Below are 113715 nucleotides of genomic sequence, written 5' to 3' on the forward strand. Positions count from 1 at the left end.
AAGCCGCTTCGAAGAAGCGGCTTTTTTATCGTCTCGGCGCTCGAACGAGCGACGAACAAGCGGCGCGCAAGCCATGCCCGCGAGCGCGGCCCGATGCGTCGCGCCGCGTCAAGCCGGCGCGGGCTGCCGGCGCGTCGTGCGCGACCTCGGGAAGCGCACGGTGAACGTGCTGCCGCGGCCCTCCTCGCTTTTCACTTCGAGCGCCGCGTCGTGGCGTTGCAGCACGTGCTTGACGATCGCGAGCCCGAGACCGGTGCCGCCCGTGTCGCGCGAACGGCTGCGGTCGACGCGATAAAAGCGCTCCGTGAGGCGCGGGATGTCGGCGAGCGGAATGCCCAGGCCGCTGTCCGTCACCGAGAACACCGCGCTGCCCTGCTCCAGATGCCACGACAGATGCACCGTGCCGCCCTCGGGCGTATAGCGCACCGCATTGGTCGCGAGATTGCCGAGCGCGCTCAGGATTTCGGTTTCGGAGCCGGTGAGGCTCAGGCTGTCGTCGATCTCGGCCGTGATGCGGTGATGGCCGCCCGACAGCGTTTCGGCGTCCTCGCGCACATGGACGAGCACGGCGCGCATGTCGATCATCTGATCGCCGGGCAGGCGGCCCTCGCCTTCGAGCTTCGCGAGCACGAGCAGGTCGGTGACGATGTGATGCATGCGCGACGCCTGCTGCTCCATCAGCTCCAGATAGCGGTTGCGCTCGGCATCGGAGAGCGGAATCTCGCGCATCGTTTCGAGAAAGCCGGAAAGCACCGTGATCGGCGTTTTGAGTTCGTGCGAGACGTTGGCGACGAAATCGCGCCGCATGGAGTCGGTGCGCTCCAGTTCGGTGATGTCCTGCGAGAGCACGAGCTTGCGGTTGTCGCCGTACGGGAACACCTGCACGGAAAGCACGTTCTGCCGCTTCGCGCCCATGCCGCGCATGATGAGCATGTCCCTGTAGTCGTGCGAATTGAGGTAGCGCACGAAGTCGGGCTGGCGCACGAGATGCGTGATGTGCTGGCGCAGATCGCGCCTCGCGTCGAGCCCGAAATGGACTTCGCTGATGGCGTTGCACCATTCGATCTGGTCGTGATCGTCGAGCATCGCCACACCGTTCGGCGAAGCCTGGATCGCCTGAATGAAGCGCGAATGCTGCTGCTCGACCTGGCGCACCTGCGCGTGCCAGCGCTTCGCGAGCTTGTGCAGACGGTAGTAGATTTCGCCCCAGACGCCGGGGGCGCTCGGCACTTCGCCATAGACCGGCGCGTCGAGCAGGCGCCAGAGGCGCTGCTTGTGGAAGGTGCTGAAAAGCATTTGCGCGACGAGCACGACGACGGCCACGCCGAGCGCGGCCTTCACGCCGAACACCGCGCCCACGCCCGTGCATGCGAGCGCGAGCAAGACGATCGAAACCAGGGAGCGCGCCCAGATGATGTTCATGTTCCTGCGATCGAAAAAAGACAGTCGGATGCGGGCACGCGACATCGTGCGGCCGTCGCCGGCAAGAAGCGGCGGCCAACCGGCAGCGCCGCGCGGTGCTTCGCCCGCGGCGCGCCCTTACCTTGCGTCACTGCGTCAATCAGGCGCTTTTCGCGAGACGGTAGCCGCTGCCGCGCACCGTTTCGATCATAGCATCGCACCCCGCGGGCTTGAGCGCGGCGCGCAGACGCTTGATGTGTACGTCCACGGTGCGCTCCTCCACGAACACGTGGTCGCCCCACACCTGATCGAGCAGTTGCGTGCGGCTGTGTACGCGCTCGGGATGCGTCATGAAAAAGTGCAGCAGGCGGAACTCGGTCGGGCCGAGATCGAGCTTGATCTCGCTGCCCTGCGCGTGCGCCGCGACGCGATGCGTGGCCGGATCGAGCTTCAGACCGTTGATCGCCACCACGTCTTCCGTGAGTTGCGGCGCGCGGCGGCGCAACACCGCCTTGATGCGCGCCATCAGCTCCTTGGGCGAGAACGGCTTGGTCACGTAGTCGTCGGCGCCGATTTCCAGACCCAGCACCTTGTCCTGCTCGTCGCCGCGCGCGGTCAGCATGATGATCGGAATATGCTTCGTGCGCTCGTTGTTGCGCAGGTCGCGCGCGAAGTTGACGCCCGACTTGCCCGGCAACATCCAGTCGAGCAGGATCAGATCGGGCAGCACGTCGCTGATCAGGTTTTGCGCCTGCTCCGCGTTGTAGGCGCGGATCGGGCAGTGACCCGCATGTTGCAGGTTCACCGAAATCAGCTCGGAAATCGCGGGCTCATCTTCGATGACGAGAATGCTGCTGGGCATCGGCACCTCTAGTGACCTTTTGGCCTCGTGGACCAGTAATCTGAAAACGATGGATTAGCTGAGCGCTTCGCGTTCGAGCGCGTCGCGCGACTTGTGCCGCACGTCGGTGCCCTTGACGATGTAGATGATGAATTCCGCGATGTTCTTCGCGTGGTCGCCGATCCGCTCGATCGCCTTGGCGATGAACAGATAGTCGAGACCCACGGAGATCGTGCGCGGATCTTCCATCATGTAGCTCACGAGCTTGCGCACGAAGGCGCGGAATTCCTCGTCGATCGCCTTGTCGTCGCGCACGATCTGCGCGGCCGCCACGGTGTCGAGGCGCGCGAACGCGTCGAGCGCGCGACGCAGGATCGACACGGCCATTTCGCCCGAAACCTTGATTTCGGCGATGTTGACGGTGCGCGAGGCGCCGTCTTCCATCAGGCGCTTCGTGCGCTTGGCGATCTTTTCGGCTTCGTCGCCGGCGCGCTCGAGATTGGTGATGGTCTTCGAGATGGCGAGCACGAGGCGCAGGTCGCGCGCGGCCGGCTGGCGGCGCGCGATGATATTGCTGCACTCTTCGTCGATCTCGACTTCCATCGTGTTGAGGCGGTCTTCCGCGGCAATCACGCGCGCGGCGGCTTCGCCGTCGAACTCGTTCAACGCCTGCATGGCCGTGATGATCTGCGATTCGACGAGGCCGCCCATTTCGAGAACCTTCGACGAAATGAGATTCAGGTCGGCGTCGAACTGGCTGGAGAGATGCTTGTCGGACATGATTTCCTCCTTCGACGCTTAACCGAAGCGACCGGTGATGTAGTCTTCCGTTTCCTTGCGGACCGGCTTGATGAAGATTTTCTCGGTGTCGCCGAATTCGATCAGCTCGCCGAGATACATGTAGGCGGTGTAATCCGAGCAACGCGCGGCCTGCTGCATGTTGTGCGTGACGATCACCACCGTGTAGTCGCTCTTGAGTTCCGCGATCAGTTCTTCGATACGGCCCGTGGAGATCGGGTCGAGCGCCGAGCACGGCTCGTCGAGCAGCAGCACTTCGGGACGAATGGCAATGCCGCGCGCGATGCACAGGCGCTGCTGCTGACCGCCCGACAGACCGTAGCCGCTCTGGCCCAGCTTGTCCTTCACTTCGTTCCACAGCGCCGCCTTGGTGAGCGCCCATTCCACGCGGTCGTCCATTTCCGGGCGCGACAGCGTTTCGAACATCTTCACGCCGAACGCGATGTTGTCGTAAATCGACATCGGGAACGGGGTCGGCTTCTGGAACACCATGCCGATGCGCGCACGCAGGAGCGAGATGTCGCGCTTCGTGGTGAGCAGGTTCTCGCCGTCCATCAGGATTTCGCCTTCGGCGCGCTGCTCGGGATAGAGCGCGAACATCTTGTTGAACGTGCGCAGCAGCGTGGACTTGCCGCAGCCCGACGGGCCGATGAACGCCGTCACCTTGCCTTCGGGAATCTGCAGGTTGATGTTCTTCAGCGCGTGGTACTTGCCGTAGAAGAAGTTGAGATCCTTCACTTCGATCTTCGGCGTGCCGAGCGCCGGCAGACGGCCGTTCTGGGCGGGGTCGGCGGGCTGGAATCCAGCCGAGGGCGCGGTGCCGTGCGCGGCGGTGTTGAGGTGACTCTCTGCCATGTTCATCGGATGACTCCGCCCTTACTTGTTCGAAAAGACCGTGCGCGCGAGGACGTTCAGGCCCAGCACGCCCAGCGTGATCAGGAAAACGCCGGCCCACGCGAGCGATTGCCACTGCGAAAACGGGCTCATCGCAAACTTGTAGATCGTGACCGGCAGGTTCGCCATCGGTTGATTCATGTTCACGCTGAAGAACTGGTTCGACAGCGCGGTGAAGAGAAGCGGCGCGGTTTCGCCGGCGATGCGCGCCACGGCGAGCAGCACGCCCGTCACGATGCCCGCGATCGACGCCTTCAGCGTGATCGAGAGCACCATCTTCCACTTCGGCGTGCCGAGCGCGAAGGCCGCTTCGCGCAGCGCGTTCGGCACCAGCTTCAGCATGTTTTCGGTCGTGCGGATCACGATCGGAATCTGTAGCAGCGCGAGACCGATCGCACCGGCCCAGCCGCTGAAGTGGCCCATCTTCGCGACCACGAGCGCGTAGACGAACAGACCCACCACGATCGACGGCGCCGACAGCAGAATGTCGTTGATGAACCGCGTCACGCTCGCGAGCCAGCCCTTCTGGCCGTATTCGGCGAGATAGATGCCGGCCAGGATGCCGATCGGCGTGCCGACCGCGGTCGCGATCGCCACCAGCAGCAGGCTGCCGACGATGGCGTTGGCGAGGCCGCCGCCGTCGGTGTTCGGCGGCGGCGTCGACTGCGTGAAGAGGTCCACGGACAACCCGCCGATGCCGAGCGAAATGGTCGTGTAGAGAATCCACACGAGCCAGAGAATGCCGAACGCCATGGCGGCGAGCGAAAGCGTGAGCGCGATCGCGTTGGTCACGCGGCGGCGCCCTTGCAGCTTGCCGCGCATGCGTTCGAGGTCGGCGCCGTAAATCGCGCCGGGAATCTTCATCAACGGTTCGCTCATCGCGCACCCTCCGACTTTTCAAGGCGCAGCAACATGAGCTTCGAGATCGACAGCACGATGAAGGTGATCACGAAGAGAATCAGGCCCAGCTCCATCAGCGCGGCCGTGTGCAGGCCGGGACTCGCTTCCGCGAATTCGTTCGCGAGCGCCGAGGTGATGCTGTTGCCCGGCGAAAAGAGCGAAACGTTGTCGAGCAGATTCGTATTGCCGATCACGAACGTCACGGCCATGGTTTCGCCGAGCGCGCGGCCGAGGCCGAGCATCACGCCGCCGATCACGCCGGTCTTGGTGAACGGCAGCACGATCTTCCACATGACTTCCCACGTCGTGCAGCCGATGCCGTATGCCGATTCCTTCAGCAGCACCGGCGTGACTTCGAACACGTCGCGCATGACCGAGGCGATGTACGGAATGATCATGATCGCGAGAATCACGCCCGCGCACAGAATGCCGATGCCGATGGGCGCGCCCTGGAACAGCGCGCCGATCACGGGAATGCCGCCGAGCAGCACGCCAAGCGGCTTTTCGAAGTACTGCGCGAAGATCGGCGCGAACACGAGCAGACCCCACATGCCGTAGACGATCGACGGGATCGCGGCCAGCAGTTCGATGGCGATGCCGAGCGGGCGGCGCAGCCAGGCGGGCGAAAGCTCGGTGAGGAACAGCGCGATGCCGAAGCTCACGGGCACGGCGATGATGAGCGCGATGATCGAGGTGGCGATCGTGCCGTAGATGGGCACGAGCGCGCCGAACTGCTCGCTGGGCGGGTCCCAGTCGGCAGTCCAGAGGAATGAGAGACCGAACTTCTGGATCGTCGGCAACGAAGAGACGATCAGCGACACGATGATGCCGCCGAGCAGCAGCAGCGTGACGATGGCGGCGAGGCGCGTGAGGCTGCCGAAAATGATGTCGCCTGCCGGGCTGGGCGCCTTCTGTTGCGCGGCGTTGCCGGGCGGGTTGGACACGAGCGGGACGTCGGACATGGTGACCTGGTTCCAGTTGCCGCGGGCATGAGGCTCGCGACGTTGATGCAGCCGCCAGGCTGCAGATCGCCCGGAATCCGGCCTGAGCCGGACGACGGGCGGCACTTCGGGACAGCTTGCGCAGGGGCTTCGGGCGGCTTTCCACAAGCGAGAGGGCCGCGCGCGTCACGCGGCGGCCCTTTCAAGCTTTTCGCCTGACGCTGACCTTACTCGGCGACTGCCTTGCCGCTTGCGTCCTTGACCTTCGCCTTCCACTGCGTTTCGATTTCGCTCACGACCGATTGCGGCAGCGAGATGTAGTCGAGGCTGTCGGCAGCGGGCGTGCCGTTCTTGAACGCCCAGTCGAAGAACTTGAGCGTTTCCTTGCCCTGTTCCGGCTTGTCCTGTGCCGTGTGCAGCAGCACGAACGTGGCGCCGACGACCGGCCATGCTTCCTTGCCCGGCTCGTTCGTCAGGATCTGGTAGAACGACTTCTTCCAGTCCGCGCCCGCGGCCGCGGCCTTGAACGTGTCCGTGCTCGGCTGAACGACCGCGCCCGACTCGTTCTTCATGGCAGTGTAGACCATGTGATTTTGCTTGGCGTACGCCCACTCGACGTAGCCAATCGCGCCCGGCAGGCGCTGCACGAAGGCCGCGACGCCGTCGTTGCCCTTGCCGCCCGTGCCCGTCGGCCAGTTGACCGTGGCGCCTTCGCCCACCTTGCTCTTCCAGTCGGCGTTGACCTTCGAGAGGTAGTTCGTCCAGATGAAGCTGGTGCCCGAACCGTCGGCGCGGCGAACCACGGCGATGTCCAGATCCGGCAGCTTGACCTTCGGATTCAGGGCGACGATGGCCGGATCGTTCCACTTCTTGATCTTGCCGAGGTAGATGTCGCCGAGCACCTGGCCCGACAGAACGATTTCGCCCGCCTTGACGCCCGGCACGTTGATCGCCGGCACGACGCCGCCCACCACCGTCGGGAACTGGAACAGGCCGTCCTTGGCCAGTTCGTCGTCCTTCAGCGGCGCGTCCGAACCCGCGAAATCGACGGTCTTGGCCTGAATCTGCTTGATGCCGCCCGACGAGCCGATGCCTTGGTAGTTCACCTTGCCGCCGCCCGACTTTTGATAGGCATCTGCCCATTTCGTGTAGATCGGTGCTGCGAAGGTGCTGCCCGCGCCGGTGATGTCAGCAGCCTGCGCTGCGATCGCGAAAAGCGCGCCAGCAACGCCAGCGAGCGCGGTTTGCATCAATTTCATGAGACCTCCAGGTGTGTGAGCGGATGAACGACACCGCGAAGCTTAGGGGCTCTCTGTGACAGTACCGTGACGATTCATGAAGACGCCGTGACAATCCCATTACTGGCTGAAAGGCGAAGCGATGCGGCGCGTCAGGCGAGCGCGCGGGAGAATGAAGGGAGCGCCGCGCCGGCGGGCGGGCGTGCGAAGGCCGCCGGACGGGCATTCCGGCGAAGTGGGGGCCAAAACGAAAAGGCCGGGCCACAGCAGCCCGGCCATCAGGAAACCCGCGAGTGAAACGTTTGCAGAATTCTGCTTCTGCTGCAAAAAAGGCGCGAAAAAAGAAAGGATGCGTTTCGGATGCGGCCCGCAGCGCGACGCCGCGCCGTCCTTTTTCAGGGCCGGCCGGGCTCAGGCAATCGCGCGCTTGACCGTGCCGGCAATCGCTTCGGCGTAATGGTTCGCGTCGCGCTCCTCGCGCGCCTCGACCATCACGCGCAGCACCGGCTCCGTCCCGGAAGCGCGAATCAGCACCCGGCCCCGGCCCTGGAGTTCGGCCTGCGCCGCCGCGATCGACTGCTGGATTTCGGCGTTGCTTTTCCAGTCGGCGCCCTGGGCGATGCGCACGTTGATGAGCTTCTGCGGAAAGAGCTTCACGCCGTCGAGCAGCGCGCCGAGCGTCTGGCCGCTGCGCTTCATCGCGGCAAGCACGAGCAGCGCGGAAACGATGCCGTCGCCGGTCGTGTGACGATCGAGCGAAAGAATGTGGCCCGAGCCTTCCGCGCCGAGCTGCCAGCCCTTTTCGCGCAGTTGTTCGAGCACGTAGCGGTCGCCCACGTTGGCGCGCACGAACTGCACGCCGAGGCCGTCGAGCGCCTGCTCCACGGCGAGGTTGGTCATGAGCGTGCCGACCGCGCCTTCCACCTTGCCCTCGGTCGCGATACGGTCCTTCACGAGCACGTAGAGCAGCTCGTCGCCGTTGTAGAGACGGCCTTGCGCATCGACCACCTGGAGACGGTCGGCGTCGCCGTCGAGCGCGATGCCGAGATCGGCGTGATTCGCGCGCACCGCGCGCACGAGCGCATCGGGCGCGGTGGCGCCCACGCCGTCGTTGATGTTGAAGCCGTTGGGCGAAACGCCGATCGGGATGACATCGGCGCCCAGTTCGTGAAACACATGCGGGGCGATGTCGTAGGCCGCGCCGTTCGCGCAGTCGATCACGAGTTTGAGGCCGCGCAGGTTGAACGCCTGCGGAAACGTGCTCTTGCAGAACTCGATGTAGCGGCCGCCCGCGTCGTCGAGGCGTCGTGCGCGGCCGAGCCGCTCGGAGGGCGCGCATTCGAGCGGCTGCTCGAGCTGCTCCTCGATCTGGTGCTCCACTTCGTCGGGCAGCTTGTTGCCGTCGGCGGAAAAGAACTTGATGCCGTTGTCGTAGTACGGATTATGCGAAGCGCTGATCACCACGCCGGCCGAGAGGCGCAGCGCGCGCGTGAGATACGCGATGCCAGGGGTGGTCATCGGCCCGGCCAGCATCACGTCGATGCCGGCCGCCGAGAGCCCGGCTTCCAGCGACGCCTCCAGCATATAGCCCGAGATGCGCGTGTCCTTGCCGATCAGCACCGACGGGCGCGGCCCCGAGGTCGCGGCCGAACCCGCCAGCACCTTGCCCGCGGCATAACCGAGCCGCAGCACGAAATCCGGCGTGATCGGCGCCTCGCCGACCTTGCCGCGCACTCCATCCGTACCGAAATAACGACGTCCCATCTCTTGATCCTCGATCTGATGCAGCTTGCTTGATCCTGCCAGTTTGTCTTGTGCTTGCGCCGCTTCGCCGCCGCGCGCCCGATACGTCGAGCGTCAGGCGTCATGCGCTAAACGTCGTATTACGCTTGCATCGCGTCACGCATGGCCGCCCACACCTTGAGCGCGTCCACCGTGGGCGCGACGTCGTGTACGCGGATGATCGCCGCGCCCCGCTCCGCCGCGCACACCGCCGCCGCCACGCTCGCCGCGACGCGTTCGGGCGCGGGCCGATTCACGAGCGCCCCGAGCATCGACTTGCGCGACATGCCCGCGAGAACCGGATACGGCGCGACGCCGGGCGCCACGTCGGGCGCGGTCTCGCGCAAATGGGCGAGCAGCGCGTAGTTGTTTCCGATCACCGACTTGCCGAAGCCGAACCCGGGGTCCACGCTGATACGCGCCTTCACCACGCCCGCCGCCTCGAGTTCGGCGCAACGCGCGGCGAGAAACTCGCGCACCTCGCGCACGACGTCGACGTAATCGGGTTCGCGGGCCTGCATCGTCTGCGGCTCGCCCAGCATGTGCATGACGCACAGCCCGCAATCGCTGCCGCGCACGGCCTCGACCGCATCCGGCATGCGAAAGCCCCAGATGTCGTTGATGAGGTCCGCGCCCGCCGCAATGGCATGACGCATGACCTCGGGCTTGTACGTGTCCACCGAAAGCGGCACGTTCGCGTGCTTGAGTTGCTCGACGAGCGGAATCACCCGGGCGAGTTCCTCGTCGAGCGGCACGGGCGGCGCGCCTGGCCGCGTCGACTCGCCGCCGATGTCGATGATGTCGACGCCGTCGCGCAACATGTGTTCGGCGCGGCGCAGCGCGTCGTCGAAACCGAGGTAGCGACCGCCGTCGGAAAACGAATCGGGCGTGGCGTTGAGAATGCCCATTACGAGCGGCCGCTCGAACGTCAACGTGAAACGGCCGCACGCTAGCGGCTGAGGTGGGAGATTACCTTGCGGGCGGAGCTTGGGCACGTCAATAAGCGTCAGAAGTGAAACAAGATGCGACGACGCAACGAAATGGCGCGAACCCGCGGCATTGCTGCGCCAGAAATACAAACGGGCCGATGTGTCTCCACACCGGCCCGCAACTTTACTCGATGGGTTATCGCCCGTTCAGGCCGGAGCGGTCGCGCTACCGGGCTTGACCTCGCTGCCCGCGCTGCCGCCCGAGCTGGGCGCGTCGCCCGGCGACGGCGTGCTCTTCGGCGAGCGCGGCGGACGGCCGGCCATGATGTCGTTGATCTGGTCGGCGTCGATGGTTTCCCACTCCATGAGCGCGGCCGTCATCGCCTCGACCTTGTCGCGGTTTTCATCGAGCAGGCGCTTGGCGAGGTTGTACTGCTCGTCCAGCACGCGGCGGATTTCCGCGTCGACCTTCTGCTGCGTCGCTTCCGAAATCGCGCGCGTGAAACCCTTGCCGAACGGGCCGCCGTCGTTCTCGTCGTCGGCGTAGACCATCGGTCCGAGCGCGTCCGTCATGCCGAAGCGCGTAACCATGGCGCGCGCCGTTTGCGTGGCCTTGTTGAAGTCGTCCGAAGCCCCCGTGCTGATGAGGTTCATGAACAACTCCTCCGCCACGCGGCCGCCGAACAGAATGGCCAGGCGATCGAGCAGGTAATCCTTCGAATACGTTTCGTTGTCGTGCTCCGGCAACTGCCACGTCACACCCAGCGCGCGACCGCGCGGAATGATCGTGACCTTGTGTACCGGGTCGGCCTTCGGCAGCAGCTTGGCAATGACCGCGTGGCCCGACTCGTGGTACGCCGTGGCGCGCTTCGCTTCTTCGCGGATCACGGCCGACTTGCGCTCCGGACCCATGAAAATCTTGTCCTTCGCGTCCTCGAAATCCTGCATCTCGACGATGCGTTTGCCGCGGCGCGCGGCAAACAGCGCCGCTTCGTTCACGAGGTTCGCGAGATCGGCGCCCGAGAAGCCCGGCGTGCCGCGCGCGATCACCGCCGCGTCCACGTCGTTGGCGATCGGCACCTTACGCAGATGCACCTTCATGATCTGCTCGCGGCCGCGAATGTCGGGCAGACCGACGTACACCTGGCGGTCGAAACGGCCCGGACGCAGCAGCGCCTTGTCGAGCACGTCCGAGCGGTTGGTTGCCGCGATCACGATGACGCCCGAGTTTGCCTCGAAGCCGTCCATTTCCACGAGCATCTGGTTCAGCGTTTGCTCGCGTTCGTCATTGCCGCCGCCCATGCCGGCGCCGCGATGGCGACCGACCGCGTCGATTTCGTCGATGAACACGATGCAGGGCGCGTGCTTCTTGGCCTGCTCGAACATGTCGCGCACGCGAGCCGCGCCCACGCCGACGAACATTTCCACGAAGTCCGAACCCGAGATGCTGAAGAACGGCACCTTCGCTTCGCCGGCAATGGCGCGCGCGAGCAACGTCTTACCGGTGCCCGGAGGGCCGACCAGCAGCACGCCGCGCGGGATGCGCCCGCCCAGCTTCTGGAATTTTTGCGGATCGCGCAGGAAGTCCACGAGTTCCGAGACTTCTTCCTTCGCTTCGTCGCAGCCGGCGACGTCGGAGAAGTTGACGGCATTGTTGTTTTCGTCGATCAACCGCGCTCGCGATTTGCCGAACGAGAACGCCCCGCCTTTGCCGCCTCCCTGCATCTGCCTCATCATGTAGAACCAGAACACGATGATGAGAATGGTCGGCCCGAGGTAATACAGCGCGGAAACGAGCGCGTTCGGCTCCTCGTCAGCCTTGCCGCTCACCTGCACGTTGTACTTCATCAGGTCGCCGACCATCCAGATGTCGCCGGGAGAGACAATCTGGTATTTCTGGCCGTCCGCCGGAGTGACCGTGAGGTTCCGCCCCTGCACCACGACGCTCTTGACCTTGCCGTTCTTCGCGTCGTCCATGAACTGCGAATAGGAAACGCCTTCCTGGACACGGGGCTTGTCGAACTGCTTGAACACCGTAAACAGCACCAGTGCGATAACCAGCCACACTGCTGCCTTCGAAAACATGTTGTTGTTCAAAGCACCACTCCTTCACTCATAGACGGGCGCCTACATTTGCCTTGCGGCACCACCAAAGCATTCTAATCCAGTACACCGACCCCTGCCATAACGTTTCGCTACCGCAGGAATAGTCACAGCGCCTTGCCCGGCCCGCGTTTCGCACCCGTTGCACGGTCCGCCGGCGCTTCGTACTTTCATCGTGCCCCGTTTAGCCGGGACGCTTTAGCTGTTTGCCCAATATAAACGTTTCGGCCGATTTGTCGCGCGAAGCTTTCGGCTTGCGCGCGGCCACGATTTTGAACTGATGCTTGAATTTTTCGACGATCTGGCTGTAACCGCTGCCGTGGAAGCATTTGACTAAAAGGGCCCCATCCGGTTTCAGATGATTTTGCGAAAACTCGAGCGCGAGATCGCACACGTGTTCAATGCGCGCCGCGTCCGCGGACGCGACCCCTGACAGATTGGGCGCCATATCTGAAATTACAAGATCCACGGGACGGCCATTCACCAATTCCTCGAGTTGGGCGAGCACGTCGTCCTCGCGAAAATCGCCCTGGAGAAACTGCACGTCGGCAATCGGCTCCATCGGCAGCAGATCGACCGCAATAATGGTGCCGTCGATGCCGCCCTGGCGCCCGGTGTCGCGCTTCGCGCCCTGCGCGAGCTTGTTGCGCGCGTACTGGCTCCAGCTTCCCGGCGCCGCGCCTAGATCCACGATCACCATGCCCGGCCGAATGAGCTTGTCCTGCTCGTCGATTTCCTTGAGCTTGTACGCGGCGCGCGCGCGATAGCCTTCCCGCTGCGCGAGCTTCACGTACGGATCGTTGATGTGGTCGTGCAACCACGACGTGTTGAAGCGATTTTTTGCCATTAAAGATGAACAGTTGCTGCGTGATTCCGCGCTTTTGGCGGATAATACGCGTTTTATTCGTGCGGCCGTCGCGGCCCGCCAGGCGGGAAGTCGTGAACTTCCGCAGGCGTCGAGTCCCGCGCCACGCCGTTCCCCACGGTTTTCCGTTGTTCCGTTGCGCCCGCAGCGGGTCTGCCCTGCGCAGCCCTCAGGCGTTCGGGCCGCAGTGTTTAATTCCGGTCCGTCATTCGCCCCGCCGCGCGGCGCCGTTATTTTAGTCGAGTCTGCCACATCCCATGCCCGCCCTTTCCATTACTGCCGAACAGCGTTCCGCCCTTCGCTCCGAGGCCCACGCGCTCAAACCGGTCGTGCTCATCGGCGCCGAGGGACTGACCGACGCCGTCCTCAAGGAAATCACGGTCCACCTCGACGCACACCAGCTCATCAAGGTGCGCGTGTTCGGCGACGAGCGCGAAGAACGCGTCGCGATCTACGAAGCCATCTGCGACCGCCTGAACGCCGCGCCCATCCAGCATATCGGCAAGCTGCTCGTGATCTGGAAGCCCGAAACGCCGAAGGCGAAAACCACCACGGCACGCGCCGGCGCCCGCGGCACCGTGACGCGCCCCGCCGCCGACGTGCCGAGCGCGCGCGAAGCGGGCAAGCGCGGCGCGAGCCCGCGCGTCGTCAAGGTCGTGAAGGCCAGCGACAATCCGATGCGCAAGCCGAAGGCGCAAAAAGTGACCGTCAAGGGCAACGAGCGCGTGACGCAGGGCGGCAACATCAAGCGCGCGAAGAAGCGCCAGACCAGCTCCAAGCGCGGGCACCAGAACGCGAAGTAACGCGCGCAGCCAACCCGTTCAGCAAAAAAGCGCGGCCGTCGAGCCGCGCTTTTTTTCGCCGTCAGCCGCTACGGCGCAAGCCGGATGCGAAACCAACGAGCGCCGGATTCAGCCGCGCACCGCCGACGCCCGTGCCGAAGGCAGCAGCCAGACGAGCCACGCGCCCAGCAGGCTTTCCACCAGATAGAACACGCTCGAGACGCCGTGCAACATGCCGAAACGGCTTGCATAGGCCGAATGCGCGATATCCACGCCGGCCTGTAGCGCGTTCATGCGCATGGCGTTCATGAAGGGTTGCAGCGCGTAATAGCCGAACACCACGCACAGCAGCATGCCGATCAACAGCCAGCGCAGACGGCGATAACCCGCGTCGCCCCGCCGCACGAACAGGTTCGCGAACGCGAGCAGCACGACGCCGGCCACGAGGCCGATCATGCCTTCGATGCGAAAGAGCTGCGCCGCGAGCGCGCCCGCCGTCATGTGATCGAGCGAAGTGAACAGCACCGGCGCGACCGCATAGCCGATGGTCAACTGGCTGCCGACCCACAGCATGGCGATCAGCCCGAAAAGCCGGTGCGGCACGAGCGGCGCCGGCACGGTGGAACTTGCAGAAGTGACGGTACTCACGTGGGCACGCCCCTTAGACGTAGCGAACCTCGATGACTTCGTACTCGCGTACGCCGCTCGGCGCCTGCACTTCGGCGACGTCGCCTTCCGACTTGCCGATCAGCGCGCGCGCAATGGGCGAGCTGACCGAGATCAGGCCGTGCTCGAGATCGGCTTCGTCGTCGCCGACGATCTGATACGTGACGGTTTTGCCCGAATCGAGGTCTTCGAGATCGACGGTCGAGCCGAACACGACGCGGCCGTCGGCCTCCAGCGTGGCGGGATCGATCACCTGCGCGGCGGCCAGCTTCGATTCGATTTCGGCGATGCGGCCTTCGATAAAGCCCTGCTTTTCCTTCGCGGCGTCGTACTCGGCGTTTTCCGAGAGATCGCCTTGCGCGCGCGCTTCGGCGATCGCGTTGATGACCGACGGACGCTCGACGGATTTCAGGCGCTGGAGTTCTTCGCGAAGCTGATCGGCGCCGCGCTTGGTCAAGGGAATCGTGCTCATAAACAACTCGTGTAACGGTTAGCGTTCCGTTTGGACCCTCATTCGGCCCAGCCTGGAACTTTACAAGCCGCGTGAAATACGCGCGGCCAAAAAAAATCACCGCGGTTAAGTGCATTCCGCCAAGGCGGCCGCGCCAAAGGAGCGCAGCGTCGAAACCCTGTTGGAACGCCGCTTAACCGCGGCACATTCAGCTTGTCTGCCTGCCTCTTGATGCTTGGACAGGCGACCGAAGCCTTAGTTTAGGCGAGCATGGAGGCCTTGTAAATCATAGACTTCCAGGTTCTTCAGATAGCGCAGGCCCTCGACGGCCGCGCGCGCGCCCGACATCGTCGTGTAGTACGTGACCTTGTTCGCCTGCGCGCTCATGCGGATCGAGCGCGAATCGGCGATTGCCGAGCGGGTTTCGTCGACGGTCGTGAAAACGAGCGAAATCTCACCGTTCTTGATCATGTCGACAATGTGCGGACGGCCGTCCTTCACCTTGTTCACGACCTTCACCGGCACGCCGGCCGCTTCGATCGCGGCCGCGGTGCCGCGCGTGGCGACGATCGCATAGCCGAGTTCGTGCAGCATGCGCGCGACTTCAACCGCCTTCGGCTTGTCCGAATCCATCACCGTGATGAACACCGTGCCCGACTCCGGCAGGCGCGAGCCCGCCGCGAGCTGCGACTTGAAGAGTGCTTCGCCGAACGTCTTGCCCACGCCCATCACTTCGCCGGTCGAACGCATTTCGGGTCCGAGCACCGGATCGACGGCCGGGAACTTGATGAACGGGAACACCGCTTCCTTCACGCTGAAGTACGGCGGCACGACCTCCTTCGTCACGCCCTGCTCCGCGAGCTTCTGACCGACCATCGCGCGCGCCGCGATCTTCGCGAGCGGCAGGCTGGTCGCCTTCGACACGTACGGCACCGTGCGCGACGCGCGCGGGTTCACTTCCAGCACGTAGATGACGTCCTTCTTCGAGCCGTCGTTCTGCGCAACCTGCTGGATCGCGAACTGCACGTTCATCAGACCGACCACGTTGAGCGCCTTGGCCATCGCGGCGGTTTGACGCTTGAGCTCGGCCACCGTTTCCTGCGAGAGCGAATACGGCGGCAGCGAGCACGCCGAGTCGCCCGAATGCACGCCCGCCTGTTCGATGTGTTCCATCACGCCGCCGATGAACACGTCCGTGCCGTCGGAGATGCAGTCCACGTCGCATTCGATCGCATCGTTCAGGAAGCGGTCGAGCAGCACCGGCGAGTCGTTCGACACCTTCACGGCCTCGCGCATGTAGCGTTCGAGGTCGCGCGGCTCGTGGACGATTTCCATGGCGCGGCCGCCCAGCACGTACGACGGGCGCACGACGAGCGGGTAGCCGATTTCGTCGGCGAGCTTGAGCGCTTCGTCTTCGGCGCGCGCGGTGCGGTTGGGCGGCTGGCGCAGGTTCAGGTCTTGCAGCAGCTTCTGGAAACGCTCGCGGTCTTCGGCCGCGTCGATCATGTCCGGCGACGTGCCGACGATAGGCACGCCGTTGGCTTCGAGGTCGAGCGCGAGCTTCAGCGGCGTCTGGCCGCCGTACTGCACGATCACGCCAACCGGCTTTTCCAGATCGACGACTTCGAGCACGTCTTCGAGCGTGAGCGGCTCGAAGTACAGGCGATCGGACGTGTCGTAGTCGGTCGAAACGGTTTCCGGGTTGCAGTTGACCATGATCGTTTCGTAGCCGTCCTCGCGCATGGCGAGCGCGGCGTGAACGCAGCAGTAGTCGAACTCGATCCCCTGGCCGATCCGGTTCGGGCCGCCGCCCAGCACCATGATCTTCTTGTTCGTGGTCGGATTCGCCTCGCACTCTTCCTCGTAGGTCGAGTACATGTAGGCGGTTTTCGTCGCGAACTCGGCCGCGCACGTGTCCACGCGCTTGTAGACCGGGCGCACGTTCAGTTCGATACGACGCTTGCGCACGTCGGCAGCATTCGCGCCGAGCAGCTTCGCGAGACGGCGATCCGAGAAACCGCTCTGCTTGAGGTAGCGCAGTTCGTCCTTCGAGAGACTTTCGAGCGTGCGGCCCTTTACGGCCTCTTCCTTCCTGACGATCTCTTCGATCTGCGCGAGGAACCACGGATCGATCGCGGTTTCCTCGAAAATTTCTTCGCGCGTCATGCCCACGCGGAACGCGTCGCCCACGAACCAGATGCGGTCCGGACCGGCTTCGCCGATCTCGCGGATGATCTCGTCGCGGCTCGCGGTCTTTTCGTCCAGACCGTCCACGCCCACTTCGAGGCCGCGCAGCGCCTTCTGGAACGACTCCTGGAACGTGCGGCCGATGGCCATCACTTCGCCCACCGACTTCATCTGCGTGGTGAGGCGCGGGTCGGCTTCGCGGAACTTCTCGAACGCGAAGCGCGGAATCTTCGTCACGACGTAGTCGATGGTCGGCTCGAACGAAGCCGGCGTTGCGCCGCCGGTGATTTCGTTCTTGAGTTCGTCGAGCGTGTAGCCCACGGCCAGCTTCGCCGCGACCTTGGCGATCGGGAAGCCCGTAGCCTTCGAAGCCAGCGCCGACGAACGCGACACGCGCGGGTTCATTTCGATCACGATCATGCGGCCCGTTTTCGGGTCGATCGAGAACTGGACGTTCGAGCCGCCCGTATCCACGCCGATCTCGCGCAGCACCGCGAGCGAGGCGTCGCGCAGGATCTGGTATTCCTTGTCGGTGAGCGTTTGCGCCGGCGCGACCGTGATCGAGTCGCCGGTGTGAATGCCCATCGGGTCGAGGTTTTCGATCGAGCAGACGATGATGCAGTTGTCCGCCTTGTCGCGGACCACTTCCATCTCGTACTCCTTCCAGCCGAGCAGCGACTCTTCGATCAGCAGTTCGCGCGTGGGCGAAAGGTCGAGGCCGCGCTTGCAGATTTCCTCGAATTCTTCGCGGTTGTACGCGATGCCGCCGCCCGAGCCGCCGAGCGTGAACGACGGGCGAATCACGACCGGATAGCCGCCCGTGCCGGTGGCTTCGGCGATCTCGCCTTGCACCTTGATGGCTTCTTCCATCGAGTGCGCGACGCCCGACTTCGCCGAGCCGAGGCCGATCTTCGTCATCGCGTCCTTGAACTTCTGGCGGTCTTCGGCCTTGTCGATCGCTTCCGGCGAAGCGCCGATCAGCTCGACGTCGTACTTCTTCAGCACGCCGTGGTGATGCAGATCGAGCGCGCAGTTCAGCGCGGTCTGGCCGCCCATCGTCGGCAGGATCGCGTCCGGGCGCTCCTTCTCGATGATGCGCTCCACCACTTCCCACGTGATCGGCTCGATGTAGGTGACGTCGGCCGTGTTCGGGTCGGTCATGATCGTCGCCGGATTGCTGTTGACGAGGATGACCTTGTAGCCTTCCTCACGCAGCGCCTTGCACGCCTGCGCGCCCGAATAGTCGAACTCGCACGCTTGGCCGATGATGATCGGACCCGCGCCGATGATGAGAATGCTCTTGATGTCTGTCCGCTTGGGCATAACGCTCTCGCTAAATATTCCTGTGTCTTTTACGTCCGGCGGCGGGCTGCTTTTGCCTGCCGCCTGGATGCGCGCGTGGGCCGTTTTCCGAACCGGCTCGCAGCGCAGCCTGCTCTGCTCGTCCCTGCCGCCTTACGCCTTCGCCTTGTCCATCAGCGCCGTGAAGCGGTCGAACAGATAGCCGATGTCGTGCGGACCCGGCGACGCTTCGGGGTGGCCCTGGAAGCAGAACGCGGGCTTGTCGGTCAGCTCGAACCCTTGCAGCGTGCCGTCGAACAGCGAAACGTGCGTGACGCGCGCGTTCGCGGGCAACGTGTCGGCGTCCACGGCAAAACCGTGGTTCTGCGACGTGATGACCACGCGGCCGTCGCCGAGATCCTTCACCGGATGGTTCGCGCCGTGGTGGCCCGTTTTCATCTTCATGGTTTTCGCGCCCACGGCAAGACCCATGATCTGATGGCCAAGGCAGATGCCGAACGTCGGGATGCCGCGCGCGATGAACGCCTGCGTCGCCTTGATCGCGTAGTCGCACGGTTCCGGGTCGCCGGGGCCGTTCGAGAGGAACACGCCGTCGGGGTTCAGCGCGAGCGCGTCTTCAGCCGTCGATTGCGCGGGCAGCACCGTCACTTCGCAGCCGCGCTCGGCCAACATGCGCAAGATGTTCTGCTTCACGCCGTAGTCGAACGCGACGACCTTGTACTTGGGCGCCGATTGCGTGCGATAGCCTTCGCCCAGGCGCCATTCCGTGGTGTTCCACTGATAGGTTTCCTGCGTCGACACGACTTTCGCGAGGTCCATGCCCGCGAGGCCCGGGAACGAGCGCGCGAGTTCGATGGCCTTCGCTTCGTCGTCGGAACCGGCGAGAATCGCGCCGTTCTGTGCGCCCTTGTCGCGCAGGATACGCGTAAGCTTGCGCGTGTCGATGCCGGCGATGGCAACCACGCCTTCGTCCTTCAGATACTGGCCGAGCGTGCGCTCCATGCGGAAATTCGAGGCGAGCACGGGCAGGTCGCGAATGATCAGACCGGCGGCATGGACTTTCGTGGCTTCGACGTCTTCGGCGTTCACACCGACGTTGCCGATATGCGGATACGTGAGGGTCACGATCTGGCGAGCGTAGCTCGGGTCGGTCAGGATTTCCTGATAACCGGTGATGGCCGTATTGAACACGACTTCACCGATCGTATGACCCGGCGCGCCGATCGAGTAGCCACGAAAGACCGTGCCGTCGGCGAGCGCGAGCAGAGCGGGAGAGAATGACGGCAACACGGGAGACTCCTTGGGGGAGCACCCTGTGCCGACCTGTTATCCGACGTTGCGATCTTGCGACCTGGGGCGGCTGCGGCGTCGGCATCGTCGCCGAGGTGACGGGATGCGCGCGCGGCTCGCTCCGGCGCGACTTGTGCGTGCTGTCTGGCTTGCGTTCGAACGAACTCTGCATTCGAACGTTTCAGGCGCCTGGCCACGATCGCGTTGGTGACGCGGTTCGGGCGGCAGCCGGCCAGATCGACGACAAGCGCGGGCGGCGGATGAACGGATGGGGGAAGGTAGGCGCTAGGGTGCGGGTTGATAAGCTCAAACCTTGAAATTATAGCGCGAAAGTCATCCTTCCTTCAAATTCCAAGATAACGCTCCGGCCCGCCGGGCCTGCCCTTTGCAGCGAAGGCTGCGAGCACCGGCACCGCGACCGCCACGAATGTCGCAATGAAAACGCCGTCACCTGGCGGGGTGACGGCGTCAAGAAGAAAAGTGATCGGAGCGAAATCAACGTGCGCTGCCCCCGCAACGCACGAGGTGAGCACCCTTCGTCAGCCGCTATTTGGATTTGTGCTTCTGCGCGTGGGTTTCGGCCTTCGGGCGGCTCGCCGCACCCTTCGACGCCTTGCTGGGCGCAGCGCTGGAAGCCCTGGCCTTGACAGGTTCGGAAACCTTGACCACTTCGGTGCGCGCGCGACCGTGTTTCTTATCGTAGCGCGACTTCGGCCCCGTGTCTGCAATCCGGGTGCCAATTCGCTGCACGCCACCGCCCGAAACGTTCGTTGCCAGACGCTCCGGACCCGGCTCGGCCGGCATGACCTTGTTCACCGCAACGTGCAGCACGAGCACCTGACCCGGCGCGACCGAGTCGCGGCGCGTCTTGTTCCACGCCTGAAGCTGGCCGACCGAAACGCCATAACGGCTCGCGACCATTTCCATGGACTGCTTGCGACGCACGCGGATCAGCATCTTGCGCGTGTCGGGCACGTCCGGCTCCATGGCCAGCACCGCGCTTTCCGCGACGTCGGCGCTGATGTCCTCGTCGTCGTTGTCGTCGGTGCGCGGCACCACGAGCGTCGAGCCCGGCTTCAGGCGCATGCCCGCCGGAATCTTGTTCACCGACATGAGCGTGTCGGCATCCACGCCGATCTTCTCCGCAATCGCGGCGGGCGTCGCGCGCGAATCGGTCGTGTAGACGGTCCACGAGGAAAGCTGGCCCGAATACGACTTCAGATTGCGCTCGAAGGCGCTCGCGTTGTCGAACGGCAGCAGGATTTGCGGATCGGTCGCGCCCAGGATCACGGGCTTCTTGAACGACGGATTGAGCGAGCGGAACTCGTCGGTCGTCATGTTCGCGAGCTTGGCCGCGACATCGACGTCGATGTCGTGCGAGGTGGTGACCGTGACGAAATACGGGTGGTTCGGAATGGACGGCAGCGAGAGCCCGTACTGCTGCGGGTTCATCACGATATTCTTGACGGCCTGGAGCTTCGGCACGTAATTGCGCGTCTCGTTCGGCATGCGCAGGCTCTGGTAATCCGTGGGCAAGCCCGCCGCTTCATTGCGCGCAATGGCGCGCTGCACGTTGCCCTCGCCCCAGTTGTAGGCCGCGAGCGCGAGATACCAGTCGCCGAACATGTCGTGCAGGCGCGAGAGATAGTCGAGCGCGGCGCTGGTGGAAGCCAGCACGTCGCGGCGCTCGTCCTGCCACATGTTCTGCTTGAGATTGTAGGTCTTGCCCGTGCCCGGCACGAACTGCCACATACCCGCGGCCTTCGCGACGGAAAGCGCCTGCGGGTTGTAGGCCGACTCGATGAACGGCAGCAGCGCGAGTTCCGTCGGCATATGGCGCGCCTCGAGCTCCTCGACAATGTGATAGAGATACTTCTGCGAACGCTCGGTCATGCGCGCCACGTAGTCGGGCCGCTGCGCATACCAGTTCGCGTTCATGTCGACGAGATCGCTTTGCAGGTCGGGCATCTGGAAACCGCGGCGAATGCGCGCCCAGAGGTCGGCGTCGGGAGTCGTGAGCTGGTCGACCGAGCCTTGGTCGACGTTGATGGTTTCCTTCGCGGCGGAGGTCTTACGGATGAGGTCGGCGTTGGCCTGGGCGCTCGCCTGTGAAGCGGGAGAAAGGGAACTGGCCGAATTACTCGCGTTCGGTCCCTCGCTCGCGCAAGCGGCAAGCATGAGGACCAGCAGCGCACTGAATATGAATCGCATGAAAATCTACTTCCGCATGGCTGGAATTTGCAGCCGATAGTACGGAACGCGCCCGCTTCCGTCAATCGGAATTATTGGAAAAAAACCCATGCAAATCCGCAGCTTGGCCGCGATTCCATACGATTGGGATGAGCATTCCCCCCTGCGGGGGCGGGTTAACGGAACCGGTTTTTCCACTCGCGCATCAACGTGAAGGCCGCAAGGCGGTCCGGCACCGGCTCGTGCAGCGCTTCGGTGAGCGCCGCCTGAACGGCCGCATCACCGGCACGCAGGAACGGATTGACGGCGCGCTCGTGCGCGATGGTGGTGGGAAGTGTGGGCAAACCTTGCTCGCGCAGCGCGGCGGCGCTGCGGCTCCAGTCGCTCAACGCGGCGTTGCCGGGATCGCAGGCGAGCGCGAAGCGGATGTTCGACAAAGTATATTCGTGCGCGCAATGCACCTGGGTATTGCCCGGCAGCGCCGCCAGCGAGTCGAGCGAGGCCAGCATCTGCGCGGGCGTGCCTTCGAAAAGACGGCCGCAGCCGCAGGCGAACAGCGTGTCGCCGCAAAAGAGATGCGGCGTGCCGTGCGCGTCGGCTTCCTGGAAATACGCGATATGGCCGCGCGTGTGGCCGGGCACGTCCATCACCGTGAAATCGAGTGCGGGCGCTTGCAGGTGTACGGACTGGCCGCCATGCACGCGCGTGACGTACGGGTCGAGCGGGCCGAGCGCCTCGCCGGCCGGGCCGTAGACGGGCACGCGCGCTCCGGCGAGCAGCTCCGCCACGCCGCCGACGTGGTCGTTGTGATGATGGGTGAGTAAAATAGCGCTGAGCCGCCAGCCGCGTTTCGCCAGAAAGGCGCGAACCGGCGCGGCGTCGCCCGGGTCGACGGCCAGCGCATTGCGGCCGTCCGACACGACCCAGATGTAATTGTCTTCAAAAGCCGGAACCGGTACGTATTCGCAGGAAGACGCGTACTCAAGCGGACTCTTCATGGGGCGACGAACTCTTCGACATGTCTGACCGAACGATTATAGACTGGCCCGCCTGGACGGCTTCGCCGGCCGGAAGATATGTGCTCGGCTGGGAACAGGAGCAACTCGACCGCGTGGTCTCGAACGTGTTCGGCTACCACGCGCTTCAGCTCGGCCTGCCGCAGCTCGACGCGCTGCGCGAGAACCGCATGCCGTGCCGCGGCCTAGTGCTCGACGCCGCCAGCGCGGCGAGCAGCCCCTACGTCGTGCCCGGCGCCGCGAATCCCGCGGGTCGCGGCGCCGTGAATGGCACCCTCAACGGCGCGACGAACGGCGCGGCGGGAACGCTCGCGCACGAACGGTTGAACGGCTTCGGCACGGCGACGGCCGCGGCGCTGCACACGCCCGCGAATCGCAGCACGGTCTGGTGCGATCACCTCGACCTGCCGTTCGAGGCCCAAAGCGTCGACCTGATCGTGATGCCGCACACGCTCGAATTCACGAGCGACCCGCACCGGCTGCTGCGCGAAGCCGAGCGCGTGCTGATGCCCGAAGGCCAGTTGCTGATCGTCGGCTTCAACTCGCTCTCGCTGTGGGGCGCGCGGCAGTCGGTCGCGAGGCTCACGGGCCATCCCTTCCTGCCCGCGCGCCAGGACCTGATCGCCTTCACGCGCCTGAAGGACTGGATCAAGCTGCTTGGCTTCGAGCTTGAGCGCGGGCGCTTCGGCTGCTATCGTCCGCCGCTTGCGACGGATCAATGGCTCGGCCGCTACGGTTTCATGGAAGCCGCGGGCGACCGCTGGTGGCCGATTTTCGGCGCCATCTATATGGTTACGGCGATCAAGCGCGTGCGCGGCATGCGCCTCGTCGGGCCGCGCAAGGTCAAGAAAGCAGTGCTGGCGCCAAGCCTGAAGGCCGCCGCCACCACGCCATCTCCCACACGCAACAAGGACTCATGAGCACACCCGATTTCGTCGAAATCTTCACGGACGGCGCCTGCAAGGGCAATCCCGGCCCCGGCGGCTGGGGCGCGCTGCTGCGCTTCGGCGCGCAGGAAAAAGAACTGTTCGGCGGCGAGGCCGGCACGACCAACAACCGCATGGAACTGATGGCGGTGATCGCCGCGCTCGACGCGCTCAAGCGCCCGTGCAAGGTGATCGTGCATACCGACTCGCAGTACGTGCAAAAAGGCATCAGCGAGTGGATTCACGGCTGGAAGAAAAAGAACTGGATGACGGCCGCGAAAACGCCCGTCAAGAACGACGACCTGTGGAAGCGCCTCGACGCCGCCGTCGCACGGCATCAGGTGGAATGGCGCTGGGTGAAAGGCCACGCCGGCCACCCGGAGAACGAACGCGCCGACGCGCTCGCGAACCGCGGCGTCGCCACGCTCGCCGAACTTTGAGCGCGCTTCCTTTAAACCGACACGCCTTACCCGCGAAACCATGCGCCAGATCATTCTCGACACCGAAACCACCGGCCTGAACGCCCGCACGGGCGATCGCATCATCGAAATCGGCTGCGTCGAACTCGTGAACCGCCGGCTGACCGGCAATAACCTGCACTTCTACGTGAACCCGGAACGCGACAGCGACCCCGGCGCGCTCGCGGTGCACGGCCTCACGACCGAATTCCTCTCCGACAAGCCGAAGTTCGCCGAAGTCGCGGACCAGATTCTCGACTTCATCAGCGGCGCGGACATCATCATTCACAACGCGCCGTTCGACATCGGCTTTCTCGATGCGGAACTCGCGCTGCTCGGCAAGCCGGGCTTCAAGGCGCACTGCGGCGAGGTGATCGACACGCTGGTGCAGGCCAAGCAGATTTTTCCCGGCAAGCGCAATTCGCTCGACGCGCTGTGCGACCGCTTCGGCATCAGCAACGCGCACCGCACGCTGCACGGCGCACTGCTCGACTCGGAACTGCTCGCGGAAGTCTATCTGGCGATGACGCGCGGCCAGGAAAGCCTCGTTATCGACATGCTCGGCGAGTCGTCGACGCCGGGCGCCGTGGCCGCGCCGCGCGTGAAGTTCGACACGCTCGAATTGCCGGTGATCTTCGCCAGCGAGGAAGAACTGACGGAGCACGGCGCCGTGCTCGACGGACTCGACAAGGCGATCAAGGGCACGTCGATCTGGCGTACGCAACCGGTCGTGGCAGAAGAAATCGCGGTCAGCGAATAAATTACTTAAAAGGGGCTTTACAAGGTCGAAAAAGCCCGGCATAATTTGAATCTCTCCGGGTGGTTAGCTCAGCGGTAGAGCACTGCCTTCACACGGCAGGGGTCACTGGTTCGATCCCAGTACTACCCACCAGAATTCCTGGTGTTGGTAACGACAAACACCGAAGAATAAAAGGCCTCGTTGCGAAAGCAACGAGGCCTTTTGCTTTGCTCCGCCACTTCTCTGCCGCTATTCGCCACAGCTCGTTCCTACTGCCCTTCTTAGCCCATGATGCGCACGAACGAACACATCGCCGAACGCTTCGTCGGCACGGCGACGACCACGTTCAAGGGCATCGACATCATCGTCAACAACGCCGTTTCCACGTGGGACGGCATGATCCAGAAGACGACAACGAGCAACGGCGTGCGATTACGGACTGCAACATGAGAGCGCCGTTCCCCATCTTGCGCGCGGCCTAACCGCACGTGAAGGCGCTGCGCGCGACCGATGCCGCCGAAGGCCGCGAGGCGTATTGCAAGATCATTAATATCTCTTCGGTGTCGGCGTTCAACGGCAAAGGCCGACGTGATCGGCATGACGCTCGCGCTCACACGCGAGCGCGACTGGGAGCGCATTCAACGTGAACGCGAATGCCGTAGCGCTCGGCTGATCCACACGCGCACGACGTCCACTAGCGCTTGCCGGCTTGACGCCCCCTTCGCCGCCCGGTCTTTTTTGCGCTTCGGCCTAGCCGCCCGCCTGCGCGCCGGAATCGAGCCCGGTATCGAAGCCGATGCCGCGCGCCATGCCCGCCGCCGCGAACACCATCACCACGAGCAGCAGCGTTTGCCACGTGCCGATGCGCGCGTATTTCCGCGCACCGGTGAGATCGGGCACGTCGCCGCGGCGCACGGCGAGCCGCCAGCGCAGCAGCGCCATCATCGGCGCGACTTCCAGCGCGAGGATCAGGACCAGCGCGGCCATTTTCACGTGAAAGAACGGCGCGTGCAGATAGTAGTCGGCGCCCTTCTCGAAGCCGCCGAACGCGCGCATCACCCCTGTCACGATCAAGACGAGCGCCGAAACGCCCCAGCCGTTGTCGGCGCTGAAAATCATGGGCAGCGCCTCGGTCGACGTGCAACGGCGCAAGCCGCGCGTGCGCCGCAGGATGGACGCGAGCGCGAACCCGAAAGCGAGCAGATGGATGGCGGCGATCAACCAGCGTGTGAGCATGGCGGCTCCTTCGATGCGGGCGGCAGGATCGGCAAAGGCGAATTGCCGTTACGGCGTCATGCCGATGATGCTTGAAGTTGCGCGACGCCGATGGTTGCGTGGCCGGAGCCGGCCGTCGGGTTGCCTTAAAGAGGTGGACGGCGCGGCGCGCGGCAACGCCCAGGCCCGGCGCAAGCCGCCGCCGGCATGGCGTTGAAGCGCGAAAAGCGCATGACGACAGACGATGCCCGGTCGCAACGCAAGCCACCGCCGGCCTTGCACAGGCGCAAGGTGCGCGGCCGCCCGCGACGCTCAGGCCTGGCGCAGCGCGGTGTCGAGCGCGCGTGCAGCCGTGCGGTCGTTTTCGCCGCCCAGCCCGACGCGAAACACCGTTTGCCGGTTGTGCCCGGCCGCCGCCGGCGAATCCCACAGCAACTCGATTCCCGGCCGGCGCGAGCGCCCCGACGCGGGCAAAGGCTCGCTGCGCGAGGGCGGCAGCGGCAAGGTGCTGCCGATGGCCGCCGAGACGGCATCGGCTTCGACGGCATTCGCGTGGGCGTTCGTATCGACGTGCGCATCCGGCGACGGTAACAACGCAGGCTGAGGCGCCGACACCTCGCCCAGCGGCGCGCCCGCCAGCCAGCGCACCGACAGTTCGCGCGCATCGTACTGCCCGAGCTTGCGGCTTTCCTGCCAGACGACGGTCGTGCGCGTGGCGGCGTCGATCGAAACGGCGAAGCGGCCGATCGCGAAGCGCCGCGCCGCGATGTTGGTGCGCCAAAGCGCGCGCGGGCGGCAGATCCACACCACCGCCGCATAGAGCGCGGGTGCCGCGACGAGCCAGCCGTTGGCTTCCGCGACGGCCACGACGGCGCGCCGCCAGCCGGCCGCCCAGACGAACATGCCGATCGAGCCGATCGCGAACAGGAACCCGAGCACGCCGAGAAAACGCAGCGCCTGACGCAGCCACTGCGGCAGCGGATGATACGGCCGCTCGACGCGCGCCTTGGCACCGGGCAGCACGATCAGCAGAAACAGGAAAACGAGATTCAGGCACGCGACCGGCGACGACGCCATGCCTTCGAGCGCCGCGAGGAAGTTCATCTGCGCCATCGAATGCAGCCAGCGCGCGAGGATCACGAGACCGATCGCGCGCAGCGCGAATAGCGTCCCGGCACCGGGTACGGTGGCCGTGGGCGTCGGTCGGGTTCTCGCCAAGGTCGTTCTCCAGAATCGCGGTTTTTGCGGCACGGCCATTATAGGGACATTGCGCGCCGGCCTCACGCTCTCTCGATGCGCCCGCGCGCACGACATCCATGTCGGTCCCGAATATGACAGCGCCCCACTGCCAAAGCAGTGGGGCGCTGTAGGAAAAGCGGCAAGCCGGACGCGCCCGAAGCGCAACCGGCATCGGCAACGCTTAGCCGGCGGCGACTTCGCGCAGCACGGTGCGATGCTTCTGACGCAACAGGTCTTCGTACACGGCAACGTAGTTGCGCGCCATCACCTTCGACGAGAAGCGGTCCTCGAACGCCTTGCGCACGGCGGCGCGCGGCAGCGACGACAGGCGCTTGAGCGCCGCCACGGCGCCGATCTCGTCTTCGACCACGAAGCCGGAGACGCCGTTTTCGATGACTTCGGGCACCGAGCCGCGCTTGAACGCGATCACGGGCGTGCCGCAGGCCATCGCTTCGATCATCACGAGACCGAAAGGCTCCGGCCAGTCGATCGGGAACACCAGCGCGTACGCGTTGCCGAGGAACTCGCGCTTTTCGTGCTCGCCGATTTCGCCGATGTACTCGACGTGCGGCAGCGCCATCAGCGGCTTGATGACTTCTTCGTAATAGGCGCGGTCGGCCTTGTCGATCTTGGCGGCGACCTTGAGCTTCATGCCCGCCTGGCCGGCGATGCGGATCGCGCGGTCAAGGCCCTTCTCCGGCGAAACGCGGCCGAGGAAAGCGAGGTAGCCCGGTTCGACGTTCGGGATCGGCGTGAGCACGTCTTCCGGCAGGCCGTGATACACGGTTTGCTGCCAGTTGGCTTGCGCGAGCGGGATGCGCTGGTTGTCCGAAATCGAGACGACCGGCACGTCGCTGAACGCATTGAAGATCGGTTGCAGTTCCGGCAGGTCCAGACGGCCGTGCATCGTCGTGACGAACGGCACCGGCTGACGCTGGAACAGCGAGAACGGGTAATAGTCGATGTGGAAATGCAGCACGTCGAATTCGTCCGCGCGGCGGCACACTTCTTCGAGCAGGAGCATATGCGGCGCCATGACGTCGCGGATCGTCGGGTCGAGGCGCAGCGCCTGCGGCCAGAACGCTTCGAGCTTCGCCGAGGTGACCGAATCGCCGCTCGCGAACAGCGTGACGTCGTGGCCTTGCTCGACCAGCGCTTCGGTCAGGTAGGAGACCACCCGTTCCGTGCCGCCGTACAGCTTGGGAGGAACCGCCTCGTGCAACGGAGCGATTTGAGCGATTCGCATAGTGGTGAACTCCTTCCTCGTAATAAATCGGGCAAAAAACTGCAAATTTGACAATCGCCCCGTGCAGGCCGCGGCTTTGCTGCCGCGCACCGCCAGGCGTGAATACCGCATCACCGCGCCAGCTAGCCGGACAGGAAACCCGGCGGACAAGAAACCCGGCGCAGTCGCACGAAGAAGTCGGAAAACGACGACGATGCAGGCGGCACACGCAGCGGTTCAGGCGGTAAACGCGCAGGGCTCGCGGTCGTTGACAAAAAAGCTGTCAAATTCCCTACGCGGTTCGACTCGGCATTATCCTGAATCAGGGAAAACACCGGCAAGATCATTTCAAAGTCTTTACGTTGTTACAAACCGGAAACACTCCGCAACCCCTTGTTTTCAAAGACAGTTCTAGATTAGGGTCTGCGCCGTTCCAGATTAGGGGTCTGCGCCGCGAAAGACTACGCTGCGAAAATGCGGGCTGCTGCCGCACCGTTGCCGCCGTACTTGACGATTTTCTTTCGCTGCTGCCAGGCGTGCGGCTTGCGACCGATGCGCGGCGGCACAGGGAACGCAGCATGGCGCGATCCCGAATGCAATCCGTAATTCTATCTTGAAATTGACCCGCAAAACCCGTTGAGCCTGCGCCGCAACAGCACGCGCGCAACCTGTATTTTCCGGCCCCATGTCGCGATATGATGCGCGTCCGCCGGGCACACGCAGTGCGTCATGCGCGATGCGTGTTTACAATGCGCAGGTCCGCCCTTGTATGAGCGCGCCCGACGCCGCCCATCGGCGCGGTTTTGCACCGCGCGAATCCCGACTACCTTTGAACTTGCACGGACGAAGCTCCGTCAGACCGACCGCCAATCAATTGGAACATCTGACCATCGCCCAGCGTAACGCCCACAACGCAAAGCTCGCGAGCTATGCGCGGCGTCCGCTCGCGTTCCTATTCCGCTATATCAAGCGGCACCCGTTCGCACACGCCATCGTGCTCGCCAGCGTGTTCGCAGCCGTGGGCTGCGCGCTCGCCTCGCAGTACGCGATCAAGCATCTGATCGACGTGCTCGGCGCGGGCCGCCATCATCCCGGCCCGCTCTGGAGCGCCTTCGCGATCCTCGTGGGCTTGATCGCCGCCGACAATCTGCTCTGGCGGGTCGGCGGCTGGTTCGCGGCGCACACCTTCGTGGCCGTGACGGGCGACTTGCGGCGCGACCTCTTCCAGTATCTGAGCGGGCACTCGCCCACTTATTACGCGGAAAAGCAGCCCGGCACGCTCGCGAGCCGCATCACGGCCACCTCGAACGCCATTTACACCGCCGAAAACACCACCGCCTGGAACGTGCTGCCGCCGTGCATCGCCGTGGCGGGCGCGATCGTCATGATCATCGCCGTCAATCCGCTGATGGCGGCGGGCCTGCTGGTTTCGTCGGCGATTCTTTCGGTGATTCTCTTCAAGCTTGCCGGACGCGGTTCGTCGCGCCACCACGCGTTCGCCTCGAAAGCGGCCGCCGTGGACGGCGAACTCGTCGACGTGATCGGCAACATGGCGCTCGTGCGCGCGTTCGGCATGACCGTGCGCGAGCAGTCGCGCTTCGGCTCGACCGTCAAGGCCGAACTCGACGCCCGCCGCCAGAGCCTGCTCTACCTCGAAAAACTGCGCCTGCTGCACGCCGTGATCACGGCCATGCTGTCCGCCGGGCTGCTCGGCTGGGCGCTATGGCTGTGGAATCAGGGCAAGGCCACCTCGGGCGACATCGTGCTGGTGAGTTCGCTGGGCTTCACGATCCTGCACGGCACGCGCGACCTCGCCGTGGCACTCGTGGACGTGACGCAGCACGTCGCGCGGCTTGCCGAAGCGGTACAGACGCTGCTCGAACCGCACGGCATGCCCGACCGCGACGACGCCTCGGAACTCGTCGCGCAAGGCGGCCGCGTGGAATTCGAGAGCGTGACCTTCGCCTACCCGCACCGCAAGCCCATTCTCGACCGCTTCGACCTGCGCATCGAGGCGGGCCAGCGCGTCGGCCTGATCGGCAAGTCGGGCGCGGGCAAGACCACGGTGCTGGCGCTCTTGCAGCACTTCTACGACACCCAGGGCGGCGCGATCAAGATCGACGGCCAGGACATCGCGCATATGACGCAGGACAGCCTGCGCCATGCGATCGCGCTCGTGCCGCAGGATATTTCGCTGCTGCACCGCTCGATCTACGAAAACATCGCCTATGGCCGCCCCGATGCGAGCCGCGACGAAGTGCTCGCGGCGGCCCGCGAGGCGCGCTGCGCGGAATTCATCGAGGCGATGCCCGAAGGCTACGACACCATCGTGGGCGACCGCGGCGTGAAGCTCTCCGGCGGCCAGCGCCAGCGCATCGCCATCGCGCGCGCGATCCTCAAGAATGCGCCGATCCTGCTGCTCGACGAGGCCACCTCGGCGCTCGACAGCGCGTCCGAAGAGGCGATCCAGCAGGCGCTCGACCGCCTGATGGTCGGCCGCACCGTGATCGCCATCGCGCACCGGCTGTCCACGCTGCACAACTTCGACCGCATCATCGTGATGAGCGCGGGCAAGGTGATCGACGACGGCAGCCCCGACGAATTGCGCAACCGCCCCGGCCTTTATCGCGACCTGCTGGCGAAGCAATACGGCAAGCAGTCCACGCTGCATCTGGGCAACAAGAAGGCCGACGAAAAACACGTGGCCTGACGCTTCGCGCGCCAAAAACATAAAAGCCGCTTCGATGATCGAAGCGGCTTTTTTTTCGTCCTGCCTTTTCCGTCTTGCCTTTTTCGTCTGCCGTCGCGGCTATTCCGACGACGCTTGCGCGAGCGGCGCCGCCGTGGCCGCGCGCCGTGTTCGCACGGCGCCCAGATCGCTCATGAAACGGTCGCGCCACACCGAAACATTGTTCTCGCGAAGCTGCGCCATCATGTCCCGGTAACGCGCCACGCGCTCGATCAGCGGCATGGAAAGCGCTGCGTTGAGGGCGTCGGCCATGCCGTCGATGTCGAGCGGATTGACGATGAGCGCGCCTTCCAGTTCCTGCGCCGCGCCCGCGAAGCGCGACAGCACCAGCACGCCCGGATTTTCGGGGTCTTGCGCCGAGACGTATTCCTTCGCGACGAGGTTCATGCCGTCGCGCAGCGGCGTGACGTAACCCACATTCGACGCGCGAAACAGCGCCGCGAGCACCGAGCGCTCGTATTGGCGATGGATGTACCAGATCGGCGTCCAGTCGAGTTCGGCGTAACGGCCGTTGATGCGCCCCGATTCGGCCTCCAGCCGCAGCCGGATGTCCTGATACGCGTGCAGGTCGGCGCGCGTGGGCGGCGCGATCTGCACGAACGAAACCCGGTTGCGTTGCGCGCTCGCTTGATCGAGCAGGCGCTCGAACGCGCGAAACCGCTCGACGAGACCTTTCGAGTAATCGAGCCGGTCGACGCTCATGATGACCTTGCGGCCGTGCAGCGTCGACTTGAGCGTGCGCACGGGCTTGCCGCGCTCGCCCGCCTTCGCGAGTTCGGCGATCTCGTCGGGATACACGCCGATCGGATAATCGTTCGCGTGCAGCGTCCGGCCGAACGCCTCGATGCGCGTGAGCCCGCCCGCTTCCTTTTCGACACGGCCGTCCGCCTCGTTCACGATGTAATCGCAAAACGCGCGCAAATCGGGCTTCGTCTGAAAACCGAGCAGATCGAACGAACATAGCGCCTGCACGAGTTCGCGATGCGGCGGCACCGCGAGCAAAACCTGCGAAGCCGGAAACGGAATGTGCAGGAAAAAGCCGATGCGGTTCTGCACGCCCGCCGCGCGCAGCGCCTGGGCGAACGGAATGAGGTGATAGTCGTGGACCCAGATCACGTCGTCGTCGCGCAGGAGCGGCACGAGCTGCTGCGCGAGCCACGCATTCACGCGGCTATAGCCTTCGTATTCGTGGCGGTCGTACTGAACGAGATCGGCGCGATAGTGGAATGCGGGCCAGAGCGTCGCGTTCGAGAAGCCACGGTAATACTGGTCGTAGTCGCGGCGCAGCAGGCCGATGGTCGCGAACGTCACCGGTCCGCGCTCCTCCAGCGCGATCTGCGGCTGGCCCGAGGCGAGCACGTCGCCGCTCCAGCCGAACCACATGCCGCCGGTTTCCTTGAGCGCGTCGTAGACGCCCACCGCAAGGCCGCCCGCCGCCGGGCCGCCCTCGGAAATGGGTGCGACGCGGTTCGAGACGATGATGAGCCGGCTCATGACACCAAAACCGCGGCAAGGAGCGAACGGGTCATGCGCACGTTCCGCACGTTCCGCACGTTCCGCATGTTGGGCACGTTCATTTGGCGGCGTGCATCGCGGCGACGAGCGCGGCGAGCCAGCCGAGCAGCGCTTCGACCGATTCCACGCGGGTGTTGGCGATGGTGTCGCCGCCGCCCACCTTGATCGACACCCCGCCCTTTTCGTTGACGACGGCAAAGCCCTTCTCGTCGGTCAGGTCGTCGCCCGCGAACACGGGACGGCGGCCCGCGAACGGCGGTTCGTCGAGGAAGGCGCGCAGCGCGCGGCCTTTGTCGACATCCTTCGGCTTGATTTCGTAGACCATCTTGCCGGGCTGAAGCACGTACGCATCGGCGAATTCGGCGGCCAGACGCTCGGTCGCGGCGCGCGCCACGCCTTCGTGCTCGGGCGCGTTGCGGTAATGGAGCGCGAGCGCGGCGCCCTTGATCTCGAGCAGCATGCCGGCGTGCGTGCGCACGACTTCCGCGAGCACCTGCTCCATATGCAGCAGCCGCTGATCGTGAAACCCGATGCGCTGCATGTCGCCGTTGGCGTCGCGGCGCTCCGCGCCGTGCAGGCCGGCGATGGGCAGATCGGGCATGCCGAGGAACGTGTCGATGCTCTCGATGCCGCGGCCCGAGACGATCGCCACGGCGCCGTGCGTCACGCGCCGCAGGTCGGCGAGCAGCGCGAGCATGTCGGGACGCACCAGCACGCCGTCGGGCGTGGGCGCGAGATCGACGAGCGTGCCGTCGAAATCGAAGAAAAATGCCGTCTGTTCAGGCGGCAGAACTGCCGGAAGTGCTTGCATTACGGTCTTTTCGTCCCTCGGCCAAGGCCGGGTTGGTTCGGGCCGCGAACGGTTGCCGAAAGAAGTGTGCGCATCTTACCGCGCCTTCACCTGATTTTCGAGAAAGTACGGGCCGCCGGCGCGCCCGCGCGGGAGAGATGCCGGATCGCGCGGCCACGAATTTTCGGCGATACGGCGGCCCCGCGGCGAACACGCCATGATGGATCGCTCGCGAGCGGGGCTTGTCAACGCGGCTAATAACGCGGCTTTCGAACACGCGGATAACAAGGTTTGCGAACACGCCACGTGAACGGCGGCTTACGAATACGAAACAACGGCGAAATAGCGACGAGATTCAGCGACGAAACACAGCGGCAAACCACAGCGGCGACGGCGCACAAGCGCCTTTTCGCCGGCTGCGACCAATCGCCGCGCAATTCGCGCAATCCGGCGCGCGGCCGGCTAGGATACGCGCTCGCGCATACTCGCCAGTCGTGCCGCGCACCGCAGCGCGGAGCCAATTTTGCTACATTCGCAAACGACGAGCCGCATCAGCGGCCCGGCCATCGTAACCGATCGAGCCCACGAGACCGTCTTGTTGCCCCGCCTCATTTCACCACCCTCACCGTCGCCGGTGCCGTCATCGCGGCCGCTTCGCGCTTGCCGCGCCGCCGTGCTGCTGGCGGGCGCGGTGTGGCTCGGCGCGTGCTCGCACGCGGGCGAGCCGTGGGAACTGACCAACGTGAGCGGCCATTTGCCCGATCTTGACTTCAAGCTCACCGGCGACAATGGCCAGCCCGCCACGGGCGCGAGCTTTCGCGGCAAGACGGCGCTCGTCTATTTCGGCTACACGCATTGCCCCGACGTTTGCCCCGAAACCATGGCGCGACTCATGAACGTGCTGGCAAAACTCGGCCCCGACGCGCAAAACGCGCGCATCCTCTTTATCAGCGTCGATCCCGCGCGCGACACGCCGCAGGCGCTGCATGCCTACGTGGGCGCATTCGACGCGCAGCACGCGCGCGGCCTCACGGGCAGCGACGCACAAATCCAGGCGCTGGCACAACGCTACCGCGTGGCGTATCAGATGGAAAAGCGCGAGCCCAACGGCGACTACGAAGTCACGCACAGCTCGGCGGTTTATATCTTCGACACCCAGGGCCGCGCGCGCCTGCTCGCCACCGACCGCGACACGCCCGATGCGATCGCGCACGATCTGCGCCGCGTGATCGCCGGCACAAGCTGAACGGCCCATCGCACGACGCTTTGCAACCGCTTCATCACAGGAAAACGCAACAGGACGACTTATGACGAAGAACCTCAAGTCACTGACCGCCTCTTTCGGCTTCGCGCTGACCGCGCTCGGCACGCTCGCGGCTTTCGCGCCGGCCGCGCACGCCGCCGGCGCGCTCAGCGCGCAAAATGCCTGGGTCCGCTGGCTGCCCAACAATCTGCCCGCGGCGGGCTATGTGACGATCAAGAACGACGGCAATCAGCCCGTGGATCTCGTCGACGTATCGAGCGATGCGTACGGCATGACGATGCTGCATCAAACCGTGTCGAACGGCTCGACGCAAAAGATGGTGATGGTGCACAAGGCGACGGTGCCCGCGCACGGCACGCTCGCCATCTCGCCCGGCGGCTATCACCTGATGCTCGAAGAGGCGAAGCACAAGGTCGCGCCCGGCGACACCGTGAACGTGAAGCTGCACTTCTCCGACGGCGAGACGCTCGACACGCCGTTTGCCGTGAAGTCGCCCGCGCAGCAGTAACGGCGCGATCGTCGCGCGCGCAAACGCTGCGATACACCCGGTGAGCGCACCGCGATGCACCTGACAAGAGCGCCGCAATGACCCTGCTCGATTGGCTCGAACCGTGGGAGCCCTCGCCGACGGTCGTGATCGTCATGTTGATCGCGGCGGTGCTGTACGTGCGCGGCAAACGCCACGCGCGCGTCACGTTCGCGCGCCAGCTCTCGTTCTGGTTCGGCTTGGGCGCGCTCTATGTCGCGCTGCACACGCGGCTCGACTACTTCTTCGAGCACGAGTTCTTCATGCATCGCGCGCAGCATCTCGTGCTGCATCATCTCGGGCCGTTCTTCATCGCGCTCTCGTATCCGGGCGCGGCGCTGCGCGCGGGCATTCCGTTCGCGTGGCGGCAACGCTTCGTGCGGCCCGCCCTCGCGGCGCGGCCGGTGCGAATCGCGCTCGACGTCGTGATGCATCCCGTCGTCGCGGTCGTGCTCTTTGTCGGGCTTATCTACTTCTGGCTGTTTTCGCCGATCCACTTCATCGCCATGATCGACTGGCGTCTTTATCGCGTGATGAACTGGAGCATGGTGATCGACGGCCTGCTGTTCTGGTGGCTCGTGCTCGACGCGCGCCCCGCGCCGCCCGCGCGACTCTCGCCGGGCAAGCGCGTGCTGGTCGTGATCGCGGCGATTCCGCCTCAGATCGTGCTCGGCGCGTTCATTTTCTTCACGCCGCGCGAGCTGTACCCCGTCTATTCGATTTGCGGCCGCGCGTTCACGTGGCTTTCGCCGCTGCGCGATCAGCAGATCGGCGGATTGCTGCTGTGGATTCCCGGCTCGATGATGAGCGTGATCGGCGCCCTGATTGCGCTGCGCCACTGGATGCGGCTTTCCGCGCGCGGACGCCTGCCGCAGTCGCGCCACTCGCGCGCGCTGGGCGGCGAAAGCCAGACGCTGCGCACGTAAAATTGCCGCCGGATCGGGAACGCCGGTTGTGTGCTTTGGCTGCGCTTCAAGGCGTGCTGCAATCCGGTGCTTCAATCACGTGCTTCAAACGCGTGCTTCAAACGCGTGCTTCGGGTAAGCACTTCGGGTTAGCACTTCGATCAAGCGCTTGCATTAAGCGCTTCGGTTGCGCATGCCGGTCGCGTGCTTCGGTCGAGCAAAGAGCGGCGCGCCTATCGCATCAAGCCGAACGCATCCATACGTGCGGGATGCCATCCTCGTCGTGAACCTCGCCTTCGGGCGCAAAACCGAACGCGCCGTAGAACTTCTGCAAATGCGCCTGCGCGTGCAGGCGCATCGGCGCGCCGGGCCATTGCTTGCGGATCTGCGCAATGGCGCGTTCGAGCAGCGCATTGCCCAGCTTGATGCCGCGCCAGTGCGGCGACGTCACCACGCGGCCGATACGCACGCTCGCGTCGGCGGCGTCCGGCAGCAGCACGCGCAGATAACCCGCCAGCTCGCGCGCGCCGTCACGCTCGCCCCACGCCAGCATATGCCACGCGTCGAAGTCGAGACCGTCGATGTCGCCGTAAACGCAGTTCTGCTCGACGACGAACACTTCGGAGCGCAGCTTGAGCAGCAGATAAACATCGCGGGCGCCGAGCGCGCCGAAGTCGTTCCACTGCCAGTCGAAGGCGATTTGCGTGGTTGGGGGCGAGGCGGGAGACTGCGCGGTCATGATCCGTGATTTCCGTCAAAGACAAACATTGCGATGGCCACGATTATGCCGCGCCCCGGGCGCGTGACGCATCGCGGCGGCGGTACTGCCGCGGCATAACAGCGACGCGGCAACGCCCCGCCACCGGCACGCTCACTTGCGGCGGCGCGGCTCGTACTTGCGCCAGAACCTGAACGGTTCCTCGTGCAGATCAATATCGAGATCGACGATGCGCGCCTGCAAATTCTCCTGCGCGTCCACGATGGCCTTGTTGTAGACGGCCGGCGCGATCTCCTCGAGAAAGAAGCCAAGCAGCGCACCCGCGGCGATATTGCCGATGGGCTCGTCCATGTTGGTGTCGAAGTAGCGCTGGATCGACGCAATCGCCTCGGCGCGCGCGTCTTCGGGAAGTTCGATAGCCATGTCAGCGAGCCCGATAAAAACGTGGCCGCCATTGTGCGGCAGCGTGGCGCGCAAGGAAACGCGCCAAAACAAAAAGCCACCCGAAGGTGGCTTTCTGCTTGCATCTGGAGGCGCGAGCCGGAGTCGAACCGGCCTACACGGCTTTGCAGGCCGCTGCATAACCGCTTTGCTATCGCGCCAGAAGCGGACTGACCGGCGATCACGGCAACCGGGCAGATTTAAACGGCAGCCCGTGCATTCAGGGCTCGCCAAACAAAAAGGGAAGCGCTGCTTCCCCTTGGCATATGGAGCGGGAGACGAGTCTCGAACTCGCGACCTCAACCTTGGCAAGGTTGCGCTCTACCAACTGAGCTACTCCCGCATATGTACAACGCTTTACTGCATTCAGCCGCACTTCAATCTGGAGCGGGAGACGAGTCTCGAACTCGCGACCTCAACCTTGGCAAGGTTGCGCTCTACCAACTGAGCTACTCCCGCAGACTGCACTCGATCGCGCTTTATACTAACGCTTTTTACCTAACTACCCGGCAACTAGCACTGATCTTCGGCTAACTCCCCTGCATTTGCTTGCTTGCAACTGCGTGTGCAGCGGAGAAGTGAGATTATGTATAAGGCGCAGAAACGTGTCAACCCCCTCGCGCGATCTTTTTGGAAAAATCTGCGCGAGGCGCGCGGCGCAGCGCTACAGACTGCCTCGCTCGCGAATCTGCGGCCACGCGAGCTTCATGTAATAGAGCATCGACCAGATCGTGAGGAAGGCCGCCACGTAGATAAGCCACGCGCCCCACACGCGCGAGTCGAACAGCGTCGTGCCGCCGAGCGTGAGCGGCGCATAGAACAGCAGCATGGGAATCGCGACCATCTGGCACGCGGTCTTGAACTTGCCGAGCGAATTCACGGCCACGCTCTTCGAAGCGCCGATCTGCGCCATCCATTCGCGCAATGCCGAGATGGCGATCTCGCGCCCGACGATCACGAGCGCGATCACGGCGTCGAGCCGTTGCAGATGCACGAGCACGAGCAGCGCGGCCGTCACCATGAGCTTGTCCGCGACCGGATCGAGGAACGCGCCGAACGACGAAGTCTGATTCCACTTGCGCGCAAGAAAACCGTCGAACCAGTCGGTCAGCGCCGCGAGCACGAAAATCAGCATTGCCGACACGTTCTGCTGCATCGGGGAAAGCATCGTCTGCGGCAGATAGAACACGCCGACCACGAGCGGAATCGCCAGGATACGCAGCCAGGTCAGGAGAATCGGGATATTGAACGGCATCGGCTGGCGCTATCAGTCAGGATAGATGCGATAAAAGGAGATGCAATTGTGCCGCGTCGCCTCCCCTCCCACAAGCAAGGCGGCGCGCGACTTCACGCAACTTCATGCGGTTTCAATGCAATTGCTGGTAGATCTGCTCCGCCAGCGCATGGGAAATGCCCTCGACGCTCGCGAGGTCGTCAACGCTCGCCGACATCACGCCGCGCAGCCCGCCGAACCGCGCGAGCAGGCGCTGGCGCCGCTTCGCGCCCACGCCCTCAAGCTCCTCCAGGCGCGAAGTCTGGCGCGTCTTGCCGCGTTTCGCGCGCATGCCCGTGATGGCGAAACGGTGCGCCTCGTCGCGAATCTGCGCGACGAGCATGAGCGCGGCGCTTTCCTTGCCGAGTTCGAGCGGCGCGCGGCCGTCGGCGAACACGAGGGTTTCGAGGCCGACCTTGCGCCCTTCGCCCTTCGCCACGCCCACGAGTATCGCCGGATCGAGGCCCAGTTCGCTGAATACCTGCCGCGCGATCTCGACTTGCCCCTTGCCGCCGTCGATCAGCACGATATTGGGCAGCGTCGCGCCGGGCGGCGGCGCATCTCCGGCCTCGACCCTCTCACCGCCCTCACCGCCCTCGCCGGCTTCGGCTTCCTGCGCGGCCGCGTCCGGATCGGCGGGGTCGGCGGCGGGCGGCGTCACCGTGTGCGTCGCGTCCGGCACCGGCGTTTGCGCCGCCTGCGCGACCATCTTCTCGTAGCGGCGCGTGAGCACCTGGCGCATGGCGGCGTAGTCGTCGCCAGGCGTGATGCCCGTGATGTTGTAGCGCCGATACTCCGACGACTGCATCTTGTGATGGTGATACACCACGCACGAAGCCTGCGTCGCCTCGCCCATCGTATGGCTGATGTCGAAGCATTCGATGCGCAGATGCGCGAGATCGTCGAGTTCGAGCCCGAGGAGTTGCGCGAGCGTGCGCGTGCGCGCCTGCTGCGAGCCTTGCTCCGAGAGCAGCCGTGCGAGCGCGAGCCGCGCGTTCTGCTCGGCCATCGCGAGCCACGCGCGCTTTTGCCCTTGCGGCTGGCGCAGCAGCGTGACCTTGTGGCCGGCCTGCTCGCAGAGCACGTCCACGAGTTCGCGCGTGGCGGGCGGGTGGCTCACCACCAGCACCGGCGGCACGCGGTTGCCGAAGTAATGCTGGGCGATGAACGCGTCCAGCACTTCGGATTCGATGCCGATCTCGCGCGTCTTGCGCGCTCCGGTTCGCGGTTCGGACGCGCCGGAGCCGGCCAATGGCGATTGCGCGTCGGCGCCGGAATCGGCCTCATCTTCCGCCGCCTGGTCTTCGCGCGCTTCGTCGTCGGCGAGATCGGCCGCGAGTCCGAGCGGATCGGGCACGGAATCGGTGTCCGCTTCGGCTTGCGCTTCGGCATCGGCTTGCGCTTCGGCGTTCACCTCGTCGACGAAATCCTCGACGGTCTTGCGCGCGAGCGACGGCAAGGACTTGAGCGCGCTCGCCGCGAGCACGGTCTCGCCGTCGATCTCCTCGGCCACGCCGCCTTCCTCGTCGGTGAGCGCGCGTTCGACATGCGCCGGAAAGTACGCCTTGTCGCCCAGATGCCGGCCGCCGCGCACCATCGCCAGATTCACGCAGACGCGCCCGCCCAGCGCCACCACGGCCAGAATGTCGACGTCGCTCTCGCTGCCCGTTTCGATCACCTGCTGATGCAGCACCGTCGACAGCGAACTCATCTGGTTGCGCACCGCCGCCGCCTGCTCGAACTTGAGATCGGCGGCGAACGCGTGCATCTTGGTTTCCAGCTCCTTCATCACCTCGTTCTGCCTGCCGAGCAGAAAGCGCGACGCGTTGCTCACGTCGCGCGCGTAATCCTCGGCGCTGATCGCGCGCACGCAAGGCGCGGTGCAGCGCGCGATCTGATGCAGCAGGCACGGCCGCGTGCGGTTGCTGAACACCGAATCCTCGCAGGTGCGCAACTGAAACACGCGTTGCAGGATCTGGATGCTCTCGCGCACGGCCGAAGCGCTCGGAAACGGCCCGAAATACTGGTTCTTGCGGTCGACGGCGCCGCGGTAATACGCCATGCGCGGAAATTCGTGGCCCGTGATCTTGAGAAAGGGATAAGACTTGTCGTCGCGAAACAGGATGTTGTAGCGCGGCGCGAGCGCCTTGATGAGATTGTTCTCAAGCAATAGCGCTTCGGCCTCGGAACGCGTGACCGTGGTTTCGATACGCGCGATGCGCGACACCATCATCGCGATGCGCGGCGAAAGCAGCGTCTTCGTGAAGTAGCTCGATACGCGCTTCTTGAGGTCGCGCGCCTTGCCGACGTAGAGCACCGCGCCGTGCGCGTCGTAATAGCGGTAGACGCCGGGCAGATGCGGCAGTTGCGCGAGCGCCTTTTTCGGGTCGAAAACGTCGGTGTCGGTCATCCAGTTTCGGGGACGGGTGGTGCGGGTGGTGCGGTATTCGCGTTCGGTGCGCGTTCGGTGCGATGCGGGCGGCCGGTCTGCACCGCCGTCGCGACGCATTCATGGCGCTGTCCTAGAATCGCAAGTTTAGATCATTCCGCGCCGCGCCGAACCTGCCGGCCGGACGCCCGCGCCCCTCATGACCCAGCCCTCCACGCCATCTTCGACACCCGCGCCGGCGGCCGCCCCCGCCGAAACCGTCGCCGCCTCGCCGCGCGCCTGCGCCGACTCGACCATCGCCTGCGATCTCTTTTGCGCCGTGATCGACAACTTCGGCGACATCGGCGTGTGCTGGCGGCTCGCGCGCCAGCTCGCGCGCGAGCACGGCTGGCAGGTGCGGCTGTTCGTCGACGATCTGCACGCGTTCCAGAAGCTCTGCCCCACGCTGGACACGGCGCGCGCGACGCAAACCGTCGACGGCATTCTCGTCGAGCACTGGCACGAACCCACGCACGCGGGCGAAACCCTGCGCATCGCCGACGTGGTGATCGAAGCGTTCGCGTGCGAACTGCCGCCCGTCTACGTGGCCGCGATGGCCGCGCGCGCGCGCAAACCCGTCTGGCTCAATCTCGAATATCTGAGCGCCGAAGACTGGATCGCCGACTTTCACCTGCGGCCGTCGCCGCATCCGCGTTACGCGCTCTCGAAACATTTTTTCTTTCCGGGCCTGGGTCCGGGCACCGGCGGCGTCATCAAGGAAAGCACGCTCGACGCCGCGCGCGCCGACTTCGAGCACTCGCCCGAAGCGCGCGCCGCCTGGTGGCAACGGGCGACCGGCGGCCCGCCCCCCGGCGCGGACGCAACGGTAATCTCGCTGTTCGCCTATGAAAATCCGGCCGTCGACGGGCTGCTCGCGCAGTGGCGCGACAGCGCCTCGCCGATCGTGCTGCTCGTGCCCGAAGGCCGCATTTCGGGTGCGCTCGCGCGCTTTTTCGACCTGCCCGCGTTCGCCGCGCCGGCGCGCGCGGAACGCGGCGCACTGCGCGCCCACGCGCTCGCGTTCACGGAACAACGCGGCTACGACGCGCTGTTGTGGGCGAGCGATCTGAACTTCGTGCGCGGCGAGGATTCGTTCGTGCGCGCGCAGTGGGCGGGCAAGCCGTTCGTCTGGCATATCTATCCGCAGGCGGACGCCGCGCATCTGCCGAAACTCGACGCCGCCCTCGCCCATTACGATCGCGCGCTGCCCGAGGTGCCGCGCGCGGCGCTCGGCCGTTTCTGGCACGCGTGGAACGGCGGCGGCACGCCCGACTGGCGCGATTTCGCCGCGCATCTGCCCGCTTTTGCCGCGCGCGCGCGGTCCTGGCGCGACGAGCTCGCGCAAGTCGGCGACCTCGCCGCAAACCTAGCCGAATTCGCAAAAAGTCAGTTAAAATAAGCGGTTATCCGGCGGCAGCCGTCTCAAGTGGATCTCGCACGTTTCGCGAAAGGTTTCCCCGAAAGCCGCGTCTGCAAAAGGCAGGCGCAAGAGCAACATAAAAAGGGGCCGCATCGAACGAATCCGCTTGCGACGTTTGCCGCCGCGCACACTCGAAGCTATTTAAATCTGGACAGGACAGTTTTTTATGAAGACCGCACAGGAACTCCGCGTCGGCAACGTCGTGATGATCGGTAACGACGCCATGGTCGTGCAGAAGGCCGAGTACAACAAGTCGGGCCGCAACTCGGCCGTCGTAAAGATGAAGTTCAAGAACCTGCTCTCCGGCGCGGGCATGGAAACCGTGTACAAGGCCGACGACAAGTTCGATGTCGTGGTGCTCGACCGCAAGGAAGTGACGTACTCGTACTTCGCCGACCCGATGTACGTGTTCATGGACGCCGACTACAACCAGTACGAAGTCGAAGGCGAGATGATGGGCGACGCGCTCCACTACCTCGAAGACGGCATGGCCTGCGAAGTCGTGTTCTACAACGAAAAGGCCATCTCGGTCGAACTGCCCACGGTGCTGGTGCGCGAGATCGTCTACACGGAACCGGCCGTCAAGGGCGACACGTCGTCGGGCAAGGTGCTCAAGACCGCCAAACTCCACACCGGTTTCGAACTGCAAGTGCCGCTTTTCTGCAACATCGGCGACAAGATCGAAATCGACACGCGCACGAACGAATATCGCAGCCGCGCGTAAATGAAGTAAGCGAACGTCCATGCGCGGCGCATTTCGATGCGCGGAATGCATGCATGGCGGATCGTATGAAGAAAGCGCCCCTCGGGGCGCTTTTTCTTTTTCGTCCGAACGTGTATGTTTGAGCCTGCCGCGGGAATTCTTACCGGTTCATGCGCACAAACGTACAAACTTGTAGGTTGATGGAGCGCTCGAAGCGACCGCATCTGGCGCGTCGTCGAGCGCAATATCGACCGTGGCACGGTTTCTGCTGTGAGGGAAGCGCAAGCGTTAGGCACTTTTCCCTTCACTGGAGGAACACGATGAACAACGACATTGCTGAAGGCAAGTGGAAGCAAATGGTTGGCAAGGCCAAGGCCGCCTGGGGCGAGTTGACCGACGACGAGCTCATCAAGGCCGAAGGCCGCGCCGATCGCCTCGCCGGTCTGATCCAGGAGAAGTACGGCAAGACGCGCGACGAAGCGGAGCTGGAAGTGCGCCGCTGGTTCGACGCGAACCGTCCGTTCGATTAACGTCGATCAACGTTGATTAGCGTCGATTAACGTCGACTAACGGATTCCGGGGCACGGCCGACGCGGTTGCCCACTTGCGGCTCGTACGGGGGTTGCGCGCATGTCGGATAACCCGCTTCCGGCGTGCTCGTGGAATTATTGGACGGACGCCGGCGGCCCGCTGCCCGGCCGCGCCGTCGCGCCCCCGATCTGGCGCAGCACAACTGGAAGGACCGGAATGAATAACCCGATTCGAGACATTTCGGTGATCTCGGTGACATCTTTCGTATCGTGCCGCGCCGATGCGCGCCGCGACGCCGTCCGCCGGGCAGCCGCCTCGCGGGCGCTGCCCGCGCGCAACCGCGCTCATCCGTAAGCCTATCGCCATGCCCCACGCGCTGATTGTCGAAGACGATCCCAATAGCCTGTCCGGCCTTTCCGCGATCCTGTCCGCCGACGGGTTTTCCGTCGACACGGCGGCCACGCTCGCCGAGGCGCGCGCCGCGCTCGCCCGCTTTATCCCCGACGTCGTGCTCGTCGACCTGAATCTGCCCGACGGCGGCGGTCTCGAACTGCTCCCTCACCTGCCCGCGCAGCCGCCCGGCGGCGCGCTGCCCGTGATCGTGATGACCGGCAACGCCACGGTCGAAAGCGCGATCGAAGGGCTGCGCCACGGCATCTGGGACTACCTGCTCAAGCCGGTCAACATTCCGCGCCTGCGCAGCCTGCTCGCGCGCATTCCGCGCCCGTACGAACTGACGGAGGAAGTTCGCGCACTGCGCTCGACGCTGCGCGAACTGGGGCGCTTCGGCCCGATGCTCGGGCGCAGCAACGCGATCCAGCATGTCTACGACGCGCTCGAACAACTCGCGCCCACTGAGTCCGCCATTTTGATCCACGGCGAACCCGGCACGGGCAAGGAAGTGACGGCTCGCACGCTGCATCAATTGAGCCGCCGCCGCAAGGGACCGTTCGTGCTCTGCGACGCGCGCTCGCTCGTTGCCGAAACCGCGAGCGGGCGGCCGCTCGCGAGCGTGCTGTTCGGCCACGAGCGCGGCGCGTTCGCGGGCGCCGAGCAGCGCGAGCCCGGTCTCGTCGATCAGGCGAGCGGCGGCACCCTCTTTATCGACGAACTCACGGAGTTGCCGCGCGAGCAGCAGGAAGCGCTGCTGCGCGCGCTCGACTCGCAAACCTTCATGCGCGTGGGCGGCAGCAGCGAAGTCGGCACCGACTTCCGCCTGATCGCCGCCACGCGCGCGACGCCGCGCGACGCCGTGCGCCAGGGCGCGCTGCACGAGGATTTGTGGATGCGTCTGGACGCGGCCTCGATCCTGCTGCCGCCGCTGCGCGAGCGCGACGACGACGCGGCGCTGCTCGCGACCGCCTGCATCGACGAATTGAACCGCCAGGCGCACTCGCCCGGCACGAACGGCGCGGGCGGCGCGAACAGCACTGGCGCCTCGACGCGGCTGATTTCGCCGTCGTTCGTGCGCGAATGCCTCGCCTACGACTGGCCGGGCAACGTGCGCGAACTGCACGAGCGCGTGAAGCGCGCGTGGAACGCGTCGGGCGAAGTGGTGGAAACGCTGTACGCCGAGGAGGCCAACGGCTCGGGCGCTCGCGACGTGAACGGCGGGCGCGTGCAGGTGACGGTGGGCACGCCGCTCGCCGACGTCGAGGAAATGCTGATTCGCGCGACGCTCGATGCCGTGGGCGGCACGCGCCACCGCGCGGCGTCGCTGCTCGGCATCAGTCCGAAAACGCTTTACAACAAGCTCCAGCGCATGCGTCTCAACTGAGATCGCGGTTCGGGCGAGGTTCGGGCGAGGTTCGAGCGAGATTCGGGCTAAATTCGGCACATTCAGACGCAGACGAAAAAGCGGGCCTTCCTGACGAAAGGCCCGCTTTTTTTATCGCGGCGGTACGGTACGTTGCGTTCCGGCGCTCAGGCCAGCACGGAACGCAGCAACGCCTGCGCTTCGATATAGCCCGGATCGGCCACGAGCTTGTTCCAGCGCTGCGCCTTGCCGCGCCCGCTCATGCGCTTGATGCGCTGCGCCGACGCTTTCGGCGAGCGCCGCGGCTCGCCCGCTCGCAATGCGTCCAGCACCTTTTCGGCTTCGTGCGGCTGGTTGCAGATCAGCACCATGTCGCAGCCCGCCTCGAGCGCCGCGCGCGCGCCTTCGGCAAGCGTGCCGCCCTGGCGCGCCGCTTCCATCGAAAGATCGTCGCTGAAGATCGCGCCCGTGAAGCGCAAGCGCTTGCGCAGAATGTCCTCCACCCAGATGCGCGAGAAGCCGGCCGGCTTCGTATCGACCTTTGGATAGATCACGTGGCCCGGCATCACCGCCGCGAGCGAAAGGCCGAGCCAGTCGTACGGCAGCGCGTCCTCGCCGAGGATCGATTCGAGCGGCCGCTCGTCCACCGGCACCGCGACGTGCGAGTCGGCGGTCGCGAAACCATGTCCCGGAAAATGCTTGCCGCAGTTCGCCATGCCCGCGAGCGAAAGACCGTGGTTGAGGCTCTTGGCGAGCAGCGTGACCACGCGCGGGTCGCGGTGAAACGCGCGGTCGCCCACGACTTTCGACTGCCCGTAACCGAGATCGAGCACCGGCGTGAAGCTCAGGTCGATGCCGCACGCGCGCAATTCGCTCGCGAGAATGTAGCCCACGGCCGTCGCGAGCTTGGTCGCGAGCAGCACGTCCTTGTCCCACAGCGCGCCGATGCGGCCCATCGCGGGCAGCACCGTGAAGCCGTCGGTGCGAAAGCGCTGCACGCGGCCGCCCTCGTGGTCGACGGCGATCAACAGGTCGTCGCGCACGGCGCGAATGGCGTCGGTGAGCGCGACGAGCTGCGCGCGATTTTCGTAGTGGCGCGCGAACAGGATCACGCCGCCGGTCATGGGATGCGCGAGACGGCGCACGTCGTCGTCGGTCAGCGTCGTGCCGACCACGTCGAGCATGACCGGTCCGGGAAGAGTCTTCATCGGTCGAACAGGTGAAATCGGTTGAGTGAGATGCCGCGGCGCGCGGCTTTCGTTGTGTCCGCGCCGCCGGTCAGCGACTGGTTTCGGCGACGACGAACGATACCGCGTAGTCGTGCTCGTCGGTGATCGTCACGTGCGCCGTGATGCCGCGCTCGTCGAGCCATTGCGCGAGCGCGCCGGAGGCGACGATCACGGGGCGGCCGCTACGCTCGTTGAGCGTCTGCATGGCGCGCCAGGTCATCGGCATGCGCATGCCGAGCCCGATCGCCTTCGAGAACGCTTCCTTCGCGGAAAAGCGCGTGCATAGATACGCGAGGCCGCGCGCCGCCGAACGCGCCTTGCGCGCCTCGTACACCGCGAGTTCCTCCGGGCCGAGCACGCGCGGCGCGAAGCGGCCGTTGGTGCGCTCCATGACCGCCGCGACGCGGCTCACCTGGATGATGTCGGTGCCGATACCGTAGATCGCCATGAGATGTCCGTCGGTGATTGATGAAAGCGCGTGGCGCCGGCCAGGCGGCGGGCGCGACGGCTATCCGCGCTGCGAGGAAAGGCGCGCGGCGACCATGATCGCCTTCATTTCGCGCACCGCATTTTCCCAGCCCGCGAAGACCGCATGCGCCACGATCGCATGGCCGATGTTCAGTTCGACGATGCCTTCGACGGCCGCGATCTGCTGCACGTTCGTGTAGTGCAGGCCGTGGCCCGCGTTGACCTTCAGACCGAGGCTGTTGCCCGCGTTCACGCCCGTCACCACGCGCTCGAATTCGCGCGCCTGCTCGCTCGCGTCGCGCGCTTCGGCGTAGCGGCCCGTGTGCAGTTCGATCACGGGCGCACCCGCTTCGTGGGCGGCGCGAATCTGCGTTTCGTCCGGGTCGATGAACAGCGAGACGCGGCAGCCCGCATCGGCAAGCTGGCGGCACGCGGCCGCGACCGCATCGAAATGCCCCGCAACGTCGAGACCGCCTTCGGTCGTCAATTCCTCGCGCTTTTCCGGCACGAGGCAAACGTCGTGCGGCTGAATTTCGCACGCGATGTCGAGCATCTCGCTCGTCACCGCGCATTCGAGATTCATGCGCGTTTTCAGTTGCGGCCGCAGCGCGCGCACGTCGGCGTCGACGATATGGCGGCGATCCTCGCGCAGATGCAGCGTGATGGCGTCGGCGCCCGCTTCCTCGGCAAGCAGCGCCGCGCGGATCGGATCGGGATAAGCCGTGCCGCGCGCATTGCGCAGCGTGGCCACGTGGTCGATGTTCACGCCGAGGTCGATCACGTTGGGCGAAGTCAGAAAGAAGCTCATAGGTTCTGCAAGTCGATCAGGATCTGGCGCGTCGCGAGCGGCGTGCCGCCGAGGTAGGTGTTCAGCAAAAAGCGCATGAGGGCCTTGCTCTGCGCCACGGTTTGAGGCCGATGGTAATCGTCCTCCTCCATGTCGAGCAACGTCTGTCCGGCAAGCACGGGCCACTGCGCGGGCCATTCGTCGGACGCTTCGCGCACGCCGCGCTCGGGATCGAACACATAGCGCCCTTCGGCCACCACGCTCTTGCGCGCGACGGTGCGATTGAGCGCGAGCGCGTAGCCGGTTTCACGCAGCAGCACGCGCTCGAACGAGCGCAACACCTGCACGGGCGGCTCATCGTGCGCGAGGCGCGTGAGCGTGACGACGTAATGGCGAAAGAGCGCCGGATGCGCGTCTTCGCGCGCGAGGAATTTGACGAGCAGTTCGTTGGCGTAGAAGCCGCATAGCAGCGCGTCGCCGGTGAGCGGCAACATGCCGCCGACCCATTCGGCGCCGGTGAGCGTGCGCACCTCGCCCTTGCCCGTCCATGAAAGCGTGAGCGGCTGGAAGGTTTGCAGCACGCCGCGCAGCGCCGAATGCGGGCGCTTGGCGCCCTTCGCCACGAGCGCGACGCGGCCGTGATCGCGTGTGAGCACGTCGATGATGAGGCTGGTTTCGCGGTACGGATAGCTGTGCAGCACGAAGGCGGGCTGCTCGGCGACGCGGTAATCGGGCGTCGCGCTGCGCGAGGCGCGCGGCAATTGCGAGCGCGCCGTGGTTTTGCGCGCCGCGCGCGGTTCGGCGCGGCCTTCGAGCGTGGCGTCGGCGTTTTCGCTCATCGCGTCGCGCCCCGCGACGGATCCGCCGGAAAGCCCGGTCGCAGACCCAGCGGCGGACTTGCCCGCGGACTTGCCGCGCTTGATCGAGGCGGGCGGCTTGACGGCGCGCGGGCGCACTGCCTCCTCATCGCCCGACTCTTCGAAGCGTGCATCCGGGCGCGCGCCGGACCGCGCCGGCGCCGACGCATCGTCCGTGGGCCAATCGTCATGCACGGTTGCGGCGGCGCCTTCGCTCATGGTCGGTCCGCGGCGCTTACTCGTAGCCGTAGGCGCGCAGGCCGGCTTCGTTGTCGGCCCAGCCGCTTTTCACCTTCACGAAGGTTTCCAGATAGACGGGACCGTCGAAAAGCTTCTCCATGTCGAGACGCGCTTCGGTGCTGATCTGCTTGAGCTTCGCGCCCTTCTGGCCGATCACCATCGCCTTTTGCGTGTCGCGCTCGACGAGAATGGTCGCGAAAACGCGGCGCAGCCGCCCTTCCTGCTCGAACTTGTCGATCAGCACGGTGCTCGTGTACGGCAGTTCGTCGCCGGTCCAGCGAAACACCTTTTCGCGCAGGATCTCGGCGGCCAGAAAGCGTTCGCTGCGGTCGGTGAGGTCGTCCTCGCCGTAAATCGGCTCGCCTTCGGGCAGGTACGGCTTGAGCGTCGCGAGCAGACGCTTGATGTCGTCGGGATTTTTCGCCGAAAGCGGCACGATCTCGCGGAATTCGCGCAGCGCCTGCACTTGCTGGATGAACGGATAGAGCGTGTCCTTGTCGTTCACGCGGTCGATCTTGTTGGCGATCAGGATCGTGGGCGCGCCGGGCGGAATCAGGTCGAGCACCTTCTGGTCGTCGGGGCCGAACTTGCCCGCTTCGATCACGAACAGCACGGCATCGACGGAACTGAGCGTGGAGGTCACCGCACGATTGAGCGAACGGTTGAGCGCCGTGCTGTGACGCGTCTGGAAGCCGGGGGTATCAACGAAGATGTACTGCGCGTCTTCGGTCGTGTTGATGCCGGTGATGCGGTGGCGCGTGGTTTGCGCCTTGCGCGACGTGATGCTGATCTTCTGGCCGACCAGCGCGTTCATCAGCGTGGATTTGCCGACGTTCGGACGGCCGACGATCGCGACCATGCCGCAACGAAAACCGGCAGGAGTGGAAGTGGGTGCGTTCATGATCGGATCGGGAGAGAAAAACGGGAGGCGCGCTCGCGGCGCGCCAGATTGAAATCAGTGGCCGGCATCGGCCGCGCGCACGGGAATCGCCGCGCCGGCATCGGCGTCGCCTTCGGTGCGCGTTTCATGGCGGGCTTCGCCCCTGTCGGCGCGCTCGTGCGTGTCGCGTGCTTCGCGCGTTTCGCGGGAATCGCGTGCCTCGGCCGCCGTGTCGCGATGACGTTGCGGCGCGCGCTCGCCCGCGGCAACTTCGGCACGTTCGACGGCGCGCAGCGGCGCTTCGGACCTGGGCGCGCCGGAGCGATGACCGATCGACGCGGCCGAAGGCACGCCGTCGACGCTCGCCGACTTGTCCTTTTCCGCCGGACGCTCCACGTGCGCCGCGCGAATCACGGCCAGCGGCGCGGCGGCTTGCGCAGCGTGAGCGGCAGCCTGCTGGCCACCTTGAGCGGCGGCCGGCGGTGCAGCCTGGGCGCGTTCGGCGCCTTCGTCGGCGGCAGCCGGCGCGCTCGTGGCATGCAGGACCGGGCGCTCCGCCCTCGCCTCGCCGCGCGCGGCGCGCTCGCGCCGTTCGGGCGTGCGCAGGTCCAGCGCGCCTTGCACGCCCGTTACGCCGGGCACCACCTCGGGTTCCAGTTTGGGCGCGCGGGCGCCCTTCGAGCGGCGCGGCTTCGCCGCCAGCGCGGGCGCCGCGGCCATTACCTCGTCGAGGGCCTTTTTCGCGGCGGCCTGCTCGGCCGCGCGACGGCTCGCGCCCGAACCCGACACCTTCACGTCGAGCTTGGGCACCGTGCATTCGACTTCGAACTGCTGATTGTGCGCCGCACCATGCGTGGCGACGACCGTGTACGTCGGCAGCGCGATCTTGTGGCCTTGCAGATATTCCTGGAGCAGCGTTTTCGAATCCTTGCCGAGCGTGCGCGGGTCGATGTGATCGAGAATCGGCACGTACAGACGCTTGATGACGGTCTGCGCGGCATCGAAGCCGCCGTCGAGGAAGATCGCGCCGAAAATCGCCTCGAGCGCATCGGCCAGAATCGAAGGACGGCGAAAACCGCCGCTGCGCAGCTCGCCCTCGCCCAGCCGCAAGCCGTCGGCAATATTCAGGGCCTGAGCAATTTCGTAAAGCGACTGCTGCTTGACAAGATTCGCGCGCACGCGTGACAGGTCGCCTTCGTCCAGCTTGCTAAAACGTTGGAACAATAGCGCGGCCACCGCGCAATTCAGGACCGAATCGCCGAGGAATTCGAGGCGTTCGTTATGCGTGGCACTGTGACTGCGATGCGTTAAAGCCTGGCGCAACAATTCCGCATTGCGAAATTCATAGCGCAAACGGCTTTCCAACGGAGATAGAGGCATGGGGAGAGTATAACGCGCCCGCCGCCCCGGGCGAAAACGCGGGACGGCGGGCGAAAAACCACTACGAAGCGACGTTACCGGCGATTATTCAAGTGGCGCGCGAACAATCTGCGCGCCACTCGAACCGGATCGCGCGCCACGTTACTCGAACGAACCGATACGCTTGAGGCTGCTGAAGTTCATCCAGATGAAGAACGCGCGGCCGACGATGTTCGCGTCGGGCACGAAGCCCCAGTAGCGGCTGTCCGCACTGTTGTCGCGATTGTCGCCCATCATGAAGTAGTGGCCCGGCGGCACCTTGCAGATTTCGCCGCGCTCGTTGTACTGACAGTTGTCGCGATACGGATAATCTTCGGCGCCCACCACGAACGGCGGCACCGCGGGATTGTTCAGGATGTTGTTCTTGCGGCCGTTGCCCAGGTCTTCGGTGAACTGCTTCGCGTAGCCGATGCGCTCTTCGTCGAAGTAATCGCCTTGCGGCACTTCGGGCACGGGCTTGCCGTTGATCGTGAGCTGTTTGTCCTGATAGGCGACCACGTCGCCCGGCAGGCCGATCACGCGCTTGATGTAGTCGACCGACTCGTCCTTCGGATAACGGAACACCACCACGTCGCCGCGTTCGAGCGGACGGCCCTGCGTGATCTTCGTGTTCGTGATCGGCAGGCGAATGCCGTAGTCGAACTTGTTCACGAGGATGAAGTCGCCGACGAGCAGCGTGGGCACCATCGAACCCGACGGAATCTTGAACGGCTCGACCACGAACGAGCGCACGAGAAACACGACCAGAATCACGGGGAAAAAGCTCGCCGTGTATTCGAGCCACCACGGCTGCCGCAGCTTGTCGTTGCGCAGCTTCTGACGCGTTTGCGCGGCGTTTTCGTCGGCGAAGCGCTCGCCCACGCGCGCTTGCTGCTGGTCGTAGTCAGCGACGGCCGCATCGGCGGCGAGACGCCGGCGCGGCGTGAAAACCAGTTTGTCCGCCACCCATGCAACGCCCGTCAAAACGACGAGCACAAAAAGAATCAGCGCAAAATTCATGTAGAGGTCCGTTGTGCGGCTTATTTGCGTAACTTATTTGTCTTCGACACGAAGGATGGCGAGGAAGGCCTCTTGCGGAATTTCGACCGAGCCGACCTGCTTCATGCGCTTCTTGCCTTCCTTTTGCTTTTCGAGAAGCTTCTTCTTGCGCGTGATGTCGCCGCCGTAGCACTTGGCCAGCACGTTCTTGCGCAGCGCCTTGATGTTCTCGCGCGCGATGATGTGCGCGCCGATGGCCGCCTGAATGGCCACGTCGTACATCTGGCGCGGAATGATCTCGCGCATCTTCGCCGCCACTTCGCGGCCGCGATATTGCGACTGCGAACGGTGAACGATGATCGAGAGCGCGTCGACCTTGTCGCCGTTGATCAGCATGTCGACCTTCACCACGTCCGAGCTGCGATATTCCTTGAACTCGTAGTCCATCGACGCATAACCGCGCGACACCGACTTCAGCCGGTCGAAGAAGTCGAGCACGATTTCCGCCATCGGAATTTCGTACGTGAGCTGCACCTGACGGCCGTGATACTGCATGTTGATCTGCGAGCCGCGCTTTTGCGTACACAGCGTGATGACCGAGCCCACGTAATCCTGCGGCATGTACAGGTTCACGGTCACGATCGGCTCGCGAATCTCGGCGATCTTCGAGGGCTCCGGCATCTTGGCCGGGTTCTCGACCTTGATCTGCGTGCCGTCGGCCTGCACCACTTCGTACACCACGGTCGGCGCCGTGGTGATGAGGTCCATGTCGAACTCGCGCTCGAGACGCTCCTGCACGATTTCCATGTGCAAGAGACCGAGGAAGCCGCAACGGAAACCGAAACCGAGCGCCTGCGACACTTCCGGCTCGTATTGCAGCGAGGCGTCGTTGAGCTTGAGTTTCTCGAGCGATTCGCGCAGCGCGTCGTACTGGTTCGCCTCGACCGGATAAAGACCCGCGAACACCTGCGGCTTCACTTCCTTGAAGCCCGGCAGCGGTGCTTCGGCGGGCCGGGTCGCATGCGTGACGGTATCGCCCACCTTGGTGGCGGCGAGTTCCTTGATGCCCGCGATGATGAAGCCCACCTGCCCCGCCGAGAGCGATTCCAGGTTGCGCGACTTCGGCGAGAACACGCCCACGTGCTCGACCGGGTACTGCGCGCCGGTCGCCATCAGCTTGATCTTGTCCTTCGGACGCAGCGTGCCGTTGACGATGCGCACGAGCATCACCACGCCCACGTAGTTGTCGAACCACGAGTCGATGATGAGCGCCTGCAACGGCGCTTCCGGGTTGCCCTTGGGCGGCGGCACCCCGGCGATCAGCGCTTCGAGCACGTCGTCCACGCCGAGGCCGGTTTTCGCGCTGCATCGCGTGGCGTCGGTCGCGTCGATGCCGATCACGTCCTCGATTTCGGCGATGGCGTTTTCGGGGTTGGCGGCGGGCAGGTCGATCTTGTTGAGCACCGGCACGACTTCCACGCCGAGTTCGATCGCCGTGTAGCAGTTCGCCACGGTTTGCGCTTCCACGCCCTGGCTCGCGTCCACCACCAGCAGCGCGCCCTCGCACGCGGAAAGCGAACGGCTCACTTCATACGAGAAGTCGACGTGGCCCGGCGTGTCGATCAGGTTCAGGTTGTAGACCTTGCCGTCGCGCGCCTTGTACGAAAGCGCGGCGGTCTGTGCCTTGATCGTGATGCCGCGCTCGCGCTCGAGATCCATCGAGTCGAGTACCTGCGATTCCATTTCGCGGTCGGAAAGACCGCCGCAAATCTGGATGATGCGATCGGCGAGCGTCGACTTGCCATGGTCGATGTGCGCAATGATCGAGAAGTTACGAATATGATCCATTCAGTGCCGATCAAGCGAAAAAGGCGCGCCGCAACGTAGCTGAGCACGCCTTGTAAACAGATGAAAAACCGAACTATTTTAGCCGAAAAGGGGTGCGCCCGGCGAACCGTCGCATGAAGCGCGCTTCGGCAAGCCGTTACGGCGGCGCTTTTTACGGCCCGCTTTCGGGTGCGCCGGCGCTCAAACCCAGGGCGGCGCGCACCCGCGCCTCGTCGAGCCGGTAGTGACATAGCTCGACGCCGTCGCAAAGCAGCACCGGCACGAGTTCGTCGTAGCGCGCGACGAGCGCAGGGTCGGAGTCGACATCGACCACGTCGAGCCGCGCGCCCGCCGCCGCGGCCAGCGGCGCCAGCGCCGCGCGCATCTCCTCGCAGAGGTGACACCACGCGCGACCGTACAGCACCAGATGCGCGCTCGCGCGCTGCACCGGCGGCTGAACGGCCGAAGGGGTGCGCACGCTTACTTCTGGCCCGGCGCGCGCGGGCGGATCGGCACGAACTGCGTGTTGTCGCCGCGCCGCACGAGCACCGCCACCATCTTTTGCGGATCGAGATGCGAGGTCACGTCCTGGAACTGCTTCGCGTTCGTGATGTCGGTGTCGCCCACGCGCAGGATGATGTCGCCCTTCTGCAAACCGGCCCGCGCGGCGGGACCGTCCGCCGAGTCGACCAACGCGCCGCCCTTGATCTTGAGCTGCGCCATCTGGTCGGCCGGCACGTCCACCACCGCGAGACCGAGCGCATTCGACGGACGCGGCTTGGGCTCCGGCGCCTTGCGCTGGTCCGCTTTCGCGGTTTTGTCCGACTGCATTTCGACGACCGTGATGGGCAGATCGCGCGTCGCGCCCTTGCGCCAGATCGTGATGGTCGCCCTGGTACCCGGCTTCGTGTCGCCGACCATGCGCGGCAGGTCGGTGGCGGCATCGACCGGCTGGCCGTTGAACTTCAGGATGATGTCGCCCGGCTGGATACCCGCCTTTTCGGCCGGGCCGCCCGGCTCGACGCTCGACACCAGCGCGCCCTGCGCCTTCGGCAAGCCGAGCGAATCGGCCACGTCCTTCGTCACTTCGCCGATCGCCACGGCAATACGCCCGCGCGTGACCTTGCCGCTCGTCTTGAGCTGATCGGCCACGCGCATTGCCTCGTCGATCGGAATCGCGAACGAAATGCCCATGAAACCGCCCGTGCGGCTGTAAATCTGCGAGTTGATGCCGATCACCTCGCCCTGCATGTTGATGAGCGGGCCGCCCGAATTGCCGGGGTTCACGGCCACGTCGGTCTGGATGAACGGCAGGTAGTCGCCCGTGTCGCGCCCCTTCGCGCTCACGATGCCGGCCGTCACCGTATTTTCGAGCCCGAACGGCGAGCCGATGGCGACGACCCATTCGCCCACGCGCACCTTGTTCGAATCGCCCATCGTCACGGCGGGCAGATTGCTCGCCTGAATCTTCACCACGGCCACGTCGGTGCGGTCGTCCACGCCGATCAGCTTCGCCTTGAATTCGCGCTTGTCGGTGAGCGTGACGTAAATGCTGTCCGCGTCGTCCACCACATGCGCGTTGGTCATGACGTAGCCGTCGCTCGACAGAATGAAGCCCGAGCCCACGCCGCTGCTTTGCTCGGAGTCGCTGCCGCTGTCCGGGCCGGAATCCCCGCCCTGACCGCCCTGGCCGCCGCCTTGACCGCCTTGCCCGCCGCGCGGCGACTGGCCGCCGTCCTGCGGACTTTGCGGAAGCGGAATGCCGAAGAAGCGGCGGAAGAATTCCGACATGTCGCCGTTGTCCATGCCCGGCGGCAAGCCGCGCTGCGAAAGCGAAACGCGCGTGGTCGTGCGGATATTGACGACGGATGGCCCCACTTTGTCCACGAGGTCGGCAAAATCGGGCAAATTGGCGGCCGGCGCCGCCGATGCCGCATGCGGCGCGAACGGCAGGCAAGCCGCCACGACCGCGGCCGCGAAGAATTTGCGCAGCGGGAGAATCGTCATATCGAAGTCAGCCGAAGGAAGGGGTTACCTGGGAGCCTTGTATTCTATGGCAGACGCGAATTGCTGCAACGTGGCCTGGGGCACTTCGCCCAGCAATGTGATGAAGTAATCGCCGCTGCGCTTCACGAGAACGTGCGTGGCGCCGTTGCTGCCCGAGCCTTCCTTGCGGCTGTTATGCTCGACGGGCTCGACAAAGATCGAGATGGCGGAGAGGCCGTCCGAGAACACGGCCTGATCGACGGGAATGGGCGGCTCGTTCGGATCGCGCGCGGCCATCGGGCGGCGCAGTTCGCGAATCTTGCGGAAACCCGGCACGGCCGCGCCGAACGACCAGCCTTGCGATTCCATGTCGACGGTTTCGAGCGGCGGGCGCACCACGGTCCAGCCCGCCGTGCTGCGCATGCCGTTGACGATCGGCGTCTTGTCGCCCGCGAGACCGGTGCCGATGCGCACCTGTGTGAACGCCAGTTGCTGAAGCACCTGGCCATTCGACGGATCGAGCATTTGCGAGCGCAGCAGCAGGCCCGTCTTTGCGTCGGCCCATAGCTTGTAGGCGAAGCGGAAATTGTCCTTCGGATCGAGCTCGATCACCTGGCTGTCGATACCGGCCACGCGGTCGGTGCCCAGCATCTTCGGCTCGTACACCGCCAGCACCTGCTCGCCGCTCGTGGAGAGCAACGCCGGAAAGGCGTCCTTGTTCTGACGCTTTTCGACGACCAGCAGCTTGCGCTCGGGCACGAACGTGTAGAGATCGTCGTTGTGGCGCAGCATCTTGCGCGGCTTGCCGTCCAGGCTTTCGAGCTGCTCGTACTCGCCGTCGGTTTTGCTGGCGTAATGGGAAATGCGCGACGACTGCACGAACGCGCCGCGCTGATAAACGAACGTGCCTTCGTAATTTTGCTGCTGGGCAGCCTGCTGGATGCGATCGAGAAGCTGCGCGGCGTTCTGGCGCGCGGCGGGATCGGCCGCCGCCGGCCCGCCTTGCGCGTGAGCCTGCGGAGCGGCGGACAGCGCGGTGAACATTACGACTGCGCAGCACAGGAATGCCGGCAACCGCCCCCAGATTGTCGTTTTATTCAACCGCGATGTCTGCATCAAGCTTATTGGCCTTGCGTGGTAAGGGCGGCCGAACGGATATACGGCATGGAATCCGACATGACCGGCTGCTGCGCGAATTGCTGATGCGCTTCGAGGTACGCGTCGAGCTGGGCGTCGCGGATGATGTTCGCGTCCTGGCCGCCGGTGGCCGCCGCCGGCACGGTGTTGAGCGCCACGCGCTGCACGCCATCGCCCTGCTGCACGGCGGCGATTTGCGGCGCGCCGGCCATGCCGGCGCCATGCATCTGCGGCATGACGATCCAGGTCAGCGTCGCGGCCGCGGCGGCAACGGCCAGCGACGGCACGACGCGGCGGCGCAGCGCGAGAATGCGGCCCACGCGCTGATGGCGTTCGTTACGCTCGCTGCCGCCCGCGATCGCGGCCGGCGCGAGCAAGTGCGGCTCGGCTTCCAGACGCGCGGCGAAACCCGACAGGAACGTGCGGCTCGCGGCCTGGCTCAGCGCCAGGTCGTCGGAACGCAGCACGTCGCCGATCAGGTGATAGTCCGCCCACGCCGCACGGCCCTCCCGATCGAACTCCGTGAAATTCGCGTTCGGCTGCCCCGCAGCCAACCACTCGCCGTCGACGATGGCGGACAGACGCTCGCCGCGCGAGCTTGATTCCGATTGCATCGAGACCGACCCCATGATGCTCCCCAATTCCCTGAAGACGCGTTCAGCGCCTCAAATAGTGACACCAACCAGGTGAAAAGCGTCGCTGCCCGTCGCAACGCTGGCTCCTGCCCTACCAGCGCTTGCCTTCCGGTGTGTCCAGCAGCGGACGCAATTTTGCCGCAATGGCTTCCCGAGCGCGGAAAATTCTCGATCTGACGGTGCCGATGGGGCAATCCATCATTTCGGCGATTTCCTCGTAGCTCAACCCTTCGATTTCCCGAAGCGTGATGGCGGTGCGCAACTCTTCCGGCAAAACCGCCATCGCAGCATTGACCGTCTGAGCGATCTGCTTGCTCATCAACATCGACTCGGGCGTGTTGATATCCCTTAGTTGATCGGCGTCCGAGAAAGTTTCCGCTTCTTCGGCGTCCGCTTCCGTCGAAGTCGGGGCTCGCCGGCCCTGGGTCGCAAGGTAGTTCTTCGCCGTATTGACGGCAATTCGGTACAACCACGTATAGAAAGCCGATTCCCCGCGAAACTGCGGCAACGCCCGATAAGCCTTGATGAACGCGTCCTGGGCCACATCCTCGACCTCGGCGGGGTCCCGCACGAGACGCGAGATCAGCCGGATGATCTTGCGGTGGTATTTCGAGACCAGAAGCTCGAACGCGGCTTTATCGCCTTTTTGGACGCGCTCGACCAGAACCTGATCAATTTCTTTTTCGCTCACCTGAAATCCGTTAGCTCATAAGTAGACGCGGGGGCACCATTGTAGCGTCCCCGCCACCGCGCGACGTTACGTGCGTAATCGCGGTTACAGTCGTTACAGGGAGCAATCAGTGTCCGGCGGCGCTGCGGGCGCGCACGGCAAGCAGGCGGAAGGTTTCGCGCGAAACGGAATCGGCGGCGATCAGCAGCGTCGTGCGGCGCGCGCCCGTCTCCACCACGAGGGCGAGCAGCCAGCCGCCGCATTGCGACGCACCCGCGATCCGGCCCGCGGCCAGGCGCACGCCGTCATGCGACCACGCGCTGAGCGAATCGGCCCCGATTTCGAGAAATGCCGCTTGGCGACGCTGCCGGCGCAGCGCGGCGAGCGCCCCCGCGGCAAGAACCGCAAGCGCGGGAGGACACGCACGCCAGGCGCCCAGCCACGGCGCGAGCGTCGAATAGACCGCCAGAACGGCGAATGCGAGCATCGCGCCAACGAGCAATTGCAACGCGAGCGAACGGCGCAGGGAGAAACGCGGCACGCCGGCGTGCCGCGCGAAAGCAGGATTACGGCAGGCCGACGCGTGCACGAGGTGCGAAAGCGCCGGCGCGGCCGCCGTCTTGTTAACGGGAATCAAGCGTGACGCTTGAAAACCAACGTGCCGTTGGTGCCGCCGAACCCGAACGAGTTCTTCAGCGCGACGTCGATATTCATGTCCCGCGCGGTGTTCGCGCAGTAATCCAGGTCGCACTCGGGGTCCTGGTTGAAGATGTTGATCGTCGGCGGCGACACCTGGTTATGCACGGCCAGCACCGTGAACACCGATTCCAGCCCGCCCGCGCCGCCCAGCAGGTGGCCCGTCATCGACTTGGTCGAGTTCACGACGATTTCCTTCGCGTGGTCGCCGAACGCGCGCTTGATCGCCGTGGTTTCCGCGAGGTCGCCAAGCGGCGTGGACGTGCCATGGGCGCTGAGCCAGTTCACTTCGTTCGCGTTCACGCCCGCGTTCTTCATCGCCGCGATCATGCAGCGGCGCGCGCCGTCGCCGTCTTCCAGCGGCGCCGTCATGTGGTAGGCGTCGCCGCTCATGCCGTAGCCGCCGATTTCCGCGTAGATCTTCGCGCCGCGCGCCTTCGCGTGCTCGTATTCCTCGAGCACCATCACGCCCGCGCCCTCGCCGAGCACGAAGCCGTCGCGGTCCTTGTCCCACGGACGGCTCGCCGTTGCCGGGTCGTCGTTGCGCTGCGAGAGCGCGCGCGCCGCCGCGAAGCCGCCGATGCCGAGCGGCGAAACGGTGGATTCCGCGCCGCCCGCGATCATCACGTCGCAGTCGCCGTATTCGATCAGGCGCGACGCTTCGCCGATGCAGTGCAGGCCGGTCGTGCATGCCGTGACCATCGCCAGATTCGGGCCCTTGAGGCCGAACTTGATCGACAGATGGCCCGAGATCATGTTGATGATCGAGGCCGGCACGAAGAACGGCGAAATGCGGCGCGGGCCGCGGTTGAGCAGCTCGGTTTGCGTGACTTCGATCATCGGCAGGCCGCCGATGCCCGAGCCCACGTTCACGCCAATGCGCTCGGCGTTCGCTTCGGTGACTTCGAGGCCGCTGTCCTTGATCGCCTGCATGCCCGCGGCAATGCCGTAATGGATGAACGTATCCATGTGGCGCGCTTCTTTCGCGGGAAGGTATTCCTCGATGTTGAAACCCTTCACTTCGCCCGCGAAACGCGTGGAGAAGTTCGTGGCGTCGAACTTCGTGATATTGGCGATGCCGGACTTCCCGGCGACCAGATTGGCCCAGCCGTCGGCAACATTATTGCCAACAGGCGAAATCAGCCCCAGGCCTGTAACGACAACTCGACGACGGCTCACGGTAACCCCTTTTCCATAGATGACAAAAACAAAAGCCACAGAGGCCACAGGAAATGCTCCTGTGAGCCCTGTGGCTAGTTGACCGGCAGATGCCGCGCAGCGAATGCGGCGGGCGTATGCGGTTTCACTGGCGAGCGTCCTTCACGGACCGCGGCGCGACCTTGCGATGCGCGCGGACCGGGCGGGATAGAGTCGCTGAATGCCGAACTCAGGCCTTGACGTTCGCGCGAGCGTAGTCGATCGCTTGCTGAACGGTCGTGATCTTTTCGGCTTCCTCGTCCGGGATTTCCATGCCGAATTCGTCTTCGAGGGCCATCACCAGTTCGACGGTGTCGAGCGAGTCGGCGCCCAGATCGTTCACGAACGAAGCTTCGTTCTTGATTTCGGCTTCGGCGACGCCCAGTTGTTCGGCGACGATCTTCTTGACGCGCTGTTCGATGTTGTCCATTACCCCTCCAAGGGAAAAAAGTTAGCTCATGAATGCGAGTGCGCGCATTTTATCAGGTTTGACCTGGCAGAAAAGCGGCGCTCAAAGTTCCGGGAAGGCCACCCACGGCGGTATTGCTGACACGAAATTACCTGACTCAAGTTAGCGGGTAGTTCGCGCCGCGGATAGTACCCCAAACCGGTTAAGACATATACATACCGCCGTTCACGTGCAGCGTCGTGCCCGTGATGTAAGCCGCTTGCGGGGACGCGAGGAATACGACCGCGTGGGCGATGTCCTCCGGGCTGCCGAGACGCCCCAGCGGAATCTGCTGCTTGAGCGCCGCTTGCTGCTCGGCCGGCAGATCCTTCGTCATGTCGGTGTCGATGAAGCCCGGCGCCACGCAGTTGACCGTGATGCCGCGGCTGCCGATCTCGCGTGCGAGCGCGCGCGTCATGCCCGCCACGCCGGCCTTCGCGGCCGCATAGTTGGCCTGGCCGGGGTTGCCCGACGAGCCGACCACCGAGGTGATGTTGATGATGCGGCCCGTGCGCGCCTTCATCATCGGGCGCAGCACGGCGCGCGAGAGACGGAACACCGACTTCAGGTTCGTGTCGATGACCGAATCCCATTCGTCGTCTTTCATGCGCATCGCGAGGTTGTCCTGCGTGATGCCCGCATTGTTGACGAGCACCGCGAGACCGCCGAATTCCTTGACCGTGGCGTCGATGAGCGCTTCCGCCGCCGCCGCGTCGTTGACGTCGAGCACCGCGCCGCGGCCCTTCACGCCGGCTTCCTCGAAAGCGGCGGTGATGGCTTGCGCGCCGGCTTCGCTCGTGGCGGTGCCGATCACGGTCGCGCCCTGGCGCGCGAGTTCGAGCGCGATCGCCCGGCCGATGCCGCGCGAGGCGCCGGTGACGATGGCGGCCTGATTGTCGAGAGTCTTTTCCATCATTCGAATCCGTTGCGAGTTATGCCTTGACGAGCGCGAGCGCTTCTTCCAGCGACTTCGGATCGGCCACCGATACGCCGGCCAGGTTGCCGTCGATGCGCTTCGTGAGACCCGCGAGCACCTTGCCCGGGCCGCATTCGATCACGTGCGTCGCGCCGTGCGCCGCGATCGCCATCACGCATTCGACCCAGCGCACCGGCCCTGCGGCCTGGCGCACGAGCGCCTCGCGGATCTTCGCGGGATCGGTTTCCAGCGCCACGTCGATATTGTTCACGACGGGAATCTGCGGCGCGTTCAGCGTGACGCTCGCCAGATAGTCGCGCAACTGGTCGGACGCGGGCTTGAGCAGCGACGAATGGAACGGCGCCGATACCGGCAGCGGCAGCGCGCGCTTCGCGCCCTTCGCCTTGGCGAGCTCGCATGCCTTTTCGACCGCGCCCTTGTGACCGGCGATCACGACCTGCGCGGGCGCGTTGAAGTTGACGGCTTCGACCACGCCGCCGCTTTGCGAGGCGGCTTCGGCGCAGACGGCGCGCACGGTGTCGTCGTCGAGACCGAGGATCGCGGCCATGCCGCCCTCGCCCACGGGCACCGCGTTTTGCATCGCCTGGGCGCGAAAGCGCACGAGCGGCACCGCGTCGCGGAACGACAGCACGCCGGCCGCGACGAGCGCCGTGTATTCGCCGAGGCTATGGCCCGCGACGATCGAAGGCGCCGGGCCGCCCGCCTGCTGCCACGCGCGATAGACGGCGTAGGCGGCCGTGAGCATGACCGGCTGCGTGTTGGTGGTGAGATTGAGTTCTTCGGCCGGGCCTTCGGCGATCAGCTTGCCGAGATCCTGGTTGAGCGCGTCGGACGCTTCTTGCAGCGTCTCGCGCACGACCGCGTTATCGCCGAACACGTCGAGCATGCCGACGGCTTGCGAACCTTGTCCGGGAAAAACGAACGCGAATTTCATAACATCCCCAAATTCGATCAAAACGGGTGGGCGATGCGCTCGGGTGTACCGCCACCGACCGCGCGCAAATGGCGTGCGGCCTCATGGCGGGAACGCAAAAGCCCGCTCAGAAAAATCAGAAGCGATCAGAAACGGATGACGGACGCGCCCCAGGTGAAGCCGCCGCCGACCCCTTCGATCAGCACGTTGTGGCCGCGCTTGATGCGGCCGTCGCGCACCGCGACGTCGAGCGCGAGCGGAATCGACGCCGCCGAGGTGTTGCCGTGCTCGCCCACGGTCACCACCATGCGCTCCGCGGGCAGTCCGAGCTTGCGGCACGTGCCCTGCATGATGCGGATATTGGCCTGATGCGGGATCAGCCAGTCGATCTGGTCGGCCGTCAGTTGCGCCTTGTCGAGCGCTTCGAGCGCGACCTTTTCGAGCACGTTCACGGCGAGCTTGAACACCGCCTGGCCGTCCATGTGCAGGAATGCGTTGCCCGCGATCACACCGCCGTTCACGTTGCCCGGCGTGCAGAGAATGTGCGCGTAGCTGCCGTCGGCGTGCAGCGCGTTGGCCAGCACGCCCGGCTGGTCCGAGGCTTGCAGCACGACCGCGCCCGCGCCGTCGCCGAACAGCACGCAGGTCGTGCGGTCGCTGAAGTCGAGGATGCGCGAGAAGGTCTCGGCGCCGACCACGAGCGCCGTGCGATGCTGGCCGCTGCGAATCAGGCTGTCCGCGACCGAAACGGCGTAAGCGAAACCCGAGCAGACGGCCTGCACGTCGAATGCCGCGCCGTGATTGCGAATGCCGAGCTTGTTCTGCAGCAGGCAGGCCGTGCTCGGAAACACGAAATCGGGCGTGGACGTGGCGACGATGATGAGGTCGATCGCTTGCGGGTCGACGTCGGCGGCGGCGATCGCGCGCTGCGAAGCCGCGAGCGCGAGATCGCTCGTGGTGACGTCCGGCGCGGCGAAGTGGCGCGCGTGGATACCCGTGCGGGCCACGATCCATTCGTCGCTCGTTTCGACGCCTTTCGCGGCGAGGCGCTCGGCCAGTTCCTGGTTGGTGACGCGCTCAGGCGGAAGATAACTGCCCGTGCCGAGCACGCGGGTATATTGAGTCGATTGAGCCATTATGCCTTCGAGGTAGGTGCCGCGGCGGGCGGGACGATGCCCCCGGCCGGGCCGGACGAGTCCGCGGACGCGGCAGGCGGTGTGGCAGACGGCGCAAGCTGCGGCACGCCCTGCGCGCCGGGAGCGGCGGCGCTGCCGGCGCTTTCGCCGGACGGCGCGCCCGCCGCCTCGCCAGCCGCCCGTTCGAGCGAACCGGCGTTCTCTTCCATGGCGCGCGCGAGGCGCTCCAGCACGCCATTTTTGACGGCATCATACCCGCGATTGATCGCACACTCAAACGCGTAGGCGTCGGCCGAGCCGTGGCTCTTGATCACGAGACTCTTCAGGCCGAGCAGCGCCGCGCCGTTGTACTGGCGATGGTCGACGCGCTTCTTGAAATGCAGGAGCACGGGCATGGCCGCGAGCGCCATGAGCTTCGTGAGCCACGAGCGGCCGAACTCCTCCTTGATCATGTCGTTGAGCATCTGCGCGAGGCCTTCCGACGTCTTGAGCGCGACGTTCCCAACGAAACCATCGCAAACGATCACGTCGACGGTGCCCTTGAAAATGTCGTTGCCTTCCACGTTGCCGTGGAAGTTCAGCGTGCTCGCGCGCAGGAGTTCGCCCGCGCGCTTGATCGTTTCGTTGCCCTTGATGATCTCTTCGCCGATGTTCAGGAGGCCGATGGTCGGGCGCTCCTTGCCTTCGAGCGCGGCCACGAGCGCATGCCCCATTTCCGCGAATTGCAGCAGATGCTGCGGCTCGCAGTCGACATTGGCGCCGAGATCGAGCATCGTGGTGTAGCCGACGGGATTGGGCATCGCGAACGCGATGGCCGGGCGTTCGATGCCGGGCAGCGTCTTGAGCACGTAGCGCGAGACGGCCATGAGCGCGCCGGTGTTGCCGGCGGAGACGCAGGCCTGGGCCTCGCCGTCCTTCACGCGATTGAGCGCGACGCGCATCGACGAATCTTTCTTCTTGCGCAGGGCGACCTCGACCGGATCGTCCATGGCGACGACCTCGGTGGCGGGTACGACGGAGAGCGCAGGATGGTCCGCCGCCTTCAGCTTTTTCAACTGGGCGCGAACCGCCGACTCCACGCCCACGAGCATCAGATGCGCGTCGGGGTGGGAGCGGACGAAATGGACTGCGGCCGGGACCGTGACGGACGGGCCGTGGTCGCCTCCCATGCAATCTATCGTGAGCGTAACAGTCATGGAATGCGACGGTTTTCAGGCACAAAAAAGCGGCAGTCGAATGCCGCTTTTTTTGCCGAGCCGAAATATGGTCAAGCGAACGGAATCGCCATGCGCGGCGCATTGCGCGAAAGGCTCGCGCGCCGCACGCTGGAACGATTAGTCGTTCTTGGTCTTGACGACTTTCTTGCCGCGGTAGTAGCCGTTCGGGCTGATGTGGTGACGCAGATGCACTTCACCCGTGCTCGGCTCGACGGCCAGCGGCGCGCCCGTGAGGAAATCGTGCGAGCGGTGCATGCCGCGCTTCGACGGCGACTTCTTGTTTTGTTGAACTGCCATGATAACTCCTGAAAATTTTCCGGATTCTAACACAGCCCGGTCCGGCCGCCGCCACCCAGGGGGATGACCGGACTCCGGGCTCAGGCCCACGTATCGGTGTATCGGTTACTGCCTGCCCGACAGCCGCCTAGCGATCTCGCTAATGCTTGCTGCCCGGGCCGTCCTTCTTGAGCGATTCGAGCGCCGCAAACGGGTTGACGCGCTCGTCCGGCTCGATTTCCTGCTCCGGCACGTCGTCGATGGAATCCACGCCGTCCGCGCCGTCGGCACCCGAGGCGAGACTTTCGTGAATTTCCGGACACACTTCGTGCTTCGGCACCAGCGGCAGCGCGAGCAACAGCTCCTCTTCGATCAAGTCGACGAGATCGAAATGGCGCGAGCCCACGATCACTTCGACTTCATCGTCGTCGAGCGGAAACTCGTCCGCTTCCTCTTCCGTCTGGACGATACGGAAGACGGCATCCGCATTGAACGCCTGCTCGTAAGGAGCGAGGCAACGCTGACACGTGAGCCACGCGCCACCGTGAATCGCAAGCCGCAAATACGGCTGGGCCGCTTCGGCGCCGTCGTCCTGCAACTCCTGCTGCCTGAAGCCCGCGGCCTGCCACGTGAACGCGGTGTCGCGATCGGGCGCCTCGGCCGGAACTTCGTTTAACATGCGCGACAGTTGCGAGACGCGCACGACGCCCGCTGCCTCGCGCTCGCTGCGCGCGAATTCGAAAATGTCGAAGTCGCGCGGATTCAGGGCGAATTTTTCCGCGCTTTTTTCAGGATGTTCGGTCATATGAGCCTCTCCTGCACCGGTTACTGCCCTTGGCTGCTCAACGCTTGGCTGCTCAACGGCCCTGGCTGCCTTGGCGCCAACTGCCTCCAAGCCCCTAGCCGCGCAGCCTGCACGTCAGGCGTGCAACCCGAGCGTACCGATGAAAAGCCCAAAATCATAGCGTCTTTATCTTTGCGAGTCAAACACTTAAGCTCGCGTCTGAAAGTGCGCGCGTGAGCGAAGATTTCGGGCACGGCAGCGCGCGCACCGGGTAAAATCCGCCCCCGTTTTTTGTCGCCTGATCTAATCGTCTGGTCTAATCGCCGAATCTTGTCGCCAGACCTTGTCGACGAATACGCTGCCCGAACCTGTGCCACTGCGCGCCGCGCGAATCTCCCAGCCGCCTTCCTACCTCGATCGACCATGCCGGAACCGTCCTCTCCCGCCCTGATCCTCGCTTCGAGCTCGCGCTACCGGCGCGAGCTGCTCGAACGCCTGCGCATTCCGTTTACGACCGCCGTGCCCGACATCGACGAAACGCCGCAACCGGGCGAAACGCCCGAAGCGACGGCGTTGCGGCTCGCCGAAGCCAAAGCGCGCGCCGTGGCCGCAGCGCTGCCGGCGAACGCGGGCCGCACGCTCGTGATCGGCTCCGACCAGGTGGCGACGTTCGACGGCCGCCAGATCGGCAAGCCCGGCTCGCACGAGCGCGCACTCGCGCAACTCCAGTCGATGCGCGGCCGCGAAGTGTTGTTCCATAGTGCGCTCAGTCTGCTCGACACCGCCACTAGCCGAACGGATACCGTCGATATCGTGACCAAAGTGCGCTTTCGCGATCTGCCCGACGCCGCGCTCGACGCCTATCTGCGCGCCGAAACGCCCTACGACTGCGCGGGCAGCGCGAAGTCCGAAGGGCTCGGCATTGCGCTGCTCGAAGCGATCGAATCCGACGATCCCACGGCGCTGATCGGCCTGCCGCTCATCGCGCTCACGCGCATGCTGCTCGCCGCCGGCTTTCCGTTGCTGGAGAACCCCGCATGACGCCAAAAGGCACGCTTTATCTGATCCCGAACACGCTCGGCGACGGCGACGACGCCGCGCTCGCCGCCGTGTTGCCCGCGCCCGTGCGCGAGCGCGCCGGCACGCTCGCGAGCTACATCGGCGAAAACGCCAAGACCACGCGCGCCTTCCTTAAGCGCGTGGGCACGACGCGGCCGATCCAGGAAATCGAGATCCACGAACTCAACGTCAATACGCCTGCCGGCCAGGTCGACAAACTGCTCGCGCCGCTGCTGGCCGGCGTCGACACGGGCCTCGTTTCCGAGGCGGGCGTGCCGGCCGTGGCCGATCCGGGCGCGCTGCTGGTGCGCCGCGCGCACGAACGCGGCATCAAGGTGGTGCCGCTCGTCGGGCCCAGTTCGATCCTGCTCGCGCTGATGGCTTCTGGGCTCAACGGCCAGAGTTTCGCGTTTCACGGCTATTTGCCGGTGGATGCGAACGAGCGCGCGAAGAAGCTGCGCGAACTGGAACAGGCGTCGCGCAAGGCCAGGCAGACGCAAATCTTCATCGAAACGCCCTACCGCAACAAGACGATGCTCGACGCGCTGCTTGCCGCGTGCGCGCCCTCCACGCTCATCTGCGTCGCCGCCGACCTCACGCTGCCGACCGAAACGATCTTGAGCCGTGCCGCGTCCGACTGGAAAAAGCACGGCGCGCCCGATCTGCACAAGCGCCCGGCGATTTTCCTGCTGCTCGCGCAATGACGGCGCGAACCTGAAAGCGCAAAAAAAACCGGCCGTGAAGGCCGGTTTTTGCTGCTTCCGCGCGAAAAATCAGCGCAGCGAAAACTTCCCGCCCGCAATCAGCGAATGCATGGCCGCCGAGCCGATGCTCGCGCCGAAGCGCTTCGCCACGCGGTCCGTGATGCTTTGCTTGACCGTGTAATCGACGATATCGGGCGCCTTGATCACGTCGCGCGCGACGTAGTCGGTGTCGCCGAAACCGTCGGCGAGACCCAGTTCCACGCTTTTCTGGCCGGTCCAGAACAGGCCCGAGAAGATGTCGGGCGTCTCCTTCAGCCGCTGGCCGCGGCCGGCCTTCACGGCATCAATGAACTGCTGGTGGATCTGGTCGAGCATTTCCTGCGCGTGCGCGTCCATCTTGGGCGTGTCGGGCGAAAACGGGTCGTAAAAGCCCTTGTTTTCGCCCGAGGTGCGCAGGCGTCGCTCGACGCCGAGCTTGTCCATCAGGCCGGTAAAGCCGAAGCTGTCCATCAGCACGCCGATCGAGCCGACGATGCTGGCCTTGTTCACATAGATCTTGTCGGCCGCGGCGGCCACGTAGTAACCGCCCGAGGCGCACATGTCGCCAACCACCACGTAGAGCGGAATGGCCGGATATTTCTTGCGCAGACGGCCGATTTCGTCGTTGATGATGCTCGCCTGCACGGGACTTCCCCCGGGGCTGTCGATGTGCAGGATCACGCCCGCCGTGCCGTCGTCCTCGAACGCGCTGTCGAGTGCGTTCACGATGTCGTCGGCGTTCGCGGGCGAGTCGGCGGCGATTTCACCGTCGAGCGAAACGAGCGCCGTGTGGCGGCCGCCGCCTTCGACGCGCGCGCCCGAAAAGTCGAACACGCCCCACGCGATGACGACGAGCACCGCGAGAAACGCAAAGCGGAAAAAGATGCGCCAGCGCCGCGCCGCACGCTGCTCCTTGATGGCGGCCAGCGCGATACGCTCGAGCGCCTCGCGTTCCCAGCCGGGTTCGGTGGGCACGGCCGCGCGCGGCGTGTTCGGATCAGGATTCTGAAGGTCGGACATGCGAGCGAAGAGGTTCTAAGTAGGGTCAGGCCGATTTAGGAAGCAAATCGGCGTCGGGCAGCCAGAATACCGCACGGCCTTCGGGCGTGTCCCGTTCCTCGACACGCAAAGGGCGCAAACGGCCGCCGCGGCAGGGTCCGCCGACGCATTTGCCGGTTTCCGGCTGATAGATCGCGCCATGCGTGGCGCACATCAGGTAAAGCCCCGACGACTCGAAGAACTGCCCTTCCACCCAGTCGAGTTCCATCGGCACGTGCGCGCAGCGGTTCAGATAGCCGTAGACTTCGCCGCCGAAGCGCACGAAGAACACCACGGCGTCGCCGCCCGCGTAGGTCGCGTTCAGGCGCTGGCCCGCGCCGCCTTCCGCGAGTTCGCCGGACGCGCACACGCGCACGGGTTGGCAGGTCTCGCTCATGCGTATTCCCGCAGCCAGCCGGCCAGCGCCGCGACATCGGGCGCGATAAAGCGCGGCTCGAGCTTCTGGAGCGCCGCCGACGCATGCGCGCCGTAAGCCACGCCCACGCCCGCGGCGCCCGCGTTGATCGCCATCTGCAAGTCGTGCGTGGTGTCGCCGATCATCACGGTGCGGCCCAGATCCTGCCCCAGTTCGCGCGTGAGTTCCTGAAGCATGGCGGGATGCGGCTTCGAAAAGGTTTCGTCGGCGCAGCGCGTGCCGTCGAAGAGGCTCGTGAGACGCGCCTCGGCGAGCGCGCGATTGAGCCCCACGCGGCTCTTGCCGGTCGCCACGGCGAGCAGGTAGCCGGTGTCGCGCAGTTCCGCGAGCATGTCGCGCACGCCCACGAACAACTCGGTTTCCTGATCCTTCAGCAAATAGTGAATGCGATAGCGCTCGACGAGCCGCGGATAGTCGGACGGGTCGAGCGTGGGCGCGGCGATCTGAAGCGCCTCGCGCAGCCCGAGGCCGATCACGTAGCTCGCGGCTTCGTCGCCGGGCACGGGCAGCCCGAGATCGCGGCAGGCGGCCTGGATGCTGCGCGTGATGTGGGCGGTCGAATCCATCAGGGTGCCGTCCCAGTCGAACACAATCAGATCAAATTGCTCTCGGGCCATGCGCGGCTTCTCCAGACACGGTTGTGCTTGCTCTTGATTTTATGGTGAACGCCACGGCGCTCAGCCTTCGTCGGTCGAGGACGCACTCGACCCCGCGCCTCCTCCCTCGCCTTGCCCCGCCTCGCGCTGCGCCTTCAGCGCGTTGACGAACGCGCGGCAGTCGGCCGGCAGCGGCGCCTCGAACTGGAGCGTTTCCCCCGTGAGCGGGTGCGCGAGCTTGAGCCGGTGCGCGTGCAGGAACATGCGCTTGATGCCCGGCTGCGCGCCGTTGCGCGCAAGCGCCTTGTTGAGCGCGAAGTCGCCGTACTTGGCGTCGCCGACGATGGGAAGCCCGAGATGCGCGAGATGCACGCGAATCTGGTGCGTGCGGCCCGTTTTCAGCTCCGCTTCGAGCAGCGCGTAGCCCGGCCAGCGATCGACGAGATTGAACACGGTATGCGAGGCGAGGCCGTCGGCCTGCACGCGCACGCGCCGCTCGCCTTCCGGGGTCAGATACTTGTGCAGCGGCTCCTTGACCGCGCGGCGGCGGCCCCAGTCGGCCGCCCATTCGCCGTGCACGCAGGCGAAATAGCGCTTGTCGGTGTGATTGCCGCGCATCTGCTCGTGCAGCCCGACGAGCGCCGCGCGCTTCTTGGCGAGCATCAGCACGCCCGAGGTTTCGCGGTCGAGCCGATGCACGAGTTCGAGAAAGCGCCCTTGCGGCCGCGCCTCGCGCAACTGCTCGATCACGCCGAAGGCCACGCCGCTGCCGCCATGCACGGCCACGCCCGCCGGCTTGTCGATCACGAGCAGCGCGTCGTCCTCGAAAAGCACGGGAAACTGCGCCGCCGGAACGGGCGCCGCGTTGGACGGCGTGTCCGTTTGCGCGGTGCGGATTGGCGGCACGCGCACGATGTCGCCGAGTTCGAGACGATATTGCGCGTCGACCCGGCCCTTGTTCACGCGCACTTCCCCGCTGCGCAAAATGCGATAAATATGGCTTTTCGGCACGCCTTTGCAGACGCGCAGCAGAAAATTGTCGATGCGCTGACCGGCCGAGCCGTCGTCGATTTCGACGAACGAAACCTGGTCGCTCGCGACCTGATTATGGGATGTTTTGCCTAACCCTTTCATTCTGAATATAATTTGCCCAGCGCTGACGCGACGGTAGGCCAAACGGCCAAAAGTTCTGCGAACCGCCCGATACAGATGAAGGGTGGTGATCCTGGGCTTGAACCATGCGGCATGCGCAGGCGGCAAGCGTTAAACCGTTATTTTACTTGCGCCCGGGGCTGGTTGCTCACCCCGTTAGAAGAGATGCAACGAGTTGCACGCACGGAATACCGCATCGGCAGGGACGGCGCCCACAGGCACGTTCGGTCGGATCGGCTCCGACGGTAACGGAACATTGGTACAAAGAATTTATCCGGCGCGTCCGGCGGTGCGGTCGAAGTGACCGCCGCAGGAGGCGCCGGTGGCGAAAATACGGCGAGCGCCCGAAGCGTCCCGGCAACGTGCGGGACATGGCGACGTCAAAAGTGACGAGACACCCCGAGGGGGAAGACGGGCGTACCTGAGAGCTTCCCGTACGCGGCCCTGATTGAAATGAGGCCGTGAACCCGATCCTGCCGGCAGCGCGCCGTTCGCGGCTGCGCCATGTTGTTGCCGCGGCTGCTGCCTGGCGCCAGGCGAACGGATCGGAAGCGCAGGACCTTCGTGCCGTCGCGATTCCGCGGCATGGCTCGTCGCTTCTTGAAAACGTATTTCGCATGTGCCCACGCGGCCCCGTCCACGGCAACGTCACGAACGTCAAACCGGACCGGGCCCACAAAAGGCAATTCTCCCCGCCATCGTTCCTGCTCCAGCGTGCTTGTGAAAACACAATAAGGCGCGGCTTGCCGCTGCCCGCACTGTGCCGCCAGGCGTCGTCGCCGCGCATCGTGCAGGCCTCGCGCGCGAAAGCCGCACTGGAGTCGTTCAATGAAACGAATGCTGTTTAACGCGACACAGCAGGAAGAACTGCGTGTCGCAATCGTCGATGGGCAGAAGCTGATCGACATCGACATCGAAACCGCCGGGCGCGAGCAGCGCAAAGGCAATATCTACAAGGGGATCGTCACCCGTATCGAGCCTTCGCTCGAAGCGTGTTTCGTCAACTACGGCGAAGACCGCCACGGCTTCCTGCCGTTCAAGGAAGTCGCCCGCCAATACTTCCGCGACGGCGTGGACATGCGCGGCGCGCGTATCCAGGACGCCCTCAAGGAAGGCCAGGAACTGATCGTTCAGGTCGAAAAGGAAGAGCGCGGCAACAAGGGCGCCGCCCTCACCACGTTCATCTCGCTCGCCGGCCGCTACCTCGTTCTCATGCCGAACAACCCGCGCGGCGGCGGCGTCTCGCGCCGCATCGAGGGCGACGACCGTCAGGAACTGCGCGAAACCATGGCGCAGCTTCAACTGCCGGACGGCATGAGCATCATCGCGCGCACGGCCGGCATCGGCCGCTCCGCCGAAGAACTCCAGTGGGACCTGAACTACCTGCTGCAACTGTGGCGCGCGATCGAAGCCGCGTCGCAAGCCGGTCAAACCGGCCAGCCGATGCTGATCTATCTGGAATCGAGCCTCGTGATCCGCGCGATCCGCGACTATTTCCAGCCCGACATCGGCGAAATTCTGATCGACACCACGGAAATCCATGACCAGGCGCGCGCCTTCATGGACATCGTGATGCCGGACAATGTCAACAAGGTGAAGCGCTACCACGACGACGTGCCGCTGTTCTCGCGCTTCCAGATCGAGCACCAGATCGAGACCGCGTATTCGCGCACGGTGCCGCTGCCCTCGGGCGGCGCGATCGTGATCGACCACACGGAAGCGCTGGTCGCCATCGACGTGAACTCGGCGCGCGCCACCAAGGGCGCCGACATCGAGGAAACGGCCGCGCGCACCAACCTGGAAGCCGCCGACGAAGTGGCGCGCCAGCTTCGCTTGCGCGACCTGGGCGGCCTGATCGTGATCGACTTCATCGACATGGAGTCGGCCAAGAGCCAGCGCGAAGTCGAGCAGCGCCTGAAAGACGCGCTGCGCCACGACCGCGCGCGCGTGCAGATGGGCAAGATTTCGCGTTTCGGCCTGATGGAGCTGTCGCGCCAGCGCCTGCGCCCGGCGCTTTCGGAAGGCAGCCACGTCACCTGCCCTCGCTGTAACGGCACGGGTCATATCCGCGACACGGAATCGTCGGCGCTTCAGGTCCTGCGCATCATCCAGGAAGAAGCGATGAAGGAAAACACCGCGGCGATCCATTGCCAGGTGCCGGTCGAAGTGACCGCCTTCCTGCTGAACGAAAAGCGTTCGGAAATCAACAAGATCGAGTCGCGCTTCAAGGTCGGCGTCGTGCTGATCCCGAACAAGCACCTCGAAACGCCGCACTACAAGCTGGAACGTCTGCGTCACGACGATGCACGCCTCGACGACCCGCGCGCGTCGTGGAAGATGGCCGTCGAAGCGGCGAGCGAGCTGGAATCGGAAACCGGCTACAGCAAGCGCAGCGCCGAAGCCAAGCCGAAGCAGGAAGCGGCCGTCAAGGGCATCACGCCCGAGCGTCCGGCGCCTTCCGCTCCGGTCAAGCCCGTGCAGCCGGCGCCCGTCGCGGCGCAAACGGTCGTCACGCCCGCGAGCGGCGGCTTCTTCGGCTGGATCAAGCGCCTCTTCGGCGGCGAACCGGCTGCGGCGCCCGCGCCGGTCCCGGCCGTCCAGCAGGACAAGGCCGCGCGTCCCAATCGCGAAGCGCGCACCGAACGCGGCGACAAAGCCAACGGCGCCAGCGGCGATCGTAACCGCAACCGCCGCACCGGCGGCCGTGACGCGGCAGCCCGCGGCGAAGGCGCAGGCGGCGCGCGCACGGGCCAGACCGGCCGTCGCGACGACCGCGAAACGCGCGAGCCGCGTGAGGCACGCGAACCGCGTGAACCGCGCGAAGCCCGCGAAGGCCGCGGCAACCGTGAGCCGCGCGAAGCCCGCGAACCGCGTGAGGCACGCGAGCCGCGCGAAGCGCGTGTCGAGCGCGTCGAACGCGGCCAGGATCGCAGCGACGTCACGGCGGAAGCCGGCGCGCGCGGCGAGCGCCAGGAACGCGGCGAGCGCCGTGAGCGTGGCGAGCGCGCCGAACGTGGCGAGCAGCCGCGCCGCCGCCAGCAGCCGGCCGAGGCCGCCGAGGCGCAGGACGCGCGTCTGGACGCCGCCGCCGCCGAAGGTCTCGAAGCCCCGCTGACGGAACTGCCGGAGGGCGCGGCCGGTATCGACGAGGACGGCGCGCCGCGTGAAGGCGAAGAGCGCCGCCGCCGCCGTCGCGGCCGCCGTGGCGGTCGTCGCGAGCGCGAAGTGGAAGCAGGCGTGACGTCGGACGAGAACGCACTGGAAGGCGACGAAGCCCCGGCGCATTCCGCTGCCGAAGCCGCTGCCGAGACGCCCGCCGCGCAAGCGCATGAGCCGCAGGCGGTCGAAGCTCGCGCGCAAAGCGTGGTCGAAGCGGCTGTCGTGACCGCGCTGCCCGCCGCCGCCGTGGTGGCCGAAGCGGGTCATACGCCGTCGACCGCCGTGACGCGTTCGCCGGTCGAAACCGTGACGCCGGAAGCACCGCAAGCCGCCGAAGTGACGGCCGCGCAGGCGCCGGCCGAAGCCGCTCCGGTTGCGGCCGAAACGGCGCCGGTCGCCCAGCCGAACGAAGAACCGCAGGCTGAATCGCCTGCCGAACCGCAGGCCGCACCGGTCGAGTTCGCGGCAGCGCCCGCTGCGCCGGTCGAGCCGGTCGAGCCGGCGCCGCTCGCAACCTCGTTCGCCGCCGAATTGCCGGCCGTGCGCGAAGACCGCGTCGAAGCGGCGCAAGCCGAGCCGGCGGCCACGTCCGAGCACGCGCAAACGCCGATCGAAGCCGTGCAGGCCGCACCGGCGGTGATCGCCGTGACCGAGCCGGTCGCACCGGCTGCCCCGGCCGAGGAAACGCCTGACGAGCCGGCGCAAGCCGCGCCGTCGGCTCCGGCTCCGGCCGCGCGCGGCGCCCGCGCCGACGATCTCGCGCCGATGCTCGAATCGGCCGGCCTCGTCTGGGTCAACACCGACGCCGACAAGCTTCGCGCAGCCCAGCAGGCCGCCGCGCAAGTGGTGAAGCCCGCTCGCGCCCCGCGCGAGCGCAAGCCGCTGCCGCCGGCCGACGCCGCGCCGATGCAGCAGGTCGAAACGTCGCGCCAGCCGTAACCGCGACCACGCGCCGGGTCTGCGCCCGGCGCCGCAACAGGAAGCCCGCCGATCCCGGCGGGCTTTTTTTTGATATATCAGCGTTCTCCCTCGGCCATGGCTTGCACGGGGTTCGGCTAGAATTAAAAAATTGCAAGAACGAAGCCGCCATGTCCCGACGCATCATCCCTGTTGCCGATGTCCGAACGCTGCCGCCCCAGCCGCTGGCGACCCTCGCGCGCGCGCCGTCCGGCGAGGTTTTCGACACGCTTGCACGGCCGCTGCGCGACTTGCGCATATCGGTCACGGACCGCTGCAATTTCCGCTGCGTCTATTGCATGCCGCGCGCGGTTTTCGACAAGGATTACCCGTTCCTGCCGCACGCCGACCTGCTCACGCTCGAAGAAATCGAGCGGCTGGCGCGGCTTTTCGTCGCGCAGGGCGTCACGAAAATCCGTTTGACGGGCGGCGAACCGCTGTTGCGCAAAAACATCGAATTTCTGATCGAGCGCCTCGCGGCGCTGCGCACGCTCGACGGCACGCCGCTCGACCTCACGCTCACGACCAACGGTTCGATCCTCGCCCGCAAGGCGCGCGCGCTGCGCGACGCGGGCCTCACGCGCGTGACCGTGAGCCTCGACGCGCTCGACGACACGCTGTTTCGCCGCATGAACGACGCGGATTTCGCGGTCGCGGACGTGCTGGATGGCATCGCCGCCGCGCAGGCCGTGGGGCTTGCGCCGCTCAAGGTCAACATGGTCGTCAAGCGCGGCACCAACGACAGCGAAATCGTGCCGATGGCACGCCACTTCCGCGGCTCCGGCGTCGCGCTGCGCTTCATCGAATACATGGACGTGGGCACCTCGAACGGCTGGAACATGACCGAAGTGCTGCCGTCCGCCGAAGTGGTCGCGCGCATCGCCGAACATTGGCCGCTCGTGCCGCTCGAAGCGCACAGCGCCGCCGAAACCGCGCAGCGCTGGGGCTACGCCGACGGCGCGGGCGAAATCGGCGCCATTTCGAGCGTCACGCGCGCGTTCTGCGGCAACTGCACGCGCGCGCGGCTGTCGACCGAAGGCAAGCTGTACCTGTGCCTCTTTGCCTCGATGGGCTACGACCTGCGCTCGCTTCTGCGCAACGGCGCGAGCGACGCCGCCATCGCGGGCGCCGTCGCGCAGGTGTGGGAAAACCGCGCGGACCGCTATTCGCAATTGCGCGGCAGCTCCGACGCGCCGGTTTCGAGCGACGAGCGCCGCATCGAAATGTCCTATATCGGCGGCTGATTGGCCGCCGACCGTCCCATGAGCGTCAGCACGCTTGCCGCCGCGTCCATCACCGGCCTTGTTCTCGCGGGCGGGCGCGGCCAGCGCATGGGCGGCGCCGACAAAGGCTTGCAAACGCTGCACGGCCGCCCGCTCGCCGCGCACGTGCTCGCGCGTCTCGCGCCGCAAACCGGCGCGCTCGTCATCAGCGCCAATCGCAACGCCGCGGCCTATGCCGCGCTCGGCGCGCCGTGGCACGCGCCCGTGCTCGCCGACACCCTGCCCGACTTTCCCGGCCCGCTCGCGGGGCTGCTGGCCGGACTGCGCGAAGCGCGCACCGAGTGGCTGCTGAGCGCGCCCTGCGACTCGCCGTGGCTGCCCGCCGACCTCGCCGCGCGGCTTTCGGCGGCGGCGCTCGCGCAACGCGCCGACATCGTCACCGCGACCACGAGCAACGCGGCGGGCGAGGTTTCGCTGCATCCCGTTTTCGCGCTCGTGCGCACCTCGCTCGCCGACGATCTCGCGACGTTCCTGGCCGCCGGCGAACGCAAGGTGCGTGCGTGGTACGCGCGCCACACGGCAGCCGAAGTGGCGTTTGCCGACGAACGTGCGTTTTACAATATCAATTCCTTGCAGGAACTGGCCGACTTCGACCGCGCCTGAACAGCACGCAGCACACAACCACGCAGAGACCATGCGCAACCGGCCAGCCGCCGTCCGTGGGCACCCGCCCGGCGAGCCCGCCTCGACGATCGCCGCACTCGCCGTGCGGACGCGACGCTTCTCACTCGATGACCACGCTTAACCACCTCGACGCCCGCTCCGCGTGTATCAGCCAGTACGATCCACAAGCTTTGCCCGTCAGCGCCGCGCAGGCCATCGTGCTCCAGTGGGTCACGCCGCTCACGGCCAGCGAGCGCGTGCCGCTGCGTGAAGCGCTCGCGCGCGTGCTCGCCGCCGACATGATTTCGCCGATCGACGTGCCCGCGCACGACAACGCCGCCATGGACGGCTATGCGTTCGACGGCGCGGCGCTGGCCGCCTTCGCCTCCGGTTCGACCGCGCTCACCTTGAAGGTCGGCGGCAAAGCCTTCGCGGGCCACGCCTTCGAGGGCGAAGTCGCGCAAGGCCAGTGCGTGCGCATCATGACCGGCGCGCCGATGCCCGCCGGCTGCGACACCGTCGTGCCGCAGGAAAGCGTGCAGGTTCAGGACGGCGCCATCACGTTCGGCCCGGCCGCGCTCGAATGCGGCGCGAACCGCCGCCGCAGGGGCGAAGACCTCGCGCGCGGCGGCGTGGCGCTGGCTGCCGGGCGCGTGCTGCGCGCCTCCGACATCGGCCTGCTCGCCTCGCTCGGCTGCGTCGAAGCCGACGTCCGGCAGCGCCTGCGCGTGGCCTACTTTTCGACCGGCGACGAACTGCGCTCGCCCGGCGAAGCGCTCGAACCCGGCTGCATCTACGACAGCAACCGCTACGCGCTCGGCGCGATGCTGCAACGCCTGAATGTCGAAGCCATCGACCTCGGCGTGGTGCGCGACGATCCCGCGGCGCTCGCCGCCACGCTCAAGCTGGCCGCGGAAACGGCCGACGTCGTGCTCACCTCCGGCGGCGTTTCGGTCGGCGAAGCCGATTTCACGCGCACGCAATTGCAGGCGCTCGGCGACGTCTCGTTCTGGAGCCTCGCCATGCGCCCCGGCCGCCCGCTCGCCTTCGGCCGCATCTGGTCGGGCGGGCGCCCCGGCGCGGGACGCGCGGCCTTGCTGTTCGGCCTGCCCGGCAATCCGGTCGCGACGATGGTCTCGTTCTACCAGATCGTGCGCCCCGCCCTCATGGCGATGGCGGGCGCGCAGCCGCAGCCCGTGCCGCTCGTGCCGGCGCTGAGCGAGGCGTCCATCAGGAAGCGCGCGGGCCGCACCGAATTCCAGCGCGGCCTCGCGTACCGCGACTCGCAGGGCCAGTGGCGCGTCGCGCCCACCGGCTCGCAAAGCTCGGGCGCGCTCAGCACGATGAGCGAGGCGAACTGCTTCATCGTGCTTGCCCACGAAGCCACCGATCTCGATGCCGGCGACGTCGTCGACATCATGCTGTTCGACGGGCTCGTGTAGGCGCGCCGCCGCCAGCCGAGCCCCAATGCCCGCTCCACGTAACCGACGCAATTCACGCAACCCGCGCCCTCACCACGCGAACCCGTCTACCCCGGACCGACTCACATGAAAAAACAGATCTCGTTCATCGCCGCGGGCCAGACCGCCAAGGCGCTCATCCTCGTGTACCTGACGTTCAGCGTGCCGATCGTGCTGCTCGTCGCCGTGGTCGCCTTCATCCGCTACGGCACGTTCGAACTGGGCACGGTGTTCAGCGCGCTCCTGCTGAACGCCATCGTGGGCTTCGTGCTGCTGTGGATCGCGTGCCATCTGTACAACTGGGTCGCGTCGCGCTTCGGCGGCATCGAGATCCATCTCTCCGACGTGCCCGAGGAAGCCTGATGGCCGCGACGATCCGCGCCGCCACCCCCGCCGACGTCGGCGCGATGCACGCGCTGATGTACGAACTCGCCGAATTCGAGAAGCTCACGCATCTGTTCACGGGCACGCCCGAAGGTCTCGCCGATGCCTTGTTCGGCGCGCGGCCGGCGGCGGAAGCCCTCGTGGCCGAAGAAGACGGCGAGGCCGGGCGCATCGTCGCCTATGCGCTGTTCTTCCACAACTATTCGACCTTCCTGAGCCGCCGCGGCCTGTATCTCGAGGATCTCTACGTGCAGCCTTCGCAGCGCGGCACGGGACTCGGCACGGCGATGCTGCGCGCGCTCGCGGCCATCGCCGTCGAACGCGGCTGCGCGCGCTTCGAGTGGACCGTGCTCGACTGGAACGAAGCGGCGATCGGCTTCTACGAAAAGCTGGGCGCGACGGTGCTGCCCGACTGGCGCGTGGTGCGCATGACGGGCGAAGCGCTCGACCAGCTCGCGGCGCCCGCGGCTTCCGCGATCGGCTGAGCCGCAGGGCGCACGGCCGGCGCACACAACCAGCACGCACAGCAAGCGCACGGCCGGCGCACGGCAAGCGTGCAACAAGCAAAACGGGCCGCTTGCCTTCGAGGCAAGCGGCCCGTTGCACCAGGTTCGCGGCGTGTTGCCGAATCGTGCGCGCTTACTCGTCGCCGAACGGGCCCTCGCCTTCGGCGTTGCGCAACGCATCGCCGAGCAGATGGGTGGCCGCGTCGCCGGGCAGCGCCTCCACGTCGCGCAGCTTGCGGTTCATCGCGCGCGTGCGCACTTCCGCCGCTTCGATGGAGCGCGTCACCGTTTCGAGCTGCGTTTTGGTGCGCGCGAGCACGTCGCCGAACTTGCCGAACTCCGTCTTCACTGCGCCGAGCACCTGCCACACCTCGCTCGAACGCCGCTCGATGGCGAGCGTGCGAAAGCCCATCTGCAAGCTGTTGAGCAGCGCCGTGAGCGTGGTCGGACCGGCCACGCTCACGCGATAGTCGCGTTGCAGCAGATCGGTCAAACCGGGGCGGCGCAGGATTTCGGCGTAAAGCCCTTCAGTCGGCAGAAACAGCAGCGCGAAATCGGTCGTGTGCGGCGGCGCGACGTATTTTTCGGCGATGGCGCGCGCCTCCGCGCGAATGCGCATTTCGAGCGCGCGCCCCGCTTCCTCGATGGCGGCCGCGTCCGCGCGCTCCTGCGCGTCGATGAGCCGCTCGTAGTCCTCGCGCGGAAACTTTGCGTCGACGGGCAACCAGACCGGCTCGCTGTCGCTCATGGAACCCGCGCCGCGCCCCGGCAGGCGAATCGCGAACTCCACGCGCTCGTTGCGTTTGGGCACCGTCGCCACGTTCTTCGCGTACTGATCGGGCGTGAGAATCTGTTCGAGCAAAGCTTCGAGCTGCACTTCGCCCCACGTGCCGCGCGTCTTCACGTTGGTCAGCACTTTCTTCAGGTCGCCGACGCCGGCCGCCAGCGACTGCATTTCGCCGAGCCCGCGATGCACCTGCTCCAGCCGGTCCGACACCAGCTTGAACGATTCGCCGAGCCGCTGTTCGAGCGTCGCGTGCAGCTTTTCGTCGACGGTGCGGCGCATCTCCTCGAGCTTGGCCGCATTGTTCGCCTCGATGTCTTTCAGGCGCTGCTCGAGCGTCGCGCGCACTTCGGCGAAACGCCGGTCGTTGACCTCGGTGAGCTGCGCGAGCTGCTGCGTGAGCAGCGCGCCGAAGTGGCGCAGCGCGGCGCTCTGCTCGTCGCGCGCCTGCTGCGCCTGCGCGTGCAGGCTTTCGCGCACGGCGTCGAGCTGTTGCGCGTTGGTGGCCGTGAGCTTGACGAGCTGCTGCGCGAAGCCGTCGATCTGGCCGTTCTGCACCGTGGCGATGCTCGCGAGCTGCGCCGCGAGCGCTTGCTGCACCTGCGCGAACCCGCCGCCGAACTCGCTGCGCGACGCCTGCGCCGTGCGCGCGATCTCGTTGCGCAGCTCGCGCTCGATGCGCTCGGCCGCGCGCGCCTGCGTGTCCGTCGAGGCGGCGAGGCGGTCGCTCAGTTGATCGAGCACGTCGAGCACGGCGTCGTCGTCGCGGCCCCGGCGCGCGCGCAGCAATGCGAGGAGCGTGACGAGCGCCACGGCCAAGGCGATCGCGAGCGCGGCCAGTGCGACCGACATCACGGCAATCGAACTCATGAGCGCGCTTTCCCCAGCACGCCCGGGTTGATCGGATTGGGCGGGCGGCCCGCGCGCGGGCCGACGCCCAGCGCGGCGATCAGGTTGTCGGCGGCGAGGTTCGCCATGGCGCGGCGCGTGGCCTCGCTCGCGCTCGCGATGTGCGGCGTGAGCACGACGTTTTCCACCGTGAGCAGCGCCGGATGCACGCTCGGCTCGCCCTCGAACACGTCGAGACCGGCGGCCGCGATGCGGCGCGTGCGCAGCGCTTCGGCAAGCGCCGCGTCGTCGACGATACCGCCGCGCGCGATGTTCGTGAGCGTGGCCGTGGGCTTCATCAGCGCGAGTTCGGCGGCGCCGATCGTGTGATGGCTGTCCGCCGTATACGGCAGCACGAGCACGACGTGATCGGCCTCTTTGAGCAAGTCTTCCTTCGAGCGATATTCGGCGTTCAGTTCCGCCTCGATCTCCGGCGCGACGCGCGAGCGGTTGTGATAGATCACGCGCATGTCGAAGCCGCGCGCACGGCGCGCAAGCGCCTGGCCGATGCGGCCCATGCCGATCACGCCGAGCGTCGAGCCGTACACGTCCGAGCCCAGAAACATGTCGAACGACCACTTGCCCCACTTGCCCGCGCGCAGGAAGTGCTCGGATTCGGCCACGCGCCGCGCCGCCGCCATCATCAGCGCCCAGCCGAAGTCGGCCGTGGTTTCGTTGAGCACGTCGGGCGTGTTGGTGCCCAGCACGTTCGCGGCGTTGAACGCGGCCATGTCGAAGTTGTTGTAACCCACCGCCATCTGCGAGACCACGCGCAGCTTCGGCGCGGCCGCGAGCGTGGCCGCGTTGACGGGATCGCCGGCCGTGAGCGCGCCGTCCTTGTCGGCGAGGCGCGCGTTCAGCGCTTCGGGCGAGAGCGTCTCGCCGTCGTTCCAGTCGACGTCGAAATACTGCTTGAGCCGATCGATCACCTCGGGAAAGATCGGGCGTGCCACGAGAATCTTTTGCATCGTTGCTCTCCAACTCAGTCGTTTGTCGTCTTTAAAGCATCGTCGATAGCGCGCCGCTACGTGAAGAACAGCCACGTCGCCGCGAGAAAAACCGGCATGAGCACCGCGCCCGACCAGCCAAGATAGCCGAAGAAGCCCGGCATGCGCACGCCGCGCGACTGCGCGATCGCCTTGACCATGAAGTTCGGCGCATTGCCGATGTAGGTGAGCGCGCCCATCCACACCGCGCCGGCCGAGATCGCCGCGAGCGTCCTCGCGCCATGCGTCATGAGCGTCGCGGCTTCGCCGCCGGCGAGATTGAAGAACACGAGATAGGTGGGCGCGTTGTCGAGAAACGACGACAACAGCCCCGTCGCCCAGAAGTACGTCGCCGCGTTCGCGCGGCCGTCCGGCGCGGCGTTCACGAGCGCGACGAGCGGCGCGAACGCGCCCGCCTCGCCCGCGCGCAGCATCGCGATCACGGGCGCGATCGTCACGAAGATGCCGGCGAACAACTTCGCCACCTCGACGATGGGCGCCCATTCGAAACCGTTGTCGGCGCGCGCCCGTTTCGACGTACATGTGAGGGACACGACGGCGAGCGCGACGAGTCCCGCGTCGCGCAACAGATTCTGCCATTGCACCGGCACGCCCGCGATCGCGAAGCCGGTGCCGGGGCGCCACACGCCGCTCATCAGCACGAGCGCGACGAGCGCCGCGAGCAGCACGAAATTCGCCTTGCCGCCGAGCGCGAGATTCCATTCGACGGACGCGGCCGCGGGCGCGCGCGCGGCATCCGCGCGGCGCCAGCACCACGCGTCCAGCGCATAAAACACGAGCAGCAACACGCCGCAGACGAACAGCATCGGCAGCGCCAGATGCTTCGTTGTCCAGAAGAACGACACGCCGTTGAGAAAGCCGAGAAAGAGCGGCGGGTCGCCGAGCGGCGTGAGCAGGCCGCCCGCGTTGGCGACCAGAAAGATGAAGAACACGACCACATGCACGTTGTGCCGCCGCCCCTCGTTCGCGCGCAAGAGCGGCCGGATCAGCAGCATCGCCGCGCCCGTCGTGCCCATCGCGCTCGCCAGCACCGCGCCGAGCGCGAGCATTGCCGTGTTCACGCGCGGCGAGCCGCGCAAATCGCCATAAACGCAAATGCCGCCCGCGATCGTATAGAGCGCGCCGAGCAGCACGATGAACGGCAGATATTCGCCGATGAGCGCATGCGCAAAAAGCGCGAACGCGGCGGACGAACCGTGCGCCAACGCGAACGGCGCGAGAAACGCCAGCGACCACGCGGCCGCGATCTTGCCGAAGTGCCGGTGCCAGAACGCGGTCGCGAGCAGCGGCACGAATGCGATCGACAGCAGCATGCCCGCGAACGGCAGCGCCCACAGCGCGCTCAGCGCGGCGCCGTCGAGCACGCCGACGTGTGCGGCGATGTGTGCCCCGACGTGTGCGCCGGCCTGCGCATTGACCGGCGCGCTGGCCTGCGCGAACGCATGCGCATTCGTGCAGCAGAAACCGGACGCCGCGAGCGCGAGCGCCGCGCGGGCGTCACGCGCCATGCACGACGACGACATGCACGCGATACGGCCCGTGCGCGCCCAGAATGATCGTTTGCTCGATGTCGCCGGTGCGCGACGGCCCCGAAACGAAGTTGACCGCGCGCGGCAGCTCGCCGCGTTCGGCGCGCATGAGCGCGAAGGCGTCCTCGTGACCCGCGACGATGCGTGAGGCGGGCACCACGGCAATGTGCGTCTCGGGCAGCAAGGCGCCCGACGCCCACGTTTGCGGTCCCGAAAGCAAAACCAGCGTGCCGGTTTCGGCCGTGGCGCAGAAGCAGCCGGTCAGCCCGACGAGATCGCCGTCCTCCGGCTTGCGGAATTCGACGGCCAGTCCCGCGCCGGGCCAGTCGAACGCCTCGAGCGTTCGCCAGGCGACGGCCTGCATCGGCAGATTGTGCCCGGCGAGATAACGCTGCGCGGCGAACGGCACGTCGGCGAGTTGCGGCACTTCGTCCACGGTGCTCGACATCTTGTGCGCCTCGCTCACGAAACGCGCGACCCGATCGCCTTCCAGCGCGGGGCGCGGACCTTCGGGATGGCGCGCGAGGTAATCGGCGACGGCTTCGCGCTCGTGCGCGGCGGGCGCGGCCTCGCGTCCCTGCGCGGCGCGAATGCGCGCGAGTATGCTGCGGCGGGCGGCCGTCGTATCCATGCGTGTCCTCGTCGGATGAAGAAAAGCGACGCGCCGATTATAACGGGGCGTCGCTTTGGAGCCTGGCGCCCGGCGCCGGAAAATCGCGCGGAAATCCACGCGAGAAGCGGAGCGAAAAGCAAAGCGAGAGGCGGAGCGAAAAACGGAGCGAAAAAACGCGCGTTACGTGCCCGCGAGTTCTGCCTCGGTCGGCTGCGCGATGCCGAACACCTGGCGCAGATACGCGAGATACGCCTTGTCGTCGCACATGTTCTTGCCCGGCGAATCGGAAAGCTTGGCGACCGGCTGGCCGTTGCAGCGAACCATCTTGATGACGATCTGCAACGGCTGATAGCCGAGGTCGTTGGTGAGATTCGTGCCCACGCCGAACGCCAGACGGCAGCGCCCGCGAAAACGCTCGTAGAGACGCAGCACCTTGGGAATGTCGAGCGCGTCCGAGAAGATCATGGTCTTGGTGCGCGAATCGACGCGATTCTCCTCGTAATGCTGGAGAAGGCGCTCGCCCCACTCGAACGGGTCGCCCGAGTCGTGGCGCGCGCCGTCGAACAGCTTGCAGAAGTACATGTCGAAGTCGCGCAGGAACGCCTGCATGCCGTAGACGTCCGAAAGCGCGATGCCGAGGTCGCCGCGATACTCCTTCGCCCACATCTCGAAACCGAAAATCTGCGAATCGCGCAGGCGCGGCCCGAGCGCCTGGCACGCCTGCAAATACTCGTGCGCCATGGTGCCGAGCGGCGTGAGATTGTGCTTGAGCGCGTAATAGACGTTGCTCGTGCCGGTGAACTGCTCGCCCAGGTCTTCCTTGAGCGTGAGAATCACCTCTTCGTGCCAGCGCTTCGAGAAGCGGCGGCGCGTGCCGTAGTCGGCGATCTTGCAGTCGGCGAATTCGGGTTTCGCCCCGAGCAGTTCGATCTTGTGGCGCAGGCGCTCGCGGCCTTCCTCGTATTGCGGATGCTGCTGCGTGTTGCGGAAGTACACCTCGTTGACGATGGCGAGCACCGGAATTTCGAAGAGAATCGTGTGCAGCCACGGCCCCTTGATGTCGATGTCGATCTCGCCGTTGCCCTTCGCCGAAGGCGTGACCGAAATGTACTTCTCGTTCAGATGAAAGAGCGCGAGAAAATCAATGAAGTCGCTCTTGATGAAGCGCATGCGCCGCAGATAGTCCAGTTCCGGCTCGGCGAAGCGCAGGCGGCAAAGCTTTTGGATCTCGCTGCGGATTTCGTCGACGTAAGGCACGAGGTCGACGTTCGGCGTGCGGCAGCGGAAGCGGTATTCCACGTTGGCCGCGGGGAAATGATGCAGCACGACCTGCATCATGGTGAATTTGTACAGATCGGTATCGAGCAGCGAAGTAATGATCATGATGGCGAGCCGGACTGCGGTGAAGTGCGCTCGCGCTGCCCACGGCACAAGGCTTGCAGCGATGCCCGGCACGGCGCGCGAGCGCTGCGCCCATGTTACCCGAATGCTCGCGCGCCCCGCGCCCGCGACGACACGTCCCCTTGCGCGAAAGGGGGAATCCGTGGGAATCGTACGGTTTTGCGCGGGCGGCGGCGCTTATAAACTAATCACGAAACGATCTAAGGAAACGTTCCGCGAGCCGCGCAGGGCGCTGGGTAGGGAAATTCCGCATCAGTTACAATACCGCTTTTGGCGAACCGCCATCCCCCGATACAAAAGCATGCAGGAGCTGCTCGAATGACCCACGTTGTGACCGAAAGCTGCATCAAGTGCCGCTATACCGACTGCGTCGATGTGTGCCCGGTGGACTGCTTTCGCGAAGGTCCCAACTTCCTCGCGATCGACCCCGACGAGTGCATCGACTGCGCCGTGTGCGTGGCCGAATGTCCGGTGAATGCGATCTACGCCGAAGAAGACGTCCCTGGCGACCAGCAGGCGTTCACCGCGCTGAACGCCGAACTCGCGAAGGGCTGGCCGAGCATCACCAAGACCAAGGCTCCGCTGCCCGAAGCCGACGAATTCAAGGACGTGAAGGACAAGCTCGCGCTGCTCGAGCGCTAAGCCGCCGCATGGGCGTTCGCGCTTGCTTCACGCTCGCCTCGCCTGGTCCGCTTGCGCAGTCCATTTTGCCCCGACGATTTTTTGCAGGAAGGTCGTTTAAAGAGATGGATTGATATGGCGATTGGGTGTTGACAGCACCCGCCTGACCTCATAGAATCTCGTTCTCTGCTTTTGTTGATTCCCCGATAGCTCAGTCGGTAGAGCGCCGGACTGTTAATCCGTAGGTCCCTGGTTCGAGCCCAGGTCGGGGAGCCAAGATTAGCAAAAGCATTTAAAGAGTTCGTTAACCAGAACGAGCTTTTGAAGTTTGAAAGTTGTACGCAGTTTTACTGCTGTTCCCCGATAGCTCAGTCGGTAGAGCGCCGGACTGTTAATCCGTAGGTCCCTGGTTCGAGCCCAGGTCGGGGAGCCAAATATCGAGGGGTTGCGTTTTTGAACGCAACCCCTTTTTCTTTTGGTGCGCCGCTTGTGACGCCACTCGTGCGTCACTCGTGCGCCGCTTGCATGCACGCGCGCCGCACTTTCCCGCGTCCGCTCCGCTTGCGCGCCCCATCTGCCCGATAATGTCGAATCGACATCTTCGGGACTTCGCATGAAACTCCGCCACGCCTTCGCCCTCCTCGCCTGCGCCTGCGCGAGCGCCGCGCACGCCGAACAGATCGGCAGCGTCAGCACCAACTTCCGCCTGACGGGCTCGGACAAGGTCGTCGTCGAAGCCTACGACGATCCCCAAGTGCAAGGCATCACCTGCTATGTCTCGCGCGCCCGCACGGGCGGCGTGAAAGGCACGCTCGGGATTGCCGAAGACCCGACCGAAGCATCCATCGCCTGCCGCCAGGTCGGGCCGATCGCCTTTTCCGGCCCGCTCAAGCAGCAAGCCGACGTGTTCAACGAGCGCATGTCGTTTCTCTTCAAGACGCTGCACGTCGTGCGCGTCGTGGACGCCAAGCGCAATGCGCTCGTCTATCTCACGTACAGCGACCGCGTCGTGAGCGGCAGCGCGAAGAACAGCGTCACCGCCGTTCCGGTGCCCGCGGGCACCGCCATCCCGCTGCGCTAAACTGCAAGGTCTCGCGCGGGACCATCATCATGACCGACACCGCTTTGCGCGATCACGCCCGCTATTGGCGCACGCCGCTCCTGCCGGGCGCGGATCTCGTCACCGCCGACTATCACGAGCACACGTTCGCGCCGCACTGGCACGAGGCGTACACGATTCCCGTGATCGAGCGCGGCGCGGAATGCTTTCGCTATCGCGGCGCGCAGCACGTCGCCGCGAGCGGCACCGTGCCCGTCATCAATCCCGGCGAGCTGCACACGGGCTCGCGCGCGGCCGACGAGGGCTGGAGCTATCGCGTGATGTACGTGCCGATCGACTTCCTGAGCGATCTGGCCGCCGAAATCGCCGGGCGCGCGCAGCCGCTGCCGTGGTTCCCGAGCGAGGTGATCGGCGATCTCGATCTCGCGCACCGACTCTCGCGCGCGCATCGGCTGCTCGAAGCCGACGTCGATCGTCGCAGGATCGCGGAAAGCGCGGCCGCCGCAAGCGGCGCGGGCAGCTTGCACGCTGGCGATCTATCCGCTGGCGATCTATCCCGTGGCGATCTCCCCCCGGGCGATCTGCTCGCCGTCGAGGATGCGCTCATCGGCGCGCTTTCCACGCTGCTCAAGCGTTACGCGCGCACGCAGGAGGCGCCGCTTGGCCGCGTCGCGCCGGGCGCGCGCGACGCGCGGGTGGAAACGATGAAAGCGCTGCTCGCCGCCGATCTCGCCGCGCCGTTGCGCGTGGCCGATCTCGCGCAGGCCGTCGGGCTTTCGCCGTTTCACGCCACGCGGCTTTTCACGCACGCGACCGGCTTGCCGCCGCACGCGTGGCGCACCCAGTTGCGTTTGCAGCGCGCGCTCGCGCCGCTGCGCGAGGGCGCGAGCGTCGCCGATGTCGCGGCGGCGAACGGCTTCACCGACCAGAGCCATTTCACACGCCATTTTCGCCGCATGTTCGGCGTGCCGCCGGGACGCTGGCAGGCCGAATAGCCGTTGCGCGCGCCGATTGCGGAAATGCCGGCGGGAAAAATGGCGAAAGCAGTCAGCGGATCGCCCTGGCGCAACGCATCGGCGAAAAAACCGACGGGAAAATCGGCGGAACGCATCGGCGGAACGCATCGGCGGGAAACGTCGGCGGAAAGCACCGGCGGAAAGCATCGGCGGAAAGCATCGGCGGGAAGCACCGGCGGGAAAATCGGCGAAAAAATCGGCGAAAAAATCGGCGGGAAACACCAGCGGGAAACACCAGCGGAAAGCATCCGCGAAAAGCACCGGCGAAACCGCGCCCGCCTGCCTCAGCAAGAACGTACAAGCCACGCGCGCCGCCGCTCGCTATGCTGGTTCTCCGTATCAGGAGGCCAGTTTGACCACGTATCCCAACCGTTTCGCCGAATGCGTCGCCGGCGCGCGCGACATGATCCCGATGATGATCGGCGCCGCGCCCTTCGGCGTGATTTTCGGCACGCTCGTCATGTCGGGCCCGCTTTCGCTCTGGCTCGGCCAGTTCATGTCGCTCGCCGTGTTCGCGGGCTCGGCGCAGTTCATCGCGATCGGGCTGATCGCCTCGCATGCGGGCTTCGCCGTGATTCTCGCCACCACGCTCATCGTCAACCTGCGTCACGTGCTCTATAGCGCGACGCTCGCGCCCTATGTCGCGCATCTGCCGCTGCGCTGGCGGCTCGTGCTGGGCGCCGTGCTCACCGACGAGGTGTTCGCCGTCGCGTGGGCGCATTTCCGCCGCCAGCCGCCCGGCGAGCACGTTTCGCCCTGGCACTTCCTCGGCTCGGGCGTTTCGATGTATCTGAACTGGCAGCTCTGGACCGCGGTGGGCCTGCTGTTCGGCGCGGCGTTTCCCGGTTTGCAGTCGCTCGGGCTCGATTTCGCGATGGTCGCCACGTTTATCGCCATCGTCGTGCCGCAACTGGTCGCGCTGCGCTATCTGGCCGCCGCCGTGACCGCGGGCGCGCTCGCCTTCTTCTGGCAAGCGTGGCCGTACAAGCTGGGCCTGTTGGGCGCCGTGCTCGCGGGTGTGGCCGTGGGCGTCGCGCTGTCGCGCCCCGGTTCGCCGCGCGAGGCCAGCGCGCCGAAAGACGCGCCGCGCAAGCCGCCCACCGTCCAACGCACCGCGGGAGCCGGCCAATGAACTACGTCGCCCTCATTCTCGGCATGGCGCTCATCACGTGGATCGTGCGCACCGCCGTGTTCGTGCTCGGCGAGCGCCTCGTCTTTCCGCCGCTCGTGCGCACCGCGCTCGGCTTCGTGCCGGTGACGGTGCTCACGGCGATCATCGTGCCGATGGCGGTTTCGCCGCACGGCCAAAGCGCCGAGCTAACGTGGCGCAACCCGCAGCTCGTCGGCGCGCTCGCCGCCATCGGCGTGAGCGCGCTCACGAAGCGCCCGCTGCTTACGATCGCGGTGGGGCTCGGCGTGTTCTTTTTCTGGCAAGGCGTCGTGCTGCGCTGAACGGCCGCGCCTCGCGAAGTCGCCCTCGCTCAAGTTTCACCCCGCCCCGCCGATAAACCCGTCATGGCCTGCCTTGGCGGCGCCGCGCCAATTCGAAGACGCGGCCCGTCCGAGCGCGGGCCGCGCTTTCACACGAAACGCGCGTCCCGCGAGCGGACCGCAGGGCGCTTGCGCCGCTGCCGCAAGGCGGGCGGCCGGCGCGAACGGCGCGAGCGCGGCAAGGATCACATCGGGGCAACCACAATGGGGCACATCACCCTCAACCTGAAAGACGAAACGATCGCGTCGTTGCGCAAGGATTTCGACGCATTTCTGCGCGTTTCGCTCAAGCTCGACCCGCAGTTCGCCACGCCGTCTTTCGAGGACTATCTGCGCGCGAAGCTGCTCGACAACATGACGCCGCTCACCGAGCACGCCGTGCAACGCTTGTTGCAGGGCGGCCAGTATGCGTGGGCCAAGCGCACGCTCGACAAGGAATTCCCCGAAGTCGTGTCGATCCTGCTGCGCCAGGCGAGCGAGTTCGGGTTTGGTTTTGCTTCGCGTCCCGAGTGGACGCCCGACGAGCTTTCGAAGCAGTGCCGCGACTGGGCCGCCGCGATCGTGAGCGAAGCACAAGGCGACGACGCGTTCGTCGATCCGCTCGCCGCGCAGATCAAGTCCGGCGTGCAGGACATCCAGGCGCTCGAGGAAGCAATGCAGACGCCCGCATGGCGGCTCTCCGAATCGCTGCGCCAGCGCGTGTACGAAGCGAAGATCGCCTGCGAGCAATCGAGCGGAAGCGCCGCGCGCGAAAAGCTCGGCGAACTGCGCGGTTTCCTGCGGCTGGGCATTACGCACGGCGTGTTTCAGAAGCAGGAAGCGCAGCAAATCATGGAATATCTGCGCCTGCTCAAGCCGGAAATCTTCGTCGAGGAACCCGACGACGTGTTCACGCGCCTCGCCGCGTGGCTGCGCAACTTTTTCGTGCCGCAAACGCGCGGCGCGGCGCGCGAGCCATCGCGCTAAAGCGCCGACGCTGTCGCAGCGAGCGGACGCCGCGAGCGCGAGCGGCGCAGGCCGAAGCGGAGCAGACCCTGGCGGCACGGCCGCGCCGGTTCGCAACGCACCGGCGTCAATCCCACATCTTGCGCAGCTTCGCGCCGATCTCGATTTTCGCCTGCGCGGCGGCCGCCAGCCCCGCCGCGCTCGGCGCGCTCGCCACGGGCGCGGGCGGCCACGCGCGCGACTCGAACATCGGCAGCATCGGCGTGCCGATGAAGCGCGTGCGCGACGCCCACACGTGCCGGTCGCCCGCCGCCGCCTGGTTGTGCACATAAAAACGCTGCGGCACGACGATGTGCAAGTCTTCCTTCGCGCGCGTCATGGCCACGTAAAGCAGGCGGCGCTCCTCCTCGAGTTCCTCGTCGCTGCCCGCGCCCAGATCGGACGGAATGCAGCCGTCCACGCCGTTGAGCACGAACACGTTGCGCCATTCCTGGCCCTTGGCCGAGTGGATCGTCGACAAGATCAGATAATCCTCGTCGAGCAGCGGATCGGCGGATTCGGCGCTGGTCGCGTCAGGCGGATCGAGCGTGAGTTCGGTGAGAAAGCGCTCACGCGACGCATACGTGCTCGCGATGCTCTCCATCTGCAACAGGTCGGCAAGACGCACCGGCGCGTCTTCGTGATTACGTTCGAGATGCGGCTCGTACCAGCGCCGCACGCGCTCGAACTCGGCGGGCCACGGCGTCGCGCGCATGGCGAGACTGTCGACGAGCGCCGCGAACGCGGGCCAGTCCTCGGCCGCGCGCGGCGGCGGTGCGAAGGCCGCGAGCGCTTCGGCCGCGCGGTAAGCGCCCGTGCAGGCCGCGATCTGATCGAGCAGGCGCGCCGCGTTCGCGGGCCCGACGCCCGGCAGCAATTGCGTAACGCGAAAGCCGGCCACGCGGTCGAGCGGATTCTCGGCCCAGCGCAGCACCGCGAGCACGTCCTTCACGTGCGCGGCGTCGAGAAAACGCAAGCCGCCGAACTTTACGAACGGAATATTGCGCCGCGCCAGTTCGATTTCGAGCGTCGCGCTGTGGTGCGCGGCGCGAAACAGCACGGCCTGCTGCTTGAGCGTCATGCCCGCCTCGCGCGCTTCCAGGATTTGCTCGACGACATAACGCGCCTGGGTGGCTTCGTCGGCGACGGTGACGAGGCGCGGGCGCTGCTGCGACGCGCGATCGGTCCAGAGATTCTTCGTGAAGCGCTCGGCGGCGGCGTCGATCACGGCGTTCGAAGCGGCAAGAATGGGCGCGGTCGAGCGGTAGTTGCGCTCGAGCGTGACCTGGCGCGCGGGCGGATCGAACTGCGCCGGGAAATCGAGGATGTTGCGCACGGTCGCGCCGCGAAACGAATAGATCGCCTGGGCGTCGTCGCCGACCACGGTGAGGCCGCGGCCGTCGGGCTTGAGCGCGAGCAGGATGGACGCCTGGAGCCGGTTGGTATCCTGGTATTCGTCCACGAGAATGTGGTCGAAGCGCGCGGCGAGATCGGCGGCAATGGCGGGTTCTGCCGCCATTGCCGCCCAATAGAGCAGCAAATCGTCGTAATCGAGCACGTTCTGCTTTTGCTTCGCGTCCACGTAGGAGGCAAACAGCACGCGCAGTTGCGGCTCCCATTCGAGACACCACGAGAACGAGCGATTGAGCACCGTGGCGAGCGAATCGCCCGTGTTGACGGCGCGCGAGTAGATCGCAAGACAGGTGGATTTCGACGGAAAGCGCTTTTCTTTCGCCGACAAACCTAGCTCGTGCCGCACGAGATTCATGAGATCCGCCGAATCCTCGCGGTCGTTGATCGTGAACGCGGGCGAAAGACCGATCTGCTCCGCGTATTCGCGCAACAAACGCGCGCCCACGCCGTGAAACGTGCCCGCCCACGTGAGCCCTTGCGCGAGTATGGCCGCCACGCCCGGCGCGCCCGCCGCGATGCGCGCGACGCGCCGCGTCATTTCCAGCGCCGCCCGGCGCGAAAACGTCAGCAGCAGGATGCGATGCGGGTCGGCGCCGTTGGCGATGAGATGCGCGACGCGGTGCGCGAGCGTATTGGTTTTGCCCGAACCCGCGCCCGCGATCACGAGAAGCGGTCCCGGCAGCGCGGCGCCCGGCGCAAAGCCCGCCTCGCCGCCGTGCTCGACCGCCGCGCGCTGCTCGTCGTTAAGCTTGGCGAGCCACGCCGCAACCGCCTGGGCGGCATCTTCCTGCGCTTGACCGGCGGCGCGGTCGGCGGTGGCGGGATCGGCAAGGGAAACGGTGGACACGGGCGCGAAATGAACAATAAGGACGAGGCGACGCACACTGTATATCCATACACCCCGCCTCGGCAAGCACGCGATTTTGCCGCGATCTGGCGATATTTACGCGGATCTTCGCGTTGCGGCACGCGATGCTCGCTCGAAAAGCGCAACGGCGGCCCCCTTTCGGACGCCGCCGTCGCTCATATTCAAAACTCGCCAGCGCGCAACAACGCGCGCTTACGGCTGTTGCTGGCCGCCCTGCTGCTGCGCCGACATGCCGTTCATTTGATCCTTCATCTCCGAGTCGTTGGCCTGACGGTCAGCCTTGCGGTTGATCTTCGCGTCCTTCACATCCGACTTGTACTGCGATTTCGCCTGCTTCTTCGCGTCCTTGTATTCGGCGTTCGCCGACTTTTTGGCGCTCTTGTACTCGGCGCTCGCCTGTGCGTTGGCGTTGCGCTTCTGCACGAGCGGATCGGGCGATTGCGGCGCCGTCAGAGTCTGCGGAGCGGGCGTGGGCTGCGCGATGCCGGCGGCGGCGGGCGCCTGGCCCGGCGCGGCGGCCGGCGCCATCGCGGGCGCCTGGTCGGCGGGCGGCGTGGCCGTCGATTGCGCGAAAGCGCCCTGTGCGAACACGGCGGCCGAAACGAGAGCAGTATTGGTGATGAGCTTGCGAATCTGGGTCATGGCGTATCCTCTTTGCAGTGGTTCCAAAAAGTGCGGTTGCAACGGGCATACCCGTGAGAGCCGCGCCGGGATTTCGTCGGGGACGATTCACCGCCAACTACGGCGAAACGGTGTCTGCGAACCGGCGTGAAACCATTGTCATCTGAAGATTGGCGCGCAGTCCCGCGGCGTTACTCACGGTTTCATTTGCTGACGAATTCATAACATCCGGCCCTCAAACGTAACAACGCCATGCAACAACGGACGGCCGCCGGCACCAGGCGAAGGCGCGCGGCAAGACGCGAGGCATCGCGTATCATGCAGACCCTTCGCGCGCCGTCCGGCCGCACATCCGACACACCCGGACACACCCCCGGCCGCACATCCGTTACCAGCGATTCCCACGCCATGCCCAATCTCGATTTCACGCTGACCGGCGATTTCGTCGAACTGCACAACCTTCTCAAGATCACCGGCCTCGCGGACAGCGGCGGCTCGGCCAAGCAGATCGTCGCTTCGGGCGCGGTCAAGGTCGACGGCGAAGTCGAACTGCGCAAAACCTGCAAGATTCGCGCGGGGCAGTCCGTGCTGCTGGGCGACACGCGCATCGCCGTGAAGGAAGCAGACTGACGGAAGCGGCCTGACGCACGACCTTCGACGCGTGCGCCGGGAACACGGCGATGCACCGGATTCGTGCATTCGCATCGACAAGCGCGCCGTCACGCAATAAGCTTTCGGGTTCGATACGACCATCGGCCCGAGGCGCTTTCGTCCGCCCGATCCCTTTCGGTGATGGCGGCCGCCGGGCCTGAAACCGCGCGACCGCTCGCGCCGCCCGCTCCCATGACCCGCACCACGCGCACGCTTTCCAGCCGCTCCACGCTCGCGCCGCCCACGCTGGGCCGCCACGCCGCCGACACCGCCCGCCTCGCCGGGCCGCTCGCCATCGCCCAGCTTTCGCAGATGGCGATGAGCGTGACCGACACGGTGCTGCTCGGCTCGCTCGGCGCCGACGCGCTCGCGGCGGGCGGCCTCGGCGCGAACCTGTTCTTCGTGGTCGTGACCGTGCTGCAAGGCGTGCTGACCTCGGTGAGCGTGAGCGTCGCGCAGGCGCGCGGCGCCGACGACGAGAGCCGCGTGCCGCACATCTACTGGACCGGTTTCGCGCTCTCGCTGTTGCTGGCGGTGCCCGCCTTCGCCCTGCTCTCGTTCGCCGCGCCCATCCTGCTGGCGCTCGGCGAGCCGCCGCTGCTCGCGCATCACGTGGGCGAATACGCGGCCGTGCTGCGCTGGGGCGCGCCCGCAAGCCTGATCGGCGTGGGGCTGATGCGCTCGTTTCTGCCCGCCATCGGCGCGGCGCGGCGGCTCCTGTGGATCTCGATCGGCTGCGTGTTCTTCAACGGCTTTCTCAACTATGGGCTGATCCACGGCGCGTGGGGATTGCCGCGTCTGGGGTTCCTCGGCTCGGCGGCGGCCACGGCGGTCACGGTCTGGCTCACGGCGCTCGTGCTGATGGCGCTGCTGCATCTGCGGCCCTCGCATCAGCGCTTCGTGGTCGCGCGGCGGCCCACGGCGCCGCTCATGGGCGAGCTGTTCACGATCGGCTGGCCGGTGGCCATCACCTATGCCGTCGAAGCGACGCTCTTTCTCGCCACGGGCCTGCTCGCGGGCCTGCTCGGCGAGATGCCGCTCGCGGCGCACCAGATCGCGCTCAACGTGGCGTCCGTGAGCTTCATGGTGCCGCTTTCCATCGGCCAGGCGGCCAACGTGCGCGTGGGCTACTGGATCGGCGCGGGCGTGCCGCGCGCGGCGCGTCATGCTGGCTTCGTGGCGCTCGGCCTGGGCGTGGCGTTCATGACGCTTTCGGCGCTCGTGATGGTGCTCGCGCCGCATTCGATCGTGCGCCTCTACCTCGATCTCGACGATCCCGCCAACGCGCGCACCGTGGCGCTCGCCACCACGCTGCTCGGCGTGGCGGCCATCTTCCAGATCGTCGATGGCGTGCAGACCGTCGGCTCGGGCTGTCTGCGCGCCTTCAAGGACACGCGCGTGCCGATGGTCGCGGCCACGCTCGGCTACTGGGGCATCGGCTTTCCGACCGGCTATGCGCTCGCGTTCCACTTCGGCATGGGCGCGCTCGGCCTCTGGTGGGGGCTCGCGGCGGGCCTCGCGAGCGTGGCCGTGCTGATGACGTGGCGCTTCCATCGCATCAGCAAGGCGCAGTGCGCGCGCTGAGACGGACCGTCCCGGCGCAAGCGCGAGGGCATGCGACCGGACGGGCAAACCGGGCGGTTAGAATACGCCGCTTGGGCGCAGCGAACCGCCGCGCCCAAGCCGTCCCACAAGGGCAGAAATAACGATCAGGAGACCGCGCCCCGCGCCTCGCCGGCCACCCCGGCAACGCCGCGCGCGAAAGCCGCCGCCTTTCGTGGCCGTTCGCCACGGCTCGGCGCGACGGGCAGCCTCGCCGCGCGCTTTCGGCGTCGCTCCCTTCCGGCGTCGCTCCCTTTCGGCGTCGCTCCATTCGAGCGATTCGATCGCTCCATGCGGGAGATGCAAGACGGGCGATAGAAGCAAGGCAAGCAAGACACGCGACAGAAGCAATAGCGGCGATGCGGACGATTCCGGCTATCGGCACGAAGCCCGCGCCTGACTTGTCCTGCCTGCGCCCGCTCCTGTCTCGCGCGCACGGCCGCGACGCGGCGCCACGACAACACGACACACCACCCTCAGGGACTTTTCACATGCTTGCCCCGATCACCCGACTTTTCCCGCTCTGGGCCGTGCTGGCCTCGATCCTCGCGTATTTCAATCCGGGCGCCGTCGCCCCCATCGCGCCGCACGTCACGACGCTTCTGATGATCATCATGCTGGCGATGGGCGTAACGCTCTCGTTCGCCGACTTCCAGCGCGTCTTTACGCGGCCCGCGCCGGTGGCGGCCGGCATCTTCCTGCATTACCTCGTGATGCCGCTCGCCGCGTGGGCCATTGCCAAGGTGCTGCGCATGCCGCCCGATCTCACGGCGGGCATGGTGCTGGTGGGCAGTGTGGCGAGCGGCACGGCCTCGAACGTGATGATCTATCTCGCGCGCGGCGACGTGGCGCTTTCGGTGACGATCAGCGCGCTTTCGACGCTCGTGGGCGTGTTCGCGACGCCGCTGCTCACGCGCCTTTACGTGGACGCCTCGATCGTCGTCGACGTGCGCGGCATGCTCATGAGCATCTTGCAGATCGTCGGTTTGCCGATCGCCATCGGCCTCGTGGTGAACCGCGTCGCCGGCGGCCTCGTGCGCCGTGTCGAGCCGATCCTGCCGCTGGTTTCGATGGTGTCGATCCTCGCGATCATCGCCGCCGTGGTGGGCGGCACGCACGCGAGCATCGCCACGGTCGGCCCGGTGGTCGCGCTGGGCGTGGTGCTGCACAACGGCATCGGCCTGCTGGGCGGCTATTGGGGCGGCCGCCTGCTCGGCTTCGACGAGTCCGTGTGCCGCACGCTCGCCATCGAGGTGGGCATGCAGAACTCGGGGCTCGCCGCCACGCTCGGCAAGCTCTACTTCACGCCGTTGGCCGCCTTGCCGGGCGCGCTGTTTTCGGTGTGGCACAACCTCTCGGGCTCGCTGCTCGCGGGCTACTGGGCGGGCAAGCCGGCGCGCGGCAGCGATCGCGACGCAGCGAACGCGGCGACGGGTTCGGCCGAACGCGGCTGAAGCCGCCAAGGCGTGATGCGGCCCGCAATTTGCTTCTCCTGCCGCACGATTGCGCGACCGCGCAATTCGCGTGCGCCGGTTTGCGTAGAATCGACGCGCAAACCGTGCAACGCCCTTGCGCGAGGCGCACGCCAAGCCAGGCACGCCGCTCGTGCGGCCGATGAGGAGAATCCGCTTGCCCACGCAACATCTTTCGCTCGCTGCTTGCATCGTTGACGGCACCACGGCCGGCACCGCCGCCGCCCGCACCGCCGCCGCCCCGGCCCGCGAGCGTGCCGCCTCGCGCGCGGCCGCGCTGCTGCGCCGCGCCCTCACCATCGCCTGCCTCGCCACGCTCACGGCGCTCGCGGCCTGCGCCACGCGCCCGCCCGCCAGCGCGCTGCAACGCGAGCACACGCAAGCGCTCGCGCCTTCCACGGCCACGCCGCTCGGCGCCGCGCTCGCCGCGCCCGAGGCCGCGCACGCGGGCCAAACCGGTTTCCGCCTTCTCGCCACCGGCACCGACGCGTTGCAGATGCGCATCGCGCTCGCGCGCGCGGCCACCAAAACGCTGGACATGCAGTACTACATCGCCAACGAGGACACGACCGGCAAGCTGCTGCTCGGCGCCGCACTCTACGCGGCCGATCGCGGCGTGCGCGTGCGCATGCTCGTCGACGATCTGAACTTCCACGACATCGACAAGCTGATGGCCGCGCTCAACAGCCATCCGAACATCGAGATCCGCGTGTTCAATCCGTACGGAAGCTCGCAGGAAAGCGTGTTCCGCCGCACGACCAACGTCTTCACCAACATCGACGCCTTCACGCGCCGCATGCACAACAAGGCGATGATCGTCGACAACCAGCTCGCGATCGTGGGCGGGCGCAATCTCGGCGACGAATACTTCAGCGCGAGCCCCACCTTGCAGTTCAGCGATCTCGACATTCTCGCGGCCGGCCCGGTCACGGCGCAGGTTTCGAAGAGTTTCGACGACTACTGGAACAGCGACTTCGCCTATCCGCTGCGCGCGCTCAATCATCAAAAGTTCGACGCGCACGACCTCGACCTCGCGCGCGACGATCTGCGCGAGCACTGGCACAAGGACGCCGATCCGTACAACGCGAAACCGCTCAACGCCACGCCGCTCGCCGAGCAGATCGCGCGCGGCGAGCTCGGGCTCGTGTGGGCGAACTGCGAGTTCGTCGCGGACGCGCCCGAAAAGATCGCGGGCCTGAGCCCGGGCGAAATGGGCGACGCGATGCGCGTGACGCTCGCGCGCATGAACGCCGCGCAGCACAGCGTGCTGATCTTCTCGCCGTATTTCGTGCCGCACGAAGCGGGCGTGGACGCAATCCGCAAGCTGGAGGCGCGCGGCGTTCATGTGTCCATTCTCACCAACTCCCTCGCGGCCACCGACGCCGTGGCCGTGCAGGCGGGCTACAGCCCATACCGCGTGCCGATGCTCAAGGCGGGCGCCGAACTCTACGAATTCAAGCCCACGCTGCCCTCGCCCAACGATTCGCGCCGGCTCGGCATCGTCGGCTCGGAGTCGCGCGCGAGCCTGCACGCGAAAGCGTATGTCGTCGACGAAAGCACGCTCGTGATCGGCTCGCTCAATCTCGATCCGCGCTCGGCGAACCTCAACACGGAACTCGCGCTCATCGTCGAAAGCCCGCCGCTCGCGCACGAAGTGGCCGGCTATTTCCGGCTCGCGACCTCGCCCAAGGTGAGCTACCGCGTCACGCTCGCGACGCCGGCCGAACTCGCGCAACTGCGCGGCAGCGCGACCGCTTCGCCGCTCGTGTGGACCGACGAGGAAAACGGCATGATCCGCACCTACAACCTCGATCCCGGTGCGGGTTTCTACCGAAATCTCCTAACCGGGCTATTCTTGCTGTTGCCGGTCGACAGCCAGTTGTGACGCGCCACGGGTTTTCGGACCCGAGGCGCGGCGCGATTCGCGGCACAGGTCGGCCGCCCTGCACGATCCGCCGCTTCAGCCAGCCGGAAACGCAAACGCGCGGGCGCCGCGCCCCGGCGCGCGGCAAGCCCGCGGTCAGCCATCGCAAGGATCGATCCGAACCCGTCACGCAAGCGGCGCCAGGCCTCGTGGCCCGGCACCGCCTCAATCACCGGAGCATCGAATGACCGCAAGCAACGACAACGTCCGCATGGAGCGCGACACGTTCGGCGAAATCGCCGTGTCCGCGCAGCAGCTATGGGGCGCGCAGACGCAGCGATCGCTGCAAAACTTCCGTATTTCGACGGAAAAACAGTCGCCCGAACTCGTCACGGCGCTCGCCACCATCAAGCGTGCCGCCGCCGAAGTGAACCTCGCGCTCGGCGTGCTCGACGAAACGAAGGCGCAGGCGATCGTCAAGGCCGCCGACGAGATCATCGCGGGCCGGCATGCTGGCGAATTCCCGCTTGCCGTGTGGCAAACGGGCTCCGGCACGCAAACCAACATGAATCTGAACGAGGTGATCGCGAATCGCGCGAGCGAGATTCTGGGCGGCGAGCGCGGCGAGTCGCGCAAGGTGCATCCGAACGACGACGTGAATCGCGGCCAGTCGTCCAACGACGTGTTCCCGACGGCCATGCACGTGGCGGCGGCCGTGGGCATCGTCCAGCATCTGCTGCCGGCGCTCAGGACGCTGCGCGACACGCTCGACGCGAAAGCGAAGGCGTTCGCCGATATCGTGAAGATCGGCCGCACGCACTTGCAGGACGCCACGCCGCTCACGCTCGGCCAGGAATTCTCGGGTTACGTCGCGCAGCTCGATCACGGCATCAAGCATGTCGAATCCACGCTGCCGCATCTCTACGAACTCGCGCAGGGCGGCACGGCGGTGGGCACGGGCCTGAACGCGCACCCGCAATTCGCGCAGAAGGTGGCCGAAGCCATCGCCAGGCTCACGGGCGTGCCGTTCGTCACGGCGCCCAACAAATTCGAGGTGATGGCGGCCGCCGACGCGCTCGTGTTCGCGCACGGCGCGCTCAAGACCGTGGCCGCGAGCCTCATGAAAATCGCCAACGACGTGCGCTGGCTCGCGAGCGGCCCGCGCTGCGGTCTGGGCGAGCTGTCGATTCCCGAAAACGAGCCGGGAAGCTCGATCATGCCGGGCAAGGTCAATCCTACGCAGTCCGAAGCGGTGACCATGCTCTGCTGCCAGGTGTTCGGCAACGACGTGGCCGTGAACATGGGCGGCGCGAGCGGCAACTTCGAGCTGAACGTGTTCCGCCCGATGATCGCGCACAACGTGCTGCAATCGATCCGCCTGCTCGCCGACGGCGCGCTCTCGTTCAACGATCACTGCGCCGTGGGCATCGAGCCGAACCGCCCGCGCATCGACACGCTGCTCAACGAATCGCTGATGCTCGTGACGGCGCTCAATCCGCACATCGGCTACGACAAGGCCGCGCAGATCGCCAAGAAGGCGCACAAGGAAGGCACGACGCTCAAGGCCGCCGCGCTCGCGCTCGGCCACGTGAGCGAGCAGCAGTTCGACGAGTGGGTGAAGCCGCACGAAATGGTCGGCAATCTCAAGGGCTGAATTTCGCGTCGCTGAATTGCCGCGGGTTTGATGTCGGCAGCTTTGCGTCGGCAAGAAAACGGGCGGCGAGCCTCATGGCCCGCCGCCCGTTTTTTTCGCCCGCGATTTTCAGCGAGCGACGCGCTCAGACTTCACCCTTGGCGACTTCCTCGGGCTTGAGTTCGACGATCGCGTCGAGCGCTTCCTTCACGTCGAGCGCATATTTGGCGAGGCGCTTCTGCTCATCGGTTTCGGGCACGAAGGTGGGCACGGGAATCGGGTTGCCGTTTTCGTCGACGGCCACGAACACGATCAGACAGTCGGTGGTGAGACGCAACTGGCCGCTTTTCGGATCGCCCGCATGCACGGTGATGTGGATGTGCATCGAGGTGCGGCCCGTGGCCACCACGCGCGCGCGCAACTCGACCATGTTGCCGACCAGAATCGGCCGGCGAAAGCGGATGTTGCCCACGCTCACCGTCACGCAATAGCGGCCGGACCAGACGGCCGCGCACGCATAGGCGGTTTCGTCGATCCATTTCATCAGCGCACCGCCGTGCACTTTGCCGCCGAAATTCACCGAAGTGGGCTCGGCAAGGAAACGGAACGTCGTTTCCGAACGATCCAGCGGTTGGGATGGCGTCTTCATCTCGTGGGCGCTCATGGCAACGCCGCTCGCGCGGCTTCGATTGGGGGGAAGGCGTCGATTATACGAGGGCAATCAGCGGGCGCAATGCACGCCGGCGATGGCGATGGGCGGGCGCGTCGGCACTGCCTGGGGGCGTGCGTCGGGTGCGCCGCCGGTCGCGCTTCAGTTCGCGCTTCAGTTCGCGCTTCAGTTCGCGCTTCAGGTCGCGCCTCGGGTCGTGCTCTAGGTCGCGCTCCAGGCCGTGCCTTGGGTCGTGCCTCCGGCCGCGCCTCCGGTCGCGCTTCAGGTCGCGCCTCGGGTCGTGCTTCAGGTCGCGCTCTAGGCCATGCCTCGGGTCGCCCCTCCGGCCGCGCCTCAGGTCGCGCTTCAGTTCGCCGCTCGGGTCGCGCTCCAGGCCGTGCCTCAAGTCGCCCCTCGGGTCGCGCCGCACGTCGCCGCCTGGCGCCCGGCCTGGCCCCGCCGTTGCGGATCGGCGTTTCGCTTCGGCGTTTCGCTTCGCCGATCCGGCTCGCCGCCCGGTTCCCCGCTCAGCTCGCCGCAAACCGCGCGCGGTAATCGAGCGGCAGCACGCCGTAGCGCCGCTCGAACGCGCGCCGCAGATTCTGCTCGCTGCCGAAACCGCAATCGGCGGCAATCCGCTTGAGCGGCCGGCGCGACGCGGCGAGCGCGTGCGCGGCCGCTTCCACGCGCATCGCCGCCACCGTGCGCGCGGGCGTGCGCCCGACCGCCTCGGCGTAGCGCCGCGCGAAGGTGCGCGGACTCATGCACGCGGCTTCGGCAAGACGCTCCACGCTCAGCTCGCCTTGCAGATTGCCGGCCATCCACGCGTGAAGCGCGTCGAATTCGCCGCCCGCCGCGGTTTGCGCCGCCAGCATTTCGCTGAACTGCGCCTGGCCGCCGGGCCGCTTCATGAACACGACGAGCCGTTGCGCGGCCTGCATCGCGACCGCGTGGCCGCAGTCCTCCTCGATCAGCGCGAGCGCGAGGTCGATGCCGGCCGTCACGCCCGCCGAGGTCCAGACCACGCGGCCGTCGCGTTCGTCGCGGATAAAGATCGGCTCGGGATCGACTTCGACGCGCGGAAAACGGCGCGCGAGCTGCGCGGCGTTGCGCCAGTGCGTGGCGGCGCGACGGCCGTCGAGCAGCCCCGCCGCCGCGAGATAGAACGCGCCCGTACACACCGAGGCGACGCGCCGCGCGCGCGGCGCCGCCGCCGCGATCCAGGCGACGAGTTCGGGTTGCAGCGGGGAGGTTTCGTCGACAGGAACGCCAGGCACGATCAGCGTGTCGATGGCCGCGGGATCGAGCGCGTCGAGCCGTTCGGTGACGATCGGCATGCCCGCGAAGGTGGGCAGCACGCCGCCGTCGACAGAAGCGAGCGTCGTGCGATAGGCGCTCGCGGCGGGCTGCATCGGGTCCGGATTGGCGTCCGGATTTGCGACGGAAATTGCGCCGGAATTTGCGTCCGAACTTGCGCCGGAATTTGCGTTCGGGTTTGCGTCCGGGTTTGCGTTCGGGTTTGCGTTTGAAGTCACGCCCGCAGTTGCGGCGGACGTTACCGCATACGTCGAGGAAAAAGCGCCGACGCCGCCTCGCATCGCCAGTTCGGCGCGCCAGAACGCTTCGACCGGCCCGCACGCATCGAGCAGCACGAGATTCGGCGCGACGGCAAACACGATGTGGCGCGCGGCGGCGCGAGCGGGAGAAGCGGACGGGAAAGGCATGACGGCAACATCCATGACGCGAATCCACGCATCATCGCACGGCGCGATCTGGCAGTCAGGTCAAAGCGGCATCAATTCCTGCCACTGCACCGCTGCTACGTTGCCGCATGCGCCGCGTTATTTGTGGAACGTAATGCCTTCGTCGATGGTGCCGTACATCGTGATGCCGCTCGCGCCGCTGGACGAACCGGAGCCCGAGCCGCCGCCCGCGCAGGCAACGCACGAAAGCGTGAGCGCGATGGCGGCGAGCGAAGCGAGAAAGCGTGTCATGAGCGGGCGATGGCAAGCGGAAAAGCCCGATTTTAGCGCGGCGTCCCGGCCGTTCGCAGAACGCGTCCCGGCGGCTCGGCGGTTCGGCGGTTCGTTTCCATCGACACTTCATCTCGCGCCGAAACGTCGAATACCGCGATTGGCTAGAGTATCGGCATCGACATCGACTTTTCCGCCATCGCCCCGGGAGCCCTCATGACGCGCCCCAACCCCGACGAATCGAGCCATTTTCCCGGCCTTGCGCGCGTGGCCGCCCTGCTCGCCGACCCCGGCCGCGCCGCCATGCTCTGGGCGCTCATGGACGGCAGCGCGCGGCCCGCGGGCGAACTCACGCTGATCGCGGGCCTCTCGCCTTCCTCGGCGAGCGGCCATCTCGCGCGCCTCGCCGAAGGCGGCCTGCTCGCGCACGACGTGCGCGGCCGTCATCGCTATTACCGCATCGCCACGCCCGACATGGCCGCCGCCATCGAAGCGCTGATGAACGTCGCTCACGCCGCCGCGCCCGCGCGAGCGCTCACGCGGCCCGCGCGCACGGTGCCGCTGGAAATGCGCCGCGCGCGCACCTGCTACGACCACATGGCCGGCGAAGTCGCGGTGCAGGTGTTCGAGCGTTTCGTCGATGGCGGCCTGCTCGTGCGCGACGGCGACACGCTCGACGCCACGCCGGCCGGCGCGGCCCGCCTCGCCGGCTGGGGCGTCGACGTTGCGGCGCTGCGCACGCGGCGGCGGCGCTTCGCGTGTACCTGTCTCGACTGGAGCGAACGGCGCCCGCATCTGGGCGGCGCGCTCGGCGCGGCGCTGCTCGACTCGTGGATGCAACGCGGCTGGGTCGAACGCGCGAGCCGCCCGCGCGTGCTACGCATCACGCCGCAAGGAGAGCGCGAATTCACCGCGCTCGTCGACGCCAAAAGCTGACGAAATCGCGCGAACGGCGGCTTGGGGCGCGCTCACACGTTCTGTTACATCTGCGGCATAAGCCTTAACAATTCGGTGCGCATGGAAACAAGCGCGGCGGATACAGTGGCCGTCATGGAGCGCCGCAAGCACGCTGGCGCCCTGGAGAACGAACATGACAACGCGCACGGCTACGCCATCCCATACACCGTCTGAACCGTCCCATTCACCGTCCCAACCGTCCGCTGCGCCCTTTGCTGCGCCGTCTCGTCATCGGAATGCCGGCCGCCCGCTCACCTCGCTCACGCTGTTCGCCTGCGCCGCGCTCGCCGCGCTGAATCTTGCCATCGCGCCCGCGGCCTTCGCGCAAGCGGCGCCGCCCGCCGTCGCGCCCACTGCCGCGCCGCCGGCGCAGAGCGCGGCCAGCGACCCGCCCGGACGCGTCGCGCGGCTCGACTACATGGCCGGCGCCGTGACGACCGAACCGGCCGGCGCGACCGACTGGTCCTACGCGCAGCTCAACCGCCCGCTCACGACCGGCGACCAGCTCTGGAACGACGCCAACGCGCGCTCGGAACTCCACATCGGCTCGACGGCCGTGCGCATGGGCGCGCAAACCAGCCTCGACGTGCTCAATCTCGACGACCAGAGCACCCAGCTCAAGGTCGCGCAAGGCACGCTCTCGACGCGCGTGCGCGAGGTTCCGGCGGGCACCGCGTACGAAATCGACACGCCGAATCTCGCGCTCGGCGTGACGAGCCCCGGCGACTATCGCGTCGACGTCGCGCCCGACGGCAGCGCCACCACCGTGACCGTGCGCAGCGGCAGCGTGACCGTCTACGGCGAGAACGGCCAGTTGCCGATGTCGGCGGGCCAGCAGATCCGTTTCGCCGGCGTCGATCTCCAGCAAACCGCCAACAACGCCGCGCCGCCCGCCGACGCCTTCGACCAGTGGGCGCTCGCGCGCGACGCCGCCGAGGATCGCTCGGTCTCGGCGCGCTACGTCTCGCGCGACATGCCCGGCTACCAGGATCTCGATAACAACGGCACGTGGCGCAGCGACCCGCAGTACGGCGAAGTCTGGGTGCCGAACGCGGTGCCCGCGGGCTGGGCGCCGTATCACGACGGTCATTGGGTCTGGCAGGCGCCGTGGGGCTGGACCTGGGTCGACGACGCGCCGTGGGGCTTCGCGCCCTACCACTACGGCCGCTGGGCGCATGTCGACGATAGCTGGGCCTGGGTGCCGGGCCCGCTCGTCGAGAGCGCGCCGCCCGTTTATGCGCCCGCGCTGGTCGCATTCGTGGGCGACGGAGGCGGCGGCACGGACTGGGGCGTGAACCTCGCCATCGGCGGCGCGGCGGCGGCGGGCGTCGCGTGGTTCGCGCTGGGGCCGGGCGAGCCGTGGCATCCGCGCTGGGCCGACTGGAGCCCGCGTTACTACGACCGCGTGAACCGCCCGGTCGTCATCAACAACGTCGTCAACAACTATCGGCAGAACGTGAACATCAACGTCCACAACACGTTCGTCAATTACCGCGTGCCCGGCGCCGTGACGGCCGTGCCGGCGACGGCGTTCGTGCATGGGCAGTCGGCGTCGCGGTTCGCGCAGCACGTCGATCCGCAGCAATGGCGCAACGCGCGTCTGCAATCGGGCACGCCCGGCATCGCGCCGGTCAAGGGCAGCTTCGGGCCGAATCAACATCGCGCCGATTACCGGCCGCCCGCCGCGCTGAACCAGCGCCAGGTGGTCGCGACGCGCGCGCCGGTCGCGCCGCCCGCGTTCCACGACAGTCTCGCGCAGCGCTATGCGCACGCTGGCGGCCAGGTGCCGGGCGCGGGCGCGCCGGTGGTGCGCGTCTCGGCGCCCGCGCACGCGTCGTTTGGGCCGTTCTCGCCCGCCTCGCGCGGCGCGTGGTCCGCGCAGAACGTGCGCGTGGTCGGGCCGCACACGCCGCCGATGAGCGCGGCGGGCAGGCCGGGCGAAGCACAAGCCGGGCGTGCGGACAGGCCGGGGAACGCGCCGGCGCCGGGGTTCACGGGCATGGCGGGCGCGCCCAATGCGAACGCGATGCAGCGCGGCCGGCCCGGCGCGCCGGCCGCCGCGCAGGCGCCCCAGCAGGCGCGCGGACAAACCCAGGAACAAGCGCACGGCGTGCCGCGTCCGCCGCAACTCGCCGCGCCGTTCGCGGGCCGCCCCGAAGGCGGCGCGCCCGCGAACGGCCAGGCCGCGTCGAACGGTGCGAACGCGGGAACGAACGCCGCGCGCGCGCCGGAAGGCGTGCAGCATCAACCCGTATGGACGCAGCAGCACGCGCCGATGGCGATGCGCGGCCAACCGGGCAACAACGAAGCCGGCCGCCCGCCCGCGACGGCAATGCCATCGCCGCGCGATGCGGGTTCCGAGGGGAACCGGCTGGCTGGCCATGAAGCTGGACGTGACGCCGGTCGCGAAGCGCCGCACCCGGCCGCGATGCAGCACGAGGCGCCGCAAGCGCAGACGGCGCATCAGCCGCCGATGCCGCAGCAAGCACAGCCACGGCCGCAACCCCAGGCGCAAGCGCGCGCGGAGTTTCATCCGCAGCCGCAGCCGCAAACTCGCGCCGAGCCCCGCCCGCAGCCGCAACCCCAGCAGCAGGCCCGCGCCGAGTTCCATCCGCAACCGCAGCAGCAGCCGCGCGAGGCGTTCCATCCGCAGCCCCAGCCGCAGCAACGGGCGGAATTTCATCCGCAGCAGCAACAGCCGCCGCAACAAGCGCATCCGCAGCCCCAGCCGCATCCGCAAGAGCGCGCGTCGGGCGGCAATCACGACGAGCATCATCACGGCTGAGCGCCGCCCCTGCGTTACCGGCAGCAACGAAAAAGCCCGCGAAGCGCGGGCTTTTTCACGTCGTCGGAGAACCCATCGGACAAACCATCGAGCCTTACGCGGCTACACCGCCATCGGCGCGGTCAGCGGCTCGTGGTGACGGTAATCGACGAGCGAAAAATCGGACGGTTCGATCTTGTCGAGCCATTCCGGTTCGTAGACGCCGGTTTTGGCGTACTCGGGCACGCGCTCCGAAATCGCGAGCTTCGGGCTTTCGAACGGCTCGCGGCGCAGTTGCTCGTTGAGCATGTCGAGCTGATTCTCGTAGATGTGCGCGTCGCCGATGAAATACGTGAACCAGCGCGGCGTGTAGCCCGTCAACCGGCCGACGAGATGCAGCAGCACCGCGCCTTCGGTCAGGTTGAACGGCGTGCCGAGGCCCACGTCGTTGCTGCGGATGTACAGGCACAGCGAGATTTCGCGCCTCGTGGGGTTCGGCAGGAACTGGTAAAGCAGATGGCACGCGGGCAGCGCGATCTCCTCGAGCACCGCCGGGTTCCAGGCATGAAACAAAATGCGCCGGTCGGTGGGGTTTTGCATGATGGTGTCGAGGCACTGGCGAAGCTGGTCGATCGCCTTGTAGAGCAGCACCTTCGGCTGGCCGCCCTCGCTGAATTGCGCGACCTGTGCGTAACCGCGCGACTGCGCGTCGGCGATCCGCGCGGCCTCGCCCGCGTCGAGCACCTTGTAGGCCGGCCAGCGCCGCCATTGCACGCCGTACACGTCGCCGAGATCGTCGGTGCCTTCGCGGTACGGATTCGCGAGCCACTGCTCGTTGGCGTTCGCGTTGGCGTCCCAGACCTTGCAGCCGAGCGCGCGAAATTCCGCCGCGTTGCGCGAGGCGCGCAGAAACCCGACCAGTTCGCCCACGGCCGACTTGAACGCGAGCTTCTTCGTCGTCACCGCCGGAAAGCCTTGCTGGAGGTCGAAGCGCAGCATCGCGCCCGGCTGGCTGATGGTGCGGATGCCGGTGCGGTTTTCCTGCCACGTGCCGGTGTCGAGAATCGAGCGCACAAGCTCGAGATACTGTTTCATGCGGGTTCCTTCGGCGGGCGGTGCGGCGTCGCTTCGATCTCGCTTCGGGGTCGATCGGCGCCGGCTCGTTCAAAGGAAGGATTTTAACAGTGCGCGGCGCGCTCGCCCGGCGGACAATAAACCGGAAAGCGTCTCCGGTAAGCCGCGGCGCGATCGTATCGGAAACCTATCGGCCCGACGTCGAAGCGAGATCGAATCGAAGCCGCGCCGAACACCGCATCGAAATCCGCACCCAATCCGCACCCAACCCGCGTCGAAGCTCGCATCGAAACTCGCATCGAAGCCGGCGTCGCTGAAAACGATACCGATGCGTCATCAACGCATGTAGCCGATTCATCGCCCAAACCAGGCCGGGACGCCATGCAAAGGAAAACGGGCGGCGCACGCGCCGCCCGCTTCGGCATCGGAGAACAGCGCCTAGCGGCCGCCCGAAGCCAGGCCGCCCGGATGCGGCGCGAGCGGCTCGCTTTCCAGATGGCGCATGCCATGCGCGCACAGCAGACGATACAGCGTGACGCGCGAGATGCCGAGTTCGCGCGCGGCGTCGCCGAGACGGCCGCGATGGCGCAGCAGCGCAAGCTCGATGGCCTGGCGCTCGGCGGCCTCGCGCGCCTGCGAAAGCGACACCGGCACGACTTCGACGTAATCGCCTAGTTCCAGATCGCGCGCCGTGATCGCGCGGCCCTCGGTCATCACGATCGCGCGGCGCACGCGGTTGATCAGCTCGCGCACGTTGCCGGGCCAGCTATAGTTGTGAAGCGCCGCGATGGCGTCGGGCGAAAAGCCGCGCAGGCGCCGGCTGCCGTCTTTCCTGAAGCGTTCGAGCATGTGGCGCGCGAGCAGCTCGATGTCCTTGCCGCGCGCGCGCAACGGCGGCTCGTCGATTTGCAGCACGCACAGGCGGTGATACAAGTCCTGGCGAAAGCGCCCTTCCACCATCGCCGCGCGCATGTCGACGTGCGTCGCCGAAATGATGCGCACGTCCACCGGCACCGACTGATGGCCGCCCAGGCGCTCGATCTTGCCTTCTTGCAGGAAGCGCAGCAGGCTCGCCTGGCTTTCCATCGGCAAATCGCCGATTTCGTCGAGAAACAGCGTGCCGCCGTTGGCCGCTTCCACCCGGCCGATCTTGCGCTGGCTCGCGCCCGTGAAGGCGCCGCGCTCGTAGCCGAACAGTTCCGATTGCAGCAGATGCGGCGGAATCGCGCCGCAGTTGATCGGCACGAACGGCGCGCTGCGGCGCGCCGAACGCTCGTGGATCGCCACCGCCGTGAGTTCCTTGCCCGTTCCCGATTCGCCCGAGATGAACACGGGCGCGTCGGTCATGGCGACCTTGCGGATCGAGCGGAACAACGCGAGCATCGCGTCGCACGAACCGACCATCTCGCCCTCGCTGCCGCCCGTGGTGTCGTTGGCCGAGGCTTCGCCGAGCGAGACCATGCCATAGGCGTGGCCCACGGAGTCGACGATGCGGTCGCCGTTCCACGGCACCGTTACGTAATCGAAACAGTAATCGCGCACCAGACGGCGCAGCGTCGCGTCCTGAAGCTGGCCCGTCGTGGTCGCGGCGACCCAGCCGACATTAGGCAACGTGAGGCACGGCTCGAATGCGCCGATTTCGTTAAGGTGGAAGTCGCTCGACAAGTCGATGAGTCCGCCCGCGGGCACCCCCGAGCGCAACGCGCGACGCGCGTCCCGCGCCGTTCCCACCACTTCAACCTGCCAGCCGCGCTCGTGGAAACGCTCATTGAGCGCCGCGATTGGATTGCGCGTCACATACACCAACTGCCGCGTTGCAGGTTCCATTATTCAGATCCTCTTGCCAACACATCGTTTGGGAATGACGGCACGCACCTGAATGACCAGACACGCAGCAAAAAAAAACGCTCGTCCGTACGCCGGTAAAAGGCGAACGGGCATGCTTTTGCTGACAGTGAATCCCCGAGTTTGGCGTGTGTGTCAACGTGCCCGATGGCGGGCTTTTTCTTTTCTCGTAATACGGCTTTTTCTGAAGCTTACTATAGCCGCATGGCAGTTGGATAGAACTTATGCGAATGGAATCGTTAAGGGACCGATGGAAGCATTTCCAGCATAAAAGAACGGTTTTTCTTTACCGATTTGTATTTGGCGGATGCAGAAATAATTACGCATGTTTCCATTCGCTTAATACCCAAAATAACTTGCGCGGGTGTGCGCGCAACCTTTTCTCCCTTGAAACCGTTTGGCATTGCCAAGGCGTTTTAAGCGGCCTCGCGTTTCAACACTGAAACGTTTTGGCGTATATCCGCCATTCAGGATTCGCAGCAGTTGGCAGGACCCGAAGCGCATCAACGGATTGCGGCCGATGGCACACGTTTCGCTAAATGTCTCGCACCAGGAGATACGCCATGCGACTCAACATCCAGCAAGTCCGGCGCAGTGTCATCGGCAGCGGCCGCGCCTGCGCCGCCGCGCTCGTTCCCGTCGTGCCCGCCGTGCTGCTCGCGCTCGCACCGCTCGCGCACGCCCAATCGGTCGACGAATCGACGGCGCCGGCCGCGAGCATCGCCGCCGCGACGAATGCCGCAACGGATGTCGTTCCTGCAACAACCGCGACGCTCGCCCCGGCGACGCCCGACGCCGACGCCGACGCACAGGATTTATCCGCCAGCGCGGGCGCGACGCAAGCAAACGTCGGCGACGACGCGAGTGCGGCCGTCATGACGCCGCGCCCCGCCGCCGACCCGGTGCCCTACGGCGACGAAAGCCTCTTCGCCAGCACGGGCGCGCTCGACGATTCGACGCTTTCGCGCCAGCGCGGCGGCGCCGTCGGCATGGTGATGGTGGCCGCCACGCCGCAGCTCATGCGCGGCGTGAACGGCGTGACGCTCTGGGACGAGATCGCGCCGCCAGCGCCGCTGCCGATTCCCGTCGACGCCTCGCAGAACGCGCAAGGCAACGTCGCGAACTACACGCGCAAGTAACCGGGCGACGAACCGCACACGAACCGCACACGAACCGCGAACGGCGGGAAAACGACCGGCAAGCCGCCGGCGAAAGCGTAACGAACGAACGCAGGAAAGCAGCAGGCGGTCGGCAAGAAAACAGCAGGAAAGCATTCGAGAAATAGCAGACCGCGCCGCCACGAGCGACGCGGAGTCGGGCGGCGCGGCACGGCACGAAGCGCCCCCGGACAAGGAGACCGAAATGAGAGTACGGAGAGCACGCAGTGCGACGCCCGGCGCAAGCCGGCGTTCGATCCGCGCGGCCGCGGCGCTGTGCGGCCTGCTCGCGGCGGGCGTCGCGGCAAGCGCGGCGGCGCAGGTCGTCAATCCCGGCGACATCATCGTCGAGCGCGACGTCACGCCGCGCAGCGCTTTCGCCAGCGTGCCGAAAAGCCAGGACCCCGTGCTGGTGCGCGCCACCACCTTCCCGAAGAACAGCTTCGACCCGGCGATGGCCACGCTCGTCACCGACACCGACCTCACCAACGCCCGAGGTTCGAGCGGCGTGAACGCGAACGGCGCGATGAGCGCCCAGGCCGCGGGCATGCAGGCAATCACGCACATCCTCTCGGGCAACGCCACGGGCTCGAACACGGCCGCCGGACCCGGCGCGAGCGGCGGCATGGCGGGCGGCCTGGGCGGCACGATTTCCTCCACCATCACCGGCGCGCTCGCGCCGCTCACGGGCGCGGCCGGCGCGCTGGGAGCCATCAAATGAGCCGCATGTTCCGCGACATTCCCGCCGCCTGCGCGCCGCGCGCGTTGCTCGCGTGTGCCGCCCTGCTCCTGGGCGCGAGCTTCGCCGGCGCCGCGCACGCACAAGCCACGGTGGGCGCCACCTCGACCATCGCGCCCAATGCCGCGACCTCGACGGCGGGCGCGCTCGCGGTGAACGAAACGGCCGGCGTCAACAACGTCCAGGCCAACCAACTGACGATCACGACCGGCAACAACACGGTCGTCAGCGTCAACAGCGACGAACAGCTCGCAACCGTCACGGCGCGCGTGAGGAACGCCGGCGCGACGATCGGCGCGGGCGCTTTCGCCAACACGACCGGCGCGACGATGGTGAATCAGTCGGCGGGCGTGGGCAATGTCCAGCGCAACACTGCACTCATCGGCAGTGGTGTGAATGGGGTCGTGGCGGTCTCGGACGGGGAACTGTCCGCGGCGGCCGCGACGAACGGCAGCCAGGGGCAAAGAGCCCAGGCAGGGGGCATTCGTGAGGTACGCATCGACAATGCGGCATTCAGGAATGCGACGGGCCTAGTGCAGGTGAACCAGGCAGCCGGTGCCGGTAACGTCACGGCAAACAGTTTTGTGCTCCGTCCCCCGGCGGGCACTCTTTTCTAACTGACCACTCAGTATCGGAGCGAAATCATGAAGCGCACCCTCATAGCAGCGGCAGTGTTGGCGTCGGCGGCCGGTTCCGCTTACGCCGTTCCATCGAACATGGCGTATCTGTTCAACGCCACGGGCGTCAGCGAAGGCGTGGGCATCGACGGTTACGTGCGTCTGTTCGGCTGCGTCTCGGTCTCGAGCACCGCGGGCGCCGTCATCAACAACACGCAAACGGCGGGCGGCGGCACGCTGACGGCGCAAGCCCAGAGCTATCTGAGCGGCAACATCAAAACGACCTTCAACGACAGCACGCAAAGCGTGAACGGCACGGGCGCGAACTCGTTCTACAAGTATTCGAACGGCAGCTCGTCGAGCAGCGGGTCGGCGTCGAACAGCGCTTCGCAATCGCATCAGGCGAACGCCTCCACGACGAAAGGCTCGTCGAGCAACTCGAGCTTCGGCAAGAGCCTGAACGCGAGCGCGAGCGCGGACTATCACGTCGCCACCGACGACGGCGGGTCGAGCAAGTCCACCTCGAACAGCAGTTCGAGCGATGTCGGCAGCAAGCAGTACGGCAAGAGCTATGCGAGCCAGGGCAGCAATACGTCGACGACATCGCAGAACGGCAGCGGCGGCTTCACGGTGGGCGCATCGTGGGCCAGCAGCGGCAACTCGCACAACGGCGCCGCCTCGTTGCAGGCCTCGGGTTCGGAAGGCACGACGCACACCCGTGCGAACTCGCATAACAACAGCGACACGACCAACATCGGTTCGGCCTGGAACAACACCGACACGAAGAAGTCGAGCAACGCCACGACGAGCGCCAATACGGCCTACGCCGACGGCACGGCCAACGCCTCGCTCACGGCCAACGTGAACGGCTCGAGCAGCCGGCAAAAGACTTCGTCGACGAGCTACGCGCACACGGACAGCGCGTCGTCCAG

General features: G+C 66.2%; 104 protein-coding genes and 6 tRNA genes (1 of these 110 only partly in view). 42 read left to right on the plus strand and 68 right to left on the minus strand.

What is annotated here, in order from left to right; all coding sequences use genetic code 11:
- Positions 1–108: 108 nt before the first annotated feature.
- The 11 genes from phoR to U5805_RS19160 all read right to left on the minus strand — a co-directional run bounded on the left by phoR (position 109) and on the right by U5805_RS19160 (position 12674).
- The gene (phoR, locus tag U5805_RS19110; RefSeq protein ID WP_322105064.1) at positions 109–1422 is read right to left on the minus strand and encodes a phosphate regulon sensor histidine kinase PhoR; all 1314 of its coding nucleotides are present in this window, start codon (positions 1420–1422) and stop codon (positions 109–111) included.
- 139 nt (positions 1423–1561) lie between these two features.
- A complete protein-coding gene (phoB, locus tag U5805_RS19115) occupies positions 1562–2263 on the minus strand; it encodes a phosphate regulon transcriptional regulator PhoB (RefSeq protein WP_322105065.1) in 702 nt (233 codons plus the stop codon).
- 54 nt (positions 2264–2317) lie between these two features.
- Complete coding sequence (gene phoU / locus U5805_RS19120; protein WP_035522773.1) at positions 2318–3022, minus strand: phosphate signaling complex protein PhoU; 705 nt, start codon at positions 3020–3022, stop codon at positions 2318–2320.
- 18 nt (positions 3023–3040) lie between these two features.
- The gene (gene pstB, locus U5805_RS19125; RefSeq protein WP_415914632.1) at positions 3041–3901 is read right to left on the minus strand and encodes a phosphate ABC transporter ATP-binding protein PstB; all 861 of its coding nucleotides are present in this window, start codon (positions 3899–3901) and stop codon (positions 3041–3043) included.
- A gap of 15 nt (positions 3902–3916) precedes the next feature.
- Positions 3917–4813: a phosphate ABC transporter permease PstA gene (gene pstA / locus U5805_RS19130; protein ID WP_322105067.1), complete on the minus strand. Its 897-nt coding sequence runs from the start codon at positions 4811–4813 to the stop codon at positions 3917–3919.
- Positions 4810–5796, minus strand: a complete 987-nt coding sequence (gene pstC / locus U5805_RS19135) for a phosphate ABC transporter permease PstC (protein WP_322105068.1) — start codon at positions 5794–5796, stop codon at positions 4810–4812. Before pstC ends, pstA begins: the two co-directional genes overlap by 4 nt.
- 206 nt (positions 5797–6002) lie before the next feature.
- Positions 6003–7034 carry a phosphate ABC transporter substrate-binding protein PstS gene (pstS, locus tag U5805_RS19140; RefSeq protein WP_322105069.1) on the minus strand — a complete coding sequence of 344 codons (1032 nt, stop codon included), beginning with the start codon at positions 7032–7034 and terminating at the stop codon, positions 6003–6005.
- A gap of 390 nt (positions 7035–7424) precedes the next feature.
- Positions 7425–8777 carry a phosphoglucosamine mutase gene (glmM, locus tag U5805_RS19145; protein WP_322105070.1) on the minus strand — a complete coding sequence of 451 codons (1353 nt, stop codon included), beginning with the start codon at positions 8775–8777 and terminating at the stop codon, positions 7425–7427.
- 119 nt (positions 8778–8896) lie between these two features.
- The gene (folP, locus tag U5805_RS19150) at positions 8897–9703 is read right to left on the minus strand and encodes a dihydropteroate synthase (RefSeq protein ID WP_322105071.1); all 807 of its coding nucleotides are present in this window, start codon (positions 9701–9703) and stop codon (positions 8897–8899) included.
- A gap of 228 nt (positions 9704–9931) precedes the next feature.
- Positions 9932–11821 (minus strand): ATP-dependent zinc metalloprotease FtsH, encoded by a 1890-nt coding sequence (gene ftsH / locus U5805_RS19155; protein ID WP_322105072.1) that lies wholly within the window; start codon positions 11819–11821, stop codon positions 9932–9934.
- Positions 11822–12011: 190 nt separating this feature from the next.
- Positions 12012–12674: an RlmE family RNA methyltransferase gene (locus U5805_RS19160; protein WP_322105184.1), complete on the minus strand. Its 663-nt coding sequence runs from the start codon at positions 12672–12674 to the stop codon at positions 12012–12014.
- Between the two features lie 275 nt (positions 12675–12949).
- Here U5805_RS19160 and U5805_RS19165 point away from each other — a divergent pair, with 275 nt between their 5' ends.
- Positions 12950–13495, plus strand: coding sequence for a YhbY family RNA-binding protein (locus U5805_RS19165; RefSeq protein WP_322105073.1), 546 nt, complete (start codon positions 12950–12952; stop codon positions 13493–13495).
- Positions 13496–13603: 108 nt separating this feature from the next.
- Here U5805_RS19165 and U5805_RS19170 read toward each other — a convergent pair whose 3' ends face one another.
- The 6 genes from U5805_RS19170 to gloB form a co-directional block, all read right to left on the minus strand.
- Complete coding sequence (locus U5805_RS19170) at positions 13604–14077, minus strand: DUF4149 domain-containing protein (protein ID WP_322105185.1); 474 nt, start codon at positions 14075–14077, stop codon at positions 13604–13606.
- A gap of 58 nt (positions 14078–14135) precedes the next feature.
- On the minus strand, positions 14136–14612 hold the full coding sequence (greA, locus tag U5805_RS19175; protein ID WP_322105074.1) for a transcription elongation factor GreA: 477 nt from the start codon (positions 14610–14612) through the stop codon (positions 14136–14138).
- Positions 14613–14846: 234 nt separating this feature from the next.
- A complete protein-coding gene (gene carB / locus U5805_RS19180; protein WP_322105075.1) occupies positions 14847–18101 on the minus strand; it encodes a carbamoyl-phosphate synthase large subunit in 3255 nt (1084 codons plus the stop codon).
- A 132-nt stretch (positions 18102–18233) separates the two neighbouring features.
- On the minus strand, positions 18234–19370 hold the full coding sequence (gene carA / locus U5805_RS19185; protein WP_322105076.1) for a glutamine-hydrolyzing carbamoyl-phosphate synthase small subunit: 1137 nt from the start codon (positions 19368–19370) through the stop codon (positions 18234–18236).
- Positions 19371–19916: 546 nt separating this feature from the next.
- A complete protein-coding gene (locus tag U5805_RS19190; RefSeq protein WP_322105077.1) occupies positions 19917–21581 on the minus strand; it encodes a transglycosylase SLT domain-containing protein in 1665 nt (554 codons plus the stop codon).
- A 155-nt stretch (positions 21582–21736) separates the two neighbouring features.
- Entirely contained in the window at positions 21737–22558 is an 822-nt protein-coding gene (gene gloB, locus U5805_RS19195; RefSeq protein WP_322105078.1) for a hydroxyacylglutathione hydrolase, read from the minus strand.
- A 20-nt stretch (positions 22559–22578) separates the two neighbouring features.
- Here gloB and U5805_RS19200 point away from each other — a divergent pair, with 20 nt between their 5' ends.
- The 4 genes from U5805_RS19200 (at position 22579) to U5805_RS19215 (ending at position 24852) form a co-directional block, all read left to right on the plus strand.
- Entirely contained in the window at positions 22579–23496 is a 918-nt protein-coding gene (locus U5805_RS19200) for a class I SAM-dependent methyltransferase (protein WP_322105079.1), read from the plus strand.
- Complete coding sequence (rnhA, locus tag U5805_RS19205; RefSeq protein WP_322105080.1) at positions 23493–23942, plus strand: ribonuclease HI; 450 nt, start codon at positions 23493–23495, stop codon at positions 23940–23942. Before U5805_RS19200 ends, rnhA begins: the two co-directional genes overlap by 4 nt.
- A 40-nt stretch (positions 23943–23982) precedes the next feature.
- Positions 23983–24720 carry a DNA polymerase III subunit epsilon gene (dnaQ, locus tag U5805_RS19210; protein ID WP_322105081.1) on the plus strand — a complete coding sequence of 246 codons (738 nt, stop codon included), beginning with the start codon at positions 23983–23985 and terminating at the stop codon, positions 24718–24720.
- A gap of 57 nt (positions 24721–24777) precedes the next feature.
- Positions 24778–24852 (plus strand) — tRNA-Val (locus U5805_RS19215).
- A 128-nt stretch (positions 24853–24980) separates the two neighbouring features.
- On the opposite strand, the gene U5805_RS19220 is transcribed toward U5805_RS19215, so the two are convergent.
- The 4 genes from U5805_RS19220 to U5805_RS19235 form a co-directional block, all read right to left on the minus strand.
- Positions 24981–25298 carry a hypothetical protein gene (locus U5805_RS19220; protein WP_322105082.1) on the minus strand — a complete coding sequence of 106 codons (318 nt, stop codon included), beginning with the start codon at positions 25296–25298 and terminating at the stop codon, positions 24981–24983.
- Between the two features lie 151 nt (positions 25299–25449).
- Positions 25450–25935, minus strand: coding sequence for a DUF2214 family protein (locus U5805_RS19225; protein WP_322105083.1), 486 nt, complete (start codon positions 25933–25935; stop codon positions 25450–25452).
- 291 nt (positions 25936–26226) lie between these two features.
- Entirely contained in the window at positions 26227–27132 is a 906-nt protein-coding gene (locus U5805_RS19230; protein ID WP_322105084.1) for a hypothetical protein, read from the minus strand.
- A gap of 202 nt (positions 27133–27334) precedes the next feature.
- A complete protein-coding gene (locus U5805_RS19235) occupies positions 27335–28399 on the minus strand; it encodes a glycosyltransferase family 4 protein (protein ID WP_322105085.1) in 1065 nt (354 codons plus the stop codon).
- Between the two features lie 853 nt (positions 28400–29252).
- On the opposite strand from U5805_RS19235, the gene U5805_RS19240 reads away from it, so the two are divergent.
- Positions 29253–31088, plus strand: coding sequence for an ABC transporter ATP-binding protein (locus U5805_RS19240; RefSeq protein WP_322105086.1), 1836 nt, complete (start codon positions 29253–29255; stop codon positions 31086–31088).
- A gap of 99 nt (positions 31089–31187) precedes the next feature.
- Here the strand turns inward: U5805_RS19240 and otsA are convergent, their stop codons facing one another.
- Positions 31188–32621, minus strand: coding sequence for an alpha,alpha-trehalose-phosphate synthase (UDP-forming) (gene otsA, locus U5805_RS19245; RefSeq protein ID WP_322105087.1), 1434 nt, complete (start codon positions 32619–32621; stop codon positions 31188–31190).
- 79 nt (positions 32622–32700) lie between these two features.
- Entirely contained in the window at positions 32701–33453 is a 753-nt protein-coding gene (gene otsB / locus U5805_RS19250; protein ID WP_322105088.1) for a trehalose-phosphatase, read from the minus strand.
- A gap of 652 nt (positions 33454–34105) precedes the next feature.
- Here otsB and U5805_RS19255 point away from each other — a divergent pair.
- The 3 genes from U5805_RS19255 to U5805_RS19265 all read left to right on the plus strand — a co-directional run bounded on the left by U5805_RS19255 (position 34106) and on the right by U5805_RS19265 (position 36148).
- Positions 34106–34678 (plus strand): SCO family protein, encoded by a 573-nt coding sequence (locus U5805_RS19255; protein WP_322105089.1) that lies wholly within the window; start codon positions 34106–34108, stop codon positions 34676–34678.
- Positions 34679–34739: 61 nt separating this feature from the next.
- Positions 34740–35204 carry a copper chaperone PCu(A)C gene (locus U5805_RS19260; protein ID WP_322105090.1) on the plus strand — a complete coding sequence of 155 codons (465 nt, stop codon included), beginning with the start codon at positions 34740–34742 and terminating at the stop codon, positions 35202–35204.
- Positions 35205–35281: 77 nt separating this feature from the next.
- Positions 35282–36148, plus strand: coding sequence for a cytochrome c oxidase assembly protein (locus U5805_RS19265; RefSeq protein WP_322105091.1), 867 nt, complete (start codon positions 35282–35284; stop codon positions 36146–36148).
- Between the two features lie 220 nt (positions 36149–36368).
- Here the strand turns inward: U5805_RS19265 and U5805_RS19270 are convergent, their stop codons facing one another.
- The 7 genes from U5805_RS19270 to uvrC form a co-directional block, all read right to left on the minus strand.
- The gene (locus tag U5805_RS19270) at positions 36369–36866 is read right to left on the minus strand and encodes a GNAT family N-acetyltransferase (protein ID WP_322105092.1); all 498 of its coding nucleotides are present in this window, start codon (positions 36864–36866) and stop codon (positions 36369–36371) included.
- A gap of 132 nt (positions 36867–36998) precedes the next feature.
- Complete coding sequence (locus tag U5805_RS19275; RefSeq protein WP_322105093.1) at positions 36999–37268, minus strand: DUF2164 domain-containing protein; 270 nt, start codon at positions 37266–37268, stop codon at positions 36999–37001.
- A gap of 105 nt (positions 37269–37373) precedes the next feature.
- Positions 37374–37447, minus strand: a tRNA-Cys gene (locus tag U5805_RS19280).
- 106 nt (positions 37448–37553) lie between these two features.
- A tRNA-Gly gene (locus tag U5805_RS19285) sits at positions 37554–37629 on the minus strand.
- A gap of 40 nt (positions 37630–37669) precedes the next feature.
- Positions 37670–37745: transfer RNA gene (locus U5805_RS19290), tRNA-Gly, on the minus strand.
- 205 nt (positions 37746–37950) lie between these two features.
- Positions 37951–38541 carry a CDP-diacylglycerol--glycerol-3-phosphate 3-phosphatidyltransferase gene (pgsA, locus tag U5805_RS19295; protein ID WP_322105094.1) on the minus strand — a complete coding sequence of 197 codons (591 nt, stop codon included), beginning with the start codon at positions 38539–38541 and terminating at the stop codon, positions 37951–37953.
- 112 nt (positions 38542–38653) lie between these two features.
- Positions 38654–40969: an excinuclease ABC subunit UvrC gene (gene uvrC, locus U5805_RS19300; RefSeq protein ID WP_322105095.1), complete on the minus strand. Its 2316-nt coding sequence runs from the start codon at positions 40967–40969 to the stop codon at positions 38654–38656.
- A gap of 178 nt (positions 40970–41147) precedes the next feature.
- On the opposite strand from uvrC, the gene earP reads away from it, so the two are divergent.
- The 4 genes from earP (at position 41148) to U5805_RS19320 (ending at position 45418) form a co-directional block, all read left to right on the plus strand.
- The gene (gene earP, locus U5805_RS19305; protein WP_322105096.1) at positions 41148–42386 is read left to right on the plus strand and encodes an elongation factor P maturation arginine rhamnosyltransferase EarP; all 1239 of its coding nucleotides are present in this window, start codon (positions 41148–41150) and stop codon (positions 42384–42386) included.
- Positions 42387–42573: 187 nt separating this feature from the next.
- Positions 42574–43131 (plus strand): elongation factor P, encoded by a 558-nt coding sequence (gene efp / locus U5805_RS19310; protein WP_322105097.1) that lies wholly within the window; start codon positions 42574–42576, stop codon positions 43129–43131.
- Positions 43132–43430: 299 nt separating this feature from the next.
- Positions 43431–43640, plus strand: coding sequence for a CsbD family protein (locus U5805_RS19315; protein ID WP_322105098.1), 210 nt, complete (start codon positions 43431–43433; stop codon positions 43638–43640).
- Positions 43641–44005: 365 nt separating this feature from the next.
- Entirely contained in the window at positions 44006–45418 is a 1413-nt protein-coding gene (locus U5805_RS19320) for a sigma-54 dependent transcriptional regulator (RefSeq protein WP_322105099.1), read from the plus strand.
- A gap of 146 nt (positions 45419–45564) precedes the next feature.
- On the opposite strand, the gene nagZ is transcribed toward U5805_RS19320, so the two are convergent.
- From nagZ to U5805_RS19430, 22 genes are all read right to left on the minus strand, one after another.
- Positions 45565–46605, minus strand: coding sequence for a beta-N-acetylhexosaminidase (nagZ, locus tag U5805_RS19325; protein WP_322105100.1), 1041 nt, complete (start codon positions 46603–46605; stop codon positions 45565–45567).
- A 70-nt stretch (positions 46606–46675) separates the two neighbouring features.
- Positions 46676–47074 (minus strand): holo-ACP synthase, encoded by a 399-nt coding sequence (acpS, locus tag U5805_RS19330; RefSeq protein WP_322105101.1) that lies wholly within the window; start codon positions 47072–47074, stop codon positions 46676–46678.
- A gap of 60 nt (positions 47075–47134) precedes the next feature.
- The gene (pdxJ, locus tag U5805_RS19335) at positions 47135–47902 is read right to left on the minus strand and encodes a pyridoxine 5'-phosphate synthase (RefSeq protein WP_322105102.1); all 768 of its coding nucleotides are present in this window, start codon (positions 47900–47902) and stop codon (positions 47135–47137) included.
- Positions 47899–48957, minus strand: a complete 1059-nt coding sequence (gene recO / locus U5805_RS19340) for a DNA repair protein RecO (RefSeq protein ID WP_415914633.1) — start codon at positions 48955–48957, stop codon at positions 47899–47901. The genes pdxJ and recO overlap by 4 nt, the downstream gene beginning before the upstream one ends.
- Before the next feature lie 16 nt (positions 48958–48973).
- Positions 48974–49879: a GTPase Era gene (gene era / locus U5805_RS19345; RefSeq protein ID WP_322105103.1), complete on the minus strand. Its 906-nt coding sequence runs from the start codon at positions 49877–49879 to the stop codon at positions 48974–48976.
- 54 nt (positions 49880–49933) lie between these two features.
- Positions 49934–51238: a ribonuclease III gene (rnc, locus tag U5805_RS19350; RefSeq protein WP_322105104.1), complete on the minus strand. Its 1305-nt coding sequence runs from the start codon at positions 51236–51238 to the stop codon at positions 49934–49936.
- A gap of 141 nt (positions 51239–51379) precedes the next feature.
- The gene (lepB, locus tag U5805_RS19355; protein WP_322105105.1) at positions 51380–52276 is read right to left on the minus strand and encodes a signal peptidase I; all 897 of its coding nucleotides are present in this window, start codon (positions 52274–52276) and stop codon (positions 51380–51382) included.
- A gap of 33 nt (positions 52277–52309) precedes the next feature.
- Positions 52310–54103, minus strand: a complete 1794-nt coding sequence (gene lepA, locus U5805_RS19360; RefSeq protein ID WP_322105106.1) for a translation elongation factor 4 — start codon at positions 54101–54103, stop codon at positions 52310–52312.
- Positions 54104–54254: 151 nt separating this feature from the next.
- Complete coding sequence (locus U5805_RS19365; RefSeq protein ID WP_322105107.1) at positions 54255–54560, minus strand: glutaredoxin family protein; 306 nt, start codon at positions 54558–54560, stop codon at positions 54255–54257.
- 2 nt (positions 54561–54562) lie between these two features.
- A complete protein-coding gene (locus U5805_RS19370) occupies positions 54563–56089 on the minus strand; it encodes a DegQ family serine endoprotease (RefSeq protein WP_322105108.1) in 1527 nt (508 codons plus the stop codon).
- A gap of 24 nt (positions 56090–56113) precedes the next feature.
- The gene (locus tag U5805_RS19375; protein ID WP_322105187.1) at positions 56114–57184 is read right to left on the minus strand and encodes a MucB/RseB C-terminal domain-containing protein; all 1071 of its coding nucleotides are present in this window, start codon (positions 57182–57184) and stop codon (positions 56114–56116) included.
- Between the two features lie 5 nt (positions 57185–57189).
- Positions 57190–57834, minus strand: coding sequence for a sigma-E factor negative regulatory protein (locus U5805_RS19380; RefSeq protein ID WP_322105109.1), 645 nt, complete (start codon positions 57832–57834; stop codon positions 57190–57192).
- Positions 57835–57931: 97 nt separating this feature from the next.
- The gene (rpoE, locus tag U5805_RS19385) at positions 57932–58531 is read right to left on the minus strand and encodes an RNA polymerase sigma factor RpoE (protein ID WP_167059007.1); all 600 of its coding nucleotides are present in this window, start codon (positions 58529–58531) and stop codon (positions 57932–57934) included.
- A 106-nt stretch (positions 58532–58637) separates the two neighbouring features.
- Positions 58638–59051: a protein YgfX gene (locus U5805_RS19390; protein ID WP_322105110.1), complete on the minus strand. Its 414-nt coding sequence runs from the start codon at positions 59049–59051 to the stop codon at positions 58638–58640.
- A 92-nt stretch (positions 59052–59143) separates the two neighbouring features.
- Positions 59144–60385, minus strand: coding sequence for a beta-ketoacyl-ACP synthase II (gene fabF, locus U5805_RS19395; RefSeq protein ID WP_322105111.1), 1242 nt, complete (start codon positions 60383–60385; stop codon positions 59144–59146).
- A 208-nt stretch (positions 60386–60593) separates the two neighbouring features.
- Positions 60594–60833: an acyl carrier protein gene (gene acpP, locus U5805_RS19400; RefSeq protein ID WP_004197638.1), complete on the minus strand. Its 240-nt coding sequence runs from the start codon at positions 60831–60833 to the stop codon at positions 60594–60596.
- Positions 60834–61014: 181 nt separating this feature from the next.
- The gene (gene fabG / locus U5805_RS19405) at positions 61015–61764 is read right to left on the minus strand and encodes a 3-oxoacyl-ACP reductase FabG (protein ID WP_322105188.1); all 750 of its coding nucleotides are present in this window, start codon (positions 61762–61764) and stop codon (positions 61015–61017) included.
- A 19-nt stretch (positions 61765–61783) separates the two neighbouring features.
- Positions 61784–62722 carry an ACP S-malonyltransferase gene (fabD, locus tag U5805_RS19410; protein ID WP_322105117.1) on the minus strand — a complete coding sequence of 313 codons (939 nt, stop codon included), beginning with the start codon at positions 62720–62722 and terminating at the stop codon, positions 61784–61786.
- Positions 62723–62847: 125 nt separating this feature from the next.
- Positions 62848–63837 (minus strand): beta-ketoacyl-ACP synthase III, encoded by a 990-nt coding sequence (locus U5805_RS19415; protein ID WP_322105118.1) that lies wholly within the window; start codon positions 63835–63837, stop codon positions 62848–62850.
- Positions 63837–65033 carry a phosphate acyltransferase PlsX gene (plsX, locus tag U5805_RS19420; RefSeq protein ID WP_322105119.1) on the minus strand — a complete coding sequence of 399 codons (1197 nt, stop codon included), beginning with the start codon at positions 65031–65033 and terminating at the stop codon, positions 63837–63839. The genes U5805_RS19415 and plsX overlap by 1 nt, the downstream gene beginning before the upstream one ends.
- Positions 65034–65171: 138 nt before the next feature.
- Positions 65172–65351 (minus strand): 50S ribosomal protein L32, encoded by a 180-nt coding sequence (gene rpmF / locus U5805_RS19425; protein WP_018441573.1) that lies wholly within the window; start codon positions 65349–65351, stop codon positions 65172–65174.
- Between the two features lie 139 nt (positions 65352–65490).
- Complete coding sequence (locus U5805_RS19430; protein ID WP_322105120.1) at positions 65491–66135, minus strand: DUF177 domain-containing protein; 645 nt, start codon at positions 66133–66135, stop codon at positions 65491–65493.
- A gap of 402 nt (positions 66136–66537) precedes the next feature.
- On the opposite strand from U5805_RS19430, the gene U5805_RS19435 reads away from it, so the two are divergent.
- Both U5805_RS19435 and U5805_RS19440 read left to right on the plus strand, forming a co-directional pair.
- Positions 66538–67155, plus strand: a complete 618-nt coding sequence (locus tag U5805_RS19435) for a Maf-like protein (protein ID WP_322105121.1) — start codon at positions 66538–66540, stop codon at positions 67153–67155.
- Positions 67152–67877, plus strand: a complete 726-nt coding sequence (locus U5805_RS19440) for an SAM-dependent methyltransferase (protein ID WP_322105122.1) — start codon at positions 67152–67154, stop codon at positions 67875–67877. Before U5805_RS19435 ends, U5805_RS19440 begins: the two co-directional genes overlap by 4 nt.
- A 69-nt stretch (positions 67878–67946) precedes the next feature.
- Here U5805_RS19440 and U5805_RS19445 read toward each other — a convergent pair whose 3' ends face one another.
- From U5805_RS19445 to U5805_RS19460, 4 genes are read right to left on the minus strand one after another with little or no spacing between them, the layout of a single operon-like run.
- Complete coding sequence (locus U5805_RS19445) at positions 67947–68936, minus strand: S49 family peptidase (RefSeq protein ID WP_322105123.1); 990 nt, start codon at positions 68934–68936, stop codon at positions 67947–67949.
- 25 nt (positions 68937–68961) lie between these two features.
- Positions 68962–69351: a Rieske (2Fe-2S) protein gene (locus U5805_RS19450; protein ID WP_322105124.1), complete on the minus strand. Its 390-nt coding sequence runs from the start codon at positions 69349–69351 to the stop codon at positions 68962–68964.
- On the minus strand, positions 69348–70007 hold the full coding sequence (locus U5805_RS19455; RefSeq protein ID WP_322105125.1) for an HAD-IIIA family hydrolase: 660 nt from the start codon (positions 70005–70007) through the stop codon (positions 69348–69350). The genes U5805_RS19450 and U5805_RS19455 overlap by 4 nt, the downstream gene beginning before the upstream one ends.
- A gap of 60 nt (positions 70008–70067) precedes the next feature.
- On the minus strand, positions 70068–71120 hold the full coding sequence (locus U5805_RS19460; protein WP_322105126.1) for an RluA family pseudouridine synthase: 1053 nt from the start codon (positions 71118–71120) through the stop codon (positions 70068–70070).
- Between the two features lie 479 nt (positions 71121–71599).
- Between U5805_RS19460 and U5805_RS19465 the strand changes: the two genes are divergently transcribed.
- The 7 genes from U5805_RS19465 to U5805_RS19495 all read left to right on the plus strand — a co-directional run bounded on the left by U5805_RS19465 (position 71600) and on the right by U5805_RS19495 (position 79469).
- Complete coding sequence (locus U5805_RS19465; protein ID WP_322105127.1) at positions 71600–71986, plus strand: hypothetical protein; 387 nt, start codon at positions 71600–71602, stop codon at positions 71984–71986.
- Positions 71967–75236: an Rne/Rng family ribonuclease gene (locus tag U5805_RS19470; RefSeq protein ID WP_322105128.1), complete on the plus strand. Its 3270-nt coding sequence runs from the start codon at positions 71967–71969 to the stop codon at positions 75234–75236. The genes U5805_RS19465 and U5805_RS19470 overlap by 20 nt, the downstream gene beginning before the upstream one ends.
- 149 nt (positions 75237–75385) lie before the next feature.
- Complete coding sequence (gene moaA / locus U5805_RS19475; RefSeq protein WP_322105129.1) at positions 75386–76498, plus strand: GTP 3',8-cyclase MoaA; 1113 nt, start codon at positions 75386–75388, stop codon at positions 76496–76498.
- 18 nt (positions 76499–76516) lie between these two features.
- Positions 76517–77140 (plus strand): molybdenum cofactor guanylyltransferase MobA, encoded by a 624-nt coding sequence (mobA, locus tag U5805_RS19480; protein WP_322105130.1) that lies wholly within the window; start codon positions 76517–76519, stop codon positions 77138–77140.
- Positions 77141–77268: 128 nt separating this feature from the next.
- Positions 77269–78582, plus strand: coding sequence for a gephyrin-like molybdotransferase Glp (glp, locus tag U5805_RS19485; protein WP_322105131.1), 1314 nt, complete (start codon positions 77269–77271; stop codon positions 78580–78582).
- 105 nt (positions 78583–78687) lie between these two features.
- The gene (locus U5805_RS19490; protein WP_158950922.1) at positions 78688–78963 is read left to right on the plus strand and encodes a hypothetical protein; all 276 of its coding nucleotides are present in this window, start codon (positions 78688–78690) and stop codon (positions 78961–78963) included.
- Entirely contained in the window at positions 78963–79469 is a 507-nt protein-coding gene (locus tag U5805_RS19495; protein WP_322105132.1) for a GNAT family N-acetyltransferase, read from the plus strand. Before U5805_RS19490 ends, U5805_RS19495 begins: the two co-directional genes overlap by 1 nt.
- 154 nt (positions 79470–79623) lie before the next feature.
- On the opposite strand, the gene U5805_RS19500 is transcribed toward U5805_RS19495, so the two are convergent.
- From U5805_RS19500 to pncB, 5 genes are all read right to left on the minus strand, one after another.
- Positions 79624–81144 carry a DNA recombination protein RmuC gene (locus U5805_RS19500; protein ID WP_322105133.1) on the minus strand — a complete coding sequence of 507 codons (1521 nt, stop codon included), beginning with the start codon at positions 81142–81144 and terminating at the stop codon, positions 79624–79626.
- Complete coding sequence (locus U5805_RS19505) at positions 81141–82130, minus strand: D-glycerate dehydrogenase (RefSeq protein WP_322105134.1); 990 nt, start codon at positions 82128–82130, stop codon at positions 81141–81143. Before U5805_RS19505 ends, U5805_RS19500 begins: the two co-directional genes overlap by 4 nt.
- Before the next feature lie 56 nt (positions 82131–82186).
- The gene (locus U5805_RS19510) at positions 82187–83677 is read right to left on the minus strand and encodes a sodium:proton antiporter (protein ID WP_322105135.1); all 1491 of its coding nucleotides are present in this window, start codon (positions 83675–83677) and stop codon (positions 82187–82189) included.
- Complete coding sequence (locus U5805_RS19515; protein ID WP_322105136.1) at positions 83667–84329, minus strand: lactate utilization protein C; 663 nt, start codon at positions 84327–84329, stop codon at positions 83667–83669. Before U5805_RS19515 ends, U5805_RS19510 begins: the two co-directional genes overlap by 11 nt.
- Positions 84330–84491: 162 nt before the next feature.
- Complete coding sequence (gene pncB, locus U5805_RS19520) at positions 84492–85694, minus strand: nicotinate phosphoribosyltransferase (protein ID WP_322105137.1); 1203 nt, start codon at positions 85692–85694, stop codon at positions 84492–84494.
- A 336-nt stretch (positions 85695–86030) separates the two neighbouring features.
- Here pncB and fdxA point away from each other — a divergent pair, with 336 nt between their 5' ends.
- The 8 genes from fdxA (at position 86031) to U5805_RS19560 (ending at position 90866) form a co-directional block, all read left to right on the plus strand.
- A complete protein-coding gene (gene fdxA / locus U5805_RS19525) occupies positions 86031–86354 on the plus strand; it encodes a ferredoxin FdxA (RefSeq protein WP_322105138.1) in 324 nt (107 codons plus the stop codon).
- 179 nt (positions 86355–86533) lie between these two features.
- A tRNA-Asn gene (locus tag U5805_RS19530) sits at positions 86534–86609 on the plus strand.
- A gap of 81 nt (positions 86610–86690) precedes the next feature.
- A tRNA-Asn gene (locus tag U5805_RS19535) sits at positions 86691–86766 on the plus strand.
- Between the two features lie 180 nt (positions 86767–86946).
- On the plus strand, positions 86947–87414 hold the full coding sequence (locus tag U5805_RS19540; RefSeq protein WP_322105139.1) for a CreA family protein: 468 nt from the start codon (positions 86947–86949) through the stop codon (positions 87412–87414).
- A gap of 29 nt (positions 87415–87443) precedes the next feature.
- Positions 87444–88388, plus strand: a complete 945-nt coding sequence (locus U5805_RS19545; RefSeq protein WP_322105140.1) for an AraC family transcriptional regulator — start codon at positions 87444–87446, stop codon at positions 88386–88388.
- Positions 88389–88812: 424 nt separating this feature from the next.
- On the plus strand, positions 88813–89541 hold the full coding sequence (locus tag U5805_RS19550) for an AzlC family ABC transporter permease (protein WP_322105189.1): 729 nt from the start codon (positions 88813–88815) through the stop codon (positions 89539–89541).
- On the plus strand, positions 89538–89861 hold the full coding sequence (locus tag U5805_RS19555) for an AzlD domain-containing protein (RefSeq protein ID WP_322105141.1): 324 nt from the start codon (positions 89538–89540) through the stop codon (positions 89859–89861). The genes U5805_RS19550 and U5805_RS19555 overlap by 4 nt, the downstream gene beginning before the upstream one ends.
- A 243-nt stretch (positions 89862–90104) precedes the next feature.
- Positions 90105–90866, plus strand: coding sequence for a DUF4088 domain-containing protein (locus tag U5805_RS19560; RefSeq protein WP_322105142.1), 762 nt, complete (start codon positions 90105–90107; stop codon positions 90864–90866).
- Between the two features lie 106 nt (positions 90867–90972).
- On the opposite strand, the gene U5805_RS19565 is transcribed toward U5805_RS19560, so the two are convergent.
- Both U5805_RS19565 and U5805_RS19570 read right to left on the minus strand, forming a co-directional pair.
- A complete protein-coding gene (locus U5805_RS19565; protein WP_322105143.1) occupies positions 90973–93144 on the minus strand; it encodes an ATP-dependent helicase in 2172 nt (723 codons plus the stop codon).
- A gap of 213 nt (positions 93145–93357) precedes the next feature.
- Positions 93358–93807: a hypothetical protein gene (locus tag U5805_RS19570; RefSeq protein ID WP_322105144.1), complete on the minus strand. Its 450-nt coding sequence runs from the start codon at positions 93805–93807 to the stop codon at positions 93358–93360.
- 387 nt (positions 93808–94194) lie between these two features.
- Here U5805_RS19570 and U5805_RS19575 point away from each other — a divergent pair, with 387 nt between their 5' ends.
- The 5 genes from U5805_RS19575 (at position 94195) to fumC (ending at position 101029) form a co-directional block, all read left to right on the plus strand.
- Positions 94195–94416, plus strand: coding sequence for an RNA-binding S4 domain-containing protein (locus tag U5805_RS19575; RefSeq protein WP_322105145.1), 222 nt, complete (start codon positions 94195–94197; stop codon positions 94414–94416).
- Between the two features lie 213 nt (positions 94417–94629).
- Positions 94630–96021 carry an MATE family efflux transporter gene (locus tag U5805_RS19580; protein WP_322105146.1) on the plus strand — a complete coding sequence of 464 codons (1392 nt, stop codon included), beginning with the start codon at positions 94630–94632 and terminating at the stop codon, positions 96019–96021.
- Positions 96022–96530: 509 nt separating this feature from the next.
- Positions 96531–97493: a ketopantoate/pantoate/pantothenate transporter PanS gene (gene panS / locus U5805_RS19585; protein ID WP_322105147.1), complete on the plus strand. Its 963-nt coding sequence runs from the start codon at positions 96531–96533 to the stop codon at positions 97491–97493.
- 208 nt (positions 97494–97701) lie between these two features.
- Positions 97702–99396 carry a phospholipase D family protein gene (locus U5805_RS19590; RefSeq protein ID WP_415914635.1) on the plus strand — a complete coding sequence of 565 codons (1695 nt, stop codon included), beginning with the start codon at positions 97702–97704 and terminating at the stop codon, positions 99394–99396.
- A 223-nt stretch (positions 99397–99619) separates the two neighbouring features.
- Positions 99620–101029 carry a class II fumarate hydratase gene (fumC, locus tag U5805_RS19595; RefSeq protein WP_322105148.1) on the plus strand — a complete coding sequence of 470 codons (1410 nt, stop codon included), beginning with the start codon at positions 99620–99622 and terminating at the stop codon, positions 101027–101029.
- Positions 101030–101153: 124 nt separating this feature from the next.
- On the opposite strand, the gene U5805_RS19600 is transcribed toward fumC, so the two are convergent.
- The gene (locus U5805_RS19600) at positions 101154–101657 is read right to left on the minus strand and encodes an acyl-CoA thioesterase (protein ID WP_158951937.1); all 504 of its coding nucleotides are present in this window, start codon (positions 101655–101657) and stop codon (positions 101154–101156) included.
- A 13-nt stretch (positions 101658–101670) separates the two neighbouring features.
- Between U5805_RS19600 and U5805_RS19605 the strand changes: the two genes are divergently transcribed.
- Positions 101671–101883 carry a hypothetical protein gene (locus U5805_RS19605; protein ID WP_322105149.1) on the plus strand — a complete coding sequence of 71 codons (213 nt, stop codon included), beginning with the start codon at positions 101671–101673 and terminating at the stop codon, positions 101881–101883.
- Between the two features lie 301 nt (positions 101884–102184).
- Here U5805_RS19605 and U5805_RS19610 read toward each other — a convergent pair whose 3' ends face one another.
- Complete coding sequence (locus U5805_RS19610; RefSeq protein ID WP_322105150.1) at positions 102185–103381, minus strand: GlxA family transcriptional regulator; 1197 nt, start codon at positions 103379–103381, stop codon at positions 102185–102187.
- Between the two features lie 117 nt (positions 103382–103498).
- On the minus strand, positions 103499–103651 hold the full coding sequence (locus tag U5805_RS19615) for a hypothetical protein (RefSeq protein WP_322105151.1): 153 nt from the start codon (positions 103649–103651) through the stop codon (positions 103499–103501).
- Positions 103652–103846: 195 nt separating this feature from the next.
- Between U5805_RS19615 and U5805_RS19620 the strand changes: the two genes are divergently transcribed.
- Together U5805_RS19620 and U5805_RS19625 are read left to right on the plus strand one after the other, a co-directional pair.
- On the plus strand, positions 103847–104566 hold the full coding sequence (locus U5805_RS19620; protein WP_322105152.1) for a helix-turn-helix transcriptional regulator: 720 nt from the start codon (positions 103847–103849) through the stop codon (positions 104564–104566).
- 154 nt (positions 104567–104720) lie between these two features.
- Positions 104721–107372 carry a DUF6600 domain-containing protein gene (locus U5805_RS19625; RefSeq protein ID WP_322105153.1) on the plus strand — a complete coding sequence of 884 codons (2652 nt, stop codon included), beginning with the start codon at positions 104721–104723 and terminating at the stop codon, positions 107370–107372.
- A 102-nt stretch (positions 107373–107474) separates the two neighbouring features.
- Here the strand turns inward: U5805_RS19625 and U5805_RS19630 are convergent, their stop codons facing one another.
- Positions 107475–108446: a thymidylate synthase gene (locus U5805_RS19630; RefSeq protein ID WP_322105154.1), complete on the minus strand. Its 972-nt coding sequence runs from the start codon at positions 108444–108446 to the stop codon at positions 107475–107477.
- A gap of 417 nt (positions 108447–108863) precedes the next feature.
- Positions 108864–110252, minus strand: a complete 1389-nt coding sequence (locus tag U5805_RS19635) for a sigma-54 dependent transcriptional regulator (RefSeq protein ID WP_322105155.1) — start codon at positions 110250–110252, stop codon at positions 108864–108866.
- Positions 110253–110833: 581 nt separating this feature from the next.
- Here U5805_RS19635 and U5805_RS19640 point away from each other — a divergent pair.
- The 4 genes from U5805_RS19640 to U5805_RS19655 all read left to right on the plus strand — a co-directional run.
- Positions 110834–111409: a hypothetical protein gene (locus U5805_RS19640; protein WP_322105156.1), complete on the plus strand. Its 576-nt coding sequence runs from the start codon at positions 110834–110836 to the stop codon at positions 111407–111409.
- A 223-nt stretch (positions 111410–111632) separates the two neighbouring features.
- Positions 111633–112148: a hypothetical protein gene (locus U5805_RS19645; protein WP_322105157.1), complete on the plus strand. Its 516-nt coding sequence runs from the start codon at positions 111633–111635 to the stop codon at positions 112146–112148.
- The gene (locus U5805_RS19650) at positions 112145–112783 is read left to right on the plus strand and encodes a hypothetical protein (RefSeq protein WP_322105158.1); all 639 of its coding nucleotides are present in this window, start codon (positions 112145–112147) and stop codon (positions 112781–112783) included. Before U5805_RS19645 ends, U5805_RS19650 begins: the two co-directional genes overlap by 4 nt.
- Positions 112784–112810: 27 nt before the next feature.
- Positions 112811–113715: the 5' portion of a cell wall anchor protein gene (locus U5805_RS19655; protein WP_322105159.1), read on the plus strand. It continues 679 nt past the right edge of the window; the window shows 905 of its 1584 coding nt (coding positions 1–905); it begins with the start codon at positions 112811–112813; its stop codon lies off the right edge, out of view.

This window comes from Paraburkholderia sp. J41 (genome assembly GCF_905220235.1).
GTDB lineage: Bacteria > Pseudomonadota > Gammaproteobacteria > Burkholderiales > Burkholderiaceae > Paraburkholderia.

Excerpts from the sequence above, each read along its gene's own strand:
- U5805_RS19315 (WP_322105098.1), top strand. The coding sequence starts at position 43,431 with ATGAACAACGACATTGCTGAAGGCAAGTGGAAGCAAATGGTTGGCAAG.
- U5805_RS19550 (WP_322105189.1), top strand. The coding sequence starts at position 88,813 with ATGATCCCGATGATGATCGGCGCCGCGCCCTTCGGCGTGATTTTCGGC.
- U5805_RS19495 (WP_322105132.1), top strand. The coding sequence starts at position 78,963 with ATGGCCGCGACGATCCGCGCCGCCACCCCCGCCGACGTCGGCGCGATG.
- fumC (WP_322105148.1), top strand. The coding sequence starts at position 99,620 with ATGACCGCAAGCAACGACAACGTCCGCATGGAGCGCGACACGTTCGGC.
- panS (WP_322105147.1), top strand. The coding sequence starts at position 96,531 with ATGCTTGCCCCGATCACCCGACTTTTCCCGCTCTGGGCCGTGCTGGCC.
- U5805_RS19545 (WP_322105140.1), top strand. The coding sequence starts at position 87,444 with ATGACCGACACCGCTTTGCGCGATCACGCCCGCTATTGGCGCACGCCG.
- U5805_RS19580 (WP_322105146.1), top strand. The coding sequence starts at position 94,630 with ATGACCCGCACCACGCGCACGCTTTCCAGCCGCTCCACGCTCGCGCCG.
- U5805_RS19450 (WP_322105124.1), bottom strand. The coding sequence starts at position 69,351 with ATGAGCGAGACCTGCCAACCCGTGCGCGTGTGCGCGTCCGGCGAACTC.
- nagZ (WP_322105100.1), bottom strand. The coding sequence starts at position 46,605 with ATGAAGACTCTTCCCGGACCGGTCATGCTCGACGTGGTCGGCACGACG.
- lepB (WP_322105105.1), bottom strand. The coding sequence starts at position 52,276 with ATGAATTTTGCGCTGATTCTTTTTGTGCTCGTCGTTTTGACGGGCGTT.
- acpP (WP_004197638.1), bottom strand. The coding sequence starts at position 60,833 with ATGGACAACATCGAACAGCGCGTCAAGAAGATCGTCGCCGAACAACTG.
- U5805_RS19265 (WP_322105091.1), top strand. The coding sequence starts at position 35,282 with ATGACCCTGCTCGATTGGCTCGAACCGTGGGAGCCCTCGCCGACGGTC.
- greA (WP_322105074.1), bottom strand. The coding sequence starts at position 14,612 with ATGAGCACGATTCCCTTGACCAAGCGCGGCGCCGATCAGCTTCGCGAA.
- dnaQ (WP_322105081.1), top strand. The coding sequence starts at position 23,983 with ATGCGCCAGATCATTCTCGACACCGAAACCACCGGCCTGAACGCCCGC.
- pstA (WP_322105067.1), bottom strand. The coding sequence starts at position 4,813 with ATGAGCGAACCGTTGATGAAGATTCCCGGCGCGATTTACGGCGCCGAC.
- phoU (WP_035522773.1), bottom strand. The coding sequence starts at position 3,022 with ATGTCCGACAAGCATCTCTCCAGCCAGTTCGACGCCGACCTGAATCTC.
- U5805_RS19575 (WP_322105145.1), top strand. The coding sequence starts at position 94,195 with ATGCCCAATCTCGATTTCACGCTGACCGGCGATTTCGTCGAACTGCAC.
- U5805_RS19460 (WP_322105126.1), bottom strand. The coding sequence starts at position 71,120 with ATGAAAGGGTTAGGCAAAACATCCCATAATCAGGTCGCGAGCGACCAG.
- U5805_RS19600 (WP_158951937.1), bottom strand. The coding sequence starts at position 101,657 with ATGAAGACGCCATCCCAACCGCTGGATCGTTCGGAAACGACGTTCCGT.
- U5805_RS19165 (WP_322105073.1), top strand. The coding sequence starts at position 12,950 with ATGCCCGCCCTTTCCATTACTGCCGAACAGCGTTCCGCCCTTCGCTCC.
- mobA (WP_322105130.1), top strand. The coding sequence starts at position 76,517 with ATGAGCGTCAGCACGCTTGCCGCCGCGTCCATCACCGGCCTTGTTCTC.
- U5805_RS19435 (WP_322105121.1), top strand. The coding sequence starts at position 66,538 with ATGCCGGAACCGTCCTCTCCCGCCCTGATCCTCGCTTCGAGCTCGCGC.
- U5805_RS19275 (WP_322105093.1), bottom strand. The coding sequence starts at position 37,268 with ATGGCTATCGAACTTCCCGAAGACGCGCGCGCCGAGGCGATTGCGTCG.
- phoB (WP_322105065.1), bottom strand. The coding sequence starts at position 2,263 with ATGCCCAGCAGCATTCTCGTCATCGAAGATGAGCCCGCGATTTCCGAG.
- U5805_RS19570 (WP_322105144.1), bottom strand. The coding sequence starts at position 93,807 with ATGACCCAGATTCGCAAGCTCATCACCAATACTGCTCTCGTTTCGGCC.
- fabD (WP_322105117.1), bottom strand. The coding sequence starts at position 62,722 with ATGAAATTCGCGTTCGTTTTTCCCGGACAAGGTTCGCAAGCCGTCGGC.
- rnc (WP_322105104.1), bottom strand. The coding sequence starts at position 51,238 with ATGCCTCTATCTCCGTTGGAAAGCCGTTTGCGCTATGAATTTCGCAAT.
- U5805_RS19635 (WP_322105155.1), bottom strand. The coding sequence starts at position 110,252 with ATGGAACCTGCAACGCGGCAGTTGGTGTATGTGACGCGCAATCCAATC.
- U5805_RS19455 (WP_322105125.1), bottom strand. The coding sequence starts at position 70,007 with ATGGCCCGAGAGCAATTTGATCTGATTGTGTTCGACTGGGACGGCACC.
- plsX (WP_322105119.1), bottom strand. The coding sequence starts at position 65,033 with ATGACTGTTACGCTCACGATAGATTGCATGGGAGGCGACCACGGCCCG.
- fabG (WP_322105188.1), bottom strand. The coding sequence starts at position 61,764 with ATGGAAAAGACTCTCGACAATCAGGCCGCCATCGTCACCGGCGCCTCG.
- U5805_RS19270 (WP_322105092.1), bottom strand. The coding sequence starts at position 36,866 with ATGACCGCGCAGTCTCCCGCCTCGCCCCCAACCACGCAAATCGCCTTC.
- rnhA (WP_322105080.1), top strand. The coding sequence starts at position 23,493 with ATGAGCACACCCGATTTCGTCGAAATCTTCACGGACGGCGCCTGCAAG.
- U5805_RS19200 (WP_322105079.1), top strand. The coding sequence starts at position 22,579 with ATGTCTGACCGAACGATTATAGACTGGCCCGCCTGGACGGCTTCGCCG.
- U5805_RS19260 (WP_322105090.1), top strand. The coding sequence starts at position 34,740 with ATGACGAAGAACCTCAAGTCACTGACCGCCTCTTTCGGCTTCGCGCTG.
- carB (WP_322105075.1), bottom strand. The coding sequence starts at position 18,101 with ATGCCCAAGCGGACAGACATCAAGAGCATTCTCATCATCGGCGCGGGT.
- U5805_RS19190 (WP_322105077.1), bottom strand. The coding sequence starts at position 21,581 with ATGCGATTCATATTCAGTGCGCTGCTGGTCCTCATGCTTGCCGCTTGC.
- pstB (WP_415914632.1), bottom strand. The coding sequence starts at position 3,901 with ATGAACATGGCAGAGAGTCACCTCAACACCGCCGCGCACGGCACCGCG.
- moaA (WP_322105129.1), top strand. The coding sequence starts at position 75,386 with ATGTCCCGACGCATCATCCCTGTTGCCGATGTCCGAACGCTGCCGCCC.
- gloB (WP_322105078.1), bottom strand. The coding sequence starts at position 22,558 with ATGAAGAGTCCGCTTGAGTACGCGTCTTCCTGCGAATACGTACCGGTT.
- U5805_RS19515 (WP_322105136.1), bottom strand. The coding sequence starts at position 84,329 with ATGGATACGACGGCCGCCCGCCGCAGCATACTCGCGCGCATTCGCGCC.
- earP (WP_322105096.1), top strand. The coding sequence starts at position 41,148 with ATGACCCAGCCCTCCACGCCATCTTCGACACCCGCGCCGGCGGCCGCC.
- pstC (WP_322105068.1), bottom strand. The coding sequence starts at position 5,796 with ATGTCCGACGTCCCGCTCGTGTCCAACCCGCCCGGCAACGCCGCGCAA.
- folP (WP_322105071.1), bottom strand. The coding sequence starts at position 9,703 with ATGGGCATTCTCAACGCCACGCCCGATTCGTTTTCCGACGGCGGTCGC.
- U5805_RS19510 (WP_322105135.1), bottom strand. The coding sequence starts at position 83,677 with ATGGCGCGTGACGCCCGCGCGGCGCTCGCGCTCGCGGCGTCCGGTTTC.
- U5805_RS19225 (WP_322105083.1), bottom strand. The coding sequence starts at position 25,935 with ATGCTCACACGCTGGTTGATCGCCGCCATCCATCTGCTCGCTTTCGGG.
- pstS (WP_322105069.1), bottom strand. The coding sequence starts at position 7,034 with ATGAAATTGATGCAAACCGCGCTCGCTGGCGTTGCTGGCGCGCTTTTC.
- U5805_RS19625 (WP_322105153.1), top strand. The coding sequence starts at position 104,721 with ATGACAACGCGCACGGCTACGCCATCCCATACACCGTCTGAACCGTCC.
- U5805_RS19645 (WP_322105157.1), top strand. The coding sequence starts at position 111,633 with ATGAGAGTACGGAGAGCACGCAGTGCGACGCCCGGCGCAAGCCGGCGT.
- U5805_RS19375 (WP_322105187.1), bottom strand. The coding sequence starts at position 57,184 with ATGCAGACATCGCGGTTGAATAAAACGACAATCTGGGGGCGGTTGCCG.
- U5805_RS19605 (WP_322105149.1), top strand. The coding sequence starts at position 101,671 with ATGGCAACGCCGCTCGCGCGGCTTCGATTGGGGGGAAGGCGTCGATTA.
- uvrC (WP_322105095.1), bottom strand. The coding sequence starts at position 40,969 with ATGACCGACACCGACGTTTTCGACCCGAAAAAGGCGCTCGCGCAACTG.
- U5805_RS19220 (WP_322105082.1), bottom strand. The coding sequence starts at position 25,298 with ATGCCGATCACGTCGGCCTTTGCCGTTGAACGCCGACACCGAAGAGAT.
- pgsA (WP_322105094.1), bottom strand. The coding sequence starts at position 38,541 with ATGCCGTTCAATATCCCGATTCTCCTGACCTGGCTGCGTATCCTGGCG.
- pncB (WP_322105137.1), bottom strand. The coding sequence starts at position 85,694 with ATGATCATTACTTCGCTGCTCGATACCGATCTGTACAAATTCACCATG.
- acpS (WP_322105101.1), bottom strand. The coding sequence starts at position 47,074 with ATGGCGATCTACGGTATCGGCACCGACATCATCCAGGTGAGCCGCGTC.
- otsB (WP_322105088.1), bottom strand. The coding sequence starts at position 33,453 with ATGCAAGCACTTCCGGCAGTTCTGCCGCCTGAACAGACGGCATTTTTC.
- efp (WP_322105097.1), top strand. The coding sequence starts at position 42,574 with ATGAAGACCGCACAGGAACTCCGCGTCGGCAACGTCGTGATGATCGGT.
- U5805_RS19380 (WP_322105109.1), bottom strand. The coding sequence starts at position 57,834 with ATGGGGTCGGTCTCGATGCAATCGGAATCAAGCTCGCGCGGCGAGCGT.
- U5805_RS19540 (WP_322105139.1), top strand. The coding sequence starts at position 86,947 with ATGAAACTCCGCCACGCCTTCGCCCTCCTCGCCTGCGCCTGCGCGAGC.
- U5805_RS19440 (WP_322105122.1), top strand. The coding sequence starts at position 67,152 with ATGACGCCAAAAGGCACGCTTTATCTGATCCCGAACACGCTCGGCGAC.
- U5805_RS19320 (WP_322105099.1), top strand. The coding sequence starts at position 44,006 with ATGCCCCACGCGCTGATTGTCGAAGACGATCCCAATAGCCTGTCCGGC.
- phoR (WP_322105064.1), bottom strand. The coding sequence starts at position 1,422 with ATGAACATCATCTGGGCGCGCTCCCTGGTTTCGATCGTCTTGCTCGCG.
- U5805_RS19470 (WP_322105128.1), top strand. The coding sequence starts at position 71,967 with ATGAAACGAATGCTGTTTAACGCGACACAGCAGGAAGAACTGCGTGTC.
- U5805_RS19610 (WP_322105150.1), bottom strand. The coding sequence starts at position 103,381 with ATGCCTTTCCCGTCCGCTTCTCCCGCTCGCGCCGCCGCGCGCCACATC.
- U5805_RS19235 (WP_322105085.1), bottom strand. The coding sequence starts at position 28,399 with ATGCGAATCGCTCAAATCGCTCCGTTGCACGAGGCGGTTCCTCCCAAG.
- U5805_RS19640 (WP_322105156.1), top strand. The coding sequence starts at position 110,834 with ATGCGACTCAACATCCAGCAAGTCCGGCGCAGTGTCATCGGCAGCGGC.
- pdxJ (WP_322105102.1), bottom strand. The coding sequence starts at position 47,902 with ATGAGCTTCTTTCTGACTTCGCCCAACGTGATCGACCTCGGCGTGAAC.
- glp (WP_322105131.1), top strand. The coding sequence starts at position 77,269 with ATGACCACGCTTAACCACCTCGACGCCCGCTCCGCGTGTATCAGCCAG.
- U5805_RS19160 (WP_322105184.1), bottom strand. The coding sequence starts at position 12,674 with ATGGCAAAAAATCGCTTCAACACGTCGTGGTTGCACGACCACATCAAC.
- U5805_RS19415 (WP_322105118.1), bottom strand. The coding sequence starts at position 63,837 with ATGGCTCAATCGACTCAATATACCCGCGTGCTCGGCACGGGCAGTTAT.
- U5805_RS19490 (WP_158950922.1), top strand. The coding sequence starts at position 78,688 with ATGAAAAAACAGATCTCGTTCATCGCCGCGGGCCAGACCGCCAAGGCG.
- U5805_RS19555 (WP_322105141.1), top strand. The coding sequence starts at position 89,538 with ATGAACTACGTCGCCCTCATTCTCGGCATGGCGCTCATCACGTGGATC.
- otsA (WP_322105087.1), bottom strand. The coding sequence starts at position 32,621 with ATGAGCCGGCTCATCATCGTCTCGAACCGCGTCGCACCCATTTCCGAG.
- era (WP_322105103.1), bottom strand. The coding sequence starts at position 49,879 with ATGAACGCACCCACTTCCACTCCTGCCGGTTTTCGTTGCGGCATGGTC.
- U5805_RS19500 (WP_322105133.1), bottom strand. The coding sequence starts at position 81,144 with ATGAGTTCGATTGCCGTGATGTCGGTCGCACTGGCCGCGCTCGCGATC.
- U5805_RS19615 (WP_322105151.1), bottom strand. The coding sequence starts at position 103,651 with ATGACACGCTTTCTCGCTTCGCTCGCCGCCATCGCGCTCACGCTTTCG.
- glmM (WP_322105070.1), bottom strand. The coding sequence starts at position 8,777 with ATGGGACGTCGTTATTTCGGTACGGATGGAGTGCGCGGCAAGGTCGGC.
- U5805_RS19650 (WP_322105158.1), top strand. The coding sequence starts at position 112,145 with ATGAGCCGCATGTTCCGCGACATTCCCGCCGCCTGCGCGCCGCGCGCG.
- rpmF (WP_018441573.1), bottom strand. The coding sequence starts at position 65,351 with ATGGCAGTTCAACAAAACAAGAAGTCGCCGTCGAAGCGCGGCATGCAC.
- U5805_RS19370 (WP_322105108.1), bottom strand. The coding sequence starts at position 56,089 with ATGACGATTCTCCCGCTGCGCAAATTCTTCGCGGCCGCGGTCGTGGCG.
- U5805_RS19505 (WP_322105134.1), bottom strand. The coding sequence starts at position 82,130 with ATGCAAAAGATTCTCGTGGCACGCCCGATCTTTCCCGAGGTGATCGAT.
- recO (WP_415914633.1), bottom strand. The coding sequence starts at position 48,957 with ATGAGCGAAGGCGCCGCCGCAACCGTGCATGACGATTGGCCCACGGAC.
- U5805_RS19630 (WP_322105154.1), bottom strand. The coding sequence starts at position 108,446 with ATGAAACAGTATCTCGAGCTTGTGCGCTCGATTCTCGACACCGGCACG.
- fdxA (WP_322105138.1), top strand. The coding sequence starts at position 86,031 with ATGACCCACGTTGTGACCGAAAGCTGCATCAAGTGCCGCTATACCGAC.
- U5805_RS19445 (WP_322105123.1), bottom strand. The coding sequence starts at position 68,936 with ATGTCCGACCTTCAGAATCCTGATCCGAACACGCCGCGCGCGGCCGTG.
- lepA (WP_322105106.1), bottom strand. The coding sequence starts at position 54,103 with ATGGATCATATTCGTAACTTCTCGATCATTGCGCACATCGACCATGGC.
- U5805_RS19620 (WP_322105152.1), top strand. The coding sequence starts at position 103,847 with ATGACGCGCCCCAACCCCGACGAATCGAGCCATTTTCCCGGCCTTGCG.
- U5805_RS19430 (WP_322105120.1), bottom strand. The coding sequence starts at position 66,135 with ATGACCGAACATCCTGAAAAAAGCGCGGAAAAATTCGCCCTGAATCCG.
- U5805_RS19560 (WP_322105142.1), top strand. The coding sequence starts at position 90,105 with ATGGGGCACATCACCCTCAACCTGAAAGACGAAACGATCGCGTCGTTG.